The organism is Dactylosporangium sp. CS-033363 (assembly GCF_050942475.1).
Taxonomy (GTDB): domain Bacteria; phylum Actinomycetota; class Actinomycetes; order Mycobacteriales; family Micromonosporaceae; genus Dactylosporangium.
On record NZ_CP192032.1, the window covers coordinates 4,241,637 to 4,356,979 of the forward strand.

Consider the following 115,343-nt stretch of genomic DNA (forward strand, 5'->3'; position numbering starts at 1 on the left):
CGGTGACCTCGGCCGTGCCGGCCGTAGCGCCGAGCCGGTGCAGCAGCCCGGCCGGTTCGCCGGACCGCCGGTCGAGGAACGCCGCGAGGTCGCGCACCGCCGGGTGGTTGAACAGGTCGATGACCCGCAGGTCCGGATCGGCGGCGCGGGCGGCCTGCACCGCCTGGAAGGAGTCGCCGCCGAGGGCGAAGAAGTCGTCGGTGGCACCGACCCGCTCGACGCCGAGCACCTGCGCGTAGGCGGCGGCGACCCGGTGTTCGGTGGCCGTGGCCGGCTCGACGTAGGCGGCCGGTGCCGCCTCGGCCGGTGCGGGCAGCCGCGCGCGGTCGACCTTGCCGTTGGCGTTCAGCGGCAGGGCGTCCAGGCCGGTGATGGTGGTCGGCACCGCGTACTCCGGCAGGTCCTGCCGCAGCCGCTGGCGCACCTGGTCGACGTCGGCCGTGCCGGTGATCCAGGCGGCGAGCCGGCGCTGGTGGCCCTCGCCGACCGGGAGCACGACGGCCTCCCGGACGCCGGGCAGGCGGCGCAGCGTCGCGACGATCTCACCGGGCTCGACCCGGTACCCCCGGATCTTGACCTGGTCGTCGGCCCGTCCCCGGAACTCGAGCTGGCCGTCGGGCCGCAGCCGCACCAGATCGCCGGAGCGGTAGCAGCGGCGGGCGGGGTCGAGCGGGTCGGCCGGGAAGCGTTCGGCGGTCAGGTCGGGACGGCCGAGGTAGCCGCGGCTCACCGTCGGGCCGCCGATCCACAGCTCGCCGGGGATGCCGGCCGGCTGGGGCCGCCCGGCGGCGTCGGTGACGTGGAAGTCCACATCGGACAGTGGCAGGCCCAGCGGTACCGTGGAGCCGGTGCGCGGTACCGCGTCCACGTCGCACATCGACACCGCGACGGTGGTCTCCGACGGCCCGTACGAGTTGAGGACCGTGAGGTCGGGCCGCGCCGCGCGGACGCGGTCGACGAGGTTCCACAGCAGCGGTTCACCGGCGAGGATCAGGACCCGGCGGGGCAGCACCCGGCCCAGGTCGCCGTGCGCGGCCAGCAGTTCCAGGTGACTCGGCACGCATTTGAGGACGTCGACCCGTTCGCGCTCCTGGTACGCGGCGAACGCCTCCGGGTCGGTGGCGGTCTGCCGGTCGACCAGGTGCAGCGCGGCACCGGTGGTCAGCGCGCCGAACAGGTTCGTCATGCCCAGGTCGGCGGCGTGGGTGGAGACCAGCGCGTAGCTCGCGCGGGGAGCCGTGCCGAGGTACGCGAGCGCCGCCGCCAGGTAGTGGGTGATGTGCCGGTGCTCCACGGCCACGCCCTTGGGCGCGCCGGTGGAGCCCGAGGTGAAGATGACGTAGGCCAGCCGGTCCGGGTGGACCCCGGCGTCGGGCCGGTGGGCGGGCAGCCCGGCCCAGGCGGCGTCGTCGTCGAGGATCGCGACGGTCCCCTCGGCGTGGCCGGCGAACTCGCGTTCGGCGAGCGTGGCGACCGCGCCGGCCCCGCGCAGCACCGTGCGCACCCGCTCCGGCGGGTAGCCCGCGTCGACGGGCAAGTACGCCGCGCCGGCCTTGAGGACGCCGAGCAGCGCGACCGCGAGGTGGCTCGTGCGCTCGGTGAGCACCGCGACCGGCTGGTCGGCGCGCACCCCGCGGTCGAGGAGCCAGTGGGCGACGCGATTGGCCCGCCGGTCGAGTTCGGCATAGGTGAGCGTCGCGTCGGCGGCCACCACCGCCGGCGCGTCGGGGGTGGCGTCGGCCCACCGCTCGATGAGCGGATGCAGCAGTCCGCCCTCGTACTGCAGGGGCGGACCGGCCAGCGCCGGCCCGTCGACGGGCGCCAGCGGGATCGCGCCGAGTTCAGCGTCCGCGGTGGACAGCAGGCCGTCGAGCAGCGTCAGGTACCAGGAGACGAGTCGCCGCGCGGTCGGCTCGTCGAACAGCGCCGTCCGGTAGGTCAGGCCGCCGCGCAGCGCCGTCCCGTCGGCGGCGAGGTGCCACGACAGGTCGAACTTCGCCTCGGTCTCCGGCACCGGCACGATCGTCGCCGCCAGCGCGGGGCCGAACTCCACCACCGCGGAGCCGGCGTCGTGCACGTTGAGGCTCACCTTGAACAGCGGTCCGGCGTCGCGGTCCGGGCGCAGCCGCTGCACCACCCGGTCGTACGGCACGTCGGCGTGGGCGAACGCGGCGAGTGCGGCCGCCCGGGCCGCGTCGAGCAGGTGTCCCGCGGTCGCCGCCGGGTCGACCTCGCCGCGGACGACCAGGGTGTTGACGAAGCAGCCGACGACGTCCTCGGTGGCCGGGCCGTGCCGGCCGGTCTCCGGTACGCCGACCGCGATGTCGCCCGCGCCGGTGACCCGGGCGAGCAGTGCCTGCAGGCCGGCCAGCAGCACCATGAACGGCGTCATGCCGCGGCTGCCGGCCAGCTCCCGGATCCGGGCGGCCAGCGCGTCGGGCACCTCGATCGGCACGGCGGCGCCGGCGGTGTCCGCAGCGAACGCCCCGCCCGCGGTGGACGGCGGCCGGTCGGTCGGCAGGTCGAGCCGGGACAGCCCGGCCAGCTGCCGCTCCCACCAGTCCAGGGCCGGACCGTCGGGTTCGGCGCGCAGGGCGGTGGCGTGGTCGGCGTACTGCGGCGCGGGCGGGGGCAGCGGGCCGGTGCCGGTGCGGTACCCGTAGAGCGCCACGAGGTCGGCCAGGATCAGCCCGCGGCTCCAGGCGTCGGTGGCCACGTGGTGCAAGACGATCGCCAGGTGGTCGGCCCCGTCGGCGACCCGCAGCAGCACGGCGCGCATCGCCGGGTGCCGCTGGAGGTCGAACGGGTGCGCCAGCTCTTCGGCCAGTGCGCGGTCGAGGTCGGCGGTGGGTACCGCCTGCTCGCGGACCGGCACGTCTTCGGCCCGGCCGATCCGGGCGCACGGCTGCCCGTCGACCGTGGTCACGGTGCTGCGCAGGACCTCGTGCCGGTCGGCGAGCATCCTGACTGCGTCCAGCAGTGCCGTGCGGTCGATGCCGGCGGGCAGGCGCAGGACCAGCGGCACGTGGTAGGCCGGGCTGTCCGGGTCGAGGCCGGCCAGGAACCACAGCCGGGCCTGGGCCGCCGACAACGGCACGACGGTCCCGGGTTCGCGCCGGTCGGCCGCTGTTGGGGCCGCGGTCCCGGATTCGCGACTGCCGGCCGCAATCGGGGCCGCGGTCCCGTTCCCGGGTTCGCGCTCGCCGGCCGCAATCGGGGCCGCGGTCCCGTTCCCGGGCTCGCGCTCGCCGGCCGCCGACGGCGCCACGCCGTTCGCGGTTGGTGCGATGCGGTCCAGGGCGGCGGCGAAGTCGCGCAGGACCGGGTGGCGGAACGTGAGCCGGGCGGGCACGTCCCGGCCGGTGGTCGTGCGCAGCAGCGCCGCGACCCGGGTGGCGGCGAAGGAGTGCCCGCCGAGGGCGAAGAAGTCGTCGTCCGGGCGGATGGCACCGGTGGCCGGCGCGCCGGGGCGGCCGTCCAGGACCTGGCGCCACGCGGCGGCGACCGCCTCCTCGGTGGGGCTGAGCGACACCGGGCCGGTGTCAAGGGCCGTCTCTGGTACTGCCAGCCGGGCCCGATCGACCTTGCCGTTCGGGGTCAGCGGCAGGGCGTCGAGCCGCACGATCGACGCCGGGACCATCCAGCGCGGAAGCCGCCGGCGCAGCTCGTCGCGCAGCCGCGCCTCGTTGGGGCCGCCGTCCTCCATTCCGGTGAACCAGGCCGCCAACCGGCGCTCGCCGGGCGGGCCCACCGGCAGTACGACCGCCGCGTCCACGCCGTCGAGCCCTCGCAGTGCCGCGGCCACCTCGCCGGGCTCCACCCGGTACCCCTGAATCTTGATCTGGTCGTCGGTGCGGCCGAGGAAGTCGAGGTGGCCGTCGGGGCGGAGGCGGACGCGGTCGCCGGTGCGGTACCAGCGGATCCCGGAATTGGTGATGAACCGCTGTGCGGTCAGCGGGTCGTCGTGCAGGTAGCCGCGGGCCAGGCTCGGTCCGGCCAGCCACAGCTCACCCGGCAGGCCGGCGGGCAGGGGTGCGCCGGCGCGGTCGGCGACCCGGCACCACACGCCCGGCAGCGGCCCGCCCAGCGGCACCACGCCGGCGCCGGCCCGGTCGGTCACCGTCGACACGTCGAGGGCCAGGACGGCGACGGTCGTCTCGGTCGGGCCGTAGTGCACCTGGACGGCGAGGTCGGGCCGGGCGGCCCGGACCCGGTCGGCCAGCTCCCACGGGCACGCCTCGCCGGCCAGGATCAGCAGCCGGCGCGGCAGCACGCCGGCGAGGTCCGCGCCGGCCTCCGCGGCCAGCAGGTGCAGGTGGCTGGGGACGAGCTTGAGCACGTCGACCGGGTGGCGGGCCAGGTAGCCGGCGAACGCGGCGGCGTCGGTGGCCGTCGCGACGTCGACGAGGTGGGCGGCCGCGCCGGTGGTCAGCGCGCCGAGCAGCATGGTCAGCCCGAGGTCGGCCGCCTGCGTCGAGACCAGGGCGAACGACGCGGCGCCGGCCGGCAGCCGGTCGGCGACCCCGGCGAGGTACCGGGTGATCGCCCGATGCTCCACGGCCACCCCCTTCGGCGTGCCGGTGGACCCCGAGGTGAAGATGACGTACGCCAGCCGGCCGGGGTCGCACTCCACCCCCGGGTCCCCGTCCGGGCCCGCCGGGAAGATCTCCGGATCGTCGAGCCGGAGCACGGCGAGCCCGTCGGCCGGCGTCTCGTCCGGCGTCTCGTTCAGCGTCTCGTTCAGCGTCTCGTTCAGCGTCTCGTTCAGCGTCTCGGACAGCGTCTCGGACAGCGTCTCGGACAGCACCTCGGACAGCACCTCGGACAGCACCTCGGACAGCCCGTCGGCGACGAGCACCGTGGTGGCGCCCGCGGCCCGCAGGAGGGCGGCCAGCCGCGCGGGCGGGTACGCCGGGTCGACGGGCAGGTACGCCGCGCCGGCCTTGAGGATGCCGAGCAGCGCCACCGGCAGATGGGTGCTGCGTTCGGTGAGCACCGCCACCGGCTCGTCCGGTGCCACGCCGTCGGCCAGCAGCCGCCGGGCGACCCGGTTCGCCCGGCGGTCCAGTTCGGCGTAGGTGATGGTGCCGTCGGCCGCAATTACGGCCGTCGCGTCCGGAGTGGCCGCCGCCCACCGGCTGATCATCGGGTGCAGGGTGCCGGTCGGCGCGTCCACCGGTGCGCCGACCACGGCGGGGTCGACGGTGCCCGGCAGCGGCACCGTCCGCATTGGACTGTCCACATCCGACACGAGGGCGGCGAGCTGGGCCAGGAACCACCCGGCGATCCGGTCCGCGGCCGCCGCGTCGCAGTCGCGCAGCCGGTACTCCACCACGCCCTCGAGCGGGCCGTCGCCGGTGTCGGTGAGCCGCACGGTCAGGTCGGCCCGGGCCCGGCCGGTGCCGCCGACGGTGACCGTCGTGACCAGTCCCGGGAACGGGGCCGGGTGCGGGTCGGCGGGGATCACGTTGAGCAGGACCCGGAACAGCGGCGTCGAGCCGTCGTCGCGGCGCGGGTTGACCCGCTCGACGATCCGGGGGAGCGGCACGTCGGCGTGGCTGAGCGCGTCGAGGGCCGCCTCGCGGGTGCGGGCGAGCACGTCGCGTCCGGTGGGGTCGCCGGACAGATCGGTGCGGACCACGACGGTGTTGACGAAGCAGCCGATCGCCGACCCGCTGCCGGGCTCCCGGCGCCCCGCCTCGGGAACGCCGACGGCGACGTCGGGGTCGTCGCCGGTACGCGCCAGCATCGCCTGCAGCGCCGCCAGCAGGACCATGAACGGCGTCATGCCGTGCGCGGCCGCGACGGCGCGGACCCGGCCGGCGAGCGCGGCCGGCACGGTCAGCGGCACCTGCGCCCCGGCATCGTCGGGCGTGCCGTCGGGCGTGCCGACCGGGTCCACGCCGTCGGACGTGCCGTCGGGCGCAGTCACCCGGCCGACCGGCAGCGGCGCCGGCACCAGCCCGGCCAGCCGCGCGGTCCACCACCGCAGGTCGTCCTCGTCGGGCTCCGCCGCCCGCCGGCGCGCCCGGACTGGGCGGACCGGCGCGGGCGGGTCGTCGCCCGCGCGGTGGGCGGCGTAGCGCTCCGCCAGCTCGGCGACCAGCACGGTGATCGACGCGTCGTCCATGGCGACGTGGTGCGCGGTCAGCGCCAGGTGGTGCTCGCCGGTGCCGGCCGCGAACAGCGTCACACGCAGCGGCGGCTCCGCGGCGAGCCGGAACGGCCGGCGGGCGTGCTCGGCCAGCGCGGCGGCGAGCGTGTCCGGGGTGACCGCGCGCTCGTCGACGGGCACCGCGCCGGCCGGCCCGGCCACGGCGACGGGGATGCCGCGCTCGAGCGTGATCGTGCTGTGCAGGGCGGGATGCCGCCCGATCACGTCGCGCACGGCGGCGAGCAGCGCCGGCCGGTCGAGCGGGCCGGCGAGCCGGACGACGACCGGGACGTGGTAGGCCGGGCTGTCCGGGTCGAGCTGGGAGGCGAGCCACATCGCCCGCTCCGCGCCGGTGAGCGGTACCGTCCCCTGTGGAGGGTCGTCCGGCTCGGCCGCCGGCTCGGCGGGTGTGAACGCGGCGAGCCGCGCCTCCAGCAGCGCGCGCAGCGCAGCCCGATCCTGCATCTGTTCCGTCATCGATCCGCCCCCCGTGGACGTTGCCCGGGCCCGGTCAGGCCTGGCGGGCGAGTTGCGCCAGCGCCAGCTCCTCGACCGCCGCGGCGAAGTCGGCCAGCACCGGATGGTCGAACAGCAGGCGGACCGGCACGGCGAGGTCCAGGGCCGGCCGCAGCAGCGCCACCACGCGGGCCGCCGTCAGCGACTGCCCGCCCAGCCGGATGAACTGGTCGTCGACGCCGATCGTCTCCGGAGCGACGCCGAGCGCCTCGGCCCACACGCCGACCATGAACTGCTCGACGGGCGTGCGCGGCGGGATCGGTTCCCGAGTGGGTTCATCCGGTACGGGCAGTGCCGCCCGATCGACCTTGCCGGTCGGCCCGAGCGGGAGCTCGTCGAGCACCACGATCCGGCTCGGCACCAGGTGCGCCGGCAGCCGGCGGCTCAGGTCGTCGTGCAACCGGTTCGCGTCGATCGGCTCCGGGCCGGTGCCCTGGACGTACCCGACCAGCCGCCGGTCGCCGCCGGCGTCGACCGGCGCGGTGACGACCGCGTGCTGGACGCCCGGGCAGGCGGCCAGGAACGCCTCGACCTCGCCGAGCTCGACCCGGATGCCGCGGATCTTGACCTGGTGGTCGCTGCGGCCGAGGTAGTGGTGGACGCCGTCGACGCGGCGCACCAGGTCGCCCGTGCGGTACGCCCGCCGGGCCGGGTCGGCGGGATCGGGCGGGAACCGTTCCGCGGTCAGCTCGGGGCGGTCGAGATATCCGGAGCTCACGACGGGCCCGGCGATCCACAGCTCACCGACCGCGCCGTCGGGCACCGGCCGCCCCTGCTCGTCGCGTACGCTCGCCACCGCCCCGGCGATGGGCGCGCCGATCGGCGGCTCGTGCGCGGCTTCCAGGTCGGCGCGTGTCACCTCGGCGACGAGGCAGTAGGTGGTGCACTCGGTCGGGCCGTAGCAGTTGACCAGCCTGGTGACGCCGGGGTTGGCGTAGACCCGCCGGGCCAGGGCCCGGGTCAGCGCCTCGCCGGCCGGGCTCACCGTGCGCACCGACGGCGGCAGCGGCGAGCCGAGCAGGACGGCGAGCACCGACGGTACCCCGTTGAGGAACGTGACCTCGTCGCGGGCGGGCAGGTCGGCGAGGGCGAGCAGCGAGTCGGCGAGGATCACCGTGCCGCCGCTGAGCAGCGGCGCGAACATCTCCACGACCGACACGTCGAAGCACACCGACGTGGAGGCGAGCGTGCCGCGCAGCTCGCCGGCCGAGTACGTCTGGACCGCCCACCGGACGAGGTTGAGCGTCTGCCCGTGGTTGATGACCACGCCCTTGGGCTTGCCGGTCGACCCCGAGGTGTAGATCAGGTACGCCGGGCCGTCCCCGCCGGCCGGGTCGCCGGCCGAGTCGTCGGCCGAGTCGTCGGCGCCTGTGTCGTCCGGTGAGGCGAGCGGGCCGTCGCCCGGCACCATCGGGCGGGCGTCACCCAGCCACGCCGCGTCGACCTGCCGCTTGTCGACCAGGACGTGCCGCAGCCGCGCGTCGCCGACGACGAACGCCTGCCGTTCGGCGGGATGGGCCGGGTCCATCGGCACGTAGGCCGCGCCCGCCCGCAGCACCCCGAGCAGCGCCGGGATCAGCCACTCCTCGCGATCGAGGCAGACCCCGACGTACTCGTCGCGGCCCACGCCCTGCCCGCGCAGCTGGACGGCGACCGCATCGGCGCGCGCGTCGACGTCGCGGTAGGTGAACCGGCGGGTCCCGACCACCAGCGCGTCGGCGTCCGGGGTCCGGCGCACCTGCCGGGCGAACGCCACCTCGATGCGGTCGGGCATGCGGAGTCTCCTCTCCCGGCCCGGATCCGCGTCAGCGTCACGCGTTCGTAAGCGCAGGGAGCCGAGACCTTCAAGCGGCCGCCAACCTACCGACCATCGCTATCCGAACCCTAAGTCCGAGCTATCCCAAACCTCTTTACCGAGGTCACACGGATGCCCGGCGGGCACCACCGCGTCCGGCGGGACCGAGGTTCAGGAGGCGCGGCGGAGGCGACCGCAGGCGTCCAGGGCCTGCTGCAGCGCCACCTCCACGGTGGTCAGGTCCTTGCGGTCCAGGGCCTGCCGTACCCGGGTCAGGCACGCGGCGAGCAGCCGTTCCTCGCCGCGGGGCGACGGCGGCCGGGTCGCCCCGCCGCGGATGCGGGTCACGGCGCCGGCCAGAGCGAGCTCGGCCAGGTCGCGCTGGGTGGTGGCCGCGGACGCCCCCGTGGCGGCGCGGATCTCCTCGATGGTGACGTACTCCCGCGCCGCCAGCAGGTCGACGATCCGCTGGCGGCGAACGGACGGCAGCATCGGGAGGTCGGTCATGAGATCGGATACAACTGGCCGTCAGTGGCTACCGCCGGTGCGAAGTCGACCTCGCGGCCGTCGATGGCGAAGCGGTAGCGGCTCAGGCGCTGGATGGAGGGGGTGGCTTCGAGGTACACCCGCAGCTCCTCGAGCTCGTGCGGCGTGAGCCACGACGGCGGGTCGGAGATGGCCCGGAACCCGCACACGTCGGCCAGGTCCCGCAGCCATTGCAGTTGCTGCGGGGTGAGCAGGTTGAGCTTGCTGCGGAAATAGATGACATCCGGATCGACCTCGGCCAAGGGGGACCACCACAGCCGGTGCACGCTGTTGACAACAGCGTTGCGCGCGGTGGCGTCCGACGGGTCGACGGTGGCGTAGTTGTCCCACATCGGGGCGACGTCGGGGCCCGAGCGCAGGCCGTCGAGCAGGCCGAGGGAGGGCAGCAGGATCGCGCCGGAGCCCAGCAGGTACACGTCGTCGCCCGCGGCTTCACGCACCAGGTGCAGTGCGTCGCGGTAGATGCGCTCCCGCGGGCGGCCCTCGACGTAGGCCGCGGCCGCGTTGATGAAGTCGAGCTTGAGGTACTTGAACCCCCACTCGTGCACGACGGTGCGAATCATGTCGGCGACATGCGCGCGGGCGTCGTCGCGGGCCAGATCCAAGGCGTAGTACGGGCCGCCCCAGTTGGAGCCGGCCACAACCAAATTCCCGGACATGTCACGCAACAGGTACTCGGGGTGCTCGGACGTCACCCGCGACCCCGGCAGCGCGATGAACGGCGCCAGCCACAACCCGGCGACGAAACCCGCGTCGGTGATCCGTCCGGCCAGGTCCCGCATGCCGCTGGGGAACTTGGCGTTGGGCTGCCAGTCGCCGACCATCTCCTCCCAGCCGTCGTCGATCTGCACCACGTCGAACGGCAGGCCCACGAGGTCCGCGATGTCCTTGTGCAGCTGGGTTTCGGTGACCGTTTCGTAGTACGCGTACCAGCTGCACCACACGTTGCCCGCCCGCCGCCGCACCGGCCCGAACCGCTCCGCGAGCAGGTCCGTGTACGCGGCGAACACCTCCTGCTCGGGGCCGTAGGCGGCGAACCATTCGGCCCCGTCGCCGGCGTACCAGCCGGTGAGGGTGTCGTGGTCGGCGGCGAGGCGCGGGGTGTCCAGGCCCAGGGCGCCGAGCAGGAGGGTGTTGCCGTCGGGGCCCTGCAGCGCGGCGACCGCGGAGCCGTGGTGGCGGGCCGGGTCGTCGAACGCGGGGTCGTCCGCGGTGACGAGCCGGGTCGGGTTGGGGATGCGCAGCGGGGGTTCGCTCAGCCGGCGCCAGCCGCAGGGGCTCCACGAGTTCTGGCCGTGCCGGTAGAAGGAGGCGTCGCCGAGCCCGTGCAGGATCGCGACCCGGCCCGGGGGAAGCAGGATGCCGCCCGGGGTGGGGCGCGGCGTCCCATCGCCGGAGTGTTGCAGGGCGAAGTGGCGTCCGCCGAGCTCGACGACCTGTGCCATGGTTCTCCTTACCTCAAGGTGCCGGACGTACTACTTGAAGAGCGCGTTGACCTGGTCGTTGGCCTTCTTCAGGGCGTCGGCCGGGGTGCCCTGGCCGAGGATGACGCCCTGCAGGGTGTCCTGGACGATCTGGCTGACCTCGTTGCCGTGGTCGGTGATCGGCAGGAAGAACGTCCCGCCGGGGGCGGCCGCCTCGTCGGTGAAGACGTGCACGTCGCGGCCGGCGGCCTTGTGGGCGGCGAGGGCCTTGTCGGCGGCGGACTTGATGGCCGGGAACACGACGGCCTTCTCACCGACGATGTCCTGGCAGCCGGACGAGCCGAGGAACTTGACCCACGCCCACGCCTCGGCCGGGTGCTTGGTGCCGGCGTAGATGGCGTCGGACAGGCCGTTGATGGCGGTCTTGCGCCCGGCCGGGCCGGTCGGCAGCGGCGCGAACGCGTACTGCTGCTTCGCCCCGGTCCCGAGATAGCTGCTGATGGTCCAGGACCCGGCGACGGTGAACGCGCCCTGCCCGGAATCCATCACGGCGTCGCGGCCGAGGGTGGACTGCTTGTCGAACTTCGGCGCGTACCCGGCGTCGGTGATGTGCTTGAACCAGGCGATGGTCTCGGCGAGCTTCGGGTCGTCGTACTTGTACTTGGTGCCGAACGGGTTCTTGTCCAGGTACGTGAAGCCGTTGGACACCGCGAGGTCGCCCCAGCCGTTCTGGCCCTGCGAGCCGTCCGCCCACTCGGGCAGGAAGCCGTACACCTTCACCTTGGTCTTGTCGAAGGCCGGGTCGAGCCCGTTCTTGCCGTTGGCGTCGACGGTCGCCTTGGCGATCGCCTGCTCGAACGTGCCACCGTCCGTTGGATTCCAGGTGAGCTTGTCCAGCCCGGCCGTGTCGGTGACGAACTTGGTGTTGTAGACCAGGGCCATGGTGTCCCAGTCCTTCGGCAGGCCGTAGCGCTTGCCGTCCTTGACGAACAGATCCGCGAGCCCGCCCTGGTACTGGCCGAGGTCGACCTTGTCCTTCTCGACGAACGGCTGGATGTCGAGGATCTGGTTGCTGGACACGAACTGCGGATAGTAGGAGGCGTGGTCGGTCCACACGTCGGGCGCGGAGCCGCTGGCCAGCTGGGTGGTGAGGTTCTGCCAGTACTGCGTCCACGCGGTCTGCGAGATCTGGACGGTGACGTTCGGGTTGGCCTTCGAGAACTCGTCCGCGCAGGCCTGGTAGGCGGGCTGCTGCTTGTCGTCCCACAGCCAGTACTGGAGGGTGACCTTGCCACCGCTGTCGGAGCCGGACTCGTCGGAGCACGCGGCAAGCAGCGGCAGGGCGAGTGCCGCGGCGGAGACGACGGCCACCGCCGTGCGGGATCGTCTGAACATCGGATTCCCTTTCAGGATCACTTGATGCCGGTGAAATTCAGGGACTGCACCAGTCGCTTGCCCAGGAAAACCAACAGGGCGAGGACCGGCAGGACGGACAGCGTGGAGGCGGCCATGAGCCCCGTCCAGTCCGGCTGGGTGTTGGGGGACTGCTGGAGAAACACCCCGAGGGCCACGGTGAGCACCCGGGTCTGCTCCCCGCGGCCGACGAGCAGCGGCCACAGGAAGTCCTTCCACGCCCACACGGAGGTGGTGAGCGCGATGGTGATGAGCGGGCCGCGGCTCATCGGCACGATGACCCGCCAGAAGACGCCCCACTTGCCGGCCCCGTCGATGATCGCCGCCTCCTCCACCTCGCGCGGGATGGACAGGAAGAACTGGCGGAGGAAGAACACCGCGAACGGGGTCATGAGCAGGTTCGGGGCGACCATGCCGAAGAACGTGTCGATGGCGCCGAGGCTCTTCACGAGCGTGAAGTTGGGCAGCAGCGTGAAGATCGGGGGGACCATCAGCGCCGCGATGATGACGCCGAAGACGAGGTCCCGGCCGGGGAAACGCAGCCGCGCGAAGGCGTAGCCGGCCATGGCGCAGCAGAAGGTCTGCACGCCCGCGATGAGCGTGCTGTAGATGATGGAGTTCATCGTGTACCGCACGAAGTCGATCTGCGCGCCCGAACCTCCGGCGTCGCGCGCGGTCTGCGCGTCGACCAGGCCGAGCACCCGCCAGAAGTTGACCATCGTCGGATGGGACGGGAACACGGCGGTGCGATCGGCGTAGATGTCCGCGGCGGGGGTGAGCGCGGTGCGGACCATCCAGTAGAACGGTGCGATCGTGAGCACCAGGAACGCGATCAGCACGAGCCAGGCCACGACTTTGCCCGGCGTGAAGCGGCGTGTCATCGCTGCGCCTCTCAGGTCAGATCGGATCGGGAGGCGCGCAGCAGGCGCATCTGCACGAAGGTGAGCACGCCAAGGATGAGCACGAGCGCCATCGCGGCCGCGGCGGCGTAGCCCATGTGGAAGTACGTGAAGGCCTGCTGGTAGATGTAGTAGTAGATGACCCGGGTGGCGCCGACCGGCCCGCCCTTGGTCGTGACGGCCACGGTGTCGAAGATCTGGAACGAGCCGATCAGCGACACGACGAGCACCAGCGCGAGGATCGGGCGCAGCAGCGGCAGCGTGATCCGCCGGAACATCCGCAGTTCGCCGGCGCCGTCGATGGCCGCGCTCTCGTACAGGTGCGCCGGGATCTGCAGCATGCCGGCATACAGCAGCAGCGCCGTGTACCCCGTGTACGCCCACGTGTTGATGAGCGCGACGGACGGCATGGCCCAGTCCGGCGAGTTCAGGTACGCCTTGTTGTCGACGCCGAAGATGCCGAGTAGGTGGTTGACGAAGCCGAGGTTGGCGTCCAGCAGCCACATCCAGAGCAGCCCGACGGTCACGTTGGGCACCAGCCAGGGCAGCAGCATCGTGGCCCGTACCACGACCGAGCTCGTCAGCCGGTGCAGCAGCGCGGCCAGCAGCAGCGCGAGGATCGTCTGCGAGCCGATGTTGAGCACCACGTAGTACGCGGTGACCTTCAGCGAGTCCCAGAACTGCCCGTCGGTGACCAGGTCGGCGTAGTTGTCGCCGCCGACGAAGGTCGGGGTGTTGAGCAGGCTGTAGTCGGTGAGGCTGTACCAGACGCCGCGGATCGTGGGGTACAGGTAGAACACGGCGAAGCCGATCAGGACCGGCGCCAGGAACAGCCAGGCGACCCACCGGTCGTCTCGTGCGCGGCGTGGCCCAGGCGCTTCTTGCAAAGGTGGCTCCGGTACCGGCACGACCGGCGCCGCGACGGCATTACGCATCGTCACGATCCGACCTCGTTTCATGGATCGAAGATCTTCGAAGCTAGCGTCTTGCGGCCGGGGGTGTTCGGCCGCTAATAATGATGAAGCTCATGGAAAGTTTGTCAACACCTCCTCGTATCGAATCGGCGTACGAGGAGCACTCCGCCCCCTGAAACCGGAGGTCGATCCATGCGCACACCCCTGCGGCAGCGCCTCGCCCGCGCCGTCGCACTCTGCACGGTCGCCGCCAGTGCCGTGCTCGTGTTCGCGCCGCACACCGCCAGCGCGTTCACCCCGGTCCCGGCCGGCCCGCCCGCAAGGCCCGCCCCGCCGGCGTCGCCGAGCCCGAGCCTGACCGACCACCCGCTCACCGCCGCCCCGAGCCCCCTGGACAACCCGCTCAAGGGCTTCGCCCGGTTCTACTTCCCGGGCGACAACCAGAACTCCGGCTACCCGCGCTCGCTCGCCTGGAGCTACTTCGGCCTGTCCGAGGTGATGACCAGCGCCACCGACTGCGGCAGCTACAACTGGTCCATCGTGGACAACGCCCTCAACGAGATCGCGTCCTACGGCAACCAGGCCGCCATCCGGTTCTACATGGAGTACCCCGGCGGCACCGGCAGCCATCCCGGCAACGCCATCCCGCACTGCTTCGACGGCCACGTCACCTACCGCAACAACACCTTCTGGGGCACCGTCAGCCCCGACTACGACAGCGCCTACCTGCTCTCCGCCGTCAGCAACTTCATCGCCGCGTTCGGCGCCCGCTACGACGGCGACCCCCGCATCGGCTTCATCAACCTCGGCATCGTCGGCCTCTGGGGCGAATGGCACACCTGGCCCTTCGACACCGACACCGCCGACGGCTACCCCAACCTGATGCCGACCGACGCGCACGCCGCCCAGATCGTCGCCGCGTTCGACAACGCCTTCAACACCACCAAGCTCGAGATCCGCTACCCGGACTCGGCCGGCGGGGCGGCGAACACGCGCGACATCGGGTACCACGACGACTCGTTCTGCTACAAGGAAGGCAGCCCCCTCAAGGGCGTCACCCTGCCGCAGTCCCTCGGCGGCGCCGACTACGCCCAGCTCCAGCGCGCCCTCAACATGGGCGTCGAGAACAAGTGGGTCACCGACTCCATGGGCGGCGAGGTCCGGCCCGAAATCCAGTCCTCGGCGTTCACGTCGTGGCCCGGCGGCACCGGCCAGGTCGACAACATGAAGGCCTGCATCGAGCTCGAACACACCACCTGGAAGATCAACCAGACCAGCCAGAGCTACGCGTCCAACGACCCCAACGTGGCCGCGGCCGTCCGGCTCATGGGCTACGACCTGTCCGCGACCCACGCCTACTACAGCAACAGCGTCACCGGGTCGGCGAACATCGGCGTCACGCTCACCAACAACGGCGTCGCCCCGTTCTATTACCCCTGGACGGTCCAACTGGGCCTCAAGGATTCCGCCGGTACCGTCGTCAAGACCTGGGACACCCCCTGGGACCTGCGCACGGTGCAGCCGCTGAAGGTCCGCGCCTTCCCGGACTGGAACGTGGGCGCCGACCCGACCTACCGGGACTTCGGCTACCCGCAGTACTTCCAATCCAACGTCAGCCTGACCGGCGTCGCCAACGGCAACTACCAGTTGGTGTTGAAGGTCCGCAACCCCCTGGAGGCGCTGAGCCCGGCCGCGAAGAAGCTGCGGTTCGGCAACGCCACCCAGAACGCCGACGGCTGGCTCGGCCTCGGCTCCATCGGCGTCGGCGGCTCCACCGGCGGCGACACCACCCCGCCGTCGACCCCGACCGGCCTCACCTCACCGGCCAAGACCTCGACGAGCGTCACGCTCGGCTGGAACGCGTCCACCGACAACGTGGGCGTGGCCGGCTACAAGGTGCTGCGGGGCGGCACCCAGGTCGGCACCGCGACCGGCACGTCGTACACCGACACCGGCCTCACCGCGTCCACGGCCTACTCCTACACCGTCCAGGCCTACGACGCCGCCGGCAACACCTCGGCGTCCTCGGCCGCCCTGTCGGTGACCACCTCCGCCGGCGGCGGCACCGACACCGCACCGCCGACCGTCCCCAATGGACTCACCTCGCCGGCCAAGACCTCCAGCAGCGTGTCGTTGAGCTGGAACGCGGCCACCGACAACGTCGGCGTCACCGGCTACAAGGTGCTGCGCAACGGCACCCAGGTCGGCACCTCGGCCACCACGTCGTACACCGACACCGGGCTCACCGCATCCACCGCCTACACCTACACCGTCCGGGCCTACGACGCGGCCGGGAACACGTCCGCGGACTCCTCGTCCATCACCGTCACGACCAGCGGCAGCAGCAACCCGCCCGGCCTCGTGCTGGATAACTTTGATGGTTCGCCCGCCTACCCGTCCGCGAACCAGAACGACCTCGGCAAGTGGACCGGCGGCAACTGCTTCCTCAACGGCGGCGGCAGCGGCGCCATCACCGGCGGAGCGCTCGTCCTGCAATACAACAACTGCGGCTGGTTCGGCTCCGACGTCAACCAGGACGTCTCCCAGTACACCTACCTCGTCGTGCGCATCAAGGGCAACGCCGGCGGCGAACAGGCGCACTTCAACCTGAGCCTCGGCGGCACCACCAAGGTGTTCGGCGACTACACATTGGACGGTGGCGGCCACCCGGCCATCACCACCGCCTACCAGGACATCAAGATCCCGATGGCCGCCAACGGCATCAGCCGCACCAGCCCCGCCCAACTCGCGATGGGTTTCTGGTACGGCGGCAACAGCACCATCTCCATCGACAGCTTCTCCTTCAGCAACTGATGCGAGGAATCCAACGAGTCCGGACGGCCGCCGTGGCGGCGGCCGTCCTGGCCCTCGCCCTGACCGGCCCGGCACTCCCGGCCCAGGCCGCCACCACCACCGCCACCTACACCGGCGACTACGCCACGGTGTTCACCAACCCCGAACGCGGCTTCCACAACCGGTACGAGATCATCAACGACCCGTCCGTCAACGACTACGCCAGCAACACCATCCCCGGCTTCAACCCGGACATGCTCGACCGCACCTTCGCCCGCGCGAAAGCGGACGGCAACACGCTCATCCACTCGTACGTCCACCTCGACAAGTACCAGACGACCGACCTGCCGCAGGCGTTGCTGGACAACCTCTCCAGCGGCCTGGCGGCGATCCGGGCGCAGGGCCTGAAGATCGTCCTGCGCACCGCGTACGTGTGGGACGGCTACTCGGCCGTCACCGAACCCCAGATGGAACGCCACATCGACCAGCTCGCCCCGGTGCTGGCCGCAAATGCGGACGTCGTCATGCATCTCGAGGCCGGCTTCTTCGGCGCATGGGGCGAATGGCACGAATCGCCCTATACCGCCGCTTCTGAGGAGAGCCAGTCGCCGGTTCGCTATCGGCTGGTGAAGAAGCTCCTCAGCAGTACCCCGGCCTCGATCCCGGTCGCGATCCGGTACCCGATCTTCAACTACGAGTTCGCCCAGCGCACGACGCCGCCGGCCGGGTGCACGCTACCGAACAACTGCCTGCTCACCACGCAGGAGTTCGACCGGCTCGGCTTCCACGACGACTGCTTCCTCGCGGACTCGGCCGACATGGGCACGTACGACCAGAACTCGTGGCTCGGCTGGTTCGACGTGGCCCAGAAGAAGCAGTGGGTGTACGACTACGCCACGTCGACCGGCGGCAACAAGATCGTCGGCGGCGAGACGTGCAACGCGAGTGGCGGCAACGACACGGCGGGTGTGAACGCCCAGTACGAGTTGTCGCACCAGCACTGGACGGAGATCAACGCCGACTACGCGGCCGTCAACACCGACATCTGGAAGCACGCGCAGATGCCGGCCTCGGGCGTGGATCCGGCCGAGACGCTGTACCACCGCATCCAGCGCAAGCTCGGCTACCGGCTGCGGCTGGCCGACGCGACCTTCACCAACTCGGCCGCACCTGGAGCCGGTTTCACGTTTTCGGCGCACCTGGTCAACGACGGGTACGCGGGGATCATCAAGCCGCGACCGGTGTACCTCGTGTTCGACAACGGCACCAACCGCTACAACGTGCAGCTGACCGGGCTCGACCCGCGCACCTGGAAGTCGGGCGCGATCACGGTCCCGACCCAGACGGTCACGCTGCCGGCGATGGCGTCGGGCTCGTACAAGCTGGCGCTCTGGCTGCCGGACCAGGCCACCGGCCTGCGCTCGAACCCCGCCTACTCCGTGCGACTGGCCAACAGCGGCACGTGGGACGCGGCCAAGGGCTACAACGTCCTGTCCAACGCGGTCACCGTGGGTACCTGCACCGGCGACTGCACGCCGCCGACGGCTCCCACGCTGTCCGCCGGTGCCGTGAACGGCCAGTCGGTGCCGCTGTCGTGGACCGGCGCCACGGACAACGTCGGCGTGGTCGGCTACCGTGTGTATCGCGACGGTACCCTGCTGTCATCGCCGACCGGCACGACGTACACCGACACGAACGTGCCAACAGGTAGTCACACCTACACGGTGAGTGCTCGCGACGCGGCGGGTTACGACTCGCCGTCGAGCAACGCGGTCACCGTGACGGTGAGCGGCCCGACCACCCCGCCGCCGGTGGGGCTGGTGCTCGACGACTTCGACGGCACACCCGCCTATCCGTCCGCGGCCAAGAACGACCTCGGCCGGTGGACGGGCGGCAACTGCTTCCTCAACGGCAGCGGCAACGGCGTCGTGGCCGGCGGAGCGCTGGCGTTGCAGTACAACAACTGCGGCTGGTTCGGCAGCGACGTCGGCCAGGACGTGTCCGGCTACACGTACCTCGTCGTGCGCATCAAGGGCGCGACCGGCGGGGAACAGGCGCACTTCAGTCTGAGCATCGGCGGTACAACCAAGGTGTTCGGGGATTTTGTTCTTGACGGCGGCGGCCATCCGGCCATCACGACCGCGTATCAGGACATCAAGATCCCGATGGCGGCGAACGCCATCAACCGCGCGAGCCCGTCCCAGCTCGCGCTCGGCTTCTGGTATGGCGGCAACAGCACGGTCACCGTCGACAGCATCGGGTTCCAATAGTACTTTGTAAAGTTCATAGCAAAATTGGGCGGAGCTGAGGGGACAGACCGTGGCGGATCAGGTCATCACCGGAACCGACCTGTCCCGGCTGCGCGAGCTCAACTCCCTGACGGTGGTCCGGGCGCTGCGGGATCAGCCCCCGGCCACCGTCACCGAACTGGCCAAGCTGACCGGCCTGTCCCGCCCCGCGGTCGACGTGATCGCCCAGGGGCTGGTGACCGGCGGCTGGGCCACGATCGTGGAGCCGGGCGGTTCGAGCGTCGTGGGCCGCCCGGCTCGCCGGTACCGCTTCCGCGCCACGGCCGGCCACGTGATCGGCGTCGACGTGGGCGGCCACAAGGTCCTCGCGCTGCTGGCCGACCTGGACGGCGAGGTCGTGCACACGGCCCGCCGCTCGGTGGCCGCGGACGCCGGCCCGGCCGAACGCCTGGCCGCGCTGGACCACGTGCTGGCCGAGGTGCTGCGCGAGGGCGACAAGACCGCCGACGACATCTGGGCCGTGTCGGTCGGTGTGACGGGCCCGGTCGACGCGAGCGGCCGCACGACGCTGTTCACGCCCCTGCCCGGCTGGCAGGAGGTCGACCTGGCCGCGCATCTCAGCGACCGCTTCACCTGCCCGATCGTGGTGGAGAACGACTGCAAGCTGGCCGCCCTGGCCGAACGCTGGCAGGGCGCGGCGAGCGACGCCAACGACATCGTGTACCTCCTGGCCGGTATGCGGTTGGGCGCCGGCCTCATCATCGACGGCGTCCTGCGCCGCGGGTACGGGGGAGCGGCGGGCGAGATCGGCGCGCTGCCGGCCGTGCGGTGGCTGGCGGCGCCGGCGCATCTGCAGCGTTGCCCGGGGGTGCCGGCGTCGGTGAACCCGGACGACGCCGCGGCGTGGGTGTTCAACGCCGCGCGGGCCGGGAACCGCGACGCTCGTACCGCGATCAACCGCTACGTGAAGGACCTGGCCATCGGTACCGCGGCCCTCGTCCTCGCCCTGGACCCGCAGGTCGTGGTGTACGGCGGCGGCTTCTCCCGCTCGGCCGACCTGGTCCTCGAACCGCTGCAGCGCGAACTGGCCAAGCTGTGCCTGCGCGTCCCGGACGTGCGCGCGTCGACCCTGGGCGCGGACAGCGTGGCGTTGGGGGCGTTGAAGCTGGCCCTGAACGAGGTCGACCGCCGGCTGTTCACCGCGGGTCTGAGCGCGCCCGTCGCCCCTCGTCGCGACTGACCGTACGGAAGGGCCGGTACCCTCTGGCGCGAGGGGGTGGGCGTTGGCGGTACCGATCTCCGAGCAGAGGAAGCTGTTCCAGCGCTCGGGCGACATGTGTGCGTTCCCCGGCTGCCGTACCGCGCTGACGGCGGCGGCGTCCGGCGCCGATCGGCTCGTCGCGCTGGGGGAGATGGCGCACATCGTGGCCGACAGTCCCAACGGGCCGCGCGGGGCGTCGGTGCTGACGAAGGCGGAACGGGACCGGTACGAGAACCTGGTCCTGCTGTGCGGGCTGCACCATGAGCTGATCGACTCGCAGCCGTCGACCTGGACCGTCGAGGTGCTGCACGCGGTGAAAGCGGCGCACGAGACGTGGGTGCGGCAACGGCTCGGCGGCCTCGACGCCGCCGCGGGAATCCCGGCGCCCGCGGGTCCCCTGTGGATGGTGCCGGAGGCCGGGCGGATGCTCGTCGAGCGTACCGAGGAGCTGACCGGGCTGGCGGACCTGGTCCTCGGCGGTGCCGCGGTCGTCGGCGTGCTCGGTGCCGGTGGCTTCGGCAAGACGACCCTCGTGGCCCAGGCCTGTCACCGGCTCCGTGACGCGTTCGCCGGTGGCGTGCTGTGGGCCACCCTGGGCGAGCAGATGCCCGACCCCGCGCTGGCCGAGAAGATCAACGACCTGAGCGAGCTGGTCGACGGCACGCGGCCCGCGCTCACCGATCCGGCCGCGGCCGGGTACCACCTCGGCGTGCTGCTCGCCCGGCGGGCGCCGACGCTGCTGGTCGTCGACGACGTGTGGGCCGCCAGCCGGCTCGTGCCGTTCCTGCACAGCGGCGCGCGCGTCATCGTGACCACCAGGTCGCGCGGTGCGCTGCCCGGCACCGCGAAGGTGCTGCACCTGCCGCCGCTCGGCCTGGAGCTGAGCCGGTCGTTGCTGCGTCTCGGGGTGCCCGGCCTGACGCGCACGACCCGCCTGGTCCGGCGTACCGGCGGCTGGCCGATCCTGCTCGCCCTGGTCAACAGCGCGATCCTGCGGTTGGTCGACGACGGCCTGGCACCGAACGACGCCGGCGACGCGGTGGCCGAGCTGCTGGCCGACGGGCCGGACAGCCTCGACCTCGCCAGCGCCGACCGCCGTGACCAGGCGGTGCGCGCCACCGTCGAGGCCAGCCTGCGGCGGCTGGACCCGCAGTCCCGGCAACGGTGCCTCGAGCTCGGCGTGTTCCCCGAGGACACCGACGTCCCGGCGGAGGTGGCGCAGCTGCTCTGGGCGACGTCGCCGAGCACCGCGCGGCGCCTGGTCCGGACCCTGGCGGACCTGGCCCTGATCTCGGTCAGCGGGGACCGGCTGCGCCTGCACGACGTACTGCGGGAGCACCTGCGCCGGATCCTCGGTCCCGACGGTCTCGCCGAGGCGAACGGTCGTCTGGTCGAGGCGCTGCGCGCTGACGCTGCGGGAGACTGGGCGGGTGCACGGGAGTACAGCCGCGCGCACCTGGCCGGTCACGCGGCCGACGCCGGTGCCCTCGACGCGCTGCTGCTGGACGCGGCGTTCCTGCTCGCCGCCCGGCCGCCGGGCCTGCTGGAGAGCCTCCCCGAGGCGCGCACCGCGGCCGGCCGGGCCGCGGCGCTGAGCTACCAGCGGATCGTGCACCATCTGCGGGACCGGCCCGCGGCGGAGTCGCCGGCGTACCTGGAGCTCGCCGCCCGGCAGGCCGGTGCCGCCACGCTCGCCGACGGTGCGGGGCGGCTGGCCGGGTCGGCGCCGTGGCGCTGTGCCTGGGCGCGCTGGTACGTCGAGCCGCCGCACACCATCCTGACCCGCCATCGATACGCGGTGGACCAGGTGGCCGTGGTGCCCCGCGCTGACGGCCGGACGCTGGTCGTCAGCGTCGGCCCGTACTACTGCGTGCGGGTGGTCGACGGGACCCGCAACACGCCGGTGGAGCTGCCGTGGCCGCTGCCCGCGGGTGAGCCTTCGGCCCTCGCTTGCGTCGAACTGCCCGACGCCGGCCACGTCTTCGTGGTCGGCACCGTCCTCGGCAACGTCGCCGCCTGGCACGTCGACACCGGCACTGCCGTGCCGTGGGACCTGCCGTGGCAGCCGCCGGAGCAGATCGCCGACCCCTGGGTCGACCCCGAGGAGCACTTGCCAGTGGGGCCGGTGCTCCCCATCGACGGGTGCGAGCACGTCATACCGGATGCCGACCCGTGGGACGAGGCCGCGCCGCCGCCCCCGGCGTCCGTGTGGCTCGCCGGGCCGCCGGAGCCCGGCGAACTCGACTGGCGCGCCGAGCCGGTCGACGCACCCGAGATCGGTGAGCCCACCGAACCTGACGAGTCCGGCCGGCCCGCGCCACGGCGGTTGACGGCCCTGGAACCGCCGCCGGACGAGCCCGACGACCCGGGGGAGTACCCCGACGAGTATCTGGAGCACCTGCTGGGCCGGGACTTCGATACGCTCATGGACGAGTGGTGCATCGACGAGTTCCCTCCCGAGGAGATCCGCTGGATCCGGTCGGCGCCGGCGCCGGGCGGTCCGGTCCTGGTGATCGCGCGCCAGGACGGCGCGGTGTGGGCGGTGGACACCACGACCGATCGGCACGACTTCGCGCTGGTGACCTGGACCCGGCGCGGCGACGAGCAACCCCTGGTGACCCTGTCGCGGGACGGCTGGCGGTACACCTGGGAGCTGAAGACCGGACGGGTCGTCGAGGACGGCCACGGGATCGCCGCCCAGTCCGCGGTCACCGCCTGGCTACCGGACGGCAGCGAGGTGAGCGGGCTCGCGGACGGCTCCGTCGCGATCGTGAACCGCCCGGCGGGCCGGGTGACGGCGCTGGTGGACCTGCACCCCGACCCGGTGTGTTCCCTCGCCGCCGGCCGGACGGCGGACGGGCGGGTGCTGCTGGCCACCGGCGGCGGCGACGCCGACGGTACCGTGCGCCTCTGGGAGGTCGGTGCCCTGCTGCGGCACGACGCCCAGGCGAAGCCGCTGGCGATCGAGCGGGTTGTCGCCGCGGGCGGGCTCGTGGCGACCGCCCACCCCGACCCGGTGGTGCGGATCTGGGCGGACGGGCGCATCGTCCGCGAACTGCAGCACGAGCGGCCGGTCACCGAGCTCTTCACGGTGTCCGATCCGGCCGGCGCCGCGCTGCTCGTCTGTGGCGCGGCCGGCGCCCCGCCGCGGGTGTGGGACCTGGCCAACGGCGGCCGGGTCGACCACGGCCTGTCCGCGGTCACCGGTACGGTCCTCGCGGGCGCGGCGACCCCCGAAGCGGTACTGCTGATCACCGCGGAAGGCGATGCCGTCCGGGCCTGGGACGCGGTCGACGGCCGCCCGCGGTGGCACATTCCGGTGGCCGGCGTCCACGCCATGACCACGTCCGACGGGCGCCTGCTGATCGTCCACTCGGGGCAGCGCGGCGACAAGCCCAACCGGCACGTCAGCGTCCACGATGCCGCCACAGGACGACCCGCCGGACCGTCCATGGACTTCTACTACTACTGGCCCCGGCCCGTGGTCAGCGGCTCGACGCTCTCCGATGCGCCGGTGGCGGTCTACCTCGCCTACGGTGACGTGCACGCCTGTGACCAGGACACCGGCACGCATCTCGCATCGATCCAGTTGGCTGACATCGGTAGCGACTCCGTGGTCCGGCGCGACTCCTGGGGCATGTTCCATACGAGCGACATTGCGCTGCTGCGCACGGCGGACGGCGGCGTGATCGCCGCGGTCGGGGGCCCCGTGGTGCGGCTGCTGCGCCTCGAACCCGGCGAGGATCGGTCGGCCACGCCCTTCACCTGGAGATGGGTGAGCGACGTGTACTTCGACACCCCGGTCACGACGCTGGCGGCCGACGGCGACACCCTGCTGGTGGGCACGGCCCGCGGCCTCGCCGCCCTGCGCATCCAGCCTCCGGCGCCGTGACGGAACCGAGCTGCGGGGTCGCCCGTCGTAACGCGTATGACCAACGCGATTGCCTGCGCAGGGCGGCGGCTTTTGGCTGCCGGAGCGGTGGTGCTGGCGCTGCCCGCTGTCTCGGCCTGCCTGCCCAGTGAGCCGTACAGCACGATCGCCGTCTCCATGGACGGCTCGGCGCTGCAGGTGCGCATGGCGGACTGCCCCGCATCCGAGGTGAAGGGCGCGCGCATCATCCCGGAGGTGATGAACGGCAACCTGCTCGACACGCACGTGCCGGCCCTGTGGCAGGTGAGCTTCGCCGAGCCCACCGTCGCCGGGGCCATCACGGTCGGCGACGCGGTGCCGGACGGGGGGACGCTCGACGTCGCGCTGGCCGTGCCGCTCGATCCGGCGACCGAGTACGTCGTCATTTTCCGGTACAGCAACGACGGGGAACCGGCCGAGGTGTTCAAACCCGCGGAGCTGCACGACGGGCGGGTGCGCTTCTCCGGGGTGTACCTCAGTCACGAGGAGTTCGACAACAGGTCGGCCTGTTCTAAGCAGTAGCCGGCAGCCGTACCGCGCCCGAGCCCTCGAGCGCGTGGGAGAGGCGGGGCCGGTCGGCCGGGCGGGTGAGGAGCACGAGCACCGCATGCCCGGCGGGTACCGACTGGATCGCCTGCTCGATGCTCGCATCGGACAGGCCGGCGTCGTGCACGCCCGCTACGGCGGCCGCGGTGACCGCTCCTGCGGCCAGGCCGAACGCCGGCCACCCGGCAAGGGTACCGATGACGACGCCCCAGGCCGCCCCGGCGAGCGCGCCGTCGGCGACGCCCAGGTCGCGGGTTTCGAGGTCGTGCAGGCGGTACGGGCGCCCGGGCCGCCCGCCGAGGGCATCGGACCAGGCGACGACGGCGTCGTCGAGGCGGATCAGCCGCTGCTCGCCCAGGTGCAGCACGGTGACGAGGGCTTCGCGGGCGCGGCCGGCCGTGTCGAAGGCGTAGACCACGGGGCGGTCCGCGCGCAGGGTGCCGGGCCTGCGCAGCCGGCCGGCGAGGGGCCGGTGGCGCAGTTGCCAGCCGGCGAGCAGGCCGATGAGTGTGGACAGCAGGTGCCCGAGGCTGGTGAAGGTGCGGGCATCGGCGAACGGCAGGAGCACGAGGACGAGTACGGCCGGGACGACCACCCGCCGGGCCCGCGCGGGCAGGCTGCAGGCCAGGGCGGCCGCGACGGCGTGCGCGCCGTAGCTGGTGCCGACGTCGGCGGCGTGCACCACGGCCGGCCCGAACCACTGCCGGCGCAGGCCCTCCTGCAGGACGGTGTACACCAGGCAGCTGGCGATCACGTGGGTGAGCAGGAAGACCTCGGCCAGGCGGCGCCAGCCCCACAGCAGCTCGGCGGCGCCGGTGAGCAGCAGCAGCGGCAGGACCGTCAACGGCCCGATCGGCTCGCCCAGGACGAACACGCTGGTGAACAGCGTCCATATCCGGTGCTGCGCCAGATTGGCCACGTTGGTCGAGTGCGCCGCGACGATGGTCGCCCGGGTACGTGGGCCGGCGAGATGGTCGAGCGCGAGGCCGACACCGAGCACGGTCGACACGTAGAGCGGCGCGAGCCGCAGCCGGGCCACCGCGGTGAGGAGCACGCGGGTCCGCGCGGCCGGGCCGTGAGCCGTGGCGAGGTCGGCGGCCAGGTCGGCGCCGGGCAGGTACCGCGCCGGCACCAGGGCTGCGGTCAGTCGGACGGCGTTGCTGATGTGGGTGGGGGCGTGGTCAGGCTCTGGAAGCACGGGCGGAGCAGCTCGATGATCTGCTCGGGCGTGGCGTCGGCGAGGTGCGTGAGGCGCAGCAGGTACCGGTCGGCGATCACGCCGTGGATGATCGCGCTGAGGAGGCTGGCGCGCAGGTCGGCGTCGGGCGTCGGGATGGCTTCGGTGAGCTGGGTGAGCTGGGGTTCCGCGGCGGCCCGGTAGCGGTCTGCGGCGTCGGCGTTGGTGAGCATCGAGCGCAGTACGGCCAGGGAGGCGGTTGGTTCGCTGGTCAGGCGCCGGTTCAGGGACGTGAGCAGTGCCTCGGCCACCTCGCCGGAGGTGCCGCCGGGCAGTTCGTCGGCGGGTACCTCGGCGGCGCGGGCGAAGAGCAGGTCCTTGCTGCCGAAGTAGTGCATGACCAGGCCGGCGTCGACGTGGGCGGCCGCGGCCACGGCCCGGATGGTGGTCCGGTCGTAGCCGAGCTCGGCGAACATGTGGCGCGCCGCGGCGAGGATGCGCTCCTCGCTCTGCTGGCGCTGCTGTGTTCTGGTCAGGCGCGGCCCCGGTTCGGTCACGACGTCATTCTACGGACGTTGACCGGCGACGCTCGTCGTTCTACGCTCGTTCAATCAACAAGCGTTGAACGACTGGAGGAGTCATGACCGCCACGGCACGGGACGTCGTCGAGCAGCTGTTGCGCGCGAGCCTCGAGCAGGACATGGAAACCTTCGTCGGCCTGTTCGCGCCGGACGGCTTCATCGAGTGGCCGTACCGGCCGGATGGCGTCCCGGGCCGCGTGGAGGGCCGCGACCGGGTCCGCGAGTTCGTCATCGGGCAGGCCGGCGGCCTCGTCAAGTTCGAGGAGTACCGCGACACCGTCATCCACGAGACCACCGATCCGCAGGTGGTGATCGTCGAGTACGAGGCGTACGGCACCGTCATCCCGACAGGTGCGCCGATGCACCAGACGATCATCGCCGTGCTGCGGATTCGGGACGGCCTGGTCGTCTCGTACCGCGACTATCTCAACCCGCTGGTGCTGGCCGAGGTCCTCGCCAGCGTCGGTCGCGGCTGACGGGCGACGCGTGCCGCGCTACGTTCGAAGGAGGGGAGGGGAGTACCGCTGGACGGAGCTCGCTGGTGAATGCAGGCACGCGGAGACGTTCCGGGCGCGGGATCCGCTCGAAACTCGACCGTGTGCCACTGACCCGCCAGGTGGTGGCGATGTGCCTCCTGTTCGGCCTGGCCTTGAGTACTGCGCTGGCGGTGATCCTGGCCGCGGAGGCGGACCTGCAGCGGGAGGTCAGCTCGGCCCGCAGCGCGCAACAGGCACTGGTCGATGCTGCGCGGCTCGAAGGATCGCTGCTGACGGTCGAGAGCAGCGAACGCGGGTACTTCATCGTGCACGACGAGCGGTTCGTGCAGGCCTGGGACCAGGCCCGCGACGCGATCCCGCAGCAGGCCGCGCATCTGGCCGACTCGGTGGCCGGCAATCCGGCGCAGTACGCCCTGGCCGACCGGCTCGATCAGCAGATCACGGACTACCTGCGCGACGACTCGGTTCCCGCGATGGACGGTCTGCAGCACGGGTCGTTCGCGCCGGACCAGTCGCAGCTGCTGGACACGCAGGCCCGGCTTGATGCCATCCACGCGGACTTCGCCCAGTTCAGCACGGCCGAGGACAGTGACGCCGCCCGGCAGGCCGCCATCGCCGACACTGACTCCGACTGGGCTCGGGCGGTCGGGACCGCCGGGCTCCTCGGCTCCATCGTCATCGTCGTCGTGTTCGCGACGTTCGTGAACCGCCGCATCGTCCGGCCGGTACGCGCGGCCGCCGTCACGGCCGACGCGCTCGCAGGCCGCGCGCTGTCGGTTCGCATGTCCGAAGACGGGCCGGGCGAGATCGGCGCGCTGCAGCGATCCTTCAACGCGATGGCCACGTCGCTGCAGCGCCAGCACCATGACCTCGACCGGTTCGTGACCCAGCAGAGCGCCCTGCGCCGCATCGCCACGCTCGTCGCCCGCGGGACGCCACCGGACCGGGTGTTCGGCGCGGTCACCGAGGAGGTCGGCCGGCTGCTGGACGCCGATGCCACCGTGCTGCTGCGGTTCGAGCCGGACGGCAACGGTACCGCCGTCGCGTCCTGGAGCGACCACGGCGACGCCGTCACCGTCGGCACCCGCACGGTGCTGCATCCGCAGGGCGCCGCCATGCAGGTCTACACCACCCGGCGGCCCGCGTGGTCGCCGGTCGGTGCCGGCACACCGGTGACCGACCCGTTCCTGGCCGAGCACGGCATCACGGTCTCGGTCGGCGCGCCGATCGTCGTCCAGGGCAGCCTGTGGGGGGTGCTGCTCGTCCTGGTCGCGGACGCGGATCAGCTGCGTGGCGCGGCCGACCAGATCGCCGATTTCACCGAGCTCGCCGGTGTGGCGGTGGCCAACCTGCAGGCCCGCGCCGACCTCGCCGCGGCCAGCGCGCGGATGGCGGAGGCGGGCGACACCGCCCGGCGCCGAATCGAACGGGACATTCATGACGGTACCCAACAACGTCTGCTCGCGTTGCTCCTCGACCTGCGCCGAATCCAGCAGCAGGCCGTCAGCTCGTCGCCCGCGCTGGCCGGCGAGCTGGCCGCGACGAGCACGGACCTCGCCACCGCCATCGACGAACTGCGGGAGCTCGCCCACGGCATCCATCCAGCCGTACTGACCGAACGCGGCCTCGGCGCCGCCCTGCGAACCTTGGCCCGGCGCGCGCCGATACCCGTCGACCTGGACCTGCACCTGCCGCACCGGCTGCCCGAGCGGATCGAGACCAACGCCTACTACGTCATCGCCGAGGCCTTCACCAACGCCGTCAAACACGCCCGCGCGACGACCGTTCGCATCCACGCCGAGGCCGACCCGGACCTGCTGCAGATCAGCGTCGAGGACGACGGCGTCGGCGGCGCCGACCCGAACGCCGGATCCGGCATCCGCGGGCTCCGCGACCGCATCTACGCGCTCGGTGGCAGCTGCCAGCTGCAAAGCCCGCCGGCGCACGGCACGACGCTTCGCTGCAGCGTCCCGCTGCGGTCCGCCCCGGACCGCCACGAGCCGGAGGGTAGACAGACTACGTATTGCGGTGGACGATGGTAGGTGCTGCGGCATGACTGGCTGACCTGTACGGGGGAGCGGGCATGAAACGACGCAAGTTCGAGCCCCGGGCGCTGCCGGGCAACACTGCGAGCGCGCTGGACGAGAGGTTCCAGGCGGCCACCCCGCTTCGGCGCCTGCTGAACAAGGTCTTCCCCGACCACTGGTCGTTCCTGCTGGGCGAGATCGCGCTCTACTCCTTCATCGTGCTGCTGCTCAGCGGCATCTTCCTGGCCCTGTTCTTCGACCCGTCGATGCGCGAGGTGGCCTACGACGGCAGCTACACGCCCTTGCGGGGGGTGGAGATGTCGCAGGCGTACAACACCGCTTTGCATTTGTCCTTCGACGTGCGCGGCGGGCTGTTCATGCGGCAGATGCACCACTGGGCCGCGCTGCTGTTCATGGCCGCGATCGTGGTGCACATGTTCCGGGTCTTCTTCACCGGCGCGTTCCGCAAGCCGCGCGAAGCGAACTGGGTCGTCGGCCTGCTGCTGTTCTGGGTCGGGCTGTTCGAGGGCTTCGCCGGGTACTCGCTGCCGGACGACGCCCTGTCCGGCACCGGCCTGCGGATCGCGAGCGCGATCCTGCTGTCCGTCCCGATCGTCGGTACCTGGGTGACGACGTCGCTGTTCGGCGGCGAGTTCCCCGGCGACGTGATTCTCGACCGGCTGTACATCGTGCACGTGCTGCTCCTGCCCGGTGCGCTGCTCGCGCTGATCACCGTCCACATGGGACTGCTCGTGAAGCAGAAGCACACGCAGTGGCCGGGCCCCGGCCGGACCAACGAGAACGTGGTCGGCGTGCGCATGTTCCCGGGCTTCGCGGCCAAGGCCGGCGGCTTCTTCATGATCGTGTTCGCGATGATCGCCGCGCTGGCGGGGCTGTTCCAGATCAACCCGATCTGGCTGTTCGGCCCGTACAAGGCGGCGGTCGTCTCGGCGGCGAGCCAGCCCGACTGGTACATGATGTTTCTGGACGGGTCCACCCGGCTGTTCCCGGCGTGGGAGATCCGCTTCGATCTGTTCGGCTGGGGTGACGGCTACACGCTTCCACCGATCTTCTGGCCGACGATCGTCCTACCGGGCATCCTGACGACGCTGCCGATCCTCTATCCGTTCATCGAGGCCAGGTTCACCAAGGACAAGGCCGTCCACAACCTCCTCGAGCGCCCCCGGGACAACCCGTTCCGCACCGCGCTGGGCGCCATGGCGATCTCGTTCTACGTCGTGCTGCTCATCTCGGGCGGCAACGACGTGCTGGCCGACAAGTTCCACATCAGCCTCAACGCGATGACCTGGGCCGGGCGCATCGGCATCCTGGTCATTCCGCCGCTGGCCTACTACGTGGCGTACCGGATCGCGCTGGGCTTGCAGCAGCACGACCGCGAGGTGCTGGCGCACGGCGTGGAGACGGGGATCATCCGGCGCCTGCCCGACGGGCGGTTCGTCGAGATCCACCAGCCACTGCCGTCGGCCGGCGGCGACGGGCTGGAGTACGCGGGCTGGGTCGTACCGAAGAAAATGAACCACATCGGTGCCCTCGCCCCAACGGTCAAGGGATTCTTCTACCCGGTGGAGAAGGCGCCCGCACCGCAGCGCCCCGCACCCCGCCAGCTCACGGAGGAGAGCGAGCCCGAACGGGTCACCGCGCCGCACTGAGCCGAGGGGGCTGGCACCTACCGTGGTCATCTGCACACCCACCGCTCATGGTTCCCCGAGCGCTGTTACGGCCGCGCGCAGCCGGGCCCGCAGTGCGTCGTCGTGCCAGGACACGTCGCTGCCGTAGTAGCTGACCGAGCCGTAGCGCGGGACCCGCTCGTCGCGCTCGGCCAGGTCCGCCAGCACCGGGACCGCCGCGGTGGCCCGCATGTCCACCAGCAACGCGACCGCCTCCTCCGCCCGGGCCTCGGCGAGGCCGGCCAGCAGCGGGCCGACCAGGTCGCCGACCGCAACGCCGAGCTGCCACAGTCCGCGGGCCGCGATCGGGCGGGCCCAGCGCGCCGCGCCGCTGAGCGCGGCCCACAGGCCGTCGGCGAGTCCCGGATCGGCGCCGTCGAGGTCGGGTGCGAGGTCGGCCGCCAGTCGGGCCGCGAAGCCTATGGAGGAGCCCCGCTGGTCGAGGACGGCCCGGGCCGTCGGCAGGGCCTCGGCCGGGTCGCCGGTCGCCCGCCACAGCAGCCGGGCGACCTCGCACCGTACGTCGTCGGTCAGGTCCGGGCCGGCCAGCCACGCCCGCAACGCCGGGACCAACGGCGCCAGCTCCGGCCCGGCCGCCGCCGCGAGATGCAGGTCGAACCCGTCGACCCGGCGCCTGGCCCCATGGGCGGCGACCGCGCCGGGCACCGCACCGCCGTCACCGGTCAGGTCCCGCACGGCCAGGGCCGCCCGGATGTCGCCTTGGAAAGCACGTTCAAGCAGCATTGGTACCGCCGAATGGGCCCCGATCGCCGCCAGCGCCCCCGCCGCCACGCCGCAATACGCCGCCGCGATCTCGGGCGCGGCTTCGACGGCGGCGGGGCCCCAGCGGTGCAGCAGCCGGATGAGCGGGGTCGCCCCGTCCGTGCCGGCCGCGAGCCGGCCCCGGATCGCATGGAGGGCCTCGGGGTCGAAGGCCGGCGGATGGTCCCAGAACAGCTCGGCGGCGACCGGGTCGTACCCGGCGGCCCAAGCGGTCAGGGCGGGCTCGCGCCAGGCGGGGGAACCGACCCGCAGCAGCGCGGCGAACGCCGTCTCGGCCGCCCGCCGGTCCTCGGCCGTGGCCAAGTGCCGGGCCACGCCCGCGAGCCCGTCCGCGACGCCCGCGGCGGGAGCACCGGCGGCGTCGGCGGCGTAGGCGGCGGCCGCGCGCACCTGGGGGTCGGGATCGTCCAGGGCCGGCCGCAGGCGCTCGCTCTGCGCGGCCACGGCGGCGCGGACCTCGGGCTGCACGTCGCCGTAGGACCGCTCCGGGTCACCCAGCCGCCCGATGGTCGACAGCAGGTCGTCGCGCCCGTGCACCCCGGGCCGCATGGCCAGCTCGACGAGCAACGGGACCGCGACGACGGTCGCCGGGTACACGCTGCCCTGGTGGTGCAGGCTCTCGTAGAACGCGAACCGCCCCTCGGCCGCGGCCTCCGCCCCGCCCGAGGCGATGGCCCGGAAGATCTCCGGCGCCTCGCGCGCGGGCCCGAACGCCCCGTCGTGCTGCGCCCAGTCGATGTGGTCCCAGCCCTCGGTCATCACGACTGGGTGAGCAGGCGGGCGTAGTTGGCCATGGACCGCTGGTACCGCGGCAGATGCGGGACGAGCGCCCCCACGGCGATCGCCACCGACTCCCGCTCCCGCCCGGCCTCCAACAGCCCGACGGCCCGCTCGGCCCGCCCGAGGTTGCGTAGCGAGCTGGACATCTGCATGGTGGCCCGCCGGCCCTCGTACTCATCGATGCGCGCCCACGCCGCCCTGACCCGCCGCTCCCCGTCACCCATGCGATCAAGGCTGCCCGACGCTCTCGATGGGCCTGCCTTCGGGGTGGGGCCGGACAGGCCGGGCTCGGGCGAGATCTTCGACTCCCAGGACTCGCCCGTCACCTCGACGTCGGGCTTGTCCTCTCCGGCGGCCTCGGCGTCCGGCTGCCCATCCTCGCTGCCAGCCTGGTCCTGCGGCTTGCCGGTCATCGTGTGGTATGGGTGGAGTCCTTGGAACTGGAGGGGAGACGTTCATCAAGATCGTTGTGGAGCAGGGCTCGTCGAGGTTTGTGACGGCACACCCGGTGCCGTTCTGATGCGCTACTGGCTAGAGGTTCGCGAGCAGCGGATCGCGGGGCTCGAGAAGTACTTGTGCGGGGTCTGCGAGCGGGGGTGGGTGCTGCAGTGCGTTGTGCTGGCAACGGGCACCACCCTGTGGGTTTGTGAGGAGTGTGACTCCGTCTGGCTCGACGCCGAGCAGACCGTGGCCAAGGCGAGTCCTGTCTTTCCCGGGCTCGTTCTTCGGCAGATCGCGGGATCGTCGGCCGGTGCGTTGCGCGAATTCGTCGAGCCCTATGACCACATCGCTCAGCCCTTGAACGACTGGGAGCAGATCAGGCTGGCCGTCGACGTGGCGGACCCGGACGGCGGCTAGCAGGGGCGGTGCATGCCAGCGGCGATCTGCGTGTGTGGGTCATCGACGAAAGTGAGCAGGTTTCGAGGTGACCGTCGCGCGCGTGCACACGTACTACGTGGTGACCGGCCCGGTCCCCGTTCTGGTGCACAACCGCGCCATCTGCCCTCACGAGCTTGCTCCGGACGGAGGCGCGGTCGGGCAATAGCTCTGCCAGGCGGGTCGACGCGATCACCGCCTCCGTGCGCGAGAACGGCGGTCATCAACGGCCTCGCAGCTCACAGTCGGCGACAATGGCTCGACCAGCGCCCACCGCTCGTCAGTCAGGTCCGATGGTTAGCGCCGCGGTCGGGACATCCGGCCACCCGCGGCCGCATCAACATCGATGGTCGCGCAGACACGCCGACCGCTACGCGTGGTCCGGGCGCGCCGCCGCCCCACACCTGTGGCGCCCGCTGGACCCGATCGTCGAGTCGCGCTGGCGCCGGCTACCTGGCGGTGCGGTTCCAGATGTCGCGCTCCGCGTCGGGCGGGATCCAGGGGCTCGGCTCGGTGGCCCAGCCGGCGTCGTAGCGTTGCACCGCTTCGACGAACAACGCCGGCGGCCGGTAGTCGTGGGCGGTGACGTAATGCCAGATCAGGGCCGGCGCCGCGAACATCACGCCGGGCCCAGCCGGCACCCTGATCTCGTAGTACGCCAGCCAGTTCCGGCGCGGCCGCGGATGGGCGATGCGGCCCGTGCCCGGCGGGCAGAGCTCGCAGTCGTGCAGGCCGCGAGTTTCGTTGACGGGCGGGCCGTCGATGACGTCGAGGAGCGCGCCGGCGAACCAGGCCGGGACCGGGCCCCTGTCAAACGGGTGCGACGCGTCCAGCCAACCGACGTTGCGCCGCTCGTACCGCGGGCGGTAGCTCAGCTCGCCCCACTCGCGCCAGACGACGTCTTCGTCGTCTTCGTCGCTGTGGAAGTACGCATAGGGCGTCAGGTCCGCGAAGTAGGCCACACGAGACGGTACAGCGCCGGGTGCGGAACCGGCCGATGAGGTGAGGGGTGTCGGTGTTCAGTGTGGCGGGTGGCGAGGTCTGGAACGAAAGCTGTGATCTCTCGCTCCGGATGTCCCGTGAGGGTGAGTCCGTTGCCGACGGTGTGCCGGCCGGCCTGCGTCACCTGGCGTACCTCAACTGGTTCAACAACCGATTCATGAGTTCGGGTCTCGGCGAGGCGCTCGAGTGGCATCCGGTGGAGCGCATGCAAAAGGTTGCGGACGCGTGTGACTACCTTGGGTTGACGGGCCTGGGTGCACTCATTCGCGACCTTGCGGCCGAGCATGACAACGTCGAGCTGGCGGGGAATCGCAGCGGCGCGTATTGGGACTTCGTGGGGCGGCGGCCCGAGGACGATCGGATCGGCGCGGCGATGGAGGAGCGGTTGCGGATAGCGCCTGAGGATTTCGGGCGTGGCGACCCAACGCGCTAAGGAGCGTCGCCGCGTCCGTCAGCATCCCTGGGTACATGCTGGACGCCCACGCCAGTATCGGCATGTGCTCCTCCGCTGCGGCGCCGAGCGTCAGGGAGATGCCGGCGCCGAAGTCGCCGCCCTGCGCGGCGTAGCGCTCGTACCCGCGTCCCGGTTCAGGGCTGGACGAAGGTGTACCCGGCGTCGCGCAGTTTCGGCAGCGTCACGCCCAGTGCGGCCAGGGTCTGGTCCCGGTTGCCGCCGCCGTCGTGCTCGAGAATGATCGCGCCCGGACGGGTCTGGGTCATGATCGTGGTCACGATGTGCTGGACGCCCGGGCGGCTCCAGTCGCGCGGATCCACACTCCAGTCCAGCGGCCGCAGCCCCAGCGACCCGCACTGCTGCAGCACCGTGGGCGACCAGGCCCCGCCGGGGGCGCGGAACAGCGTGGGCCGGTACCCGCCGCCCGCTGTACTGATGGCGTCGGAAGCCCGTGCGATCTCGGCGTGCACCGCGTTGGCGGCAAGCTTGGCGATGTTCAGCGGGTGGTCGTAGGTATGGTTCGCGATGTGGTGGCCGCCGTCGAGGACGCGCTTGACGAGGTCCGGATGCGCGGCGGCGCTGCGGCCGATCATGCAGAACGTGGCCCGGATGTGCAGGCGGGCGAGGAGGGCCAGCATGTTCGGGGTGTACGTCGGGTCGGGTCCGTCGTCGACGGTCAGCGCGATGTCCGTACCGTGGCAGGGCAGGTAATGCTGCGGGCCGCCGGGCTGCTGGACGACGCCGTGGTTGGTGGGGCAGGTGCCTGCGGTCGGGGGGTTGGCGGGCGGAACGACCAGTGCGCTGCCGGTCGCCTCCGGGCCGGCGCTGTCGCCGGGGTGGGAGTCGCCGGGGATGTCGCCGCCGTGCCAGGCCGGGTGGTCGGTGCCGCAGCCGGCCAGCAGGGCGGCGCCGCCCAGGGCGAGCAGCAGCGACCGGCGGGGGATCGGGGTGCTCATCCGCGGCTCCCGCCGGCGGTGGTGTCGACGAGTTCCGGGTGGGCGGCGACGAATGCGGCGACCCGATCCTGGGCGATGGCCGCGAGCAGCTGCACGGTGGTGGCGTCGAGTGTCTCGTACGACTGGCCGCCGATGACCTCGGTGTTGAACCGGCCGTCGTTCGTCTTCACCGTGACCAGGCTGCCGGGGGTGATGCCGTGCAGCGTGAAGATCCAGTCGGCGAGCGGAATGTCGTTGTTGTAGAACGACACCGCCTTGCCGACCGAGTCGAGGATCTGCCCGACCTTGTGCGGGTCGGTGATGACGCCGGTACTGGACGCCTTGGTGAGCAGGGCCTTGATGAACTGCTGCTGGTGGCGCTGGCGGCCGTAGTCGCCGTCGTTGTCGGCGAGCTTGTCGCGCTGCCGGACGTAGTCCAGGGCCTGCCAGGCGGCCATGTCGGAGCAGCCGACCTCGTAGATCTGGGGCCGCATGTTCGGCTTCAGGGTCGTGGGGATGCCGTCAGGGCTGAAGTTGTACGGCTCGCCCTCCTGCCCGGTGCGGGTGTTCCAGCCGACGTGGATCGACGTGGTGCGCTCGTCGACGCACAGGTGCACGCCGCCGAGGGCGGTGACGAGACTCTGGAAGCCGTCGAAGTTGACGATCGCCGCGGCGTTGAACTTCAGGCCGCCGGCGAGGGTGCTCACCGTCTCGGCCAGCAGGGTGAGGCCCTCGTCGCGGCCGCCGCCGCGCTGGTAGCCGAACTCGAAGGCCGCGTTGACCTTGTCGGTGCCGCCGCGGTACCCGCTGATGCGGTCCGGTGGGATCGCCACCCGGGTGTCGCGCGGGATGCTGGTCAGATAGACCTGGTCGTGGCTCGCGGGGATGTGCGCGATGATGATGGAGTCGGCGCGGGCACCCATCGCCGCGTCGCCGGTCCGCTCGTCGATGCCGACGAGGAGCAGGTTGAGCGGCCCGTCGATGCTGTGGCCGGTCGCGGCGGCGGAGCCGAGGCCGCCGGGGTGGGTGATCTGGGCGCTGTAGTGGGCCAGCACCAGGTCGCCGCCGACCAGGGAACCGGCGCTGCCCAGCATCAGCAGCGCACCGACGATCAGGCACAGCCTGGCCCAGCGGGGGCTGCGGTTGCTGACGCCGATGACCTGTCTCCTCCCGGGGCGGTGTACGTGCAGCGTCGCCGGTACCGGCGGCCGGCGCGACCGCGCTGAGCCGCACATCGGTTACGGCTTTGCCGCACAGCTGTGCGGCCGCACCGGGAGTTCGGCGTGCAGGGTGGTGCCCCGGCCGAGCGGGCTGAGCACCTTGAAGGTGCCACCGAGGGTTTCGACCCGGTCCTGCAGGCCGAGCAGCCCGGATCCGCCCTCGCGATAGGCGCCGCCGACGCCGTCGTCCTGCACGGTGAGCGTCAGTTGACACTCGTCGGTCTCGATGCACGTCCGCACCGTGTTCGCGTGGGCGTGTTTGGCGGCGTTGGTCAGCGCTTCGGAGACGATGTAGTACGCGGCGACCTCGATCTTCTCCGGCAGCCGCCGGTCGACGTGCAGGCGGAGGTCGACGGGCAGCCCGCTGCGCCGGGCCAGGGTGCGGATCGCCGGGGCGAGGCCGCCCTGCGACACGATCGCCGGGTGGATGCCCCGCGACAACTCCTGCAGGTCGTGGGCGACGGCGGTCAGCCCGTCGACGGCCCGCCCGAGCTGCTGCCGGACGACGCCGGCCGTGGGCGGGAGCCCGTCCTGCGCCACCCGCAGGTCCAGTCCGAGGGACACAAGCCGCTGTTGTACCCCGTCGTGCAGATCGCGCTCCAGACGCCGACGGGCATCGTCGGTGGCGGCGACCATCCTGGCCCGCGAGGCGATGAGCTGCGCGCGGCTCTCCGCGTTGGCGATCGCGGTGGCGACGAGCTCGGTGAAGTCCGCCATGCGGCGTTCCGCGTCGGGCGGCGGCTGCTCCGGGCCGGTGGACACGACGATGGCCACGCCCCACACCCGGTCGCCGACCAGGACCGGCACGCCGACGCCGGAGCGGGCGCCGACCCGGCGGGCGATGGCCGCATTGGGCCCCGCCGCGTGCGTGTAGCTGGTCTTCCGGGCGGCCCGGCCGGTGCGGTACACCTCGGCCACCAGGCTGTCGCCTTCGACGGGGACATAGTCGATGTCGGTGGGTTCGCTGCGCCCGATGACCCGAGCGGCCGTGCCGTCCGGGTCGTAGCGGATGAGGATCACGGGGAAGCCGCGGCCGAGGATCCGGCCGAGTTCCTCGGTGACCGCGTCGAACACATTGGCCGGATCGATGCCCCGCGCGACGAGCGTCGCCACCCGCCGCAGCCCGGCCTGCGCCGTGGCCAGCGAGGTGGCCTCCCGCCGGCTGTCCCGGTGCTCCGCCCTGGCGTGGGGCACCGAGCGCGCTGCGACGTGGGCGAGGCCGCTGACCAGCGACGCGGCGGCGAGGAAGGTCGCGGCCGGCCACAGGGCAATGCCGGGTAGGAAGCCCAGCGCGGCGACGCTCGCCAGCGCCGTGACGGCGCCGAGCCGGGCGCCCCACAGCACGGACATGGCCAGGACGCCGGTGAGGTACACCATGCCGCTCGTCTGCTCGAGGATGCCGACCGGCAGCGCGACCAGCACGACCGTCTCCACCGCGACGATCGCGACAGCCACGGCGACCCGGACCGCCATCGGCGGCGCCGGGCGCGCCAGCAGGGCCGGCAGGCATCTTCGCATGAGTGGCCGTTCCCCTCGCGCGACAATCTCACCTCATTCGAGCACCTTCCCGCCGCAACCCGCATCACCCCCGAACCGGACGCCGCCCGATCGGAGGTGAGGATTGCCACCCGCTGTGGTGGCACGGAAGCCGGCGCGTCGGCTGGATGCGGGCCGATGTCGCCGGCCGGAACGGCGTCGACGTGCCCGCTCAGCAGAGCGGCGTGCTCGGTGGCGGGCGGCGACCTACGCCGCCCGCTGCCGGTCGGCTTCGGCGTCAAGAGCGCCGGGAAGTCACGGTCGTACGCGGTCGGGTTCGTTGCGAGCCGCCATCGACACGCCGGCCCAGATGAGGCCGGCGAAGACCGGGTAGACGGCGCAGCGCTCGACCAAGCCCACCAGCACGTTTGCCGAGGCGGCGGCCGAGAAGGCCACGATCGAGACCAGCCCGAACACGCCGAGTGCGGCGATGCCCCGCCCGGCCCGGCGGGTGAGGCCGAGGCGGGCGTGCAGGCGGCCGAGCACGATGATCAGCACGTTGCCGCCGACGATGGAGGCCAAGGCGCCGAAGCCGTGATAGTCGACCCGGCCCAGCCGGTCGGCCTCGCCGTCGCCGTGGAAGATCGCCAGGACGATGCCGCCGGCACCGACGAGCGTTCCCAGGGTCAGCGCCAGCCAGCGCCGCCAGCCGTGCAGGCCGCGCAGTGTGACGGTACCGATGAAGACCAGGACGCCGAAGGCGAAGAAGCCGGTGTTCATAACCCAGGCCAGCGGCGAGTACATGTACTGGCCGAGTGCGGTGAGCGGGCCGTGCACGCCGAGGTCGCTGATGTAGTGGTACGTGTAGCTGTAGGGGGGATCAGACCAGGCTGCGGCGGCAACGAACTCAAGCAGCAGGAAGATCACCGGCCCGGCAGTCAGGAGGACGCCTGTGGACCGGCGCTGGGCGACACAACGCTGTCCTTCGATAACTGGTATCACACCAGTACTGTATCGAGACCAGTTTTGGTGTCAAGCCGGAATTTTGTAGGATGCTGACCATGGGAGTCGGGGCGGGGCCGGGCGGGCGGCGGGAACGGAAGAAGGCAGCGACCCGCGCTGCGATCCTGGCCGCGGCGCTGGAGCTCTTTCTGGAGCGCGGCTTCGACGCGGTGAGTGTGCGGGAGATCGCCGATCGGGCGGACGTCTCCCCGACGACCGTCTTCGCGCACTTCCCGCAGAAGGAGGCGCTGCTGTTCTACGAGGAGGACGAGCAGCGCGAACGACTCGTCGCCGCCGTGCGGGACCGGCCGGCCGGCGCCTCGATCTCGACGGCGCTGAAGGCCCACTACCGCTCGGAGTTCGTCGCCATGTGGTCGGGCGACGACGCCGAATTGCGCCGCCGAGTCATGGCACTCATGGAGGCGACACCCGCGCTGCAGGACTACGCCTCCCGGATGTGGAACCGCCATGAGGACGCGCTCGCCGCGACGATCGCTGAGGAGTTCGGCCTGGTGCAGCCGAGCGACGAGATCCGCATCTACGCCCGCTTCGCCCTGCAGATCCAGCTGCTCGTGACCAGCGACACCGATCCAATGCTCGAAGCGGGGTTCCGCATCCTCGACCACGGTTGGATCGGACCGACCTGACCGTCTTTGCTGCAGCTCATCGGCGTGCTCGGCGAGTTGCAGGTTGGACGGAATCGTCGGCCGTCACCGCGTGCAGCGTCGGGTGACCGGGAAGCCGTAACCTCCTCGGCAAAGGGCGTGAACCCGGAGGTGAGGCGATGCCGTACGTGCTCGACACCGCGGACCTGCCGCCGCGGGAGCGGGTGGAGGCCGTCCACACGGCGATGATGTACGCCTCGGCGCCGTGTCACGTCATCCACGAGGACCCGGACGGCGACGTGCACGCCCGGATGGAGGTGTGGGACTTCGGCAACGCGAACATCTTCACCCACCGCTCGTCCGGCATCCGGCTGCTGCGCACGGCGCGGCTGGCCCGGCAGGACGCGATGCCGGTCGTGGCCCTGTCCGTGCAGCGGCGCTCGCCCGGCCGGATCGAGCAGCAGCGGCGGCGGGCCGTCGTGCCGGTCGGTGAGCTGCTCGCGGTCGACCTGTCCGGGCCGTACGACTACTCGTGGTCCGGCGACGGCGCGGCCGGCTGCCTGCAGGTCGGGTTCGACCAGCTCGGGCTGCCCGTCGACGTCGTGCGCCGGGCCACCGTGGAGGTGCGGGCCAGCTCGTTCTACCGGATGGTCACCGACCACATCGCCCACCTGGCCCGGGACCCGGGGCGCATCGTCGCGGACCCGGCGGTGGGCGCCGTCGCCGCGGCGAGCGTCGACCTGGTGCGGGCGCTGCTGGCCTCGGCCGGGCGCGGCGGGCAGCACGCCCGGCAGGTGCTGGCCGAGACGCTGCTGACCCGGGTCCGGGTGTTCGTGCGGCAGCACCTGGCCGACCCGGACCTCACCCCGCAGCGGATCGCCGCGGCGCACAACGTGTCGCTGCGCCACCTGTACAAGGTGTGTGCGGAGGCCGGTCTCAGCCTCGAGCAGTGGATCATCAGTGAGCGGCTGCAGGGGGCGCGGCACGAGCTGTTGCTGCCGGAGAGTCGGCACCGCTCGGTCGCCGCGATCGCCCGGCGCTGGGGGTTCCGCGACGCCACCCATTTCACCCGGCGGTTCAAGGCACGGTACGGCATGCTGCCCAACCAGTGGCGGCGCTCGTCGGCCGACGCCCGGTCGTAAGGCCCGCACCCGGGCCGCCGCAGGTGTGCAGCGTGGGCCGACGGCGGTGCACGCACAGCCGAGTCGGCGCAGGCCGGCGCCGTTACGGTCGGCCGGGTGGACATCGGGTTCGGTGAGCACCTGCGCACGCTGCGGGCCGGGGCCGGGCTCACCATCGAGGCGCTGGCCGAGGCCGCGGGCCTGAGCCCGCGCGCGATCAGCGACACCGAGCGCGGCCGGAGCCGGGTGCCGCAGCCGCGGACCGTCGCCGCCCTGGCCGCCGCACTCCGGCTCGACCCGGCACAGCGGGACGCGTTCGCCGCACTCGCCCGGGCCGGCCGTGATCCGCAGGCGGCGACCGGCCGGCCCCGGACGTGCGAACTGCCGCGGCCGGGCGGCCCGTTCGTCGGCCGGGTCGCCGAGCTCGACGCGATCGGCCGGCAGCTGGCGGCGGTGCCGGCGGGCGGACCCGGCGTGGCCGTGGTGGTGCACGGGCCGCCCGGTGTCGGCAAGACGGCCCTGGCGGTGCGGGCGGCCGAGGAACACCGCGACCGGTACCCCGGCGGCGTCTTTCATCTTGATCTGCGCGACGGCGATCTGCGCAACGGTGCGCGGCCGGCGCAGGCCACGCTGCTCAAGGCGCTGGGGGTGCCCGCGGCGCGGATCGCCCGGGACGAGGACGAGCGGGCCGGTCAGGTCCGGGCGGTGCTGTGGCACCGGCGGTGCCTGCTGCTGCTCGACGATGCCGCCGACGAGGCCCAGGTCCGCGGACTGCTGCCGGGCGCCGGCGCGAACGCGGTGCTGGTGACCAGCCGGCGGGCGCTGGGCGGCCTGGAGGCGGTACACCGGCTGGGTCTGGCGCCGTTCGCCCCGGCGGAGTCGGCGGCGCTGCTGCACGCCGCCGCGGCCGGTCACGACGGCACGCCGGCGCAGGTCGAGGCCGTGGCCCGGCTGTGCGGGCACCTGCCGCTGGCGCTGCACATCGCCGGCACCCGGCTGCACAGCCGTCCGGGATGGTCGATGGCCGTGCTGGCCGAGCGGCTGGCCGACGCCGACCAGCGGCTGGCGCTGCTCAGTGCGCCCGGATCCGGGGTACGGGCGGCGTTCTTGGTGTCCTACGCCCAGCTCGCCGGCCCGGTCCGGGCGGTGTTCCGCCGGCTGGCCGAGGTGCCGGCGGTCTCCTTCGGCCCGGCCGAGGCGGCCCTGGTGGCGCCGTGCCCGGTCGCCGAGGCCGAGGAGCACCTGGAGGAGCTGCTCGACCTGGGACTGCTGGAGCCTGACGGCGACCGGCAGTACCGCTTCCACGACCTGATCCGGCTGTTCGCGGCCGAGCGGCTGCGGGCCGAAGAGCCGCCGGCGGCGCCGGACGGGCCCGCCCGGCGTTCTGCCTAACGTTCCGCATGGTGCCCGCCATGGGCCGCTGGTTGCATGGGCGGCAGACCGGTGATCGCCGAGCAGCCCGCTCACCGGCGACCGCACGGTCGAGGTCCGCACGACGAACTGACAGGAGCCCGCTCGTGTACGTCACCACCTCCGACGGTGCCCGCATCTTCTACAAGGACTGGGGCACCGGCCGGCCGGTCGTGCTGGCCCACGGCTGGCCGCTGCACTCCGACAGCTGGGAGGCCCAGCAGCTGTTCCTGGCCGAGCACGGCTTCCGGGCCATCGCCCACGACCGGCGCGGGCACGGCCGCTCGAGCCAGACCTGGCACGGCAACGAGATGGACACCTACGCCGACGACCTCGCCGCGCTGCTGGAGCATCTCGACCTGCGCGACGTCACGCTGGTCGGCTTCTCCACCGGCGGCGGGGAGGTCGCGCGGTACATCGGCCGGCACGGCACCGGCCGGGTCGCGCAGGCGGTGCTGGTCTCGGCCGTGCCGCCGTACATGGTGCGCACCGCCGACAATCCCGGCGGGGTGCCGGTCGAGGTGTTCGACGGCATCCGGGCCGGGTCGCTCGCCGACCGCTCCCAGCTGTACAAGGACCTGGCCGACGGGCCGTTCTTCGGGCACAACCGGCCCGGCGCGAACGTCTCGGCGGGCATCCGGGAGGCGTTCTGGCTGCAGTCGATGGCGGCCGGGCACCGCGCGGCGTTCGAGTGCATCGCGGCGTTCTCCGCCACCGACTTCCGCGACGACCTGGCCCGCTTCGACGTGCCGACGCTCGTCATCCACGGCGACGACGACCAGGTGGTGCCGTTCGACGTCGGCGGGAAGTCCTCCGCCGCGCTGGTCAAGGGCGCCGAGCTGATCGTCTACGCCGGTGCGCCGCACGGCATCACCGACACCCACAAGGAGCAGCTCGGCCACGACCTGCTCGCGTTCCTGAAGGAGTACGACGCATGAGCACGATCGTTCTCGTCCACGGCCTGTGGGTCACCCCGCGCAGCTGGGAACACTGGGTGCCGTACCTGGAGGGCAAGGGGCACACCGTCCTGACGCCGGCCTACCCGGGCTTCGAGGTCGAGGTGGAGGCGCTGCGGGCCGACCCGGCCCCGATCGCCGCCGCCACCGTCCCCGAGACCGTGGCCCACCTGGAGAAGATCATCACCGCGCTGCCGGAGAAGCCGATCATCATCGGGCACTCGTTCGGCGGTACCCTCACGCAGCTGTTGCTCGACCGCGGCCACGGCGCCGCCGGCGTGGTCATCGACTCGGCCCCGACGGAGGGCATCCGGGTCACCCCGCCGTCGCAGATCCGGTCGCTGTTCCCGATCCTCAACAACCCGGCCAAGCGCCACCAGGCCGCCGGGTTCACGCCCGAGCAGTTCCACTACGCATTCACGAACACGCTGTCGGCGCAGGAGTCGCTGGCCGCGTACGAGCGCTACGCCATCCCGGCCCCGGGCAGCTGGGTGTGGGCCTACGGCCTGATCGCCAACTTCAAGCCCGGCAAGCAGGAGACCTGGGTCGACTACCACAACCCGGACCGGGCCCCGCTGCTGTTCATCGCCGGCGGCGCCGACCACATCATGCCGCCCTCGGTCAACCGGTCCAACGCCCATCACTACAAGGGCGACGGTACCGTCACCGAGTACCGCGAGTTCCCCGGCCGGTCGCACTGGACCTGCGCCGAGCCCGGCTGGGAGATGATCGCCGACACCGCCATGGACTGGGCCCTGCGCCACGCCCGATGACGGCTTCCACGCCCGGTCCGCAGCCGCGGGCCGGGCGGTGCCGGTGCCGGGTCAGCCGGTGTCGAGGGCGGCGGGCAGCTGGGTGCGGCGGGTGACGCCGAGCTTCGGGTAGATCCGGTACAGGTGGGAGCCGACGGTGCGGTGCGACATGAACAGCCGCTCGGCGATCTCGCGGTTGGTCAGGCCCTGCGCGGCGAGGGCGGCGATCTGCAGCTCCTGCGGGCTGAGCCGTTCCCCGGCCGACAGTACCCGGAGGCGGCTCTGCTCCCCGGCGGCCCGCAGCTCGGCCCGCGCGGCCTCGGCCCACGGCCCGGCGCCGAGGCCGTCGAACGTGTCGCGGGCCGAGCGCAGCAGCTCCCGGGCCGGCAGCGACTGGTAGCGGCGGCGCAACCGGCGGCCGAGGTGCACCTGCAGCCGGGCGCGGTACACCGGCCAGCGGCCCAGCTCGCCGGCGAGCGCCACCCGCGCGGTCTCGGCCGCCTCCTCCTCCGGGGCCGCGAGCGCCGCCGCGTACTGCGCCGCGACGAGCAGGATCGGCGCCTGGACCCGATCGGCGAGGCCGGGCAGCTCGGCGGTGAGGGTGCGGGCCTCGTCGAGGCGGCCGGCCCCCACGGCGGCGTCGAACAGGTCGGGGACGAGCCACCAGCGCATGTACCGGTGGTAGGTGGGTTCGGCCGGGTCGAACGTGCGCGCCAGGACGGTGTAGGCGTCCTGCATGTCGCCGCGGAACAGGTGGATCAGCCCGCGGGCGTGGGCCAGGGCGACCTGGATGTAGCGCATCCCGTCGGCCAGCGGGCTCGCCGCGACCTCGTCCAGCAGCGCCGTGGCGTGCTCCAGGTCGCCGCGCATGGCGGTGATGGTCGCGATGCTGGTCTGGGCGGCGACGGCGTAGAACGCCTCACCGGTCTCCTGGGCCAGGGCCCGGGCCTCGGTCAGCTCGGCGTGGGCGGTGTCCCACTGGCCCAGCCACAGCCGCCCCCAGTTGCTGCCGCCGAGCAGCCGCACCAGTACCCCGAGGCGGCCCTGGGCGCGGGCGTCGAGGACGGCGACGTCGGTGCAGGCGGAGCTGCGGGCGAAGTCGCCGAGGACCAGGGCGGCGCCGCCGAGGAACCGCATCGCGTCCGGCCCGGCGTCCGCGGGGGCGTCCCGCAGCCGTTGCAGGACCTCCCGGCCGCGTTCCTCCGGCACCGTGTAGGCGAGGATCGCCAGGGCCTGCGGATCCGGCTCGGGCGCGAGGACGTCGACGAGCGCGGCCACCCGGGCCCGCGCGCCGGCCGTGTCGGGGCCGGTCGCCTGGAAGAAGCAGCGCGACGCCGCCCGCCACAGCAGCTGCATGCTCACCTCGGGCCGGCCGGCCTGGTGGGCGGCCACGGCGAGGTCGGTCAGCTCGTGGACGCGGTGCAGCGGATCGCGGTACTGCGGGTAGCGCACCACCTCCAGGACGTTGGCCAGCCGGGCGTGCTCCACCGGGCCGAGTCCGGTCAGGTCGGCCGCCGCAAACAGCTGCTCGACCTCGTGGCGGGCCCCGACCTCGCTGGCCAGTTCGGCCGCGCGCAGCATCAGCGAGCGGGCGGCGGGCGGTGACTCGGTCAGCTCCCCGGCCCGGCGCAGCGCCGCGACCGCCGACATGGTCGCGCCCCGGGCCCGGGCCCGCCCGGCGTAGCGTTCCAGCTCCCCGGCCAAGGTGTCGTCGGTGCCCAGCGCCGCCGCGGCCAGGTGCCACAGCCGCCGGTCGGGAGCCGCGCCGAGCTGGGCCGCCAGCGCGCGGTGGGCCTGCAGCCGGTCGGCCACCGCCGCCTGCTGGTAGACCGCGGAGCGCATGAGCGGGTGCCGGAACTTGAGCGCCGCCCCGGCCGCCTCGATGAGCCCGGCGTCGATCGCCTCCTGCGCGTCCGGCAGCCCGACACCGATCCCGGCCGCCGCGCTCGCCGCGGCCAGCAGCCGGCGCAGGTCGCAGGTGGTGTCGGCGGCCAGGACGAGCAGCAGCACCTTGGCCCGCGGACCCAGGTCACGGGCCCGGGCCGCGAACGCCGCCTCGAGGCGCCGGTTGAGCGGCAGCGCCCCGTCGACCGGGCCGGGCCGCACGCCCTCCCCGGCGGTCTTGGGCAGCTCGACGAGCGCGAGCGGGCTGCCGGCCGCCTCGGCCAGCAGCCGCCGCCGGATCGCCGGTGGCAGCAGCGGCGCCCGCGCGTCCAGCAGCGCGGCCGCGTCGGCGCTGCCGAGCCGGCCGATCTCCAGGTCAGCCAGCCCGGAGCGGCGCTGCGGGTCGTCGGCGGCGACGGTGCGGGTCGCGCCCAGCGCCACCACCGCCTCGGCGGCGATGCGCCGGGCCAGGAACGCCAGCACGTCGCCGCTGGCCCGGTCCATCCAGTGCAGGTCGTCCACGACGAGCGCCACGGGACCGGCGGCCGACAGCTCCACGACCAGCTCCAGGGCGGCCAGCGCGACCGCGTACACGTCGGGCTCGCCGTCTTCCAGACCGAGCGCGCTGCGCAGCGCCGAACGGTGCCCGGGCCGCAGCGCGTCGATCGTGCCGGAGACCGGATGCAGCAGCTGGTGGATCGTCGCGTACGGCAGGCTGGCCTCGCTCTCCACCCCGGCCGCCCGCAGGACCCGCACGTCGCGGTGCGCGGCCGAACCCACGAACGCGTCGAGCAGCGCGGTCTTGCCGATCCCGGGCTCGCCCCGGATCACCAGCGCACCGCCCCGGCCCCGCGCCGCGCCGGCCAGGAGCCGATCCAGCAGCGCCATCTCGGCGTCGCGGCCGAACAGCGGGGCCGGCGCCGCGACGGGCGCGTCCGGCCGGCCTCCCGCCTCGCTCTGCACCGGGTCATTCTGCCATCGGCGCAGTCGAGGACCGCAGTCGTTCGACTCAGGCGTCAGGCGGCGACCGCGCGGCAGGCTGGCGCCTGATGGAAATCGATGTGACGCCACCGTTCGCCGAACTGGTCCGCGACCTGCGCCGGTCGGCCCGGATGACGCTGCGGGAGCTCGCCACCGCATCCGGCGTCAGTGTCCGCACCCTCAGCAACATGGAACGCGGCCAGTCCGCCGCCCCGCACCGGCACACCCTGGACGCGCTGGCCGACGCGCTCGCCCTCGCGCCGGCCGACCGCGCGGCCCTGACCGGCGCGGCCCGCGACGCACCCCCGGCCCCGGACGGAGTAGGCGTGCCGCCGCGGGACGTACCGGACTTCACCGGGCGCTCGGCGCAGCTGGCCACCCTGCGGCGGTGCTTCGGCCGGGGTGCGGCCCCGCTCACGGTCGTGCACGGCCCGCCCGGCGTCGGCAAGACCGCCCTCGCCGTACACGCCGCGGCGCGGGCAGGCGCCGACTTCCCCGGCGGCGTCTGCTTCGTCGACTGCCGCGACGCCGGCCCGGCCGACATCCACCGCCGGCTGCTGCGCGCGTCCGGCGGCCGCGGGGACGCCGCCCGGCTGGTCGTCCTGGACGGCGTCACCGTCGACCAGCAGGTGGCTCCGCTGCTCCCGCCGGCTGCTGGTACCGCGACCCTGGTCACCAGCCGCGGCCCGCTGGCCGGTCTGGCCGGTGCCGTACGGATGGCGCTGCAGCCGCTGACCGGGCACGAGTCGGTGTCGCTGCTGGCCGCCATCACCGGCGCGCCGATCGACCCGCCGGCGTGGGCGGTGGCCCGGTACTGCGGGTACCTGCCGCTGGCGCTGCGCATCGCCGGCAACCGGCTCGCCGGGCGCCCCGGCTGGACGATGGCGCACCTCGCCGACCGGCTCGCCGACGAGCGGCGCCGGCTGTCCGCGCTGACGGCCGGCGATCTGTCCGTGACCGCCGCGCTGTCCGCGTCGTGGACCGGGCTCAGCGCCCCGGCCCGTGCGCTGGCGCGCCGGCTCGCCCTGACCGGCTCGCCGGACTTCGCCGCCGCCCGGGCCGGGACCGGGCTCGACGAGCTGATCGCGGCCGGCCTGGTGAGCGCGGCCGACCGGCCCGGCCGGTACTGGATGCACGATCTCGTCCGGATCTTCGCGCGCTCCGACGCCTGGGACCCGGCCGCGTAGGGCAGCCGTTCTGGGCCGGCCGGCTTCAAGGACCTCGCGGGCACGTTCGCCATGTGCCACCGCACCCACGCATCCCGCAGAACAGGCCAGAGCAGCGCGCCGCTGCGGCACGGCTGCACCGATCCGGCGGTACATCACCGCCCGACCGGGGCCGGCTCAGCTTGGCATCGTCCAGCGCTGCGCGGCGGAGGCGTTGCAGTCGAAGATCTGCAGCTGAGTACCGTCGTTCGTGCTCGAGTTCGGCACGTCGAGACACCGCCCGGACTGCGGGTTGCGCAGCGCCCCGGTCGCGGTGGTGTAGGTCCATTGCTGGCCACCGCCGCCGTTGCAGTCCCACAGCTGGACCTTGGTGTAGTTGCCGGTGCCGCCGCCGGTGATGTCGACGCAGCGGTTGAAGACCCGCACGGTGCCGTCGCCGGGGAGGGAGAACGTCTGGGCGGGGGAGTTGTTGCACGACCACAGCTGGATGCGGGTGCCGTTGGCCGTCCCGGCGGCGTTGTCGTCGAGGCACTTGCCGGCCAGCGCGGACGGGACCGCTCCGGTGCGGACCCGCGGCAGCGTCCAGCGTTGCGCGCCGGAGGCGTTGCAGTCGAACAGCTGCAGGGCCGTGCCGTCGGCGGTGGCCGAGTTGGGCACGTCGAGGCAGCGCCCGGACTGCGGGTTGCGCAGCGCCGCGGTGCCGGGGTCCGGGACCCACTGCTGGGCGCCGCTGCCGTTGCAGTCCCACAGCTGCACCCGGCTGCCGTTGGCGGTGTTGCTGTTCGCCACGTCGAGGCACTTGCCGAGCGCGACGAGCGCGCCGGTGCCGGGGACGGTCCACTGCTGGGCGGCGCTGCCGTTGCAGGTCCACGTCTGCACCGCGGTGCCGCCCGCGCTGTTGCCGCCGGCGACATCGAGGCACTTGCCGGCGATGCCGGAGCTGACGGGGCCGGTCGGGCCGATCTGGGTCGCCGGCGGCTGGGCGCCGCCGTCGCCGTTGTAGGACGGCGGCGCCGAGGATGCCGCGGTCGCCCACCCCGTGTTCGCGGTGCTGCCGAGCGTCAGGTTGAGCGTGCCGCCGCCGGTGGCGAACGACGCCGGCAGGTAGGCGTTGTTCCAGGTCGCGCCGTTGAGCGTGGCGGACTGGACGTACGGGGTGTTGGTGGCGGCCTGCGGCGCGTTGACGGTGATGGTGCCGCCGCTGCCCAGGGCGATGCTGACGGTGCTGAACAGCGGGCTGCCCAGGGCCAGGTCGGCGGTGCCGGGCGTCATCGGGTACATCCCGATCGCCGCCCACACGTACCAGGCGCTCATCGTGCCGAGGTCGTCGTTGCCGACGCTCCAGTTCGCGGGGTTGTTCGGCCACATGGTGTTCACCACCTGCCGGACCACCTGCTGGGTCTTCCACGGCTGCCCGATGTAGTCGTACTCCCACGGCAGCTCGATCGACGGCTCGTTGCCCAGATCGGCGTGGCTGCCGCCCTCGCCGTGCAGCTGGGACAGCACACTGTCCAGATAGGACGCCATCGCGGCGTTGCCGCCCTTGGCGTCGGCGAGGCCGCGCACGTTGAACGGCACCATCCCGGTGTACTGCCAGGACGTGCCCTCCACGAACTCGTCGCTGGAGGCCGGGTCGAAGCCGGCCCGCCAGGAGCCGTCCTTGAGCCGCGGCTGCAGGAACCCGCTGGCCGGGTTCAGCGCGTTGCGCCAGTTCTGGGCCCGGTTGACGAACTGCGTGCGGGTGCCGCCGTCACCGAGGGCACCGGCGAACGCGCCGATGGCGAAGTCCGTCGCCGAGTACTCCAGCAGCGTGGCCACCGAGCCGTAGAACCCGGCGGGATACGCCGCGTCGGCGGGCAGATAGCCGTAGTTCGACTGGTACTCCACCCCCATCCGGATGCCGTTGAGGGTGGTCGCCTGGCGCACCATCGCCGTCTTCGCCGCCGCGGTGTCGAAGCCCCGGGCGCCGAACGCGTGGTAGTCCGCGATGATCATCGGGGCGGGGTCGCCGTTCATCACGTAGGTGTCGTACTCGCCGAGGGTCCACTTCGGCAGCATCCCGCTCTGCGCGTAGTCGTTCACCAGCGACTGCGCCGCGTCGCCGGCCTGTTTCGGGGCGACGAGCGCCTGCAGCTGCGCCTGGGTGCGGTAGATGTCCCAGCCGGAGAACATCCCGTACTGCGCGCCCTGCCCGCCCGCGACGGTGTGGACCTGGTGGTCGAAGCCGCGGTACCGGCCGTCGACGTCGCTCAGCACGCTCGGGTGCAGCAGCGCGTGGTAGAGCGCCGTGTAGAACACGACCTGCTGGTCGGTCGTGCCCCCGGAGACGCCGACCCGGCGCAGCAGCGAGTTCCAGGCGTCCTTGGCCGCCTGCCGGGTGACGTCGAAGTTCCAGTTCGGGTTCTCCTGGCCGCGGTTGGCCCGGGCCCCGTCCATGGACACATAGGACAGACCGACCTTGGCCTGCACGACCCGGTTCGAGCTGGCGTCGAACGTCACCGAGTTCGTCGCGGTGCTGCTCGAGGTGAACGGGCGGTCGAAGACCATGTCGAAGTACAGCGTGTACGTCGGGCTCGACGCGCAGAAGTGCCCGGACGTGATCTGCCCGCTCACCTGCGTGTTGCTGACCACGGTGAAGGTGATCCCGGTCGTCGTGGTCGCCGCCTGGCCGAGCTTGAACAGCAGGTTCGCCTGGTTCGTCGCCGGGAAGGTGAACCGGGCCATGCCGGACCGGGTGGTGGTGGTCAGCTCCGTCTTGACGCCGTTGCCCAGGGTCACCGCGTAGGCGCCGGCGCTCGCCGACTCGTTCGCGTGCGAGAAGGTCGAGGTCGCCGCCGGGTTCACCGCGCCGGTCGACGGCATGACCGGGATGTCGGCCATCGCGTTGCAGCCCGGGCCGGACAGGTGGGTCAGGCTGAACCCGGTGATCGTGGTGTCGCTGTAGGCGTAGTTGCCGCCCGGCGGCCGCGACGGCGTGTCCGGGCTCCACTGGACCATCCCGAACGGCGCGTCCGCTCCGGGGAAGGTGTTGCCCTCGTGCGACGTGCCGAGCAGCGGATTGACCAACGCCGCTGGGTCCGCCGGGGGAGCCGCCAGGGCGGCCTCCGCAGCGGGCACGAGCGCGGCCGTGGGCGCGAGCAGCAGGGCGGCCAGGACGGCGGGCAGCCGCAATCGCATGGACATGGGATCTCCAGACCGAGAGCCGGGGCGCCACAAACATTCACCGCCACCCATGTTTTGTCAAGGCTTGCCCAAACAAAGCGTCTTGCGCCGGGTGTACGTCCGGTTCGTGCCGCCGTCACCGCCGCCGGCCGGGCCAGTTTCGCCAAATATTGACGTCCGCGATGAGATCAGCCTTGACGGTCGGGCGGCCGGCGGACACACTGGGCGGACCTCGGAGAGCGCTCTCCGCCGTGATCGGCCCCGCCAGGCCCACGCCGCCGCTTCGGGAGGAGCACCGTGCGCATGAGATCCCTGATCCGCGCCGCCGTCGGATTCGCCGTCGTAGTCGGGGTCGCCATCGTGGGCGCACCGGCCGGCTACGCCGCGTCGTTCGCGCCCAAGACCCCGCCGCTGTCGACGCCGTGGACCGGCCAGGTGCCGGTCGACAACCCGCTGCCCGAATATCCGCGCCCCCAGCTGACCCGGGCCGACTGGCTCAACCTCAACGGCGTCTGGGACTTCCAGCAGACCGCGTCGAGCGCCGCCCGCCCCGCCTCGTTCGGCGAGGCGATCCGCGTGCCGTTCCCGGTCGAGTCGGCACTGTCCGGGATCATGCGCCACCCGACGGGCAACGACCGCATCTGGTACCGCCGGACCTTCACCGTCCCGGCCGGCTGGACCGGCCGCAACGTCCAGCTCAACTTCGGCGCCGTCGACTACTCCAGCACGGTGTGGGTCAACGACGTCCAGGTCGGCACGCACACCGGCGGCTACGACGCGTTCGGCTTCGACATCACCCCGGCGCTGAAGGCCGGCATCAACACCGTGGTAGTCGGCGTGTACGACGCCACCGCCGAGTCCCAGCCGCGCGGCAAACAGACCAACAGCCCGGGCGGCATCAACTACACCGCGGCGAGCGGGATCTGGCAGACCGTCTGGCTCGAGCCGACCCCGGCCGCGCACGTGACCCGGCTCGACATGACGCCGGACCTCGGCGCGAGCGTCCTGCGGGTCGTCCCGCGCGCGGTGAACGCCGGCGGCACTACGGCCCGGGTCACCGTCTCGGCCGCGGGCACCGTCGTCGGCACGGCCACCGGCGCGGCCGGCTCGAGCATCGCGGTACCGGTGCCGAACCCGCATCTGTGGACGCCGAACGACCCGTTCCTCTACGACGTGCGCGTGGAACTGCTCAGCGGCGCCACCGTGCTCGACAGCGTCGGCTCGTACAGCGGGATGCGCTCCATCGCGATCGGCATGGTCGGCGGCACCATGCGCACCCTGCTCAACGGCCAGCCGGTGTTCATGGACGGCGTGCTCGACCAGGGGTACTGGCCCGACGGCAACCTCACCGCGCCGACCGACGAGGCGCTGCGCTGGGACCTGCAGACCGAGAAGGCGATGGGCTTCAACACCGTGCGCAAGCACGTGAAGGTCGAACCGATGCGCTGGTACTACTGGGCCGACCGCCTCGGCCTGCTGGTCTGGCAGGACATGCCGTCGGGCGACGCGAGCACCGCCGGCCGCGCGGCGCACGAGGCCGGGCTCCGCGCGATGGTCGACCAGCTGCGCAGCGCGCCCTCGGTCGTCATGTGGGTCGTGTTCAACGAGGGCTGGGGGCAGTACGACTCCGCGGCCCAGGCGGACCTCGCCAAGAGCCTCGACCCGAGCCGGCTGGTGAACAACAACTCCGGCGGCAACGGCGAGTGCTGCGGCAGCGACGGCGGCAACGGCGACGTCAGCGACAACCACATCTACGAAGGCCCCGGCAACACGCTGCCGCCGTCCGCGACCCGGGCCGCGGTCCTCGGCGAGTACGGCGGCATCGGCAAGCGGATCCAGGGCCACACCTGGCAGCCGGTCGCCAGTTCGGACACGAACGACGTGACGGCCGAGTACGAGCGCATCGCCGCGCTGGTCAAGCAGCGCAAGGACGGCTTCGGCCTGTCGGCGGCCATCTACACCCAGCCCACCGACGTCGAGATGGAGCTCAACGGCCTGTACACCTACGACCGGCAGGTGTCCAAGGTGGACATCGCCCGGATGAAGGCGGCCAACGACAAGCTCGTCACCGGGATCGGCACCTTCCCGCCCTCGGGCGCCACCATCGGCGGCCCCGGCGGCAAGTGCGTCGACGTGGCCGGCGACGACACCGCTGGCAACGGCGGCAAGGTGCAGCTGTGGGACTGCCAGGCGGCCGCGCAGGACCAGCACTACACCGCGCGCAACGGGGGCCTGAGCACGCTCAACCGGTGCCTGGACATCACCGGCGCCAACCCGGCGATCGGCACCGCGGTACAACTGTGGGACTGCAACGGCACCTGGGGCCAGCGCTGGGTCCAGCAGGCCGACGGCTCGCTGCGCAACCCGCAGTCGGGCCGCTGCCTCGACGCACCCAACGGCGCCACCGCCAACGGCACCCCGCTGCGCATCTGGGACTGCAACGGCACCGCCGCCCAGCGCTTCCAGTTCGGCGGGGTGTGGACGATCGCCGGCCCGGGCGGCAAGTGCGTCGACATCCCCGCCGACGACACCGGCGGCAACGGCTCCCGGGCCCAGCTGTGGGACTGCCAGTCGGGCGCCCGCGACCAGCACTACGCCGCGACCGGCGGCACCCTGCGCACGCTCGGACGCTGCCTGGACATCACCGGCGCCAACCCGGCGGCCGGCACCGCGGTACAACTGTGGGACTGCAACGGCACCTGGGGCCAGCAGTGGGTCCAGCAGGACAACGGCTCCCTGCGCAACCCGCAGTCGGGCCGCTGCCTCGACTCCCCGGGCGGCTCCACCGCCAACGGCGCGGCCCTGCAGATCTGGGACTGCAACGGCTCCGCCGCCCAGCGCTTCCAGCTGAGCTGACCCCACGGCGTGACCACCGGGCACCCGGACGCCGGCGCCGCCCGGTGGTCACGCGTGGCGCGGGCCGGCCGGGCAGGCGGTGCCCGGCCGGGAGGGCCCGGCTCGCTCCCCGTCGCGGCCGAAGGCACTGAGCACGACGAGGCTGACCAGCTCCATCTGGAGCGTGCCGTCCGGCGACGGCCGTACCGTGCCGCGGAGGGTGACCCGCTCGCAGATCGCGGCGTGGACCGCGCCGGTCAGCGTCGCCGGGTAGTGGATCTGGACAGCGGCGGGCCGGTCGTCGACGCACAGCTTGATGCGGCAGTGTCCGTCCAGGACGGTGCTGGCCTCCAGGACGCCGGCCAGGCTGACGACTTCGCGGTCCAGCTCGTGCTGCGGCTCGGACGACATGGTGCGGTTTCTGGACTTCACCGGGCGGCTCCACGGTCTTCGATCGTTTGTCGCACAGAAAGGATTCGAAGCCGTCCACGGTACGGATGGGTCGCGATCGGCGCCGCACATGGTGGTGGCCGGGATGCGGAGGTCCGCATCCCGGCCATCAGCGGTGCCGTACGGGGTCGACGGGCCTCGACCGGACGGCGGGGATGCCGGCGCGTGCGGGCGCCGGCATCGGGTCGACTAGCGGCGGTGCCGGCCGCCGTACTCGTGGGCGACGAGCACGTAGCGGCCGCTGTGGCCGACGCGGTAGCAGTCCGAGTCGTCCCAGGCACCGCGCCGCTCACCGATCCAGCCGGCGACGTTGCAGGCGCGCTTGCTCTGGAAGGTGCGCACGGTCCAGGACTGGACCCAGTTGCCGTTGCGGTGCCCGTCCCAGTTGCCGTGCCAGCGCCCGTCGGGGCCCGGCCGGCCGTGGTCGCCGCCGTTGCGGTCGTTGTCGTGGCCGCCCGGGTGCGGCTGCGTGACCGTCGACCGCTCGCTCGGTACCGTCGCGGCCGACGCCGCCTGCGCGCCCATGCCGACGACCGCACCCGCGGCCATGGTCATGCCGGCCAGCGTCAGTACGCGCTGAATGTTCCGCATCCTTGATCCCCCTCGTGTTGTGACGATGCGACTACTTTAAGTAGTTCCCGCGGACAGATTGGGACAAACCACTCATACGTTCTGTTTGTCTTGGTCAACCGCACGGACGGCGCAGGCCGTCCGTTCAGCGAGGGCGGACCTGGCCGGACGCGGTCACCTCGCGCGGATGTGGGTTGCCGGGCAGGGCTTGGCGAGCATGGGGGTATGCGCGAGGACCCCATCACGCGGACGACGCTGATCGACGAGTCGCCGCCGTTCATCCCCGACTCGCCCGAGCTCATGACGGTGCTGATCGAGGTGCCGCCGGGGGAGAGCATCCCGCCGCACCGGCACTCCGGGCCGCTGTCCGCCTACGTCCTCGAAGGCGAGATGACCTTCGAGCTGGAGGGCCAGCCGGAGCGGGTGGTCCGGGCCGGCGAGGCGGTGTTCGAGCCGGGCGGGGACCTCATCCACTACCAGACCGCCAACAACCAGGAGACCTGGCTGCGGTTCCTGGCCACCATGATCATGGTGCCGGGTCAGCCGATGCAGACGCTCGTGAGCGAGGCGGAACTCGAGCAGCGCCGCGACCGGCGTGCACCGCGGCGGTAGCCGATGGTGCTGCACGGTGGCCGCCCGCCGCGGCGGCGACACGCCGGTGGCGGGAACCCGTTCGCGACCGTGGCCAACCCGGCTCTGGCCGATCAGATCGCCGCCCCGCACACGGCGCTGGCCGAGGACCCCGTCCCGGCGGACACCGCCTGGCAGCTGGTGCACGACGAGCTGATGCTGGACGGCAACGCCCGGCTCAACCTGGCCACGTTCGTCACGACGTGGATGGAGCCGCAGGCGACGCGCCTGATGGCCGAGTGCGTCGACAAGAACATGATCGACAAGGACGAGTACCCGCAGACCGCCGAGTTCGAGCGGCGCTGCGTGCGCATCCTCGCCGACCTCTGGCACGCCCCGGACCCGGGCGACGTGATCGGCTGCTCGACGACCGGGTCCAGCGAGGCGGGGATGCTCGCCGGCATGGCGCTCAAGCGGCGGTGGGCGGCGCGGCAGGCACCCGGGCACACGGGCCGTCCCAACCTGGTCATGGGCGCCAACGTCCAGGTGTGCTGGGACAAGTTCTGCAACTACTGGGAGGTCGAACCGCGGCTGGTGCCCATGGAGGGCGACCGGTTCCACCTGTCCGCCGAGGAAGCGGTGGCGCACTGCGACGAGAACACCATCGGCGTCGTCGCGGTCCTCGGCTCCACATTCGACGGCAGCTACGAGCCGGTCGCCGGGATCGCGGCGGCGCTGGACGGGCTGCAGGACCGTACCGGATGGGATGTCCCGATCCATGTTGACGGCGCCTCCGGTGGGATGATCGCGCCGTTCCTGGACCCGGACCTCGCCTGGGACTTCCGGCTGGACCGGGTCGCGTCGATCAACACCTCGGGGCACAAGTACGGCCTGGTCTACCCCGGCGTCGGCTGGGTGCTGTGGCGCAACCGGGACGCGCTGCCGGCCGAGCTCGTCTACCAGGTCAACTACCTCGGCGGCGACATGCCGACGTTCGCGCTGAACTTCTCCCGGCCGGGCGCGGAGGTCGTCGCGCAGTACTACACCTTCTTCCGCCTCGGCCGGGCCGGCTTCCGGGCGGTGCAGCAGGCGTGCCGGGACGTGGCCGTGTACCTGTCCGGCCAGATCGCCGCGCTGGGCCCGTTCCGGCTGCTCAGCCGCGGCGACGAACTGCCGGTGTTCGCGTTCACCACGACCGGCGACGTGACCGCGTTCGACGTGTTCGACGTGTCGCGGCGGCTGCGGGAGCACGGCTGGCTGGTGCCGGCGTACACGTTCCCGGCCGACCGTACCGACCTCGCCGTCCTGCGGATCGTGGTCCGCAACGGCTTCACCCGCGACCTGGCCGACCTGTTGCTGGACGACTTGCGCCGGCTGCTGCCGGAGTTGCAGGCTCAGCCGGGACCCCTGCACCCGTCGGGCGGGCAGGCCGGGTTCCACCACTGATTCTTGCAACGGAAGGACCTGCGCATGTGCCGGCTGTTCGGGCTTTCCGCGGTACCGCAACGCGTCACCGCCACGTTCTGGCTCCTCGACGCCCCGGACAGCCTCGCGGTGCAGAGCCGGCGCGAACCGGACGGCGTCGGCCTGGGCGCGTTCACGCCGGACGGCACCCCGGAGGTGCACAAGCGCCCGGTCGCCGCCTACACCGACGCCGAGTTCGCGCGAGAAGCCAAAGAGGAAGCCAGCGGTACCTTCCTCGCGCACATCCGCTACGCCAGCACCGGCGGCCTGAGCCCGCAGAACACCCACCCGTTCCTGCAAGACGGCCGGCTGCTGGCGCACAACGGCGTGGTGACGGGCCTGGACCGGCTGCGCGACGAGGTGGCCGCGGTCCTCGGCGCCCCGGCCGCCGGCCTGGTCCACGGCGACACCGACTCGGAGCTGGTGTTCGCGCTGATCACCGCCTACGCCCGCCGCGACGGCGACCTGGGTGGCGCGATCGCGACGGCGGCCACCTGGATCGCGGCGAACCTGCCGGTGTACGCGCTGAACCTCATCATCACCACCCCGACCGACCTGTGGGCGCTGCGGTACCCGGAGACCCACGACCTGTACGTGCTGGACCGCGCCGCCGGCGGCCAGCACGGCCACCGCCACCTCGAGCACGCCAGCGCTTCCGGCCGGGTCCGGGTCCGCTCCGGCGACCTGTCCGAGTCGCCCTGCACGGTCGTGGCCAGCGAGCCGATGGACGAGGACCCGCGCTGGCGCCGCCTGGACCCGGGCGAGCTGCTGCACGTGGGCGCGGACCGGCGCAGTACCGCCCGCATCGCGCTCCCGTCCCCGCCGGCCCACCAGCTGACCCTCGCCGACCTGCACCCCCAGGCCGCCGCCTCCCAGCGCGGCGACAGTTCCAGGTAAGCCGGACGGATCATCCGTTCGGCTGATCTTTGTCCGTAGCGGCACCGTCGGTCCCTCATGTTGCTCGTCTGCACGACGACATGGGAGGAACCACGATGGGCAACGCGAAGGCAGCGTTACTGGCGGCGGCTTCGACGGCGGTGATGCTGGCGCTGGCCGGCGCTCCGGCGTCGGCGAGCCCGGCCGTCCAGGCGGTGGCGGCCGCCGCCCCCTGCACGGCGACGAACACCACGGACGTGCCGACCGTCGACCTGAAGACGGTCGAGAGCGCGGTCACGCTGAGCGGCTGTACCGGCAATGCGTCGAACGTCAGCACCGTCGAGGTGCACATCGTGCACACGTACCGTGGCGACCTGGTGGTGACCCTGGTCGCGCCGGACGGCTCGCCCTACATCCTGTCGAACCGGGCGGGCGGCAGCGCCGACAACATCGACCAGACCTTCACCGTGAACCTCAGCAGCGAGGCCCGCAACGGTACCTGGAGGCTGCGGGTCCAGGACGCCGCCAACGGCGACTCGGGCTACATCAACACCTGGACGCTCGACCTGACCGGGCCCACGACCGGCTGTACCGTCTCGAACGACACCAACGTGAACATCCCCGACCCGGGCACCGCCCAGAGCACCGTCACCGTCGCCGGCTGCCCGGGCAACGCGCTCGCCGCCAGCACGGTCGAGGTGCACGTCGTCCACACGTACCGTGGCGATCTCGTCGTGACCCTTGTCGCGCCGGACGGGTCGCCGTACATCCTGCAGAACCGTGCGGGTGGCAGCGCCGACAACGTCGACGTCACGCTGACGCTCAACCTCAGCGGCGAGGTGCGCAACGGCACGTGGACGCTGCGGGTCCAGGACGCCGCGGCGTCGGACTCCGGTTACATCGACGGCTGGAAGCTCACCGTCTGACCTTCGCCTGCGCCTAGGGGACGACGCGGTCGCGGATGCTGTCGAGCACTGCCTCGGCTGCCCACGCGGCCGCGTCGGCGATGTCGCGCCGGTCCATGCCGAACTCGCGGCGAAACGTCACCCAGGTCGCGGCGGAGTCGAGGTGGCACAGCGCCGCGACGACCGCCCGGCGCTGCGCCGCGTCGAGGGACGGCACCTCGGCGTCCAGCAGGCGCTCGAGGTGCTCCCGGCCGAGGGACGGCGCCGCGCCGTTCACGCCGCGCATCGCCGTCTCGGCGACGACGTGCGCGAGTTCCGGCCGCTCGTCGTACCGCTGCATCGCGTCGCGGATCGCGAGGGGGATGTCGAAGATCGAGTGCGACGCCTCGCGGACGAACACCGTCGCCTCGATCCACGCCGCCGTCGCCAGCAGCAGGTCGACCCGCGTGGGGTAGTTGCGGAAGACCGTGCGCTCGGCGATGCCGGCCCGGCGGGCGACGAGCCGGTACGACACGTCGTCGCTGCCGATCTCCTCGATCAGCTCGACGTACGCGGCGAGGATCGCCGTCTGCGTCCCGCTCAATGCCGGGACGGTCACGGCTGCGCCCACGTGGCGTCGGGCAGCCGCGCGAGCAGGACGGCCGCCGGCCCGCTCACGGCTGCGCCCACCTGGCGTCGGGCAGCCTCGCCAGCACGGTGCCGACGGCGCGGTCGAACGCGTCGCAGATCTCCGCGGCGTCCAGGTCGAAGCCCGTGCGCAGGCGGGCCCAGAACATCGCCGACGAGAAGTACCGCAGCGCCGCCGCGACCCGCCGCCGGTCCCGCCGGTTGAGCGTCGCGGCCGACACGTCGAGCATCGCCTCGATCGCCCGCGTGATGAACGCGGGCTCGCCGTCGAGCGTCAGGGAGATCGTCGACGCCCGGGCACCGACGAAGGCGTACGCGGGTGACGCGTCGAAGGCGCGGAAGCGCTCGTGCACGGCGGCGCGGAAGTCGGCCACGGTCACGAACGGCGGCAGCGGGAAATGGGTCTGCTCGATCCAGTTCGACAGCGCGACGAGCAGGTGCGCCCGCGTCGGGTACTGCCGGTACACCGTGCGCTCGGAGATGCCGACCTCGTCGGCGAGGGCGCGGTAGGAGATGTCGTCGAACGTGTGCTCGCGCAGCAGGACCGCCGCACTCGCGAGAATCGCGGTCGCGGTGTCGACCTGCTCCTCCATCACGTTCCCCTGCCTCGATCGGTCGCCCGGTGCGGGGCGCCGGTGACGTCCGGCGGGAGCACGTAGCGATCGGAATCGTCGAGCGTGAGCGCCAGCGACGAGACGTACTGCACCTGCCCGTGCGCCCCTCGCTGGGCCGAGGCCAGCATATCCGGTCGTTCGAACATGTACCCGGTGACGTGGCAGCGCAGCCGCTCGCCGGAGGGGTTGCCGTGCTCGTCGAACAGGGGAGAGTCGATGCCGTCGGAGCGGCGGCGCAGGTAGTAGCGGCCCCGGGTGGCGAGGGCCATGGCCGGCGTGGTGACGAAGGCGACGCTGATCGCGATGAGCACCGAGAACGGTTTGACGGCGGGGCCGAGCAGCCCGGCGAACGCGAGCAGGGACAGGACTGAGGCGAGGCCGACCGACACGAGGCCGACCGGGTTCCAGTCGTGCAGCATGCCGCGGCGGAACTCCGGGAAGCGCGGCGAGATGCGCAGCACCCACTTGTTGATGGCGATGTCGGTGGCGATCGTGACGAGCCAGGCCATGACGACGTTCGCGTACAGGCTCAGGACGAAGGAGATGAGGGTGAAGACGTCCAGCATCATGAGCCCGTAGGCGATCACCAGGTTGAGCAGCACGAAGATCGTGCGTCCCGGGTAGTGCTTGGCCACCCGGGTGAAGACGTTGGACCAGGCGAGCGAGCCAGAGTACGCGTTCGTCACGTTGATCTTCACCTGGGCGACCACGATGAGCACGAGGGCGAGGGCGACCGCGAGCCAGTCGGGGAACAGGGTCTGGTACATGCCGACGAACTGCTTGACCGGTTCCGTCGCGGAGTGCCCGAGGGTGGGATCGACCTTCACCAGCACGTAGACGGCGAGAAACACCCCGATCATCTGTTTGGTACTGCTGAAGATGACCCAGCCCGGCCCGGACAACGCGAACGACGTCCACCACGAGCGGGCGTTCGACGGCGTGCGGGGCGGCATGGCCCGGATGTAGTCGATCTGTTCTGCCAGCTGCGGGGTGAGGGCGAAGCAGACGGCCGCGCTGGAGACGATGGCGCCGAACCGGATCGAGCCGTCGGAGGTGCCGTTGAACGACGTGAAGGCGCGTACCGACTCGGGGTCGGAGAAGAGGATCCACAGCAGCGGCAGCAGGGCGAGGGCGAGCCACAGCGGCGTGGTCCAGAAGTGCAGGCGCTCCAGCGCGCGCATGCCGTAGATGACGATCGGGATCACGACCACGGTCGAGACGAGGTAGCCGAGCCACAGCGGCGTCCCCGTCGCCACCTGCAGCCCCTGCGCCATGATGGCACCCTCCAGGGCGAAGAAGATGCAGGTGAAGCCGGCGAAGACGACGGTGGTGATGATCGAGCCGTAGTAGCCGAACCCCGAGCCGCGGGCGATGAGGTCGAGGTCGAGGTTGAAGCGGGCGGCGTAGTAGGCGACGGGGACGCCCACGATGACGATGATGACCGACGCGAACAGGATGCCGAGCACGGCGTTGAGGGTGCCGTGGTCGATACCGACGCTCGCGCCGATCGAGAAGTCGGCGAGGAACGCGATGGACCCGAGGGCGGTCGCGCCGACGGAGGCCGCGCTCCACCGCCGGAAGGTGCGCGGCACGTAGCGGAAGGCGTAGTCCTCGAGGCTGTCCTCCGCGGCCGCGCGCGCGTTGCCTGTCCTGCTCACAGTGGCATCCCCTCCCGCGCCGGGCGTGGGGCATCCTCCGGGCTCGTTGTTTCGAAGCTGTTGCGGGCCCGGGAAGCGGGAATGTCGGCTCAGATCGCCATGGCGGCCCGCACGGTGGAGACGGCGGCCGAGCCGCCCTCGTCGGTCTGGGTGACGAAGCCCGAGGCGAGCACGACGTACCGCTCGGCGGCCTCGAGGGCGAAGCCGATGTGCTGCTCGACGAGGAGCACGTTGATGCCCTCCGCGGCCAGCTGCACGATGGTCCGCTCGATCTCGGCGACGATCGTGGGCTGGATGCCCTCGGTCGGCTCGTCGAGGATGAGCAGCTTCGGCTCGGTGATGAGGGCGCGGGCGATCGCGAGCTGCTGGCGCTGCCCGCCCGAGAGCAGGCCCGCCTTGCGGGCGGCGAACTGCTCCAGCGCGGGGAAGCGGGCCAGCTGCGCGTCGATGAGGGCCTTGCCGCGCCGGCGGCCGTCGGCGACGAGCTGCAGGTTCTCCAGCGTGGTGAGCTGGCCGAACGCCTGCTGACCCTGCGGCACATACGCCATGCCGCGCGCGACGCGCCTGTTCGGGGCGAGCGAGGCGATGTCCTCGCCGTCGAAGTACACGCGGCCCTTCGTCGGTTTGATGAGCCCGATCGCGACGCGCAGCAGCGTCGTCTTGCCGGCGCCGTTGTGGCCGAGCACGGCCACGACCTTCCCGGCCGGCACCGTCACGCCGTGCAGCACCCGCGTGCGCCCGTAGCCGGCCTCGATGTCGGTGAGTTCCAGCATGTCAGTCCTCCTGTTGCACGGCCGCCATCGCGGCCGTGGTCGCGGCGCCCGCCGTGCCGAGGTAGACCTCCTGCACCTTCGGATCGGCCTGTACCTCGGCCACCGTGCCGTGCGAGAGCACCTTGCCCTGGTGCAGCACCGTCACCCGGGTGGCGAAGCGGCGCATGAAGTCCATGTCGTGCTCGACGACCAGCACGATGCGCTTCGCCGCGACGCGCTGCAGGAGCTCGCCGGTCGCGGTCCGCTCGTCGTGGCTCATGCCGGCGACCGGTTCGTCGAGCAGCAGTACCCGCGCGTCCTGCACGAGCAGCATCGCGATCTCCAGCCACTGCTTCTGGCCGTGCGACAGGATGCCGGCCGGCGTGGCGAGCTCGCCGGCGAGTCCGGTCTCCTCGAGCGCCTGCTCGATCGACGGGTCGACGCCGCGGCGGGTCCGCAGCAGCGAGGACCAGTGCCGGTGGCGCCCGGCGGCGATGTCGAGATTCTGCAGCACCGTGAGCTCGTTGAAGACGCTCGCGGTCTGGAACGTGCGGCCGACGCCGAGCCGGACGATCTTGTGCACCGGTTTGCCGAGCAGCTCCTGCTCGCCGAGCCGGGCCGACCCGGTGGCCGCGGAGAGCCCGGTGATGGCGTCGATGCAGGTGGTCTTGCCGGCGCCGTTCGGGCCGATGAGGAACCGGACCTCGCCCGGGTGCGCGTCGAAGGAGACGCCGCCGACCGCGACGAAGCCCGAGAACTCGACGCGCAGGTCCGTGACGACGAGCGAAGCGCCGGTCATGACGTCGCCTCCTCGAGCTGCCGGGCGGCGGTGGCCGGTGCGGGCTCCGCACCGGGTTTGCGGCGCGCCGCGGTGAACCTGGCGGGCAACGACGACAGTCCTTTCGGCAGGAAGAGGATGACGACGATGAACAGCAGGCCGAGGATGTAGGTCCAGCCGTCGGGCCAGGTGGAGCCGAGGCTTGACTGTCCCCAGCCGACCGCCATCGCGCCGAGCGCGGGGCCGAAGAGCGAGGCCCGCCCGCCGAACGCGACGCCCGCGATCATGAGGATCGAGGCGGCCGCGCCGATCTCGGCCGGCGTGATGATGCCGACGATGGGCACGAACATCGCCCCGCCGATGCTGGCCATCAGCGCGGCGCCGATGAAGGCGGCGAGCTTGACGTTGGCCGGGTCGTAGCCGAGGAAGCGCACGCGCTCCTCGGCGTCGCGGGTGGCGACGAGCAGCTCCCCGAAGCGGCTGCGGTACAGCTGCCACACCACGAGCAGGCACACGACGAGCAGCCCGGCCGTGATGAGGTACACCATGTTGCGGTTCGCCGGGTCGTTCAGCACGAAACCGAAGAAGTACTTGAAGTCGCTGAGCCCGGTGTCGCCGCCGGTCTCGCGGATCGTGGAGCTGATCAGGGTGGCGAGCGCGACGGCGAGCGCCTGGGTCAGGATCGCGAAGTACGCGCCCTTCACGCGGCGCTTGAACAGCGCGTAGCCGAGGATGCCGGCCACGACCACCGGGAGCAGCACGATCGCCAGCAGGGTGAACACCGTGCTGCGGAACGGCTCCCAGAACGCCGGCAGCGGCGCGAGCGGGTCGTAGAGCACCATGAACCCCGGGACCCCGTCACCGGCGGTCTCCAGCGTGAGGTGCATGGCCATCGCGTACGCACCGAGGGCGAAGAACACCCCCTGCCCCATCACGAGCATCCCGCCCCGGCCCCAGGCCAGGCCGATGCCGACGGCGGCCATCGCCCAGCAGCAGTACTTGCCGAGGTTGCCGAGCCAGTGATCGGTGAGCACGGCCGGGGCGACCGCGAGGAGCAGGACGGCGAACACCCCGATGCCGAGCAGGGAGAGCCATGGCTTCAGCTTGGTCATACCAGACTCCTGGTCCGCACCGTGAACAGTCCCTGCGGGCGCACCTGCAGGAAGACGATCACGAGGATGAAGGCGAGCACCTGCGCGAGGCTGCCGGTCGTCCAGTAGGCGAAGCACGACAGCCCGACGCCCACCGCCCACGCGGCGACGATGGTGCCCTTGAGCTGGCCGATGCCGCCGGCGGCGACCACGAGGAAGGCCGGGATGATGTACTGCGCACCCATCGTCGAGTTCGTGCCGCCGACGAGCGACGCGGCGACGCCGGCGACCCCGGCCAGCCCCGAGCCGACGAAGAAGGTCAGGCGGTCGACGGTACGGGTGGAGATGCCCGTGGTCTCGGCGAGGTCCCGGTTCTGCACGGTCGCCCGGATGCGGCGGCCGAACGAGGAGTACTTGAGCCAGGCCGCCAGCGCCGCGACGCAGACGGCCGCGAGCAGGATCGTGAACACCTGCCGCAGCGGCCAGTCGTAGCCGAGGACGGTCAGCTGCCCGTCGAGCCAGCCCGGCTTCTCCACCGGCACGCCCTGGGACGGGAAGATCTGCAGCGCCGCCTGTTGCAGGATCAGGCCGACGCCGACCGTGACGAGCAGCGTGTCGAGGGGCCGGCGGTACATCCATTGAATGATGCTGACCTCCAGCAGGAGGCCGAACAGCCCGGCGACGGCGAACGCGACCGGCAGCGCGAGCGGGATCGACAGACCACTGGCGCCGATGACCTGCTGGACGAGGTAGGCGGTGAAGGCGCCGATCATGAGGAACTCGCCGTGGGCCATGTTGATCACGCCCATCTGCCCGAACGTGAGCGAGAGGCCGAGCGCGGCGAGCAGGAGCAGCGCACCCTGGGCGCTGCCGTTCAGCAGTGGTGGGATCAGTGCGTCCACGTGCTCTCGCTCTCTTTGCTGAGGAGGGAGCGGGGTTGCACGCAACCCCGCTCCAGAGGGTTGAGCGATCAGCCCGCGGCCTTGACGAGCTGGTCGCGGACGTTGGCCGGGAACCAGTCGTAGCCGTTGAGGAACGGGTCGGGCTTGATGAACTTGTCAGAGGACCAGACGATGTCGAACTGCTTGCTGGCGTTGATCTGGCCGATGTGACCCGGCTTCGAGATGTGGTGGTTCTCGCCGTCGAGCGTCACGGTGCCCTCCGGCGCGGCGAACGTGATGGTGTTCTTCTTCGCCGCGGCGTTGACCGCGTTGACGTCGAACGAGCCGGCCGCCTCGACGAGGGCCTTGTACAGGTACAGCGAGATGTAGGCGGCCTCCATCGGGTCGGACGTGACGCCGCTGCTCTTGGGGTAGGCCTTCCAGCTCTCGATGAACTTCGGGTTGGTGTCGGTCTTGAGCGACTGGAAGTAGTTCCAGGACGCGTAGTGGCCGGTGACCTCGTGCCCCATGGCCGGCGCCTCCTCCTCGGCGATCGACACCGAGATGATCGGCGTCGTCGCCGCGGTGAGGCCGGCGTCGTAGTAGGCCTTGATGAAGCCGACGTTCGACGAGCCGTTGATGGTGTTGAAGATGAAGTCGGGCTTGGCCGCCTTGATCTTCGCCACCTGGGTCGTCCAGTCGTCCTTGTCGAGCGGCACGTACTCCTCACCGACGATCTCGATGCCGAGCTTGGCCGCGTAGAGCTTGATGATCGCGTTCGCGGTGCGCGGGAAGACGTAGTCGCTGCCGGCGAGGAACAGCCGCTTCACCCCCTTGGAGGCGAGGAAGTCCATCGCCGGGATGATCTGCTGGTTGGTGGTCGCACCGGTGTAGTAGATGTTCGGCGACGCCTCGAGGCCCTCGTACTGCACCGGGTAGAAGAAGAGGCCGTTGTTCTTCTCCACGACCGGCTTGACGGCCTTGCGCGAGGACGAGGTCCAGCCGCCGAAGATCGCGCCGACGCAGTCCTGGGTCAGCAGCTTCTCGGTCTTCTCCGCGAAGGTCGGCCAGTCCGTGGCGCCGTCCTCCTGGACGTACTGGATCTTCTTGCCGAGGATGCCGCCACCCGCGTTGATCTCGTCCGCGGCCATGTGCAGCACGTTCGAGACGGTCTTCTCGGAGATCGCCATGCCGCCGGTGAGGGAGTTGAGGAAGCCGAGCTTGATGGTGCCGCCGGAGGTGTCGACGCAACTGGGTCCGGCCGACTTGCCGCTGGCGGACGCTTCGTCGCCGGCGCGCGCGCCACAGCCGGCGAGCACGAGGGCCACGGTCGTCGCGAGGGCGCCCGTGGCGACAAGCGTGCGCAACCGCTTGCTGGGGGTGGACATATGCGGGAACTCCGTTCCTGGTCGAGGAGGCGTGCTGCCGGGGTCCGCAGCCGGCTGCTGCAGGTGAGAGCAGATTGGTCCCATGTCATTGCTCTGACATTTCTCGACCGTTCCAACTATGTAACCGGCATCCCGCAAAGCTGCGTCGGCCTCGGAATTCCACGGAATATCGCGTCCCGGCGATGTCAGAGTTCTGCCGCGCCCAGGAGCGGGGGGCGCAGGGTGGCATACTTCTGACATCCGAACGGCAGACGAGTGCGCCGGCGCAACAGTGAACTGTTGCGCCGGCGCGACGGCATCAGCATCCGGTCAGGTTCTGCGGCGCCACAGCTGCGACCGCCGGCCCGTGGCGGCGAGCATCAGGCCGATGACGAACAGGCCCAGCCCGATCTCGGCCAGCGTCGACGTGGCGTTGCCGGTCACGGGCAGGGCGCCGCCGGTGCTGGGCTGAGCCGGGGCAGTGGCCGGGGACGATGCCGCGGCAACGTTCAATGCCAGGCCCAGGTAGCGCGGATTGCCCGAGGCGTCGAAGCCGGACGCGGTCACCGTGTGCGTGCCCGCGGCCAGATCCGCCGGCATGGCCAGGGTCACGGAGAAGGTGCCGTCCATCTGGACGAGGGCCGTTCCGAGCACCGCCGGCGTCGAGTACAGCACGACGGTCACCGTGGAGCCGGGAGCGAAGTTGTGCCCGCTGAACGTGACGTCCTGCGAAGCGGTCACGGTGGCGCCGCTGCTGCCCGCCGAGCTGACGATCTCGCCCGCCAGCGCCGGTACGGTCGCCGGCACCGCCGGGTCCGCGGTCTGGGTGTAGACGAACTTCATCGACGACGTCGCCGGTCCGCCCGGCGTGGTCACGGTGACGTCGACCGAGCCGGTCGGCCCGGACGGCGCCACGGCCGTCACCTGGGTGTCGCTGTTGACCGTGAACGACGCCGCGGCCACCCCGCCGAACGTCACCGCGGTCGCCCCGGTCAGGTGGGTCCCCGTGATCACGATCGAGGTGCCGGCCGTGTTCGCCGGCCCCACGAGCGGCGTCAACCCGGTCACCGTCGGCGCCGGCGGTACGACCGTGAACGACACCGGCGCCGAAACCACCGAGACATTCCCCGCCGCGTCGGATTGTTTGACGGTCATCGAGTAGGACCCGTTGTCCAGCGGCGTCGAGGGACCGCACGACCACGACCCGCCAGAACCGACGGCACTGGTACAGGTTGTCGCCGCGACCGACGGCGCAGGCCCGACGATCGACGCCGTGACCGTGGCGCCGTGCTCGCCGCCGCTGCCGCTCACCGTCACGGCGTCGTTGGCCAGCACCCCGCCGGCCGATGGCGCCGAAACCGTGGGCGTCACCGGTGCTTCGGAGTCGACCGTGAACGCGACCGGCGCCGAAATCCCTGACGCGTTGGTCGCCGCGTCAGTTTGTTGCACGCTGATGGAATAGGACCCGTCGGCCAGCGGCGACGAAGGACTGCACGACCACGACCCGCCAGAACCGACGCCGCTGGTACAGGTTGTTGCCGTTGAAGCCGGCGCCGGCCCGACGATCGACGCCGTGACCGTCGCGCCGTGCTCGCCGCCGCCACCGCTCACCGTCACGGCGCCGCTGGTCAGCATCGCGCCTGCCGACGGCGCGGAAACCGTGGGTACCGCCGGTGCTTCGGAGTCGATCGAGAACGCGATCGATGCCGAGGTCGCCGACGTCTTGTTCGCCGCGTCGGTCTGGTGCACCGTCATCGAGTACGACCCGTCAGCCAGCGGCGACGAGGGACCGCACGACCACGACCCGCCAGAGCCGACGCCGCTGGTACAGGTCGTTGCCGTGACGGCCGGCGAGGGTCCGACGATGGAGGCCGTGACGGTGGCGCCGTCCTTGCCGCCGCTGCCGCTGACCGTCACGGCGCCGCTGGTCAGCACCGCACCGGCCGACGGCGCCGAAACCGTGGGTACCGCCGGTGCCGCGTTGACGGTGAAGGCGACCGGCGCCGAGTCGTCCGCGGCATCGTCCACCGCATTGCGCTGCGCGACGGTCACCGAGTACGCCCCGTTGGCCAGCGGCGACGAAGGCGTGCACGACCACGACCCGCTCGAACCGACGCTGCTGTCGGTGCACGTCGTCACCGTCGTCGCCGGAGCCGGCCCCACGATCGATGCCGTCACCGTCGCGCCCTCGGTGCCGCCGGTGCCGGTCACCGTGACCGCATCAGTCGTCAGCACCGCATTGGCGGCCGGAGCGGAAATCGTCGGAGGGGACAGCGAGCAGTAGCTCGCCCCGTCCGTGACCGAGGCGCCGGCGCACGTCAGCGCCGGTGTTCCGGACCCGGCCCCGGGAAGCGCCTCGGCGATGAAGCGCAGGCCGTTGATGCCCGTCTGCTGGACCCCGGTCAGGATGTTCACGCTGACACTCGCGCCGGCCGCCAGCGGCTGCGCGAGCGCGACCGACAGGCTCGAGTTGAAGCCGCCACCGTTCGGCTGGGACGCTGGTTGCTCGAGGGTGGTGGCGACGACCGGCACGTCCGCACTGGCTCCACCGCATGCCGTGCGGTCGACGGTGACCGTGCCGCCCGAAGAGGTTCGGGGCCGCAGATCGGCGACGCCGCTGGGAGCCGGGAACGTGCGGACGTCGGCGATCCGAAGGCGGAGCCGGGTGACCGGCGTGCCGGTGGTGTTCTTGATGGTCCGCCGGTACGTGATGGTGCCGAAGGTCGAGTTGTTCGGCGGGTCGGAGGTGAAGTCGCGGACCGCATTCGGTTCGGCGCTCTCGGAAACGCAGTCGTTGAGGAGGCTCACGGCGAGACCGCCGCCGGACACCGGCGACGCCAGGTTTTCCGGCCCTGGGGCGCCGAGCCGCTGGCCCGCCCCGGCCGAGGTGCCGTTGGTGTCGACGAACACGAAATCCGCCGCGTTGTTGCCGGTGTCCTTCGGCACGCCCGGGGTGGGGGTGCTGATCACGTTCTGGCCGGCGATGGTGTCGGTGGAAAGGCTGCGATAGAAGCTGTAGTCAATGCTGAACGGGGTCAGCGCCGGATAGCCGCTGCCCTCCTTGTACAGGGTGTTCGCCTCGCTCGTGCTGCCGACCGCGTCCAGCCGGTTGGCGAGCGTGTAACTCGCGCCGCCGGTGTTGTTGTCGAACAGCGCGATACCCGCGTTGTCCGGGATGTCCGTGGTGTAGGTGGCGTCACCGGTCGCGGTCGTTCCGCTGCCGCTGGGGTAGTTCGCCAGCGAATAGCCGACGCTGTTGACGCACAGGTAATGCCCGCGGCCGGGGATCACGGTTCCGTTGGGGATGGTGCACCGGGTCGTGCCGTCGGAGGCGGCGATGCCGTACCCGGTGCCGCTCGTCGCGGCGACGGTGTGCGGCGAGCCGGAGATGTTGGCGATCTCGATGAACTCGTCGTTCGCGGCGTTCGGCCCGCGAACCCGGAACTCCGAGATGACCAGTGGCGCCGGATCACCGGCGGCGCCGGCGGGTGACGCCAGCACCACAGGGAAGGTCCCGGCGACCAACGCGACCGCGGCAACGGCGGACCGCGTCGTGCGAGGCAAGGCCGGGAGGGTGATCTTCATGGGGCAAATAGTGCAGGAATACGAACTTTCTGTCTCAAAAACGCAAAAATTGGGACAGCTTCGCGCCGGTCACATCGGTGCGGAGTCCTGGCGGGCGCGCGGTGTCGTGCGGCGCCGGCCCGTGTCTGGCTGAGGACCTGCGTCAGGAGACGCCGGCCAGCGCGGTCTTGAAGACGTCGATCGCCGCCCGGACCGCCTCCCGGTCGGGTGCGTCGAGCACGTCCGGGTCCCGGGAGTAGGCGAATCGCATGACCGCGCTCGCGAGGAGCAGCAGGGCGCGCGCGGAGTCGGCGGCCTGCGTCGAGTCGGCGTCGCGGCGGGAGAAGTGGTCGACGAGCACGCCCTCGACCAGACGTTCGGCGGCCGCGGTGTGCTGCTGCAGTCGCATCCGAAGCTCGGGGAACCGCCCGAACAGGTCCCGCAGTTCGGCGGCCTCGATCCGGCCGACCTCCCGGGTGGTTCTGACGATCGCGCTGATGAGCCGGATGGTGCGGGTGAACTGGTCGATCCCGGACTCGTCGTCGAAGAACTCGGCGAGCGCCGATTCGGGCACGACCGGCGCCGTGGTGCCGAGGATCGCGTCCTCCTTCGACGCGTAGTAGTTGAAGAAGGTGCGCCGGGAGACGCCGGCGCGTTGCGTGATCGCGTCGACGGTCGCACCGGCGAGGCCGCTCTCGTGGACGAGCGCGATCGCGGCCTCGTGCAGGAGCTGCAGAATCTCGCGGCGCTGCCGTTCCCGGAGCGTGAGGGTAGCCTGCATAGGTGCATGATATGCACTCAGTGCATCGATCGCCGAATCGAATCCGGGCCCGATGGATGATCACCTGCGATCGGTGAGGTCCATCGGCGCGAGCCGGCCCTCTGCCAGGGAATCCGCCAGGGATTCCGCCGGGATCTCGCGCTCCACGCTCGTGGCGAGCCGCTGCTCGGTGACGAACGTCAGCACGATCACCGCGGCGACGGCGAGCGGCACCAGGAAGAGGAAGATCGGCAGGAGGGCCTCGTTGTACGACGCCACGATCGGTGTGCGGATCGCCGCCGGCAGGTGGTCGACGGCCGCCGGGGTGAGGGAGTTCGCGCTGCCGCCGGCGTTCGTACCGCCGAGGCCGGAGAGCTTCTCCGTCAGCAGGTCGCTCAGGCGCGCCGCGAAGACCGAGCCGACGATCGCGGCGCCGACCGTGGCGCCGACCTGCCGGAAGTAGTTGTTCGCGGCGGTCGCCGTGCCGACGATGGCGGCCGGGAACGAGTTCTGCACGATCAGCGTCAGGAGCTGCTGGGCCAGGCCGATACCGATGCCCATGACGGCGAGGTACGTGCACATGACCCAGGTGGCGGTGTCTACCCGCAGCGTCGACAGCAGGACGAGACCGGCCCCCATCACCGCCGCACCGGCGATCGGGAAGAGCTTGTACCGCCCGGTGCGGGACACGACCTGGCCGGAGCCGATGGACGCGACGAGCAGGCCGCCCATCATCGGAATCATCAGCAGACCGGCGACCGTGGCGTCCACACCGGTGACCATCTGGATGTACGTCGGCATGTAGCTGATGACGCCGAACATCTCCACCCCGATGAGCAGGGCGGCGATCGTGGCGAGGGTGAAGTTGCGGTCCTTGAAGAACGACATGGGGATCACCGGGTCGGCGGCGCGGGTCTCGGCCAGCACGAACAGCCCGCCGAGCACGACGGCGGCGGCGATGAGCGCGAGAATCTGCGGCGAGGTCCAGTCGTAGGTGCGCCCGCCCCAGGTGCCGATGAGCACGACGACGGTCGTCGCCGCGGCGACGAGGGCCATGCCGGGGTAGTCGATCCGGAGGCGCCCGGCCCGGGGCGGCTTCGGAATCTTCAGGAACAGCGCGGCCGCCAGCACGGCGAGCACGGCGAGCGGGACGTTGACCCAGAACACCCAGCGCCAGCCGGGTCCTTCGGTGAGCCAGCCGCCGAGCAGCGGGCCGGCGACGGAGGACACCGCGAAGACCGCGCCCATGATGCCCATGTACTTGCCGCGGTCGCGGGCCGGCACCACGTCGGCGATGGCCGCCTGCGAGAGGATCATCAGCCCGCCGCCGCCGAGGCCCTGGACCGTGCGGCCGGCGATCAGCCACTCGATGTTCCCGGCAAGCGCGCCCATGACCGAGCCGCCGGCGAAGAGGACGATCGCCGCGATGAGCACGGGCCGGCGGCCGAGGAGGTCGCTGATCTTGCCGTACACCGGCATCATGATCGTGCTCGCCAGGATGTAGGCGGTGATCACCCAGGTCATGTGGTCGACGCCGTTGAGCTCGCCGACGATCGTCGGCAGGGCCGTGGACAGCACCGTCTGGTTGAGCGAGGCCAGCAGCATCGTCAGCAGGAGCCCCCCGAACAGCAGGGCCACGTTCTTCGGCCGGACCGGGGACGAGTACGCGTGTATGGTTTGCACTAGTGCACCATATACCCTGATGCACCAAACGCGAATGCCGGCCGGTCCGGGGCTGCCGTATGGTCGATGGCTGTGGAGCTGCTCGAACGGGCCGCCGCGCTGGGCGAGCTCGACGCCGCGCTGGCCGGGGGCGGCGTCGTGCTGCTCGCCGGCGAGGCCGGCGCCGGCAAGTCCGCGTTGGTCAGGCAGTTCCGCCGGCAGCGGTCGGCGCAGGCCGACTTCCTGGTCGGCTCGTGCGATCCGCTGCTGACCCCGCGGGCCCTCGGCCCGGTCCACGACATCGCCCAGGAGGCCGGCGGCCGCCTGCGCGACGCGCTGGCCACGGATCGGCGCGAGACCATCTTCGCGGCGCTGCTCGCCCACCTGGCGGCGGCGCGGCGGCAGGTCCTGGTCGTCGAGGACGCGCACTGGGCCGACGAGGCCACATTGGACCTGCTCGTATTCCTCGGGCGGCGGATGGAGCAGACACCGGCGCTGCTGCTCGTGACCTACCGCGACGACGAGCTGGGCGCCGACCACCCGCTGCGCACCGTCATCGGACGGCTGCCGGCGGAGGTCGTCCGGCGGGTCCGGCTGGAGCCGCTGTCGGAGGCCGCGGTGGCGGAGCTGGCGCGGCGGGCCGGGCGGCCCGCAACCGGCCTGCGGGCCCTCACCGGCGGCAATCCACTGCTGCTGACCGAGGTGCTGGCCGCTACGGACGCCGAGGTCCCGGCCACCGTCCGGGATCTCGTGCTGGCCCGGCTGGCGGGACTGCCGCGGCCGGCCCGGGAGGCCGTGCGGCTGATCTCCGTGGTGCCGAACCGGGCCGAGCTCTGGCTGCTGGGCCCGGCGGCCCCGGACGTCGAGGTGGGGATGGCGTCCGGGCTGCTGGTGATGGACGACGAGCGGATCGGGTTCCGGCACGAGCTGCTGCGGCGGGCCGTCGAGGGATCGCTGTCGGTGCCGGAGCGGCACCGGCTCAACCGGCAGGTGCTGGCCACGCTGGCGGGCCGGCCGGTCGACGCCGCCCGCCTGGCCCACCACGCGCGCGAGGCGGGCGACGTCGACGCGGTGCTGCGCTACGCACCCGAGGCGGCCCGGCAGGCGGCGGCGGTGGCGGCCCACCGGGAGGCCGTCGCGCAGTACCAGGCGGCGCTCGCCCACGCCGACCGGCTCCCCGCCGCGGCCAGCGCCGGCCTGCTCGAGGACTACTCCATCGAGGCGTACCTCGCGGGCCTCGCCGACGACGCGGTCGCGGCCCGCCGCTCCGCCGTGACCCTGCGGGAGGCGGCCGGCGACCGGGAGCGGCTCGGCGAGGGCCTGCGCTGGCTGTCCCGCCTGCACTGGTGGGCCGGCAGCCGGCAGGAGGCCGAGTCGGCCGCGGACCGGGCCGTCGCTGTGCTGGCCGCACTGCCGGCCGGGCGGCAGCTCGCCCTGGCGTACAGCAACCGCTCCCAGCTGGACATGCTCGCCGGGCGGCTCGAGGCGGCCCTGCACTGGGCCGGGCAGGCGCTGGCCCTGGCCCGCGAGCTCGGCGACGCCGAGGCATCGACGCACGCGCTGACGAACATCGGCTCGGCCCGCCTGCAGGCGGACGACAAGGGTGGCCGGGCCGAGCTCGAGGAGGCGTTCGAGCTGGCCGTCGCGGCGGGCCTGGAGGACCACGCGGCCCGGGCGATCGGCAACCTCGCGACGATCGGCGCGGAGATGCGCCACCACGACCGCGCCCGGCAGGACCTCGACCGGGCCCTCGCGTTCGTCCGGGACCATGAGCTGGCCGGCTGGGTCCAGCACGTGCTCGGGCACCGGGCCCGCTTCCGCCTGGACCTGGGCGACTGGGCCGGCGCCGAGCAGGACGCCCGGGCCGCGCTGGCCGAGCGGGTGTCCGGCGGCGGGCGGGTCGTCGACGCCCTGGTGCCGCTGGGACTGGTGCAGGCCCGCCGGGGCGACCCGGCCGCCGGAGCCACGCTGCACGACGCGACCGGACGCGCCTTCGCCACCGGCGAGCTGCAGTGGATCGCGCCGGTCGCGGCCGCGCGGGCCGAACACGCCTGGCTCGGCGGCGACGACGCCCGCGCCGTCGAGGAGGTCGCGGCCGTGTACCCGATGGCCGAGGCGGCCCGGCACCCGTACTTCGGCGGCGAGCTCGCCCTCTGGTCGCGCCTGGCCGGCGGGCCGCCGCTCGCCCCGGCGGTGATGCCGGCGCCGCACCGGCTCCTGCTGGCCGGGGACTGGCGCGGCGCCGCCGATGCCTGGCACGGGCTCGGCTGGCCCTACCACCGGGCCCTGGCGCTGCTGTCCGGCGACGACGACGCCCGGCTGCGGGCGCTGGCCCTGCTCGACGGCCTGGGTGCGCGCCAGACCGCCCTGCGGCTGCGCCGGGACCTGCGCCGCCGGGGCACGCTGCGCATCCCGGCCGGGCCGACGCGGGCCACCGCCGCCAACCCGGCCGGTCTGAGCAACCGCCAGCTGGAGGTGCTCCGGCTGCTGGTCGAGGGCCTGACCGACGCCGAGATCGCGGCCCGGCTGTGCCTGTCGCCCAAGACCGTCGGCCATCACGTCTCCGCGCTGCTGCAGAAACTCGGGGCCGGCACGCGGCACCAGGCCGCCGCCGCGGCCCGCGGGCTCGGCGTGACCCCGGCGGGAAATGGGGAGCCGGAACCCGGGAACTAGGGAACCACTCCCGATCCGCCCGCACCGGCCGGTTCATAGCGTTGCGCCCATGGACACCACCATCATCAAACAGCGTCAGCAGACCGCCTGGGCGTCCGGCGACTACGCCGCCGTCGGGGCCCGATTCCCGCTCACCGCCGAACTGCTCTGCGAGGCGGCCGACCTGCGCGCCGGCGAGCGCGTGCTGGACGTCGCCTGCGGCAGCGGCAACGCGGCCATCGCCGCCGCCCGCCGGTTCTGCCAGGTCACCGGCGTCGACTACGTACCGTCCCTGCTCGAACGCGCCCGCCTGCGCGCCGCCGCCGAGGGGCTCGCGGCGACGTTCCAGGAGGCCGACGCCGAGGACCTGCCCTTCCCCGACGGCTCCTTCGACGCCGTGCTGTCGACCTGCGGCGCGATGTTCGCCCCCGACCAGCAGCAGACGGCCCGCGAACTGCTGCGGGTGTGCCGTCCCGGCGGCCGCGTCGCGATGGTGAACTGGACCCCGGACAGCTACGTCGGCGCGCTCTTCCGGACCATCGGCCGGCACGTCCCGCCGCCGCCGGGTCTGCGGCCGCCGGTCGAGTGGGGCGACGAGGCGCGCCTGCGCGAGCTGTTCGGCCCGCACGTCACCATCGAGGCGCCCCGGCGCTCCTTCCACTGGCGCTTCCTGTCCGCCGAGCACCAGGCGGACTTCTTCGCCGACTGCTACGGCCCGGCCAACCGGGCCCTCGCCACGCTCGACGCAGCCGGCGCGGCCCAGCTGCGGCGCGAGATGGCGGAGACGGTCAAGGAGTACGACGTCTCCGACGACGCGACGCTGGTGCTGCGCATGGACTACCTCGAGGCCGTCGTCCGCAAGCCGGGTGCGCGATGAACGTGAAAGTGGCCGCAGTTCAGACCGCGCCGGTCTTTCTCGACCTCGCGGCGAGCCTCGACAAGGCGGCTGCCCTCGTGGCCGAGGCGGCGGGTCAGGGCGCGCGGCTCGTGGCCTTCCCCGAAGCGTTCCTGCCCGCGTGGCCGGCGTGGGTCGACGAGGTGCTGCCCGGCGAGGACGCCGCCTGGTACGTGCGCCTGCTCGAGCAGTCGGTGGTCGTCCCGGGCCCGGTCACCGACCGTCTCGGCCGGATGGCCCGCGACGCCGGGGTCCACCTCGTCATCGGCGTCAACGAGCGGGAGGAGCACGGCGGCACCGTCTACAACACCACCGTCTACATCGGACCCGACGGCCGCCTCCTCGGCAAGCACCGCAAGCTCGTGCCGACCCACGCGGAGCGCCTGGTGTGGGGCATGGGCGACGGCTCGGACCTGCAGGTGCACCAGACGGCGATCGGCCGGATCGGCGGCCTGATCTGCTGGGAGAACTTCATGCCGCTGGCCCGCTTCGCCGTCTACGCGCAGGGCGTCGAGGTGTGGATCGCGCCGACCCTGGCCACCCACGAGCCGTGGGTGGCGGCGATGCGGCACATCGCCCGGGAGGGTGCGTGTCACGTCATCGGGGTCGCCCCGGCGGCGCGCTTCTCCGAGGTCCCGGCCGGCATCCCCGACCGCGACCGGCTGTGGCGGGACACGCCGGAGCGCGGCGACTGGATGCTCGACGGCTACTCGGTGATCGTCGACCCCAGCGGCACGGTGCTCGCGGGCCCCCTCGTCCGCGAGGAGGGCATCCTGTACGCGGAGCTGGACCTGGACGCCGCCCGCGCGCGCCGGCGGCTGTTCGACCCGGTCGGGCACTACAACCGCCCGGACATCTTCCGGCTCGTCGTGGACGACCGGCCGAAGCCGCACGTCGTCTCCCGCACGCAGGCCGCCCGGCCCGCTCGTGTCAGTTCTTGACAAAACTGTACGGGAGCGGCCACCCTCACAATCAAACGCTATCGAACATGTTCGATCAAGGCCTCCCATCGTTCCGCCAGACGTGAAGGAGAGCTCCATGCACCATGCCCGTCGCGGACTCGTCGCCCTCGCGGCGACGAGTCTGCTGGCCACCGCCCTCATCGGCAGCACCGCCGGACCCGCCGCGGCCGCCACCACCACGATCAACGTCAACGGCGGCATCGCCGGGCGCACGTTCGACGGCGTCGGCGCGATCAGCGGCGGGGGCGGCAACTCGCGCCTGCTCGTCGACTACCCCGAACCGCAGCGCAGCCAGATCCTCGACTACCTGTTCAAGCCCGGGTACGGAGCGGCCGTACAGCTGCTGAAGCTTGAAATCGGCGGCGACGCCAACTCGACCGACGGCTCCGAGCCCAGCCACGAACACGTCCGCGGCGACATCAACTGCGACGCCGGCTACGAGTTCTGGCTCGGCGAGCAGGCCCTGGCCCGCAACCCCGGCATCCGCATCGTCGCCCTGCCGTGGGCCGCACCGGGCTGGATCGGCGGCGGCAACTTCTGGTCCCAGGACATGATCGACTACGACATCGCGTGGCTCAACTGCGCGAAGGGCCACGGCATCACCGTCAACTACCTCGGCGGCTGGAACGAGCGCGGCCACGACAGCGGCTGGTACAAGAACCTGCGCACCGGCCTCACCAACGCGGGCTTCGGCGCGGTGCAGATCGTCGGCGACGACAGCGGCTGGGGGATGGCCGACGAGTTCGCCGCCGACCCGGCGCTGAAGAACGCGGTCGGGGTCCTCGGCAACCACTACGTCTGCGGGTACCTGTCGCAGGCCGACTCCTGCAGCACGACAGCCAACGCCCGCAGCAGCGGCAAACCGTTGTGGGCCAGCGAGTTCGGCTCCCAGGACGACATGTCGGGCGTGGTGCCGTTCATCCGCACGCTCAACCGCGGCTACCTCGACGCGGAGATCTCCGGCTACATGAACTGGCCGCTCATCGCCGCCATCACGCCGAACCTGCCCTACGCCACCGTCGGCCTCATGGACGCGGGCTCGCCGTGGTCGGGCGCCTACCGGGTCGGGAAGAACCTGTGGGCCAGCGCGCACTACACGCAGTTCACGCAGCCCGGCTGGAAGTACCTCAACTCCTCGGCCAGCGGCTACCTCGGCGGCAACCGGGCCAACGGCAGCTACGTGTCGCTGAAGTCGACGAACAACACCGACTACAGCACGGTGTACGAGACCAGCGGCACCACCGCCCCGCAGACGATCAACGTCACCGTCTCCGGCGGGCTCAGCACCGGCACGGTACACGTGTGGTCGACCGACATGGGCTCCGCGAACCCCGCCGACTGGTTCGTCCGGCAGGCCGACATCACCCCGTCCGGCGGCGCCTACAGCCTGACCCTGCAACCGAACCGCATCTACACGCTGAGCACGACCAGCGGGCAGGGCAAGGGCACCGCGGCCGGCCCCGCGGCACACGGCCTGGCGCTGCCGTACGCCGACACCTTCGACGGCTACGCCGTGCGCAAACTGCCGAAGTACACCGAGGACATGCAGGGCTCGTTCGAGACCCGCGCCTGCGCGGCCGGCCGGTCCGGCACCTGCCTGCAGCAGGTCGCGCCGCAACGGCCGATCAACTGGCAGGACGACAGCGACGCCTTCACGCTTTTCGGTGACCCCGGCTGGACCAACTACACCGTCAGCCTCGACGTGAACCTGCAGCAGGCCGGCACGGTCACCCTGCTCGGCCGGGCGAACATCCAGAACCGGCCGCAGAACCGGCAGGCCGCCTACCAGCTGCGGGTGTCCAACACCGGCGCGTGGTCGATCGTGCGGCACAGCAACACCAACACGGACACCACCCTGGCCTCCGGCACCCGCGCCGCGCTCGGCCTCAACACCTGGCACACCCTCAAACTCGGCTTCTCCGGCGGGCAGATCACGGCGGCGATCGACGGCACCACCGTCGGTACGGCCAACGACTTCACCTACGGCAGCGGCCAGGCCGGCGTCGGCGTTGTGGGCTACCAGACCGACCAGTTCGACAACCTCAGCGTGACCGCCAACGCCGGCCCCACGCTGAGCGTCCTGCGCGGCGTCGGCTCCGGCCGGTGCGCCGACGTCCCCGCCCTGTCGCAGACCAACGGCACCCAGCTCGCCCTGTGGGACTGCAACGGCGGCGCCAACCAGACCTTCACCTCCACTGCATCCAAACAGCTGCAGGTGTACGGCACGAAGTGCCTCGACGTGAACGGCGCGTCGACCGCCGACGGCGCCGCGGTGCAGATCTGGGACTGCAACGGCGGGACGAACCAGCAGTGGAACGTCAACCCCGACGGCACCGTCGTCGGCGTCGGCTCCGGCAAGTGCCTCGACGCGACGGGCGCCGGCACCGCCAACGGCACCCTCCTCGAAATCTGGACCTGCAACGGCGGCGACAACCAGAAGTGGGCGCGCTCATGAGAATCCCGACCCTCGCGGCGGCCCTGCTGCTGCTCCCGGCCACCGCGGTGTTCGCGTTCGCGGGCACCGCCGCCGCGGCCACCACGTGGACGGTCACCGGCCCGTCCGCGGGCACCACCGCCGCGCAGATCAGCCTGGACAACGGCACCCTCACCTTCGCAATATCCAACGGCGGGCAGACGGTGCTGTCACCCTCGCCGATCGGCATCGCCACCACCGCCGCCGACCTGACCCGCAACCTGACGTTCACGGCGCGCACGGACCGGACCGTCACCGAGGCGTACACCATGGCGACCGGCAAGCAGCGCGCCCGCAGCACCACCTACAACGAGTCGACGCTGTCCTTCACCGGCACCGGCGGCGCCCGCCTCGACGTGGTCGTGCGGGCGTCGAACACCGGCGCCGCCTACCGGTACGTGCTGCCGGGCAGCGGCGCGGTGACGATCAGCCGCGAGGCGTCGTCGTGGACCGTGCCGTCCACCTCGAACGCGTGGCTGGCCCCGCCGCAGGCCGAGGACCAGGGCCGCTGGATCCAGACCACCGCCGGCGGCGCGCCGACCGGCAACAATTACAGGATCCCGGCCCTATTTGAGGCCGGTGGCCGCTTCGCGCTCGTCGCCGAAACCGACCTCGACGGCCGCTACGCCGCCTCGTACCTCACGCATGCCGCGGGCTCAGGGACGTACAATCTCGCCTTGGCCGGTGGCATTTCCGGCACGCTGCCGCTGAGCACGCCGTGGCGCACCGCCGCCGTCGGCGACCTGGCCACCGTGACCACCTCGACGATCGTCGACGACCTCGCGGCACCGTCCAAAGTGGCCGACACCTCGTGGGTGAAGCCGGGCACCGTCGCCTGGTCGTGGCTGACCGAGCACGCGAGCCCGTCGGACGAGGGCCGGCAGCGCCAGTACGTCGACTTCGCCGCCCGCAACGGCTGGAGCTCCGTGCTCATCGACGAGGGCTGGTCCTCCAGCTGGGTGCCGTCCGTCGTGACGTACGCGAAGTCCAAGGGCGTCGGCGTCATCCTCTGGTTCAACTCCGCCGACCTGAAGACGTCCGCGCAGCGGGAGAACTGGCTGCCGCTCATCAAGGGCTGGGGCGTGGCCGGGGTCAAGGTCGACTTCATCTACGAGGACACCCAGCCGACGCTGCAGTGGTACGACGCCATCCTGGCCCGCACCGCCCAGCTGCAGCTGATGGTGAACTTCCACGGCGCCGCCACCCCGCGCGGCCTGCAGCGCACCTGGCCGCACGTCATGACGGCCGAGGCGGTGTTCGGCGCCGAACAGTACCTGCGGGCCGACTTCAACACCATCCTGCCGTTCACCCGCAACGCGATCGCGAGCATGGACTTCACGCCGGTCGTGTTCAGCCTGGCCAACCGCGACACCACGGACGGCCACGAACTGGGCACCTCGATCGTGTTCGAGTCCGGCTGGCAGCACCTGGCCGACAACCCACAGAGCTACGACGCCCACCCCGAGGCGCTGCGGATCCTCGACCAGCTGCCGACCGCCTGGGACGAGACCCGGCTGCTCGGCGGGCGCCCGGGCCAGGAGGCGTACCTCGCCCGCCGCAGCGGCACCCGCTGGTTCATCGGCGGCATCTCGGCGCTGAACGCGAAGACCTTCACCACGCCGCTGTCGTTCCTCGGCGGCGGGCAGTACCTGGCCGAGACCGTCCGCGACGGCACCTCGGGCCTGGTGCGCGAGACGCGGGTGGTCACGAACGCGGACACCCTCAGCGTCGCCGAGGCGACCCGCGGCGGTTTCGCGACGGTGGTGTGCCCCTACAGCGCCGGCATGAGCACGTGCGGTACCAGACCGGTGTCCTTCTCCTTGCGCGGCACCCAATCCGGCCGCTGCGCCGACGTCCCCGGCGCGGTGCAGACCAGCGGCACGCAACTGGCGCTGTGGGACTGCAACGGCGGCGCCAACCAGGCCTTCACACTGAGCGCGTCGAAACAGCTGCAGCTGTACGGCGGGACGAAGTGCCTCGATGTCGCCGGCGCCGGCGCGCAGAGTGGGGCCGCCGTCCAGATCTGGGACTGCAACGGCCAGACCAACCAGCAGTGGAACGTCAACGCCGACGGCACCGTGGTCGGCGTCGGCTCGGGCAAGTGCCTCGACGCGACGGCGAACGGCACCGCCAACGGCACCCTGCTGGAGATCTGGTCGTGCAACGGCGGCAGCAACCAGCGGTGGAACCACGCCTGATCCGGCACTCGCGGCGGGCCGGGCGATCGCCGCCCGGCCCGCCGCTTGACTTCCCGGACGGCGCGCACGATTCTCACGGGCAGTCCAGGGAGGGACGCCATTGTGAGCCAGCAACCCCAGCCGCTGCAGTATCCGCACTACCCGCAGTACTCCCGCCGGCCCGACTTTCCCCCGCCGCCGCCCGCGGGCTATCCGGACGCTCCGGCCTACCCGGTCGCTCCGGGCAATCCCGGGTATCCGCCGCCCCCGGGCCATCCGGTCGTTCCGGGCAATCCCGGGTATCCGCCGCCCCCGGGCCATCCGGTCGCGCCTGCGGTTCCGGGATACGGGACTTTTCACGGATATCCGCCGCCTCGCCCCGAACCGCGGACGAACCAGGCCGCCATCGTCGCCGTCATCTTCGGGGCCATCGGCTTCATCCTGATCAGCGTCGTCTTCGCCATCGTGGCCCTCAGGCAGATCGCGAGCGGGGGGCAGAAGGGCAAGAAGCTCGCCTACACCGCGCTCGGCCTGTCCGCCTTCTGGGCGCTCGTGTTCGGCGGCCTCTTCATCGCGGTCCTGCAGAGCGGGGCCGACCGCGGCCCCGGCGGGGCGATCGTGGAGGCCGGGGACGTCTCCATCGACGAGCTGCGCGCCGGGGACTGCATCGACAAACTGCCGTGGCCCGCGAACGCCCTGTCCGTCACCGGGATGCCGTGCAGCCAGGAGCACGGATGGGAGGTCTTCGCGACCTTCGACGTCGCCGACAGCGACTCGTACCCGGGCGAGGACGCGGTGGGGAAGCTCGCCGAGAACGGGTGCAACGAGCGGCTCGCGGGCTTCTCGGCCAAGGCCATCGACGACGACAAGGTCGAGCTCTACGGCCTCTACCCCAGCCGCGCCACGTGGCGGGAGCACGACGACCGCAAAGTCACCTGTCTGATCGGCAGCGACACCGCCCGGTTCACCGGCACCCTGGGCTCATGAACCGGCTCGTCGTCAGGCCGGATGGGGCGGGAGGTCGCCGGGCGTCGCGGCGAAGGTGAGGACGACGGCGTCGTCGGGCGGCTGAAGGTCGCCCGACCAGTCGTACTGGTCGGCGGGGGCGATGGTCGCGCAGGCCTGGTCGACCCAGTTCAGCACGCCGCGGATGGGGCGGCAGCCGGTGTAGAGGTGGTCGTCGGCGCCGAGGGTCATCGGCCAGCCTTTGGCCCGCAGCTGCTGGGCGAGCTGTTCGGTCACGGCGTCGGCCGGGCCGGAGATCAGGATCTGCTCGGTGCAGACGCCGGTGCCGGTCTCGCAGTCGGTGCCGACCCGGCGGGCGGGCGGGGCGGCCAGGGGCGGGAAGTCGGCGCGGTCGATGCCGATGTCCCCGCCGTTGCCGGGGCGCACGCCGCCCGGGCCGCCGGCGATGACGGCGCCGAGACAGGCCAGGACGACCGCGGCGCCACCGGCGGCGGCGAGCAGCTTCGGCCGTTTGTCGGCCGGGGCCCGCACGATCCGTACGGCGAACGCGGCGACCCAGCCGGCGAGGGCCGCACCCAGGAACGGGAACACCCAGTCGGTCTGCGGCGGCCGGAGCGAGCCGGGCCGGTGCTCCGAGACGAGCACGAGCGCGACGAGCGCGGCCAGCAGCAGCGCGGTGATCGGGACCCCGGAGCGCCAGCCGGGTGCCAGGGCCGTGGCGACGAGGACCGCGGCGGCCAGCAGGACGCCGACGAGGATCGTCGTCAGCGGCACGGGATTCGTGGTGACGGCCAACCAGCCGGTGACGGCGAGGACGGGGACCGCGGCAACGAGGCGCCAGCGGGCGGCGAGACGAGACATGACACCAACCGTTGTGCAGTGGGGGTAGCGCGGGCTGGGTCAGGTTAGTGTGCCGCCGGGGAGGGTCGGCGGCGGGGCGGCCGTCCGGCCACCTCGCTCACGGGTGCGGCATCCGGTTGAAGAACACGTAGACGGTGGCGCCGCAGATGGTGACGAGCAGCAGGAGCAGGAACACGAAGGCGATCGCGTAGGCGGCGAACTTGGCCTTTCCCGGCGGCGGGTCGTTCAGTCCGGGGTACTGCTTCGGGGTCTTCGGGACCTTGGCCCCGCCTCCGAAGCGGCGGATGTAGTCGGCCTGGTCCTTGCGATGCTGCTCGTTCTGGCGGCGGGTCTGTTCCTCCAGCCGGCTCCAATGATCGGTCATGGTCGTCCCTTCCGGTCTCGATGCGTGCGGTCTCAGCGGCGTTCGGGGCGCTGGCGGTCGTCGCGGCGGCGTTCCGGCGGTTCCGGGCGCGGCGGTTCCGTGCGTTGTTGCTGCTGCTGGCGGATGCGGTCGCGCTGCGCCTGGAGGACGGCGGTGCGGGCCTGTTGCAGGTCGCGGTCGCGGAAGCGTTTCTGGGCGGCCGCCGCGGTGTCGGCGACCCGGCGGAGGGAGACGGCGGCCAGGAACGCCGGCGCCGCCACGCGCGGGTCGCGGGTCGCGGCGCCGGCGGCCACGGCGTAGGAGAGGTACTCGCCGGCCCGGGCGGTGTCGGAGGCGCGGCCGGCGGCGAAGGCGGCGAGGCGGTACCGGCGCATCAGGGCACCATCCGATCGAGGTAGCCGGCGCCGACCTCGAGCAGACCGGCCAGCGCCGGCCAGACGGCGCCCGGGTCGAGGTGGGCCGCCTGCGTGGCGTCGGCGAGGCTGACCGTGCCGTCGCTCAGGGCCCAGAACAGGTACGTCGCCGGGTCGACGCGCACCAGCGGGCGGCCGGTGGCGTCGCCGATGCCGAGCAGGCCGTCGGCGGACTGTTCGTCGTAGCCGCCGCCGAGGCCGGTGGTCACGAGGCGGTGGGCGGCGGCGAACGCGGTGTCGGGCTCGGCGAGCAGGCCGGCGGCGAACAGTCCCTCGACGGCCGTGCCCGGGCTGGAGACGCCGTCGGCGCGGGCCTGGTCGAGCAGTTCGCCGGCGGTGGGGTGGAAGCGGCTCTGCCACCACAGGTCGTACTCGGCGGGGGAGACAGCGATGACCTCGCCGCCGAGGCGGATGCAGTACTCGGGCTCGTCGGCCGGGGTCCAGATGCCGAGGCCGAAGCCGACAGGGAGCAGCACCGGGTCGGTCATGGTGTGCTCCCCGTGGTGCCGGTGTCGTTGAGGGCGCCGACGCCGTACGAGCAGAGCAGGAACAGCGTGAAGACGATGCCGACGCCGAGGGCGATCTTCGGCAGCAGCTCCGATCCGCCGAACTGGCGGGCCCGGCGCAGGGCGAGGACGGCCACCACGATCGAGATGATCGGGCAGCAGCAGTTGGCCGCGAAGGAGACCACCGACATGATGAGCACGCTGTTGTCGGCCGGTGCCGCGATCGGTGTCGACGGCTGGGGAGCGCTGTAGGTCGGCGATGGGCTGCTGTAGGAGCCAGTGCTGTAGGAGCCAGTGCTGTAGGAGCCAGTGCTGTAGGACTGCGACGTGCTGTAGGACTGCGACGTGCTGGTGGACCGCGACGTGCTGAACGAACCCGTGCTGTTCCGCTCGGCGTCGAGGCGGCACCACGGGCACCACGTCAGGTGGCCCGGGTAGCTGTGCGCGCGGTTGACCTGGCACCGGGTCAGCGTCCGGCGCACCCCGTCCAGCGCGGTACGCCACTCCGCGGCCGTCGGCCGGGTCCGCGGGTTGCGGGCGCCCTCCGCGAACGCCCGCCGGAACAGCAGCTGCAGCTCGGCCGGCAGCAGCGCGGTGTCCGGGGTGCGGGTCGGGGCGGTGAGCGTCGGGTCGCCCGAGGCGAAGTACAGGCCGCGGTGGGCCAGCTCGCGCGGGGACGGCTTCTCGCCCACGCCGTGCCAGACGCCGGCGAACGGGTGCTTGCCCTCCATGAGGAGCATGAAGATGAGCACGGCGAGCGCGTACCCGTCCGACTGCGTCGTGCGCGGCAGCTTGAACGAGGTCACCTCGGGCGCCTGGTACTCCGGCTTGCCGACCAGGCTCAGGAACGGCGCGCCGTTGGCCGACGGGACCTGCAACGAGTCGCAGTCGATGACGGTGACCAGGGCCCGGTCGTCGACGAGGACGTTGCTCTCGTTGAAGTCGCCGATGACGTAGCCGGCCTCGTGCAGGGCGGCCGTCACGCCGGCGAGGTTCATCGCGGTCTGCAGCAGCCGCTCCCAGTCCTCGAAGGCGCCGAGCCAGTCCGGGTCGCGGTTGGGGCTGCGCCGGTCGGACGGGTTGACGATCTGGTGCAGCTCGACGCTGCGGGAGCGGTCCAGCAGCGGCATGACGAAGCCGCGGAACTCGCCGGCGTGGGTCACCACGATGTCGGTCGGCCAGGCGATGGTGGCGTGCCCGAGGTTCGCCGTGGGGTCCCGCGGCGGGTTGACGACCATGGTGGTGAGCTTCGCGAACCGTTCCGGGCCGCGCTCGTTGAGCACCTTCGGCCGGTACCACTTCAGGGCGGTTCCGTCGGCGAGCTCGTAGACCCAGCCCTCGCCGCCGGACGCGATGAAGCGGGTCGCGTGGATGCGTCCGCCGCCGGCCCGCCGGGTCGCGTTGACCTCGGCGAGCGAGGGGTGGTCAGCGGCCATCGGGCACCGCGCGGACCGCCGCGATCAGGCTCTTGTCGTCGCCGGTACGGTCGTCGACCTCGCCGAGGAAGCGCCGCAGATGCTCCTCCGTGGCGCCGGCGGCGATCTGCTCGAACACGTCGGCGAAGAACGGCTCGTAGGGCCGCCCGCCGGCGTGCGTGATGAGCAGCCGCAGGCCGTCGCTGGACAGGGCGAACGCGTCGACGTCGGACCCGGGCCGCGAGGTGATCTCGATCTCCGGCAGCGCCGGGCCGGTGGTGAGGAACGTCGACTCGTTCGCGTACTCCCCGCGCAACGGCGGCGCCGCGATGTCCAGCCCGGCGGCGGTGCGGGCCACGACCACGCCGTCGCCGATCTGCCCGGCGTGCACCCCGTCCGGCCCGGCCACCAGGACGGCGAGGGTGCAGGCCAGGTCGCGGGGTGGCCGGTCGTGCTCCGCGGCCGCGCGCAGGACCGCGAACCGGGCGGCGCGCAGCAGGACCTGCACGAGCCGCGGCCCGCCGGGCCGGCCCCGGCCGCCGAGGTGCTCGAACGCGGTGACGACGGCCTGCACGGCGGCGGCCGCCCCGATCTCGCTGGCGGCCGCGCTGCCGGCGCCGTCGGCCAGCGCCGCGACGATTCCCGGCGGCCCCTGCCACCACGCGACGGCGTCCTGGCACGGCAGCCCGGAACGAAGATGGGAGGTGCCGGCGGCCGTGCCTCCGACCACCGTCCACACCCGGTCCACTCCGGCGGCCGCGCCGTGGGTCGCGGTGGACGCCGCACCGTCGGTCGCGCCGGCAAAAGCGCCGTCGGTCGCGCCGGCAAAAGCGCCGTCGGTCGCGCCGGCAGAAGCGTCGGCAAGAGCGCCGTCGGTAGCGTCGGCAGAAGCGCCGGCAAGAGCGCCGTCGGTAGCGTCGGCAGATGCGCCGGCAAAAGCCCCGGCAGGAGCGCCGGCAACAGCGTCGGCAGAAGCGCCGTCGGTCACGCCGAGCGCCACTCGTCGGTGGGCGGCAGGGCGACCTGGACGGACTGCTCCAGCCCGGCGTCGCTGCTGACCTGCGTGTTGCTCACCGACACCTGGGCCATGCTGACCGACAGCCACTCGAAGAACTTCGCGAACGACTTGACGTCGCGCATCGCCGCGGCCGGCCGGGCCGTGCTCAGCGTCGACAGGAAGGCCATGTCCGCCTCGTCGCCGACGCCGATCGGGAACACCGTGATGGCCTTGCGCGCCTGGGCCGCCCGCAGCGCGTCGACCGCCTGCCGGATCGTGGAGTCGCTGTCGGTCGGCGTGCCGTCGGACATGATGACCATCCACGGCCGGAAGTACTCCAGGCCGTTCTGCTTGTACGCGTTCTTCTGCTGCTCGATCTCGCTGAGGCCGAGCAGGATGGCCTCGGCCAGCGGGGTCGCCCCGCCCGCGGTCAGCATCGGGGCCTGGAAGTGCTGCGCCTCCTGGAACTCCGACACGCGCTGGGCGCGGCCGCCGAAGGTGACGACGCAGACCTCGGCCCGCTTGCGCGCGAGGGTGTTCTCCTTGATGTCGTCGGCGAACACCTGCAGGCCGGCGTTGAGCTCGGCGATCGGGCGGCCGCCCATCGAGGCCGAGGTGTCGAGCAGCAGCGCGCACGCGGCGCGCGGCTCGGGGTTGTCCGGGTTCACCCGAGGTTCGAACATGCGTGGCTCCTGTGCTCAGTTGTCCGTGAGGTCGACGACGAGTGGCTTGTTGGTGATGCCGCGGTCCAGCGCGGCGATGTGGGCGATCGCGCAGCGCGGGCCGAACGGCGGCTGGGTGATCTCGCGGTCGCCGAGGACCGGCACGCTGACCATCGACCGGTTGAGGCTCATGCCGCCGGCGGACTGGGATGCGGTACCGGTGGCGATCACCGGCACGGTGTGCGTGCCCAGCCGCTGCCGGACCAGCTCGGCCGTGGCCGGCGACGATCCGGCGAGCGTGACCAGGGTGGCGCAGTTGCCGAAGATGGCCGAGCGCTCGTTGGCGTCCTTGAACTGGGCCACGTCCTGGGCGGCGACGACGACCGAGGTGCTCGCCGAGCGGGAGACCGACAGCACCTCCTCGAACGCGAACCGGTCCACGATGCGCGGCGCCTCGTCGATGACCAGGAAGACCTGGCGGGCGGTACGGCCGAACCGGCCGTACAACCGCTGCACGATGAGGTTCAGGGCGAGCGCCGATGCGACCTTGGCGGGCTCGCCGTGACTGAGCGGGGCGGTCACGACGAGCAGGGCCCCGCTGTCGAGGAAGCCGGACATGCTCAGGCCCTGGCCGCGGGCGGACGTGTCGCCGAGCGCGGTGAGACCGGCCCCGGTGAGCCGGCCGAGCGCCGTCGCGACGCCGGACACGGCCCGGGTGTGCTCGTCGGGCTCGAGGCCGCCGACCGCGGTGAGGACCTCGCTCGCGCCGGGGTGGGCCGGGTTGCGGCGCAGCAGGGCGTGCAGCCGGGCGTGGTCGGTCAGCAGGCGCAGGAAGTCGGCGACGGCCGGCTTGCGCACGCCGAGCAGCGGCCGCAGCTGCAGCAGGCCGCGCAGGAGGGCGGCGTCGCGGCGGTAGAAGTACGGATCGGCGCTGCTCTGTTTGTTCTCGCGGCCGATGACGGCCACGACGGCGGCGTCGAGCGAGCCGTCGTCGACGAGTTCGTCGAGCCAGTTCCAGCGGACCGAGCCGGCGGGGTCCGACAGGTCCCACTTGCCGATCTTGACGCCGAGCCTGCCGTGGGCCGCCGCGTACCGCCCGACGTCGTCGAGCAGGTCGCCCTTGACGTCGACGGCGAGGACGGTGTGCCCGGCCTTCAGCGCGGCGTAGATCCAGGGCAGCACGACGCCGCGGGTCTTGCCGCTGCCGTTGGGCCCGATGACCGCGGCGTGGCGGCGCAGCACCTCGAACGGCACCGCGACCGGGGTGCTCGGCCCGCGCCGGCCGCTGACCAGCCGGCCGAGGGGGAAGCCGCCGGGCGGCAGGGCCCGCGCCTCGGCGTCGCCCGCGATGCCGCGGTAGTCGAGGAAGGCGTGCCCGCTCGGCGCCGGCGGCGGGTCGCCGGGCATGAGCACGCCGGTCGCCATCGCCGCCCGGGAGGCGTTGAGCTGCCCGGCCACCCGGCCGCGCTGGTACAGGTTGCGCCCGCCGCTCGCGGCCCGGCCCGCCAGCCGGAACCCGGTGACCATGGCGCGGGTGCTCATCTTGGTGAGCTTCCAGGCGATGGTGATCGGGTCGTAGAACGGGTCGTTGTCGGGCAACCTCGGACGCTCCAAACTCGTCGAGCAGCCCTGGCAGCGTATGTAGCTGCGCCGATGCTCCGGCACCGCTGAACTGGCGAGCATTCTGCCGGGAGCGGTGATCGTTGCCGTCGGGCAAGTTATCCGGCCGGACCGGTCCGGACCTGCGGCAACGCCGAACGGCGGGCCAAGGTCATCCGAACCGCCGAGTCACTACCCGCGCGATCGTACGGTCGCCGCCTCCCGATGCCGCCCGAGCTTCTCCAGCAGGCACGCGTGGTTCTCCACGGCCGCGTGCCGGCGGTCGGCGGGGACCCGCACCCCGGTCGCGGCGAGATGGTCCAGGATCGCGATGGCCTCGCCGGTCGCCCGCAGCCCGTCCTTGACGTTCGAGCTCGCCCGCAGGCACGAGTACCCGAACTGCTCCAGGTTGCGCGCCAGGTCCAGCGGGTCCTCGCCCGGCCGCCGGCGCAGGGCCACGGCCTCGGCCCGGGGCTGGATGGCCTCGAGGTAGCGGCGGCTCTGGTTCAGCCGGTCCGCCCAGACGCCGAGCGAGACGCCGAGGTCGTGCAGGCGCTCGGGGTCGGCCGCGGCGACCCGGCGCCAGATCGCGACCGCCTCGGCCGACACCGGTACCCCCTCGGGCACCCGGCCGCTGCGCCAGAGCGTGATGCTGCGGTGGTCCAGCAGGCCGGCCAGCGCGGGCAGGTTCCCGGCGGGATCCTCGGCCGCCAGCATCCGCCGGATCGCGATCGCCTCGTCGTCGTAGACCAGCACGTCGCCCCAGCGGTTGAGGCTGGCGTGCCAGGACCCGACCAGCCGCAGGTTGATAGCCAGCAGCCCGAGGTACGTCTTGGGGTCGGACCCGGCCAGGTTGCGCCGGATGGCGATGGTCTCCAGGCCCGGCCTGATCGCCTCGGCCCACCGCTCGTGCGCGCTGTACACCAGCGCCAGCCGCCACGCGGCCTCGGCGACCCGCGGCACGGCCTTCGGGTCGCTCTGGGCGAGCCGGCGCTCGATGAGGATCGACTCCGAGGCGGCCTCGATCGCCTTGTCCACCTTGCCGGTACCGCTCAGCCCGCGGGCCAGCAACCGCAGCGCGTAGGCGAGGTCCCGGAGGCGGTCGGGCCCGTCGGCGGCCAGCTGCCGGCCGATCGCGACGGCCTCCGTGGCCGCCGCGAGGACGTCGGCGAACCGTTCGGCGTCGGCCAGCAGCTGGGCCCGCCCTCTGAGGTACTGGGCGAGCGCCGGCCAGTGCGTCCCGGGATCCGCGGCGGCCGCCGGCCGGATCGTCCGGATCGCGTCGTCCTCGGCGGCGAGGGCTTCGGCGGGCCGGCCCAGCTCCGCCAGCCCGGCGCGGCGGCGGTGCAGCTGGCGGGCCGTATCCGCCGGGTCGGTGTCCGGCAGGGTGGCCCGGATGCGCATCGACTCGTCGTTGGCCGTCATCGCCTCGGCCCACCGCGACAGGTTGCCGTAGGTGAAGGCCAGGTGGTCGAGCGTCTCGGCGACGTCGTCGGCGTCGCCGTGGACCCGGAACGCGGCCAGGGCATCGGCGAGCGCCGGCAGGGCCTGCGCGAAGCGGCCCAGGTCGTTGAGGAGCCAGCCGAACTGCCGCAGCGCGTACGCGTACTGGTCGGGCTCGGCCTCGGCGTTGGCGTACCGGACGTGCAGCAGCTCGCCGGAGGCCTCGATCGCCTCCTCGGGCCGCCCGGCCCGGTGCAGCCACAGGGCCAGGTTGAACAGCGCGTTCCCGGCCCCGCCCGGCAGGTCGCGGCGCAGCGCCACCTCCTCGCGGGCCGCCGCGGCCGCCTCCGCGAACCGGCCGGCCCGCGCGAGGTACAGGCCGAGGTTCTGCAGCGACGACGCCAGGTCGGCCGGGGCGGCATCGGGCAGCACCCGCCGGATGCCGACGGCCTCGCCGGTGGCGGCCAGGGCCTCGGCGAGCCGGCCGCGCTGGGCCAGCCAGTACCCGTACGTGTGCAGGGCTGCCGCCAGCGAGGCCAGGTACAGGCCGGGGTCCTCGGCGGCCAGGGACCGGCGCAGCTCGACCCGCTCGGCCAGGGCGGCGACCTGCGCGGCCGCCTCGTCGAGGGGGTCGTCGGCCGGCGCCGACGTGATCGGCTCGGCGGCGGCGGACTCCGGGGCCGCGGGGGCCGGGGCGATGACGGCCGCCGCGGGCAGCCCGGCGCCGGCCGGGGCCGGCAGGTCGGCCAGGTCCGCGGTGCACATGACGGCCAGCCGCTCGGCCAGCTCGGCGACCCGGGGATCGCCGAGCTCCCGCAGCGTGCGCAGCGCCGCCGACTCGCCCGGCGCGGCGTAGTCGGCGGCACCGAGCAGGAGCCGGTCGTCGTACTGTGCGCGCAGGGTCTCCCACAGGTACGGCGCGACCGACAGCGCGGTCAGCGACGTGCAGATCGACCAGGCCGAGAAGCGGTCCAGGCCGGGCCCGAAGTCCGCCGGGGTCCGCCGCGGCGACTGGTAGTCGGGCAGCCCGAACTCGTTGGCCGGGCGGCCGGCCAGGGCGGGCACGAACATGCCGTCGTAGTCGATGAGCCGCAGCGCGTCGTCGCCGGCCACGAGCAGGTTGCCGTGCTGCAGGTCGCCGTGGGCGATCCCGGCCGCCTCCAGCCGGGCCGTGAGCGCGAGCACCTCGTCGGCGAGCCTGGCCACCCGGTCCCGGTGCAGGTAGTTGTCCTCGAGCCAGGTCATGAGGCTGGTGGCCTCGACCCACTCCATCTTGAGGATCGGGTACCGCTCGCCGCGGATCTCGATGCCCTCCGGCAGGTACTCGAACCCGGTCAGCTCCGGCAGGTCGAGCCCGGCGAGGGCGGCCGAGATGTGCTCGTACCGCTCCTGCTGATCGGCCGCGTGCTGGGTGAAGCACTTCACGGCCCACCGCTTGCCCGTCTCGGCCTCTTTGACCTGGAACACGGACGCGAACGTGCCGGAGCCCATCACCGCCGGCAGGCCGGTTGCCACCGCGACGCGGAGCTCACCTGCTCGCAGTACCGGATCCAAAAGGGCGGTGTCGGCGTGCTGAAGCGCGTCGAAGTAGTCCGACCGCGACGGGAACGCCCGGGCCGTCATCCGGTGACCACGGCCGTGACCAGGGTGACGTCGTCGTCGCGCAGCTCGCCGCGCTCGCGCAGCCCCTCGATGTCGCCCTCGGTGAGCGCCGCGGCGCCGTCCGGCCCGCCGTGCGCGAGAATCCAGTGGGCGACGGCGTCGGTCGCGAGGTGGAACACGTCGCCGTCCTGCCAGGCCCCGCTGACCTGCCGCTGGACGGCCGCCACCTTCTCCGGGTCCAGGCGCCGCGACGGCAGCAGGTCGGGCGCGCTGCCGAACCCGGCCGGGTCGTCGATCGGGAACGCGAGCAGCAACCGGCCGGCCCGGACCTGGAACAGGCACGAGTCGCCGACCGCAGAGGCCGCGAAGGTACCGTCGGCGCGCACCTCCACGCCGAGCAGCGTCGCGTAGGCGCCGCGTTCGAGACCCGGCTCCTCGTACCAGCGGATCGGTTTTTCGCGCTCTTCCCGGTCGGCCACGTACTCCGCGACGACGGCGTCCCACCCTTTAGCGGCCCGCGCCGCGGTCCCGGCCACGTCGTCGGTGAAGGTTCGGACCAGCTCATTGGCCCAGCGCCCGGCTAGCATGGCCTCGCTCGCCCCGTCGGCGACCGCCAGCCGAGCGACGTTGCTTGAAATCGGCTCGGTGTGCCAGGCGTCCTCGTACTCGGCCTCGCTCGACCCCCGCTTGGGCGCGTGCAGTACGGCGATCTCGAGCTCCATCGTCAGCGCAGGTCGGACGCGCGGGTGCCGATCTCCAGGAACTGCACGATGGTGATGATGTCGGCGTTGTAGCCGAAGCCCCGCGCCGCCTCGCCGGCCTTGATGTCCTGGCTCATCGCGTACCCGCGCATGTGCGACGGCAGCACCGAGCTCATCGCGAACAGGCTCCGCGCGTACTCGTCCGGCAGCGAACCGTCGTGGTCGGGGAACAGCACCTTCTGCCCACCGGCATCAGAGATGTGCAGGTTGAACAGCAGCACGTTCCCGTCGGAGGACGCGACCGCCCGCAGCCCCGCCGCGGCGGGTCCGGCGTCACCGTCGGTCGGCATGCCGTCGGTCAGGTTGAGCACCACCGGCGGGAAACAGTCCGGATGCTGCTGTACGAAACGCTCGACCACGTGCCGCGCGTACGTCAGCGCCTGCGTCATCGGCGTCGCCCCGTCCGCGACCGGATCCACCCAGATCGGGAACCGCACCGTCGTCTCGACCAGGCCACCGGCCCCGTCGGGCACCTTCTTCGTCCGCGGCTCGATGCGCACCGACTGCTCGGCGACCACCGAGATCGGCGCGACGTCCCGCTCGGCCAGACTCCCTGCGAACGCCGTCCCGACCCGGGCCCCGTACCCGATGACCGCGATGTGGAAGTAGTCGCGGACGACCGCCTCCTCCTTCGTGCACCGGATCGTCAGCTCCAGCAGCAGTCGGTTGAGCGCGTCGGCGACGACGTCGGCCTTGCGCTGCCCACCCTGCCCGCCGGGGGCGTCCTCGCCACCCATCCGGTCGTCCATCGACGCCGACTGGTCGACGAGGAAGACGAAGCAGGTCGGGCTGGAGCGGCTGATCTGCGCGGTGTACGGCATCGGCCCACCCTGCCACGCCAAACCGCGAACGAGCAGCACCTGGCCCTGATCACAGTCCATTCGGTCGATGGATCATGACGAAACGGCCCGCCCCGCCTGACGCCTCAGCCGGTCACGTACCGCGCGAGTGCCTTGCGCACCTGCTCCTCGGTCACCTCGGTGGCAACCGTGTGGTCCTTTCCCTGGTTGTACAGCAGCGCCGGACACTGGTCCGCGTCCGCCCCGACCAGCTGCACCGTCGCCACCACGTTCCCGGTCCGCGCAGCGCGCAGCGTGACGGTGGTGATCCCCTCGACGACGGTACGGGTGACCGGAGTCCCGCCGTCCCCGGAGTACGGGCAGGTGCGCACCGGCTTGCCCTCGCTCTGCTCGGAGCAGGCGACGAGCTGCACCAGGTGAACCGTCTCGGTCGCCCACTCGCCCGGCATGGGCAGCCCACCGGCGGCGTAGACGTACCGCGGCACCGGCCCGGGATAGGCCGCGACCCCGACATACCCCCCACCCCGGCACACGCTCCCGAAGTCACTCATCTCGTACGGCACATCCGGCGGCGGCGGCGAGTACGTGTTGCGCGGCGCACTGGTCCCCGGCACGACTGCACTCGTCGCTCGTTCGGCGGGCGACGCGGTGTCACGGCTCGGGCCACACGCGACCAACAGCGGCAGCAAAACCGCGCTCAGCACGGTCAGCGCGGAACGAAAGCGGCGAGATGCCATAACCCCAACCACGCCCCACCGCCGCGACCGGTTCACCGGGCCGCACCTACAGGCGGGCGAGCACGTCGGCGATGAGCCGTCGCGCGTCCTGGCCGTGGACCGCTTCGGTCTGCAGTTGCTGGAACAGCGCCGCGTAGCGCGCGATCTCGTGTGGCCGGGTCACCTTGATGGCGGCGGTCGGCGTTTCGAGTGCGACGGCGGAGCTGTCGAAGATCCAGAAGCCGATGCTGGCAATGGCCCGGCGTTCCGCGTCGGCGGGGATGACCCCGACGGACACGGACGGCAGCCGGGTCACGCTCACGAGGTGGTTGAGCTGGTCGGCGTGTTCCTCGGGCGTTCCCCGCCGCGTGTGCAGGGCCTGCTCGCCGAGGACCACGGCGATGCGTTTGCTCGGCTGCAAGGCGATCGCCGTCCGTTGCGCGCGCATTGCCAGCACGGCTTCGGTGTCGTCGGGCGCGTCGAGGAAGGAGTACCACCAGGCGAGCATCCGGCGCTGGTATGCCTCGGTCTGCACGATGCCCGGCAGCACAGCGGGCTCGTGGATACGGAACGTCGACGTGCTCCGATACGTGGCGATCGAGTGCAGGTCGCCAAGGCGGCGCATCCCGGCACGGGCTGCCCGCGCCCACTCCATGTACGCCGTCTCCACCGCGCGCGCTGTGGCGAGCAGATCCGGCAGGTCTTCCGCCGCCCCGCAGACGGTGCACCAGTCCTGCAGGTTCTTCTCCGTCGGCGGCTGACCACCGTTCTCGATCCGGCTGATTCTGGTGGGGTGCTGCCCGGTGGCGGCCGCCAGCTCACGCCCGGTGAGCCCGGCCCGCTTGCGGATCTGGCGCAGCCGGGCGCCCAGGTCCTTACGCGCCTGGGCGCCGGTGCTACTCGGGTCGGTAGTCAAGGGCCGGGATGCCGTATGCCCAGACCGCCGCGAACGCGTCCCGGCACGACCGGACGACCGCGGGATCTTCGGAGACCTCGAAGCCGGTGTTCGTGCCCCGCCCCGCATAGTGCAGGAACAGCACCAGCCGGTCGTCGAACACGTAGAAGTCCCCGGAACCTGGCAGCGCGACGTTGACCAAGTGCCGACGCGGAACGTAGCGGATGTCTTCGCCCGCCTCGACGAATCGCTCGACGTGGCTAAGCGTCCATTGCTGGTAGTCACTGACCGGTTCGGAGACAACGCGAGCCCGGCGGCAGGTCCGGCCCGCGGCGCGATGCTCGCGGAGCATGTCCAGCCACCAGCCCAGCCACCCGAGGTCGTCAGCCTCACCGCGGCGCCATTTGGCCATGTGCGGCAGTTCGACCTCGGTTCCGTAAGCGTCGCGGGTCTCGAGATGCACGAACGACGTGGTGATGCCCCGGCACAGCGCGTTGAGGTCGTGGTAGCTCGCCCGCCGCAGCGACGGCGGGTTCACGTCTGCCGGAAGAACGGCACCAGCCGATCCGGGATCTCCACGCACGTCTCTCCCTCTGGAATGTCCATGGCGGCAAGCGCTGCCGGATCGGTCACCATCCAACCCTGCACGAGCCAGGAGTCGCGATCGGTGCGGTAAAGCGTCGGTGAACCCGATGGCTCCGAGCCAGGGTCTTTTGCCACGAAGGTGATCTGCACGTTCGCCTCCATCGAAAGACGTTGGTCATTGTGCCGACAATTCATCCTCCGGGCGGCGCTACGCGCAGTCAACCTGCAACTTTCTGCAACTTCCTGGATGGATGTGCATCGCCGGACCTAGCGTGGTGTGCAGAACCCGCTAGGGAGGGGCCGAGCGCGATGTACGAGGCCATCGTGAGTCCGCAAGAGGACCTCTTCATGGCCGTCAGGCCGGGGCAGAAGCGGGGCATGAGCCTGCCGGCGGAGCTGTATGCCGAAATGCTCCGCGCAGCCGGCACGTTCCAACGGGTTCCGGGCTGGTTCGTGGATGGGGCGCGACGCCAATGGAGCATCGACCTTGGAGGCAGGCGCGTGGATCAGACCGTCATGGTGCGCAGGCCTTCGCCGGGGCCGGTCACCTACAGCCGGGCGACCTACGAAATCAACAAGGGCTGCAACTTCTCCTGCGAGCACTGCTACCTCGAACAGCGGCCATTCGCCGGACTCGACCGCGCCGAGAAGCTCCGGATGATCGACATGCTGGTGCAGATGGGCGTGTTCTGGTTCCAGATCACGGGTGGCGAGCCGCTGATCGATCCGGACTTCCCGGTCGTGTACGAACACGCATCCCGCTCCGGCATGCTGATCGAGATACTCACCAATGGCTCGCGGCTCGCTCGGCCCAACGTCATCGACCTGTTCCAGGCCTGGCCGCCGCACAGGATCACGGTGTCCCTGTACGGCGCCGGCGCGACGACGGCCGAACGCCTGACTCGGACCCGCGGAGCGTTCGACACGATGCGCGCGGGCGTCCGTGCCGCGCAGTCGGCCGGTCTGCCGGTGGAGCTGACGATCATCGTCACCCGGCACAACGTCGGCGAAGTCGAGGCGATGCGGCAGTTCGCGAAGGACCTCGGGACGCCGTTCAAGGAGTACGGCTCGATCTCACCGACCTACACCGGCGCCGCCGGGCCACTGCGTGCCCAGGCGCCCAGCCAGATCGGTGGCGGATTCCTCGAGTCCGAGGCCCCCGGCGCGCTCGACCGCGACGGGGCGTTCGACGACTGCCCCGCCGGACACACCTTCTTCCACGTAGACCCGCACGGGCTGGTCACCATGTGCAAGATTGGCCGGGACAGCCCGGTCAACCTCATGACCGAGGGACCACAGGGTCTTCTGCGTCTGCCCGCGATCGCGGACGCCCAGATGCTCCGCACCGGTGGATGCTCCGGCTGCACCTTGGCGGGCACGTGCCGGGTCTGCCGGCCGCTGGCCCGCATCTACCAGGAGGCGGAGGCACCGCTGCACCTTTACTGTCAGCACGGCGAAAGGACATCGGCATGACCGCCGTACCCGTCACCCTCACGCGTCGGCCCCGCACCACTGGACGTCCCATCGCCGGCCGAACCCCGGCTCCTGCCGCCCTCGTGTTCATCGACGACGTCGAGGCCGCCGCCGCGGCCAACAGCGGTCGCTGCAACGACAGCAACCCCTACAACTGAGGGAACACCGCGTGGCGACGGCCCGGATCGCGTACGACGAACTGCCCGCGGCGGTCCGGGCCGGCATCGAACACGTCATCGGCACCGTTGTCGCGGCGCGGCCGGTCGATGCGGGTCTCAACAGCGCCGTGGCGGCCCGGCTCACGACCGCGAGCGGTGCGGTGTTCTGTAAGGCGCTCCCGGCCGACCACCGCTGGATCTGGACACAGGCCCGCGAAGCGGCGATCGCGCCATATCTGGTGGGTGTCGCCCCGCGCCTGCTCGGCCGGGTCGAGGCGGGTGGCTGGGACGTGCTGCTGTTCGAGGACCTGCCCGGCCACCACGCCGATTTCCGGCCTGGCTCGGCGGACCTTCCAGCCGTGGTCGCGCTGCTCGATTCCGTTGCGGCGACACCCTGTCCGCGAGTTGAGCTTCGCGACGCTGCCCAACGCCTCCAGCAATACCTCAATGATCCGGCCGAGGTGCGCTATTTCGCGGGCACGTCGCTGCTGCACACCGATCTGAACAACACCAACATCATCGTCGGTCCGAGTGCTGCGTGCTTCGTCGACTGGGGCTGGGCCACGCGCGGCGCCCCGTGGCTCGACGCCGCCTACTGGGTGATCTGGCTCGTTTCGGCCGGCCATACGCCGGCCGGAGCGGAATCCGTCGCCGCAGCGACTCCGACCTGGTCGACCGCGCCGGATCGGGGACTCCGGGCGTTCGCCGCCGCCCAGGACCGAATCTGGGCGGAGATCGCCGAACGGCCGCCCGGCGACGCTTGGGCTGCGCGGCTCGCCGCGGCGGCACGTCGATGGGCTACCTACCGCCAGACGGTTGCGTGAGGCGCGGGCCGTCCACGGTCGCCGCCGGGTTGTCAGCGGACACTGCCCGCGTCGATGCGCCGGCCGTCGGCGACGGTGACGACGATGCGGACGCCGGCCGGCACCTGTCCGTGCAGCGCGTCGAGCAGGACGCTGACCGGTGGCAGCGGCTGCGGCGCCAGCACGTCGATGACCGCGGTGTGGGCGGAGATGGTGACCGTGCGGACCTCGGCGCCGGGGACGGCCGCGACCCATTGCGTCGCGGCGGCGGTGATCCGGTTGGTCCAGGCGTTGACCGCGAGGTTCGCGGCCGTGTTCGCGCCGAGCGGGACGAGCAGGAGCGCCATCAGCAGCGAGATGGTCAGATAGGCACGGGCCAGGCCGCGTCCCTGCCGCGCGAAGCCGTACCCGGCGAACACCGCCGTGCCGGCCAGGACCAGCGACAGCACGTTGGAGGTGAACAGCACCAGGGCGCCGGCGGCGAGTGCGAGTTCGCCCTGGCCGAGGCAGACTCCGGTCACGGCCAGGGGCGGCACGAGCGAGATGGCGATGGCGACGCCGGGCAGCACGTCGCTGACGTCGCGCCGGGACAGGCCCACGGCGCCGGCCACACCGGTCGCGACCGCGGCGATCAGGTCGGCGAGGCGCGGTGCGGTACGCCCGGACACCTGGGTGTTGGCGAGGAGGTTCGCGCCGCTCGGCACCGCGAGGGAGGCGAGGACGCCGATGGCGACGACCACGGCGATCCCGGCGGCGACGACCGCGGCCGCGTGCCGCAGCAGGCGCCGGTCGGCGGTCACGATGCCCAGGGCCATGCCCATGATCGGCCGCGACAACGGCGCGATGATCATGGCGCCGATCACGGTGGCGGTCGAGTCGGCCAGAATTCCGGCGGCGGCGATCACGCCCGCCAGCGTCAGCATCGACCAGAACGCCGACCGCTTCGCGGCCCGCTCGCCCCGGCCCAGATCGACCTCGTCGGCCAGCTCGGCCATCGTCCGGCGCTGCGCGGGCGGCAGCAGCAGCCGCGACCACCGGCCTCCGGCTCGTCCGTCGTCCATGCCGGTCACGCGCCTCCCCCTGACGTCGCACCGCACGGACCGACTCAGCCTCGCCGACGCCCGGCGCGGGCACCTCACTCCCGGCGGAGGAGCCCGCGGACTTCGACAAATCCGGCACTCCGGCGGCGTTGCGGGCGCGTTGCGGTACCGAGGAAGCACGATGATGCGAGCATGGATGCACGCACGGCGGACTTCGTCGACGCCTTCAAGACCTTCCTCGAGGAGGTCGTCAGCGAGCACCGCGCCCGTGCCGGCGCGGACGGCGAGCAGCTCGTCCCGATCATCGCGGACCATCTCGGCGCCGACCCGCGCCGGCTGCCGGTCGTCACCGAGAACGTGCCCGCGCACCAGTTCGTCGACCTCGACATCGCGCTCGACGAGGTGCAGCGGCGCGACGGCGGCAGCACGGTCGTCGGGGTCGGCGGGGGAGAGCAGCGCCAGCACCACTCGCTGAGCGAGATTCTGCAGCGCGCCGGGCGGTACGGGCAGTTCGACCTCGCCGCCGTCGACTACACCAGCGTCGCGACCGGGCCGGACGCCGCGCGGCAGGCGGTCTCGTTCGGGCTGCGGCTGTTCACGTTCGACGGTACGCCCGTCGCCGTGCTCCAGCGGCAGCCCGACCAGCGCTTCGGCCGTACCGCTGCGTCCATGGAGATTGTCACTCCGGCCGAGGGCGTCGCCGCGCGGCTCATCGAGGCGGTCGGCGCGCTGATGGTGGAGCGCTCCGTGCTGCGCGGGCAGGTGCTGTCGCTGGGCGGCTCGCAGTACGAGCGCGGCATGGGCGAGATCGTCTTCCATCGCCGGCCGGTGCTCGGTGCGGACGACATCATCCTGCCCGAGGGGGTCCTGCACCGCGTGCACCGGCACGTCGCCGGGATCGCCAGCCACCGCGACCGGCTGCGGGCCGCCGGGCAGCATCTCAAGCGCGGGCTGCTGCTGTACGGCCCGCCCGGCACCGGCAAGACGCACACGGTGCGGTACCTGCTCTCCGCGCTGCCCGACGTCACCGCGATCCTGCTCGCCGGGCCGGCCATCGCCTACGTCGCCGACGCGGCCCGGATGGCCCGCGCCCTGCAGCCCGCGCTCGTCGTGCTCGAGGACTGCGACCTCGTCGCCGAGGCCCGCGAGCTGCACCACGGCCCGCAGCCGCTGCTCTTCAGCGTCCTGGAGACCCTCGACGGGCTCGGCGACGACGCCGACGTCGCGTTCCTGCTCACCACCAACCGCGTCAGCGTCCTGGAACCCGCCCTCGCCCAGCGCCCCGGCCGCGTCGACCTCGCGGTGGAGATCCCGCTGCCCGACGAGGATTCCCGCCGTCGACTGCTGCGGTTGTACTCCCGGAGCCTCCCCTTCACCCCGCCCGCCCTCGACCACGCGGCCGCCCGCGCGTCCGGCGTCACGGCGTCGTTCGTCAAGGAGCTGCTGCGCCGGGCGGTCCTCATCGCCGCCGAGGCCGGTACCGCCCCGGACGACACCCACCTGGCGGCCGCGCTGGACGAGATGCTCTCCCAGGCTGAATCCATCACCCGTTCGCTGCTCGGTACCGCCTCCTGACCCTGTTCGGCCGCCGGCGCCTGTGGCAGGATCGCTTCCGTACCGGCCCTGTCACGCGCTGCAGCGAGGAGACGGCCATGCCGTTCCGCTCCGCCCGTACGGTGATCCGCAATACCACCGGCAACTACAAGCTGACCCTGACGTTCTCCCACCTGTGCAACGGCGAGTGGACCCCGGGCGGCTGGGAGCCACCCGCCGAGATCCGGCCCGGCCAGACCGGCGGCATGCAGTCCGAGAGCGACGGCGTCCTGCAGGGCACCGAGGGCTACGCCAAGTACGACGTCACGTTCGGCGTCCTGCGCCTCGGCATGATCTACGTGTACTGGACCAACCCGACCGCCGGCGTGACCCGCCCCCGCTTCGCCGTGCACCGCGTCGACGTCCTGCCGCACTGCGACTACGACAATCCCGACGGCGACAGCGTCTTCTACGCGATGGACCAGACCGTCGACTTCCACCTCGCCCCGATCCGCTTCTTCCACACCGACAGCGGCGGCGACATCGTGCGCCCCGGCGACCTCGCGGCGGCGTTCACGGCCGGGCCCATCGGCGGGATCGCCTGGCTGGCCGGGCTGACCAACATCTACTCCGACGCCGGCTGGGAGTACGAGCTGCGCCAGGGCGCCTACGGCTCGACGTCCTCGCCGCTGACCCCGCACGGGACCACCACGACCACCGTCCCGGTCACCGAACCACTGCCGCCGCCACCCACCACGACCGTCCCCGACCTGACCGGGCTCACCGCGGCCGAGGCGGTCACCCTGCTCGCCCAGGCCGGGCTGCACCAGGTGTGGTTCTACCAGTACTCCGAAGCGCCGAAGGGCACCGTCATCGCGCAGGACGTCGCGGCCGGCAGCGAGTGGCCGCCCGGATCACCGGTGGGCGTGACCCTCAGCGAGGGCCCCGACCCCGACCCGGGCCACATCGAGGACCCGATCGACCCGCTGAAGGGCCTCTACCCCGACGAGCACTGACCGCGGAGGCCGGCGTCCCGGGCCAGCAGGGCCAGCGCCGTGCGGTTGTCGCGGGCGAGCTTGGCCATCAGGCGCGAGACGTACCCCTTCACGGTCGCCTCGGACAGGTGCAGGTGGCGCGCGATCTGCAGGTTCGAGCGGCCCGCGCCGAGGCCCTCGAGCACCTCGCGCTCGCGGTCGGTCAGCCCGTCGAGCAGGTCGCGGGCCCGGTGGCGGTCGCCGGTGTTGCTGACCAGCCGCTGCGCCGCCTCGGGGGAGAGCACGGTGTGCCCGGCGGCGGCCACCCGCACCAGGTCGACCAGGTCCTCGGGCGAGGTCGACTTCACCAGGAAGCCCACGGCACCCGCTTTCAGGGCCCGCAGCACGTACTCGTCGAGGTCGAACGTCGTCAGCGCCACCATCTTCGGCGGGCTGGTCAGCGCGGCGATGCGCTCGATCGCGGCCAGCCCGTCGACGCCGGGCATGCGCAGGTCGATCAGCAGCACGTCGGGGCGCAGCCGCACGACCGCCTCGACCGCCGCCCCGCCGTCGTACGCCTCACCGACGACCTCCAGGCCGCCGGCTTCCAGGATCGTGCGCAGGTGCGCGCACACCATCCGCTCGTCGTCGACCACGAGGACCCGGGTCACCGCGGTACCGCCGTCGGCACGAACACCGGAAGCGTCGCCCGCACCGCGAACCCGCCCTCGGCCGTGGCTCCCGCGCTGAGGGTGCCGCCCACCACCTCGACCCGGTGCCGGAGCCCGTCGAGCCCGCTGCCGCCGCCCGCGGCGGTGACCCCGGCGTCGGGTGCGTGGCGGCGGGGCGTGTTGGCGACGGTCGCCCGTACCCCATCGGATCCATAGTGGACGGACACCGTGGCGTCGGCGCCGGGCGCGTGCTTGTGCACGTTGGTCAGGGACTCCTGCACGACCCGGAACAGCGTGCGGCGTACCGTCGGCGCGACGATCGCCGGATCGCCGTCCTCGACCAGCCGGACCGGCAGGCCGACCGCCCGCGACTCGCGCACCAGCTCGTCGAGGCCCGGCACGACAGCCGCCGGGCCGCCCGCCGTGCCGTCGCGCAGCACCCCGACCAGGTCCCGCAGCTCGGCCAGCGCCTGGCAGCCGGCCACCCGCAACTCCTCGGCCGCGGCCCGGGTCGCCGGGTCGGACGCGCTGACCCGCAGGGCGCCCGCCTGCAGCACCATCAGGTTGATCCGGTGGGTGACCGCGTCGTGCATCTCGCCGGCCAGCTTGACCCGCTCCTCGGCGCGGGCCTGCTCGGCCAGCAGCAGCCGCTCCCGCTCGGCCCGCTCGGCCCGGTCGGTGAGCTCGGCGACCAGGGTGCGCCGGGCCCGGACATAGAGTCCCAGCAATGCCGAGAACAGGATGAGGATCGGCGCGGTGTACGGGTCGTCGACCGTCCAGGCGTGCATGCCGGCCAGGAACGTCAGCATGAGCGCCGCCACCGTCGCCCAGGGCCGCCAGCGCCGCCCGTCGCCGTAGGCCGTGACCGCGTACGGCATCAGGAACGCGGCCCACGCCGGCGACACGACGTTGATCGCGGCGATGACCAGGCCCGCGGTGTACGGCCGGCGGCGCCGTACGAGCAGCATGCCCGCGGCGAGAAGCTGCAGCGCGACGAACCCCCACGCCGGCAGGTCCACGAACCGGTAGGCCAGGTTCGGGTCGGCCCAGGCCAGCCCGCCGCCCACCACCGCGGCCACGGCCGCCACGAGCCCATCGGCGCCGCCCGCGAGCATCCGCCGGCGATCCATGCCCAGAACCATAACGCTTCGGTACCGTCAATGCCCTGCTGAGCGCCCCGCATGCGACTTTCGTCGGTGGCGGTTCACGACCATCGTCGCGGTTCCCGCACATCGACGCCGGGCACGGGTTTGCACATGCAGACCGCCGACGTCTCCACCGCGGGCCCCCGCATCCACGCCCTCGACACGCTGCGCGGCTTCGCCCTGTGCGGCATCCTGATCATCAACATCTACCAGCAGGTCGTCTTCCACGGCGCGGGCGCCGGCACCGCGACGAGGATGCCGCTGCCGGTGCAACTGCTGTTCTACGAACGGTTCTACCCCATCTTCGCGGTGCTGTTCGGGATCGGCTTCGGCATCTTCCTGCGCCGCGCGCGCCTGCGCACCGACCGGCCCCGGCTGGTGCTGGCCCGCCGCCTGGCGATCCTGTTCGTCATCGGCGCCGTGCACTTCGCGTTCCATCCGGGCGAGGCCCTCACGGCGTACGCGCTGGCCGGGCTCGTCGTGCTGCTCCCGCTGAGCTACCTGCCGGGCCGCGTCGCGCTCGTGGTGGCCCTGGTCCTGCTGTTCGCCGGCGCGCAGCTGGTGGTCGGCTACGGCCCGATCCCCGGCCTGCTGGCACTGGGCTACGCGCTGAGCATGCTCGACGTACCCCAGGCGCTGGAACATCGAACCGGCCGGATCGCGGTGGCCTTCGTCCTCTTCGCCACCGTCGCCGCCACGTGGATGGCGCTCGCGTGGCGCGGCGTGCACCTGCCGTTCGTCAACGTCCTCGGCGGCCCGGGCGGCGGCGTGAGCCTGCTGGGCCCACTGGCGGGCATCGCGACCGGGTTCGCGTACTGCTGCGGCCTGCTCTTGCTCTTGCGCACTCCAGCCGGGCCGGCGCTGTCGGCGGTCCTGTCGCCGATGGGCCGCATGGCGCTCACCAACTACCTCAGCGCGACGGTGCTGTTCCTGGTCGCCGGGCCGCTGCTCGGCATCGACAGCACGGACGACCTGCCCAGGATCATTGGCCTGACCGTGGGCATCCTGGCCGTGCAGGCGGTGTGGAGCACGCTGTGGCTGCGCACGTTCCGCTACGGCCCGGCCGAGTGGGCCTGGCGCTGCGCCACCTGGTGGCAGCGCGCCCCGATCCACCACCCCGCCCCGGCGTGACCAGTCCGCCGTCAGCGCCGCCCGGCCCATGACGGCATCCACTCATCGACAACGGCGCGAGCCGATCGCCGCGTACCTCACCCCCGGGCCAGGGGTGGCCGGCCCCGAGACGCGGCGCGAAACCCAGCGGCGCGCCCGCTGCCGAGGCAGGATCGAGGTATGCAGCACGAGCAGCGGGCCAGGATCGCCGGTGGGCGCGGGTTTCTCGCCGCCCTGGATCAGAGTGGCGGCAGCACCCCGAAGGCGTTGGCCGAGTACGGGGTGCCGGAGTCGGCGTACCCGACCGAAGACGCGATGTTCGACCTGATGCACGAGTTCCGGTCCCGGATCATGACCGCGCCGGCGTTCACCTCCGAGCGCATTCTCGGGGCGATTCTGTTCGAGCAGACCATGGACCGGGAGGTGGACGGCAGCGCCGCCCCTCAGTACCTCTGGGAACGCAAGGGCATCGTGCCGTTCGTCAAGGTGGATGAGGGGCTCGCGGAGGAGGCGGGCGGTGTGCGGCTGATGAAGCCGTTCACCCGGCTGGGCGAGTTGCTGGAGCGGGCGGGCCGGCGCGGCGTGTTCGGCACCAAGATGCGCTCGTTCGTCGCCCGGGCCGAACCGGCCGGGATCGACGCCGTGCTCGACCAGCAGTTCGGGTACGCCGGGCAGATCCTGGACGCCGATCTCATGCCGATCCTCGAACCCGAGGTCGACATCCACAGCGACACCAAGGCCGCGGCCGAGCGGCTGCTGCGGCAGGGCATTCTCGAGCGGCTGGCCGCGCTGCCCGGCGACCGGCAGGTGATGCTGAAGCTGTCGATCCCGACCGAGGACGACGGGTACGCCGAGCTGATCGGGCATCCCAAGGTGCTTCGCGTGGTCGCCCTGTCCGGCGGGTACTCCCGGCAGGAGGCCACGCTCCGCCTCGCCCGCAACCACGGCCTGATCGCCAGCTTCTCCCGGGCGCTGACCGAGGGCCTGCGGCACGAGCAGACCGACGACGAGTTCGACCGGGCGCTGGGGGCCTCGATCACCGAGATCTTCCGCGCGTCGACCACCTGAGCGGGCCCGCCGGCGTCAGCCGGTGACCTCGGCCACCGCGACCTTGCGGCCCTCGCGCAGGGACAGGGTGAGCGCGTCGGCGGTGGCGATGGCCGCCGTGGCCGCGGAACCGTCGGTCAGCGGCGCGAACTCGGCGTCCGGCGTCGCCCCGCGCACGAGGTCGTCGAAGTAGCGCAGTTCCGCCTCCATGATGCCCCGCAGCCACAGCGGCGGGCGCTTCGACGGGTCGCCGTACATGATCGCGCCGTCCATGGCCCGGTCGCCGAGGCCGTAGAAGCGCTTGCGGTCCTCGTCCTCCTCGCGGGTGCGGTGCAGCAGCATGCGCTCGGAACGCTCGGGGGTGCGCAGCTCGACGCCGACGTCCTGCAGGTCGATCCGGATGGCGCCGGCCGTGCCCTGGATGAGGACGTAGTGCTCGGGCCAGCGGAACGCCGAGCCGTACTCGAGCATGGCGTACCGGCCGCCGGCGAACTCCAGGGTGATCAGCAGCAGGTCGTCCTCGTCGCCGAAGCCCGGGCCGCGGTGGGCGACGTTGCCGCCGACCATGGTGGCGGTCTGGGCCGGGCCCATCAGGAACTGCACCAGGTCGAGCTCGTGGATGTGGTGGTAGAGGTGCCCGCCGGACAGCTCCCGCCGCTTCTTCCAGCTGACCGACTCCTGCCGCTCCTCCCAGCCGTTGCGCGCGGTGTGGCAGTAGACGACCTCGCCGATGACGCCCTCGGCGATCAGGCGCTTGGCCGCCCGTACACCGTGCATGAAGTTCATGACGTGCCCGGCCATGAACAGCACGCCGGCCCGCGAGGTCGCCTCCAGCATGGCCCGGCAGTCCTCGAACGACAGCGCGATCGGCTTCTCGCAGAACACCGGTTTGCCGGCCCGGGCGGCGCGTTCGACGGGCTCGCGGTGGGCGTGGTTGGGCGAGGCGACGATGACGGCGTCGACGTCGGGGGAGTCGGTCACGCCGGCGATGTCGGCCGCGGCGGTGCAGCCGAGCTCGGCGGCGACCCGGTCGGCGCCCACGGGGTCGTAGATGCGGGTCACGGCCGACTTGGGCAGTTGGTTGAGGACCCGGCCGAGCTCGGCCCCGAAGTAGCCGGTGCCGACGATGCCGTACCTGACGTTGTCCATGCTTCGGAACATAGGACATCCTACGTCCGGCGGGCAAGGGGTTGACCGAAGCCGGTCCGCGGTCTTACGGTGCAGCTCGAGCCGGACATGGGATGTCCAATGTCCCTCGTCCGATCACCCCCAAGACATGCGAAGGAGACCAGCGCCGTGAACGCTGACAGGTTCAGTGACGTACTCGCGGCCGGCATGGACCGGCGCCGTTTCCTGCGATTCACCGGGTCGCTGAGCGCGGCCGCCGCCGTGGCCGCCGGCCTCTCGGCGTGCGGCGGCACCAGCAACGCCCCGACCGGCCAGTCGTCCGGGGGAGCGGCCATGGGCACCGCCGAGCACCCCGCCGGCACCATCACCACCACGCTGGCCTTCCAGTTCAACGGCGGCTTCGACCCGATGAACACCTCGGGCGCCGTCGGCACGTGCGTCAACCAGCACATCTTCGAGGCGCTCGTCGACCTGGACCCGGTGACCCGCCAGCCGTACGCCGCGCTGGCCAAGACCCTGCCCACCGCCAGCCCCGACGGGCTCACCTGGACCGCCACCCTGCGCGACGGCGCCAAGTTCTCCGACGGCACCCCGGTGACCGCCGACGACGTGGCCTGGTCGTTCACCCGCGTGCTCAACCCGGCCGGCAACGCGCTGGTCGCCCCGTTCATCACCGCGTTCCTCGACTCGGTGACGGCCACCGGCGCGGGCACCGTGCAGTTCAAGCTCAAGGCGCCCTTCGCGCTGTTCCCGCAGCGCATCGCCGTCATCAAGATCGTGCCGAAGGCGAAGACCGGCGACGCGGCCGCTGCCAAGGCCTTCGACAGCGCCCCGATCGGCTCCGGGCCGTTCAAGCTCGACAGCGCCAGCGTCACCGCCGGGGCCGTGCTGTCCAACAACCCGAACTACAACGGTCCCCGCCCCGCCCTGGTCACCCAGATCGTCATGCGCACCAACAACGACAACTCGGCCCGCCTCAACGACCTGCAGGGCGGCCAGTCCCAGGTGATCGAGGCGGTCCCGTTCCTCAACGCCGCCACGGTCCAGGCGCCGTACAAGACCGACGTGAAGCAGGCGTTCAACGGGCTGTACCTGATGTTCAACTGCTCGGCGGCGCCGTTCAGCGACAAGCGGGTACGACAGGCGCTCTTCTATGCCATCGACACCAAGAAGGTGATGGCGACCGCGCTCAACGGCTTCGGGGAGACGGCCACCAGCTACCTCGACAGCGCCAACCCCGACTACCAGCGCGCCGCGACGGTGTACGACTACGACCCCCAGAAGGCCAAGGCGTTGCTGGCCGAGGCCGGCGTCACCGGCCTGTCCTTCGAGCTCGTCACCACCAACGTCGCCTTCATCGCCGACAGCGCCCCGGTCATCATCGACTGCTGGAAGCAGATCGGGGTCACCGCGAAGCTCAACACCGCGCCGACCGCGCAGGTGCTCAGCCAGCTGGTTCCGGCCGACAACTTCCGGGTGCTCGCCGGCTCCGGCGACCCGACGATCTACGGTCCCGACGCCGACCTGCTGCTGCGCTGGTACTACTACGGCAACCAGTGGCTGGTGAACCGGGCCCGGTGGAGCGACCCGGCCCGCACCCGCCTCGCCGAGCTCATCGACAAGGCGGCCACCCAGCAGGGCGCCGAGCAGAAGACCACCTGGAAGCAGGTGTTCGATCTCGTGGCGGACGAGGTCCCGCTGTACATGCTGTACCACACCAAGACCATCACCGGTTCCGACCCGGGCAAGGTCACCGGCTTCGGCGGCACGTCCACCACCGGTACGTACTTCCTCGGCGCCGGCCGGGCGGCCTGAGGCGCGAGAGGCTGCCGAGGATGAGGACCGTTGCCGGACTCGTGCTGCGCCGCTTGGCGACGCTGATCCCGCTGATGCTGGGCGTGATCCTGTTCATCTTCGTCGTGCTGGCCCTGGCCCCGAACAGCGCGGCGGTGTACGCGCTGGGCGACGCCGCGACCCCGCAGCAGATCGCGGCCTTCGACCACGCGCACGGGCTGGACCGGCCGCTGCTGGTCCGCTACGCGGCCTTCCTCGGCGACCTGCTGAACGGCGACCTGGGCACCACCTACACCCTGAACCAGCCGGTCGGCTCGATCATCGGGCAGGCCCTGCCGGTGACGCTGCAGCTGACCGGGCTCGGGGTGCTCGGCGCGGTCCTCGTCGCGCTGGTCCTCGGGGTGGTCGCGGCGCTGTACCGGGACCGCTGGCCCGACCAGCTCATCCGGGCCGTCTCCGTCGCCGGCATCGCCATGCCGTCGTTCTGGCTGGCCATCCTGCTCATCCAGCGGCTGTCGACGATCGGCGGCGGCCCGTTCCCCAGCGGGCACTACATCGCGCCCGCCGACTCCTTCGCCGGCTGGATCGAGAGCATGGCGCTGCCCGCGATCGCCCTGGCCGTACCGGTCGGGTGCGGCCTGGCCCGGGTCGTGCGCACGTCGATGGTCGAGGAACTCGACCGCGACTACGTGCGCACCGCGATCGGGGCCGGGCTGCCGCCGGTCGTGGTCGTCGGGCGCAACGTGCTGCGCAACGCGCTCGTCACCCCGCTCACCGCGCTCGGCCTGCAGATCGGGTACCTGATCGGCGGCGCCGTCATCATCGAGGCGATCTTCTCGCTGCCGGGGATGGGCACCCAGATCATGGCCGCGGTCCAGCAGAACGACATCGGGCTCGCCCGCGGCGTGGTCATCACGATCGCCCTGGCCTTCATCGTGGTCAATCTCGTCGTCGACCTCCTGTACCTTGTCCTCAACCCCAGGCTCCGGGGAGCGCACTGATGGCCAACGTTCTCGCCCGCGCCGTGCGGCGCGGCACCGGCCGGCTGGGGCGGCTGCCGGTCGCCGCCCGGATGGGCCTCGGGTTCGTCGGGGTGATCGTCCTCGTCGGCGTGTTCGCCCCGCTGCTGCAGACCCACGACCCGACCTCGGTGGGGCTCGCCCCGCCGTCGCAGGGCCCGGACGGCGAGTTCTGGTTCGGCGTCGACCGCCTCGGCCGCGACGTCTTCTCCCGGCTCGTCGCCGGGGCCCGCCGCTCGCTGATCATCGGACTCGGCTCGTCCGCCCTGGCCCTGCTCGGCGGATCCGTGCTCGGCTCCCTCGCGGCCACCAGCGGCAAGCTCGTCGACGAGGTCGTCATGCGGGTCCTCGACGTCGTCATGGCGTTCCCGATGATCGTGCTCACCGCGATCCTCGTGATCGCCTTCGGCAACGGCAACCTGCTCGTCCTCGTCGCCGCCATCGGCTTCGTCTTCGTCCCCCAGGTGACCCGGATCGTGCGGGCCAACGTGCAGCAGCAGTACAGCGAGGACTACGTCGCCGCCGCCCGGGTGACCGGCGCCGGCCGCCGGCACATCCTCGTGCGCCACGTCGCGCGCAACTGCGCGGCGCCGGTGCTGGTCTACGTGACGGTCATGGTGGCCACGGCGATCGTCTTCGAGGCCTCGCTGTCGTTCATCGGCGCCGGCCTGCAGGGCCAGGACGCGCCGTCGTCCTGGGGCAGCGTCATCTCCTACGGCCAGCAGTTGCTGGCCGTGCACGGCTGGTGGGCCACGTTCTTCCCCGGCCTGCTGATCCTGCTCACCGTGCTGGCCCTCAACATGCTCGCCGAGGGCATCTCGGACCTGTTCGCCGCGCCCGCCGCCCGCCGCGGCGCGGCCACCGCCGGCGACGCCCGCGACGCGCTGGAGGCTCCCGCCCCCGGCAGCGGGCAGGTCACGCCCCTGCCCGGGCTCGCCGCGGCCGCCGCCCGCCTCGCCGCCCGGGCCCGCCCGCTGCCGACCGGCCCGGCCGTGCTGCGCGTACGCGGCCTGCGCGTCGGCTTCCCCGGCCGCCACGCCGGGGTCGACATCGTCGACGGCATCGACTTCGAGGTCCGCCCGGGGGAGGTGCTCGGGCTCGTCGGCGAGTCCGGCTGCGGCAAGTCGCTCACCGCGCTCACCGTGATGGGGCTGCAGCCGCGCACCGCCCGCGTGCGCGGCACCGTCGAGTTCGAGGGCCAGGACCTGCTCACCCTGTCCGCGCGGGCCCGCCGCCGGCTGATGGGCACCCGCATCGCCATGGTCTACCAGGACGCGCTCGGCGCGCTGAACCCGGCGATGACCATCGGCGCCCAGCTCAAACAGCTGACCCGGCGCGGCGGGCGGCGCACGCCGGCCGAGCTGCTGGACATGGTCGGGCTCGACCCCGCGCGCACCCTGCGGGCCTACCCGCACGAGCTGTCCGGCGGGCAGCGCCAGCGCGCCGTCATCGCCATGGCCCTGTCCCGCGAACCGCGGCTCATCATCGCCGACGAGCCCACGACGGCCCTCGACGTCACGGTCCAGGCACAGGTCATGGCCCTGCTGCTCGAGCTGCGCCGGGAACTGGGCTTCGCGCTCGTGCTCGTCTCGCACGACCTCGCCCTCGTCAGCGACGTCTGCGACCGGGTCGCCGTCATGTACGGCGGCCAGCTCGTGGAGACCGGCGTGGTCAGCGAGGTGCTCGCCGCCCCCGCGCACCACTACACTCGCGGGCTGCTCGGGGCGGTGCTGTCGCTGGAGCAGCACGCGGCGCGGCTGACCCAGATCCGCGGCGTCGTACCGTCGCCCGCGCACTTCCCGGCCGGCTGCCGGTTCGCCGACCGGTGTCCCCTCGCCGGCCCGGCCTGCACCGTCGCACCGGTACTGTCCGGGGAGCCCGGCCGCCACGCGTTCGCCTGTCACCATCCCGCTCTCGACGAGCGGGCGCAGCCCCGGGAGAGGGTGGGGTCATGAACGCCGCAGCGGTCGCGCTCACCGATGTGCACGTCACGTACCGGGCCCGCGGCGCGCGGGTGCACGCCCTCACCGGCGTCGACCTCACCGTCGCCGCGGGCGAGACCGTCGGGATCGTCGGCGAGTCCGGCTGCGGCAAGTCGACCCTCGCCAAGGTCCTCGTCGGCCTGGAGCGGCCGGCCTCCGGGACGGTCGTGCACGGCGAGCGCGACGTGTGGCAGCTGCGCGGCTCCGAACGCCGCCGGCTGATCGGGCAGCAGGTCGGCATGGTCTTCCAGGACCCCTCGACCTCGCTCAACCGCCGGATGACGGTGCGGCAGATCCTGCGCGACCCGCTCGACATCCACCGCTGGCGCACGCCGGCCGACCGGGCCCACCGGGTCGACGAACTGCTCACCCTGGTCGGCCTGCCGGGCTCCGCGGCCGCATCGCTGCCCGCCCAGCTGTCCGGCGGCCAGCGCCAGCGGGTGTCGATCGCCCGCGCGCTGGCCCTCGAACCGCGGCTGCTCATCGCCGACGAGCCCACCTCGGCCCTGGACGTCTCGGTCCGCGCCCAGGTGCTCAACCTGCTGCTCGAGCTCAAGGAGCGGCTCGGGCTCGCCATGGTGTACATCTCGCACGACATCCAGACCGTCACGCGCGTCTCCGACCGGGTGGTCACGATGTACCTCGGCCGCGTCGTCGAGCAGACACCGCCCGAGGCGATCGACGGCACCTGCCACCCGTACACCCGCGCGCTGCTGTCGGCGACACCGAGCCTGCTGCACCCCATCGCACCGATCCGGCTCACCGGCCCGGTGCCCTCCGCGGTGCACCCGCCGAGCGGCTGCCCGTTCCGGACCCGCTGCTGGCGCGCCACCGGCGAGTGCGCCGAGCGGATGCCCCCGCCCGCCACCGGGCCGGCGTCGCCGCGGCACCAGTACCACTGCTACCACCCGGTGCTGACGCCGGCCGACCTGGCCGGCGCCGCCGCGGAGGACCTGCCGTGACCGCATCAACCCGACGATTCTCATGGGGGCCTCGATGAACCAACCCGCCCGCACCGCCGCGGCCCTGCTGGGGACGCACCGGCCGGCCGACCGGTCGCGCCAGGCCCAGCAGGGCATCCAGGAGCGGATCAAGGAGCTGATCCTCGAACGGCGGCTCGCCACCGGCGACCCGATGCCGACCGAGGCCGAGCTCGTCGACACCCTCGGGGTCAGCCGCAACTCGGTCCGCGAGGCGCTCAAGGCCCTGCAGGCCCTCGGCATCGTCGAGATCCGGCACGGCTTCGGCACCTACGTCGGGGAATGCTCGCTCGACCCCTTCACCGACACGCTGGTGTTCCGCGGGCGCAAATCGATGCGCGGGGACCGCCGCGAGCTGCACGAGATCCTCGACCTGCGCCAGGCGCTGGAGACCGGCCTCATCCAGCGGCTCGTGGAGAGCATCGACGAGGGCTCCCTGGCCCGGGTCCGGGCGCGGCTGGACGACCTCGAGGCGCACGCCGGGCAGGGCGCCGCCGGGGACGCCGCGGACCGGGCCTTCCACGACGAGATGTACACGGCCCTGGGCAACGAGCTGATGAGCCAGCTCCTGCGGGTCTTCTGGGACGTGTACCACGACCTCAGCCACGAGCTGCCGGCGGTGGAGAGCAGTCACGAGGAGATCGTGCGCGTGCACCGCGACATCTTCGAGGCGGTCGCGGCCCGCGACGGGGTCCGGGCCGCGGAGGCCATCGCCCGGCACTTCGACGGCATCCGCCGGCGGATCGAGTCGTGACCGTACGCGCAACACCGAACAAGGAGAAACGATGACTGACCCAGACCTGCGCGGCGTGGTGCCCCCGGTCTGCACGCCGCTCACGCCCGAGCTGGAGGTGGACGTCCCCTCGCTGGAACGGCTGATCGACTTTCTCGTCACCGGCGGCGCCGACGGGCTGTTCTTCCTCGGCTCCACCAGCGAGGTCGCCTTCCTGCCCGACGGGCACCGCCGGCAGGTGCTGGAGGTCGCCGTCGCCCGCGTCGCCGGCCAGATCCCGGTGCTGGCCGGGGTCATCGACATGACCACGCTGCGGGTGCTCGACCACGCCGCGGCGGCCCGCAAGGCCGGGGTCGACGGCATCGTCGTGACCGCCCCGTTCTACACCCGGACCCACCCGGCCGAGATCGAACGGCACTTCCGCGGCGTGGCCGCCGGCTGCGACCTGCCGGTGTACGCCTACGACCTGCCGGTGTCCGTGCACTCCAAGCTCGACGGGGACCTGCTGCTGCGGCTGGCCGCCGACGGCGTCATCCGCGGCGTGAAGGACTCCAGCGGCGACGACGGCGGCCTGCGCCGGCTCGCCCTGGCCAAGCGCGAGCGCGCCGACCTGGCCGGGTTCAGCGTGCTGACCGGCGCCGAGCTCACCGTCGACACCGCCCTGCGGATGGGCGTCGACGGGGTCGTGCCGGGCCTGGGCAACGTCGACCCGCACGGCTTCGCCGCGCTGTACCGGCTCTGCCGCGCCGGCGACTGGGACGCGGCCGCCGCCGAGCAGGAGCGGCTGATCCGCCTGTTCGACATCGTCCGGGCCGGCGATCCCGCCCGGATGGGCCCGGGCTCGTCGGCGCTCGGCGCGTTCAAGGCCGCGCTGCACCTGCGCGGGATCATCGCCTGCCCGGTGACCGCGCCGCCGCAGATCCCGCTGGCCCCGGACGAGGTCGAGCGGGTCCGCGCCGGACTGGCCGCGGCCGGCCTGGTGTGAGCGCCCGCTTCGCCGGGCTGGACATCGGCGGCACCAAGATCGCCGCGGGGCTGGTGGATGCCGACGGCCGGCTGCTGCGCTCGGACCGGGTGCCGACGCCGCGCACCGGGGCGGACGACGTGCTCGCCGCCGCGGCCGACCTGGCGACCCGGGTGCTTGCCGGCGAGGCCGTCGCGGGCGTCGGCGTCGGCGCCCCGGGCGTGATCGACCGGGCCGCCGGCACGGTCCTGTCGGCCACCGACGTCCTGCCGGGCTGGGCCGGAGCCCCGGTGCGACCGGCGCTGGAGCGGCGCCTCGGGCGGCCCGTGACCGTCGACAACGACGTGCGGGCCATGGCCCTCGGCGAGGTCCGGGCCGGCGCCGCCCGCGGGTACGCCGACGTGCTGTTCGTCTCCGTCGGCACCGGCGTCGGCGGCGCCCTGGCCCGCCACGGCCGGCTGCGCCGCGGCCCGCACGGCACCGCCGGGGAGGTCGGTCACCTACTGGCCGGCCGGACCGGCCCGATCGCCTGCGGCTGCGGCCGGCGCGACCACGTCGAGGCGGTGGCCTCCGGCCCGGCGATCGCGGCCGGCGGCCCGGACGCGCTGCCCCGCGCGGCCGCGCTGCTCGGCCGGGCCCTCGCCGGGCTCGTCACCGCGCTCGACG

90 protein-coding genes and 1 pseudogene (2 of these 91 cut by a window edge) are annotated in these 115,343 nt (G+C 72.4%); 41 read left to right on the plus strand and 50 right to left on the minus strand.

Features of this window, described 5'->3' with window-relative positions; translation table 11 throughout:
• The 7 genes from ACQPZ4_RS19650 to ACQPZ4_RS19680 all read right to left on the minus strand — a co-directional run.
• A protein-coding gene (locus ACQPZ4_RS19650) for an amino acid adenylation domain-containing protein (RefSeq protein WP_433062990.1) crosses the window boundary here: on the minus strand, positions 1-6,631 show its 5' portion. The gene continues 2,084 nt to the left of window position 1, outside the view; only the first 6,631 of its 8,715 coding nucleotides appear in the window; it begins with the start codon at positions 6,629-6,631; its stop codon lies beyond the left edge, outside the window.
• A gap of 34 nt (positions 6,632-6,665) precedes the next feature.
• Positions 6,666-8,444, minus strand: a complete 1,779-nt coding sequence (locus ACQPZ4_RS19655; protein WP_433062992.1) for a non-ribosomal peptide synthetase — start codon at positions 8,442-8,444, stop codon at positions 6,666-6,668.
• Positions 8,445-8,636: 192 nt separating this feature from the next.
• Positions 8,637-8,972, minus strand: coding sequence for a DeoR family transcriptional regulator (locus tag ACQPZ4_RS19660; protein ID WP_433062995.1), 336 nt, complete (start codon positions 8,970-8,972; stop codon positions 8,637-8,639).
• Entirely contained in the window at positions 8,969-10,456 is a 1,488-nt protein-coding gene (locus tag ACQPZ4_RS19665; protein ID WP_433062998.1) for a glycoside hydrolase family 36 protein, read from the minus strand. Before ACQPZ4_RS19665 ends, ACQPZ4_RS19660 begins: the two co-directional genes overlap by 4 nt.
• 30 nt (positions 10,457-10,486) lie before the next feature.
• Entirely contained in the window at positions 10,487-11,830 is a 1,344-nt protein-coding gene (locus tag ACQPZ4_RS19670; RefSeq protein WP_433063001.1) for an ABC transporter substrate-binding protein, read from the minus strand.
• A gap of 17 nt (positions 11,831-11,847) precedes the next feature.
• Positions 11,848-12,729 (minus strand): carbohydrate ABC transporter permease, encoded by an 882-nt coding sequence (locus ACQPZ4_RS19675; protein ID WP_433063003.1) that lies wholly within the window; start codon positions 12,727-12,729, stop codon positions 11,848-11,850.
• 11 nt (positions 12,730-12,740) lie between these two features.
• Complete coding sequence (locus ACQPZ4_RS19680) at positions 12,741-13,682, minus strand: carbohydrate ABC transporter permease (protein WP_433066580.1); 942 nt, start codon at positions 13,680-13,682, stop codon at positions 12,741-12,743.
• A 171-nt stretch (positions 13,683-13,853) separates the two neighbouring features.
• Here ACQPZ4_RS19680 and ACQPZ4_RS19685 point away from each other — a divergent pair, with 171 nt between their 5' ends.
• From ACQPZ4_RS19685 to ACQPZ4_RS19705, 5 genes are read left to right on the plus strand one after another with little or no spacing between them, the layout of a single operon-like run.
• On the plus strand, positions 13,854-16,475 hold the full coding sequence (locus tag ACQPZ4_RS19685) for a fibronectin type III domain-containing protein (protein WP_433063006.1): 2,622 nt from the start codon (positions 13,854-13,856) through the stop codon (positions 16,473-16,475).
• The gene (locus ACQPZ4_RS19690; RefSeq protein WP_433063008.1) at positions 16,475-18,724 is read left to right on the plus strand and encodes a DUF4832 domain-containing protein; all 2,250 of its coding nucleotides are present in this window, start codon (positions 16,475-16,477) and stop codon (positions 18,722-18,724) included. The genes ACQPZ4_RS19685 and ACQPZ4_RS19690 overlap by 1 nt, the downstream gene beginning before the upstream one ends.
• A 49-nt stretch (positions 18,725-18,773) precedes the next feature.
• Positions 18,774-19,943 carry an ROK family protein gene (locus tag ACQPZ4_RS19695; protein ID WP_433063010.1) on the plus strand — a complete coding sequence of 390 codons (1,170 nt, stop codon included), beginning with the start codon at positions 18,774-18,776 and terminating at the stop codon, positions 19,941-19,943.
• Between the two features lie 43 nt (positions 19,944-19,986).
• Complete coding sequence (locus ACQPZ4_RS19700) at positions 19,987-23,856, plus strand: NB-ARC domain-containing protein (protein ID WP_433063012.1); 3,870 nt, start codon at positions 19,987-19,989, stop codon at positions 23,854-23,856.
• 36 nt (positions 23,857-23,892) lie between these two features.
• Positions 23,893-24,396, plus strand: a complete 504-nt coding sequence (locus tag ACQPZ4_RS19705; RefSeq protein ID WP_433063015.1) for a hypothetical protein — start codon at positions 23,893-23,895, stop codon at positions 24,394-24,396.
• Here ACQPZ4_RS19705 and ACQPZ4_RS19710 read toward each other — a convergent pair.
• Both ACQPZ4_RS19710 and ACQPZ4_RS19715 read right to left on the minus strand, forming a co-directional pair.
• Complete coding sequence (locus ACQPZ4_RS19710; protein WP_433063017.1) at positions 24,386-25,618, minus strand: rhomboid-like protein; 1,233 nt, start codon at positions 25,616-25,618, stop codon at positions 24,386-24,388. The two genes, ACQPZ4_RS19705 and ACQPZ4_RS19710, sit on opposite strands and share 11 nt — an antisense overlap.
• On the minus strand, positions 25,564-26,154 hold the full coding sequence (locus ACQPZ4_RS19715; RefSeq protein WP_433063020.1) for a TetR/AcrR family transcriptional regulator: 591 nt from the start codon (positions 26,152-26,154) through the stop codon (positions 25,564-25,566). The genes ACQPZ4_RS19710 and ACQPZ4_RS19715 overlap by 55 nt, the downstream gene beginning before the upstream one ends.
• 83 nt (positions 26,155-26,237) lie before the next feature.
• Between ACQPZ4_RS19715 and ACQPZ4_RS19720 the strand changes: the two genes are divergently transcribed.
• The 3 genes from ACQPZ4_RS19720 to qcrB all read left to right on the plus strand — a co-directional run bounded on the left by ACQPZ4_RS19720 (position 26,238) and on the right by qcrB (position 30,372).
• Positions 26,238-26,654, plus strand: a complete 417-nt coding sequence (locus ACQPZ4_RS19720; protein WP_433063023.1) for a nuclear transport factor 2 family protein — start codon at positions 26,238-26,240, stop codon at positions 26,652-26,654.
• A 122-nt stretch (positions 26,655-26,776) separates the two neighbouring features.
• Entirely contained in the window at positions 26,777-28,717 is a 1,941-nt protein-coding gene (locus ACQPZ4_RS19725) for a CHASE3 domain-containing protein (protein WP_433063025.1), read from the plus strand.
• Positions 28,718-28,758: 41 nt separating this feature from the next.
• Positions 28,759-30,372 carry a cytochrome bc1 complex cytochrome b subunit gene (qcrB, locus tag ACQPZ4_RS19730; RefSeq protein ID WP_433063028.1) on the plus strand — a complete coding sequence of 538 codons (1,614 nt, stop codon included), beginning with the start codon at positions 28,759-28,761 and terminating at the stop codon, positions 30,370-30,372.
• Between the two features lie 45 nt (positions 30,373-30,417).
• On the opposite strand, the gene ACQPZ4_RS19735 is transcribed toward qcrB, so the two are convergent.
• Both ACQPZ4_RS19735 and ACQPZ4_RS19740 read right to left on the minus strand, forming a co-directional pair.
• Positions 30,418-31,932, minus strand: a complete 1,515-nt coding sequence (locus tag ACQPZ4_RS19735) for a hypothetical protein (protein WP_433063030.1) — start codon at positions 31,930-31,932, stop codon at positions 30,418-30,420.
• Positions 31,932-32,366: a tetratricopeptide repeat protein gene (locus tag ACQPZ4_RS19740; protein WP_433063033.1), complete on the minus strand. Its 435-nt coding sequence runs from the start codon at positions 32,364-32,366 to the stop codon at positions 31,932-31,934. Before ACQPZ4_RS19740 ends, ACQPZ4_RS19735 begins: the two co-directional genes overlap by 1 nt.
• 106 nt (positions 32,367-32,472) lie before the next feature.
• On the opposite strand from ACQPZ4_RS19740, the gene ACQPZ4_RS19745 reads away from it, so the two are divergent.
• Positions 32,473-32,811 (plus strand): hypothetical protein, encoded by a 339-nt coding sequence (locus ACQPZ4_RS19745; RefSeq protein ID WP_433063036.1) that lies wholly within the window; start codon positions 32,473-32,475, stop codon positions 32,809-32,811.
• A 467-nt stretch (positions 32,812-33,278) separates the two neighbouring features.
• Here ACQPZ4_RS19745 and ACQPZ4_RS19750 read toward each other — a convergent pair whose 3' ends face one another.
• The gene (locus tag ACQPZ4_RS19750) at positions 33,279-33,791 is read right to left on the minus strand and encodes a hypothetical protein (protein ID WP_433063038.1); all 513 of its coding nucleotides are present in this window, start codon (positions 33,789-33,791) and stop codon (positions 33,279-33,281) included.
• Positions 33,792-33,838: 47 nt separating this feature from the next.
• On the opposite strand from ACQPZ4_RS19750, the gene ACQPZ4_RS19755 reads away from it, so the two are divergent.
• Positions 33,839-34,264, plus strand: a complete 426-nt coding sequence (locus ACQPZ4_RS19755) for a hypothetical protein (RefSeq protein WP_433063041.1) — start codon at positions 33,839-33,841, stop codon at positions 34,262-34,264.
• Between the two features lie 155 nt (positions 34,265-34,419).
• Here the strand turns inward: ACQPZ4_RS19755 and ACQPZ4_RS19760 are convergent, their stop codons facing one another.
• The 4 genes from ACQPZ4_RS19760 to ACQPZ4_RS19775 form a co-directional block, all read right to left on the minus strand.
• Positions 34,420-35,241: a polysaccharide deacetylase family protein gene (locus ACQPZ4_RS19760; RefSeq protein ID WP_433063043.1), complete on the minus strand. Its 822-nt coding sequence runs from the start codon at positions 35,239-35,241 to the stop codon at positions 34,420-34,422.
• Positions 35,238-36,455, minus strand: a complete 1,218-nt coding sequence (locus ACQPZ4_RS19765; RefSeq protein WP_433063045.1) for an LCP family protein — start codon at positions 36,453-36,455, stop codon at positions 35,238-35,240. The genes ACQPZ4_RS19760 and ACQPZ4_RS19765 overlap by 4 nt, the downstream gene beginning before the upstream one ends.
• Before the next feature lie 3 nt (positions 36,456-36,458).
• On the minus strand, positions 36,459-37,958 hold the full coding sequence (locus ACQPZ4_RS19770) for a GAF domain-containing sensor histidine kinase (protein WP_433063047.1): 1,500 nt from the start codon (positions 37,956-37,958) through the stop codon (positions 36,459-36,461).
• A gap of 273 nt (positions 37,959-38,231) precedes the next feature.
• Positions 38,232-38,843 (minus strand): DUF998 domain-containing protein, encoded by a 612-nt coding sequence (locus ACQPZ4_RS19775; protein ID WP_433063050.1) that lies wholly within the window; start codon positions 38,841-38,843, stop codon positions 38,232-38,234.
• Between the two features lie 134 nt (positions 38,844-38,977).
• Between ACQPZ4_RS19775 and ACQPZ4_RS19780 the strand changes: the two genes are divergently transcribed.
• The 5 genes from ACQPZ4_RS19780 to ACQPZ4_RS19800 all read left to right on the plus strand — a co-directional run bounded on the left by ACQPZ4_RS19780 (position 38,978) and on the right by ACQPZ4_RS19800 (position 43,783).
• Positions 38,978-39,565 carry a TetR/AcrR family transcriptional regulator gene (locus ACQPZ4_RS19780; protein ID WP_433063053.1) on the plus strand — a complete coding sequence of 196 codons (588 nt, stop codon included), beginning with the start codon at positions 38,978-38,980 and terminating at the stop codon, positions 39,563-39,565.
• Between the two features lie 137 nt (positions 39,566-39,702).
• The gene (locus tag ACQPZ4_RS19785; RefSeq protein WP_433063055.1) at positions 39,703-40,665 is read left to right on the plus strand and encodes a helix-turn-helix domain-containing protein; all 963 of its coding nucleotides are present in this window, start codon (positions 39,703-39,705) and stop codon (positions 40,663-40,665) included.
• Between the two features lie 96 nt (positions 40,666-40,761).
• Positions 40,762-42,036 carry a helix-turn-helix domain-containing protein gene (locus ACQPZ4_RS19790; RefSeq protein WP_433063058.1) on the plus strand — a complete coding sequence of 425 codons (1,275 nt, stop codon included), beginning with the start codon at positions 40,762-40,764 and terminating at the stop codon, positions 42,034-42,036.
• A gap of 8 nt (positions 42,037-42,044) precedes the next feature.
• A complete protein-coding gene (locus tag ACQPZ4_RS19795; RefSeq protein WP_433063061.1) occupies positions 42,045-42,992 on the plus strand; it encodes an alpha/beta fold hydrolase in 948 nt (315 codons plus the stop codon).
• A complete protein-coding gene (locus ACQPZ4_RS19800) occupies positions 42,989-43,783 on the plus strand; it encodes an alpha/beta hydrolase (RefSeq protein ID WP_433063064.1) in 795 nt (264 codons plus the stop codon). Before ACQPZ4_RS19795 ends, ACQPZ4_RS19800 begins: the two co-directional genes overlap by 4 nt.
• A 51-nt stretch (positions 43,784-43,834) precedes the next feature.
• Here the strand turns inward: ACQPZ4_RS19800 and ACQPZ4_RS19805 are convergent, their stop codons facing one another.
• On the minus strand, positions 43,835-46,609 hold the full coding sequence (locus ACQPZ4_RS19805) for an ATP-binding protein (RefSeq protein ID WP_433063067.1): 2,775 nt from the start codon (positions 46,607-46,609) through the stop codon (positions 43,835-43,837).
• Between the two features lie 86 nt (positions 46,610-46,695).
• Here ACQPZ4_RS19805 and ACQPZ4_RS19810 point away from each other — a divergent pair, with 86 nt between their 5' ends.
• Positions 46,696-47,814, plus strand: a complete 1,119-nt coding sequence (locus tag ACQPZ4_RS19810) for a helix-turn-helix domain-containing protein (protein WP_433063070.1) — start codon at positions 46,696-46,698, stop codon at positions 47,812-47,814.
• A gap of 156 nt (positions 47,815-47,970) precedes the next feature.
• Here the strand turns inward: ACQPZ4_RS19810 and ACQPZ4_RS19815 are convergent, their stop codons facing one another.
• Positions 47,971-50,976 (minus strand): lectin, encoded by a 3,006-nt coding sequence (locus ACQPZ4_RS19815; RefSeq protein WP_433063073.1) that lies wholly within the window; start codon positions 50,974-50,976, stop codon positions 47,971-47,973.
• A 282-nt stretch (positions 50,977-51,258) separates the two neighbouring features.
• Between ACQPZ4_RS19815 and ACQPZ4_RS19820 the strand changes: the two genes are divergently transcribed.
• Positions 51,259-53,811, plus strand: coding sequence for a ricin-type beta-trefoil lectin domain protein (locus ACQPZ4_RS19820; protein WP_433063076.1), 2,553 nt, complete (start codon positions 51,259-51,261; stop codon positions 53,809-53,811).
• A gap of 48 nt (positions 53,812-53,859) precedes the next feature.
• Here the strand turns inward: ACQPZ4_RS19820 and ACQPZ4_RS19825 are convergent, their stop codons facing one another.
• A complete protein-coding gene (locus ACQPZ4_RS19825) occupies positions 53,860-54,222 on the minus strand; it encodes a hypothetical protein (protein WP_433063079.1) in 363 nt (120 codons plus the stop codon).
• 207 nt (positions 54,223-54,429) lie between these two features.
• Positions 54,430-54,831 (minus strand): hypothetical protein, encoded by a 402-nt coding sequence (locus ACQPZ4_RS19830; protein WP_433063082.1) that lies wholly within the window; start codon positions 54,829-54,831, stop codon positions 54,430-54,432.
• 204 nt (positions 54,832-55,035) lie between these two features.
• On the opposite strand from ACQPZ4_RS19830, the gene ACQPZ4_RS19835 reads away from it, so the two are divergent.
• From ACQPZ4_RS19835 to ACQPZ4_RS19850, 4 genes and pseudogenes are all read left to right on the plus strand, one after another.
• Positions 55,036-55,422 (plus strand): cupin domain-containing protein, encoded by a 387-nt coding sequence (locus ACQPZ4_RS19835; protein ID WP_433063084.1) that lies wholly within the window; start codon positions 55,036-55,038, stop codon positions 55,420-55,422.
• Between the two features lie 3 nt (positions 55,423-55,425).
• On the plus strand, positions 55,426-56,826 hold the full coding sequence (locus ACQPZ4_RS19840; protein WP_433063086.1) for a glutamate decarboxylase: 1,401 nt from the start codon (positions 55,426-55,428) through the stop codon (positions 56,824-56,826).
• Between the two features lie 3 nt (positions 56,827-56,829).
• On the plus strand, positions 56,830-57,741 hold the full coding sequence (locus ACQPZ4_RS19845; protein ID WP_433063088.1) for a class II glutamine amidotransferase: 912 nt from the start codon (positions 56,830-56,832) through the stop codon (positions 57,739-57,741).
• A 260-nt stretch (positions 57,742-58,001) separates the two neighbouring features.
• Positions 58,002-58,646 (plus strand): annotated as a pseudogene (locus tag ACQPZ4_RS19850) (proprotein convertase P-domain-containing protein); the annotation flags it as partial.
• 13 nt (positions 58,647-58,659) lie between these two features.
• On the opposite strand, the gene ACQPZ4_RS19855 reads toward ACQPZ4_RS19850, so the two are convergent.
• The 11 genes from ACQPZ4_RS19855 to ACQPZ4_RS19905 form a co-directional block, all read right to left on the minus strand.
• The gene (locus tag ACQPZ4_RS19855) at positions 58,660-59,208 is read right to left on the minus strand and encodes a TetR/AcrR family transcriptional regulator (protein ID WP_433063091.1); all 549 of its coding nucleotides are present in this window, start codon (positions 59,206-59,208) and stop codon (positions 58,660-58,662) included.
• A 70-nt stretch (positions 59,209-59,278) separates the two neighbouring features.
• Positions 59,279-59,845, minus strand: coding sequence for a TetR/AcrR family transcriptional regulator (locus ACQPZ4_RS19860; protein WP_433066583.1), 567 nt, complete (start codon positions 59,843-59,845; stop codon positions 59,279-59,281).
• Complete coding sequence (locus ACQPZ4_RS19865; RefSeq protein ID WP_433063094.1) at positions 59,845-61,524, minus strand: purine-cytosine permease family protein; 1,680 nt, start codon at positions 61,522-61,524, stop codon at positions 59,845-59,847. The genes ACQPZ4_RS19860 and ACQPZ4_RS19865 overlap by 1 nt, the downstream gene beginning before the upstream one ends.
• An 89-nt stretch (positions 61,525-61,613) precedes the next feature.
• Positions 61,614-62,297 carry an ATP-binding cassette domain-containing protein gene (locus ACQPZ4_RS19870; RefSeq protein ID WP_433063097.1) on the minus strand — a complete coding sequence of 228 codons (684 nt, stop codon included), beginning with the start codon at positions 62,295-62,297 and terminating at the stop codon, positions 61,614-61,616.
• A gap of 1 nt (position 62,298) precedes the next feature.
• Positions 62,299-63,075: an urea ABC transporter ATP-binding protein UrtD gene (gene urtD, locus ACQPZ4_RS19875; RefSeq protein WP_433063099.1), complete on the minus strand. Its 777-nt coding sequence runs from the start codon at positions 63,073-63,075 to the stop codon at positions 62,299-62,301.
• Positions 63,072-64,166, minus strand: coding sequence for an urea ABC transporter permease subunit UrtC (urtC, locus tag ACQPZ4_RS19880; protein WP_433063102.1), 1,095 nt, complete (start codon positions 64,164-64,166; stop codon positions 63,072-63,074). The genes urtD and urtC overlap by 4 nt, the downstream gene beginning before the upstream one ends.
• Positions 64,163-65,047: an urea ABC transporter permease subunit UrtB gene (gene urtB, locus ACQPZ4_RS19885; RefSeq protein WP_433063105.1), complete on the minus strand. Its 885-nt coding sequence runs from the start codon at positions 65,045-65,047 to the stop codon at positions 64,163-64,165. Before urtB ends, urtC begins: the two co-directional genes overlap by 4 nt.
• 68 nt (positions 65,048-65,115) lie before the next feature.
• Positions 65,116-66,414 (minus strand): urea ABC transporter substrate-binding protein, encoded by a 1,299-nt coding sequence (gene urtA, locus ACQPZ4_RS19890; protein WP_433063108.1) that lies wholly within the window; start codon positions 66,412-66,414, stop codon positions 65,116-65,118.
• Positions 66,415-66,723: 309 nt separating this feature from the next.
• Entirely contained in the window at positions 66,724-69,978 is a 3,255-nt protein-coding gene (locus ACQPZ4_RS19895) for an Ig-like domain-containing protein (RefSeq protein ID WP_433063111.1), read from the minus strand.
• 142 nt (positions 69,979-70,120) lie between these two features.
• Positions 70,121-70,738 carry a TetR/AcrR family transcriptional regulator gene (locus ACQPZ4_RS19900; RefSeq protein WP_433063114.1) on the minus strand — a complete coding sequence of 206 codons (618 nt, stop codon included), beginning with the start codon at positions 70,736-70,738 and terminating at the stop codon, positions 70,121-70,123.
• Between the two features lie 60 nt (positions 70,739-70,798).
• A complete protein-coding gene (locus ACQPZ4_RS19905) occupies positions 70,799-72,400 on the minus strand; it encodes an MDR family MFS transporter (RefSeq protein ID WP_433063116.1) in 1,602 nt (533 codons plus the stop codon).
• A 66-nt stretch (positions 72,401-72,466) separates the two neighbouring features.
• On the opposite strand from ACQPZ4_RS19905, the gene ACQPZ4_RS19910 reads away from it, so the two are divergent.
• The 6 genes from ACQPZ4_RS19910 (at position 72,467) to ACQPZ4_RS19935 (ending at position 82,525) form a co-directional block, all read left to right on the plus strand.
• Positions 72,467-75,052: an ATP-binding protein gene (locus tag ACQPZ4_RS19910; protein WP_433063118.1), complete on the plus strand. Its 2,586-nt coding sequence runs from the start codon at positions 72,467-72,469 to the stop codon at positions 75,050-75,052.
• A gap of 49 nt (positions 75,053-75,101) precedes the next feature.
• Complete coding sequence (locus tag ACQPZ4_RS19915; protein WP_433063121.1) at positions 75,102-75,908, plus strand: class I SAM-dependent methyltransferase; 807 nt, start codon at positions 75,102-75,104, stop codon at positions 75,906-75,908.
• Positions 75,909-75,916: 8 nt separating this feature from the next.
• Positions 75,917-76,867, plus strand: a complete 951-nt coding sequence (locus tag ACQPZ4_RS19920) for a carbon-nitrogen hydrolase family protein (protein WP_433063123.1) — start codon at positions 75,917-75,919, stop codon at positions 76,865-76,867.
• 97 nt (positions 76,868-76,964) lie between these two features.
• Positions 76,965-79,343 (plus strand): ricin-type beta-trefoil lectin domain protein, encoded by a 2,379-nt coding sequence (locus ACQPZ4_RS19925; protein ID WP_433063126.1) that lies wholly within the window; start codon positions 76,965-76,967, stop codon positions 79,341-79,343.
• Positions 79,340-81,559, plus strand: coding sequence for a glycoside hydrolase family 97 catalytic domain-containing protein (locus tag ACQPZ4_RS19930; protein ID WP_433063128.1), 2,220 nt, complete (start codon positions 79,340-79,342; stop codon positions 81,557-81,559). The genes ACQPZ4_RS19925 and ACQPZ4_RS19930 overlap by 4 nt, the downstream gene beginning before the upstream one ends.
• A 102-nt stretch (positions 81,560-81,661) precedes the next feature.
• Positions 81,662-82,525 (plus strand): septum formation family protein, encoded by an 864-nt coding sequence (locus ACQPZ4_RS19935; RefSeq protein ID WP_433063131.1) that lies wholly within the window; start codon positions 81,662-81,664, stop codon positions 82,523-82,525.
• Positions 82,526-82,537: 12 nt separating this feature from the next.
• Here ACQPZ4_RS19935 and ACQPZ4_RS19940 read toward each other — a convergent pair whose 3' ends face one another.
• The 15 genes from ACQPZ4_RS19940 to ACQPZ4_RS20010 all read right to left on the minus strand — a co-directional run bounded on the left by ACQPZ4_RS19940 (position 82,538) and on the right by ACQPZ4_RS20010 (position 96,273).
• The gene (locus ACQPZ4_RS19940) at positions 82,538-83,365 is read right to left on the minus strand and encodes a hypothetical protein (protein WP_433063133.1); all 828 of its coding nucleotides are present in this window, start codon (positions 83,363-83,365) and stop codon (positions 82,538-82,540) included.
• A gap of 97 nt (positions 83,366-83,462) precedes the next feature.
• Positions 83,463-83,729, minus strand: coding sequence for a hypothetical protein (locus ACQPZ4_RS19945; protein WP_433063136.1), 267 nt, complete (start codon positions 83,727-83,729; stop codon positions 83,463-83,465).
• Positions 83,730-83,761: 32 nt separating this feature from the next.
• Positions 83,762-84,103 carry a hypothetical protein gene (locus ACQPZ4_RS19950; RefSeq protein ID WP_433063139.1) on the minus strand — a complete coding sequence of 114 codons (342 nt, stop codon included), beginning with the start codon at positions 84,101-84,103 and terminating at the stop codon, positions 83,762-83,764.
• On the minus strand, positions 84,103-84,630 hold the full coding sequence (locus ACQPZ4_RS19955) for a hypothetical protein (protein WP_433063141.1): 528 nt from the start codon (positions 84,628-84,630) through the stop codon (positions 84,103-84,105). The genes ACQPZ4_RS19950 and ACQPZ4_RS19955 overlap by 1 nt, the downstream gene beginning before the upstream one ends.
• Positions 84,627-86,084, minus strand: a complete 1,458-nt coding sequence (locus ACQPZ4_RS19960; RefSeq protein WP_433063144.1) for a hypothetical protein — start codon at positions 86,082-86,084, stop codon at positions 84,627-84,629. Before ACQPZ4_RS19960 ends, ACQPZ4_RS19955 begins: the two co-directional genes overlap by 4 nt.
• A complete protein-coding gene (locus ACQPZ4_RS19965) occupies positions 86,074-87,051 on the minus strand; it encodes a PP2C family serine/threonine-protein phosphatase (RefSeq protein ID WP_433063147.1) in 978 nt (325 codons plus the stop codon). The genes ACQPZ4_RS19960 and ACQPZ4_RS19965 overlap by 11 nt, the downstream gene beginning before the upstream one ends.
• Positions 87,048-87,743, minus strand: a complete 696-nt coding sequence (locus tag ACQPZ4_RS19970; protein WP_433063149.1) for a vWA domain-containing protein — start codon at positions 87,741-87,743, stop codon at positions 87,048-87,050. Before ACQPZ4_RS19970 ends, ACQPZ4_RS19965 begins: the two co-directional genes overlap by 4 nt.
• 15 nt (positions 87,744-87,758) lie before the next feature.
• Positions 87,759-89,321 carry a type IV secretory system conjugative DNA transfer family protein gene (locus tag ACQPZ4_RS19975; RefSeq protein ID WP_433063152.1) on the minus strand — a complete coding sequence of 521 codons (1,563 nt, stop codon included), beginning with the start codon at positions 89,319-89,321 and terminating at the stop codon, positions 87,759-87,761.
• Positions 89,322-89,513: 192 nt separating this feature from the next.
• Complete coding sequence (locus ACQPZ4_RS19980; protein WP_433063155.1) at positions 89,514-92,387, minus strand: tetratricopeptide repeat protein; 2,874 nt, start codon at positions 92,385-92,387, stop codon at positions 89,514-89,516.
• A complete protein-coding gene (locus ACQPZ4_RS19985; RefSeq protein WP_433063158.1) occupies positions 92,384-93,088 on the minus strand; it encodes a protein phosphatase 2C domain-containing protein in 705 nt (234 codons plus the stop codon). Before ACQPZ4_RS19985 ends, ACQPZ4_RS19980 begins: the two co-directional genes overlap by 4 nt.
• 2 nt (positions 93,089-93,090) lie before the next feature.
• A complete protein-coding gene (locus tag ACQPZ4_RS19990; RefSeq protein WP_433063161.1) occupies positions 93,091-93,948 on the minus strand; it encodes a hypothetical protein in 858 nt (285 codons plus the stop codon).
• A gap of 104 nt (positions 93,949-94,052) precedes the next feature.
• Complete coding sequence (locus ACQPZ4_RS19995) at positions 94,053-94,541, minus strand: hypothetical protein (protein ID WP_433063164.1); 489 nt, start codon at positions 94,539-94,541, stop codon at positions 94,053-94,055.
• Between the two features lie 169 nt (positions 94,542-94,710).
• Complete coding sequence (locus ACQPZ4_RS20000; protein ID WP_433063167.1) at positions 94,711-95,559, minus strand: helix-turn-helix domain-containing protein; 849 nt, start codon at positions 95,557-95,559, stop codon at positions 94,711-94,713.
• On the minus strand, positions 95,540-96,076 hold the full coding sequence (locus ACQPZ4_RS20005; protein ID WP_433063170.1) for a DUF6879 family protein: 537 nt from the start codon (positions 96,074-96,076) through the stop codon (positions 95,540-95,542). Before ACQPZ4_RS20005 ends, ACQPZ4_RS20000 begins: the two co-directional genes overlap by 20 nt.
• A complete protein-coding gene (locus ACQPZ4_RS20010; protein ID WP_433063173.1) occupies positions 96,073-96,273 on the minus strand; it encodes a hypothetical protein in 201 nt (66 codons plus the stop codon). Before ACQPZ4_RS20010 ends, ACQPZ4_RS20005 begins: the two co-directional genes overlap by 4 nt.
• A gap of 159 nt (positions 96,274-96,432) precedes the next feature.
• Here ACQPZ4_RS20010 and ACQPZ4_RS20015 point away from each other — a divergent pair, with 159 nt between their 5' ends.
• From ACQPZ4_RS20015 to ACQPZ4_RS20025, 3 genes are read left to right on the plus strand one after another with little or no spacing between them, the layout of a single operon-like run.
• Entirely contained in the window at positions 96,433-97,596 is a 1,164-nt protein-coding gene (locus ACQPZ4_RS20015) for a radical SAM protein (RefSeq protein ID WP_433063175.1), read from the plus strand.
• Positions 97,593-97,754, plus strand: a complete 162-nt coding sequence (locus tag ACQPZ4_RS20020; RefSeq protein WP_433063178.1) for a hypothetical protein — start codon at positions 97,593-97,595, stop codon at positions 97,752-97,754. The genes ACQPZ4_RS20015 and ACQPZ4_RS20020 overlap by 4 nt, the downstream gene beginning before the upstream one ends.
• Before the next feature lie 11 nt (positions 97,755-97,765).
• Positions 97,766-98,578 carry a hypothetical protein gene (locus tag ACQPZ4_RS20025; RefSeq protein WP_433063181.1) on the plus strand — a complete coding sequence of 271 codons (813 nt, stop codon included), beginning with the start codon at positions 97,766-97,768 and terminating at the stop codon, positions 98,576-98,578.
• Between the two features lie 32 nt (positions 98,579-98,610).
• Here ACQPZ4_RS20025 and ACQPZ4_RS20030 read toward each other — a convergent pair whose 3' ends face one another.
• Entirely contained in the window at positions 98,611-99,618 is a 1,008-nt protein-coding gene (locus tag ACQPZ4_RS20030; RefSeq protein WP_433063184.1) for a TIGR00341 family protein, read from the minus strand.
• Positions 99,619-99,789: 171 nt separating this feature from the next.
• On the opposite strand from ACQPZ4_RS20030, the gene ACQPZ4_RS20035 reads away from it, so the two are divergent.
• Entirely contained in the window at positions 99,790-101,172 is a 1,383-nt protein-coding gene (locus tag ACQPZ4_RS20035; RefSeq protein ID WP_433063187.1) for an AAA family ATPase, read from the plus strand.
• 77 nt (positions 101,173-101,249) lie between these two features.
• Positions 101,250-102,146 carry a PASTA domain-containing protein gene (locus ACQPZ4_RS20040; RefSeq protein WP_433063190.1) on the plus strand — a complete coding sequence of 299 codons (897 nt, stop codon included), beginning with the start codon at positions 101,250-101,252 and terminating at the stop codon, positions 102,144-102,146.
• Here the strand turns inward: ACQPZ4_RS20040 and ACQPZ4_RS20045 are convergent.
• On the minus strand, positions 102,128-102,775 hold the full coding sequence (locus ACQPZ4_RS20045) for a response regulator (protein ID WP_433063193.1): 648 nt from the start codon (positions 102,773-102,775) through the stop codon (positions 102,128-102,130). The genes ACQPZ4_RS20040 and ACQPZ4_RS20045 overlap by 19 nt on opposite strands.
• On the minus strand, positions 102,772-103,905 hold the full coding sequence (locus tag ACQPZ4_RS20050) for a sensor histidine kinase (RefSeq protein WP_433063196.1): 1,134 nt from the start codon (positions 103,903-103,905) through the stop codon (positions 102,772-102,774). The genes ACQPZ4_RS20045 and ACQPZ4_RS20050 overlap by 4 nt, the downstream gene beginning before the upstream one ends.
• A 126-nt stretch (positions 103,906-104,031) precedes the next feature.
• Here ACQPZ4_RS20050 and ACQPZ4_RS20055 point away from each other — a divergent pair, with 126 nt between their 5' ends.
• Both ACQPZ4_RS20055 and ACQPZ4_RS20060 read left to right on the plus strand, forming a co-directional pair.
• On the plus strand, positions 104,032-105,051 hold the full coding sequence (locus ACQPZ4_RS20055; protein ID WP_433063199.1) for a DUF418 domain-containing protein: 1,020 nt from the start codon (positions 104,032-104,034) through the stop codon (positions 105,049-105,051).
• 159 nt (positions 105,052-105,210) lie between these two features.
• Positions 105,211-106,098 (plus strand): fructose bisphosphate aldolase, encoded by an 888-nt coding sequence (locus tag ACQPZ4_RS20060; RefSeq protein WP_433063202.1) that lies wholly within the window; start codon positions 105,211-105,213, stop codon positions 106,096-106,098.
• A 15-nt stretch (positions 106,099-106,113) separates the two neighbouring features.
• On the opposite strand, the gene ACQPZ4_RS20065 is transcribed toward ACQPZ4_RS20060, so the two are convergent.
• On the minus strand, positions 106,114-107,226 hold the full coding sequence (locus ACQPZ4_RS20065) for a Gfo/Idh/MocA family protein (protein ID WP_433063205.1): 1,113 nt from the start codon (positions 107,224-107,226) through the stop codon (positions 106,114-106,116).
• Positions 107,227-107,373: 147 nt separating this feature from the next.
• Here ACQPZ4_RS20065 and ACQPZ4_RS20070 point away from each other — a divergent pair, with 147 nt between their 5' ends.
• The 7 genes in view from ACQPZ4_RS20070 to ACQPZ4_RS20100 are tightly spaced (at most 34 nt apart) and all read left to right on the plus strand, a layout consistent with a single transcriptional unit that may run on beyond the window.
• Positions 107,374-109,020: an ABC transporter substrate-binding protein gene (locus ACQPZ4_RS20070; protein ID WP_433063208.1), complete on the plus strand. Its 1,647-nt coding sequence runs from the start codon at positions 107,374-107,376 to the stop codon at positions 109,018-109,020.
• 20 nt (positions 109,021-109,040) lie between these two features.
• Positions 109,041-110,000, plus strand: a complete 960-nt coding sequence (locus ACQPZ4_RS20075; RefSeq protein WP_433063211.1) for an ABC transporter permease — start codon at positions 109,041-109,043, stop codon at positions 109,998-110,000.
• On the plus strand, positions 110,000-111,973 hold the full coding sequence (locus ACQPZ4_RS20080; protein ID WP_433063214.1) for a dipeptide/oligopeptide/nickel ABC transporter permease/ATP-binding protein: 1,974 nt from the start codon (positions 110,000-110,002) through the stop codon (positions 111,971-111,973). The genes ACQPZ4_RS20075 and ACQPZ4_RS20080 overlap by 1 nt, the downstream gene beginning before the upstream one ends.
• Positions 111,970-112,962 carry an ABC transporter ATP-binding protein gene (locus ACQPZ4_RS20085; protein WP_433063216.1) on the plus strand — a complete coding sequence of 331 codons (993 nt, stop codon included), beginning with the start codon at positions 111,970-111,972 and terminating at the stop codon, positions 112,960-112,962. The genes ACQPZ4_RS20080 and ACQPZ4_RS20085 overlap by 4 nt, the downstream gene beginning before the upstream one ends.
• A 34-nt stretch (positions 112,963-112,996) precedes the next feature.
• The gene (locus ACQPZ4_RS20090) at positions 112,997-113,734 is read left to right on the plus strand and encodes a FadR/GntR family transcriptional regulator (RefSeq protein ID WP_433063219.1); all 738 of its coding nucleotides are present in this window, start codon (positions 112,997-112,999) and stop codon (positions 113,732-113,734) included.
• A 31-nt stretch (positions 113,735-113,765) separates the two neighbouring features.
• Complete coding sequence (locus ACQPZ4_RS20095; protein WP_433063221.1) at positions 113,766-114,698, plus strand: dihydrodipicolinate synthase family protein; 933 nt, start codon at positions 113,766-113,768, stop codon at positions 114,696-114,698.
• Positions 114,695-115,343 carry the 5' portion of an ROK family protein gene (locus tag ACQPZ4_RS20100; RefSeq protein WP_433063224.1) on the plus strand. 197 nt of this gene lie beyond the right edge of the window, so 649 of the gene's 846 nt are visible here — the first part of the coding sequence; it begins with the start codon at positions 114,695-114,697; its stop codon lies beyond the right edge, outside the window. Before ACQPZ4_RS20095 ends, ACQPZ4_RS20100 begins: the two co-directional genes overlap by 4 nt.

What these genes read in the sequence shown, in the direction of transcription:
- ACQPZ4_RS19930 (WP_433063128.1), top strand. Translation starts at nt 79,340, where the DNA reads ATGAGAATCCCGACCCTCGCGGCGGCCCTGCTGCTGCTCCCGGCCACC.
- ACQPZ4_RS20060 (WP_433063202.1), top strand. Translation starts at nt 105,211, where the DNA reads ATGCAGCACGAGCAGCGGGCCAGGATCGCCGGTGGGCGCGGGTTTCTC.
- ACQPZ4_RS19690 (WP_433063008.1), top strand. Translation starts at nt 16,475, where the DNA reads ATGCGAGGAATCCAACGAGTCCGGACGGCCGCCGTGGCGGCGGCCGTC.
- ACQPZ4_RS20015 (WP_433063175.1), top strand. Translation starts at nt 96,433, where the DNA reads ATGTACGAGGCCATCGTGAGTCCGCAAGAGGACCTCTTCATGGCCGTC.
- ACQPZ4_RS19745 (WP_433063036.1), top strand. Translation starts at nt 32,473, where the DNA reads ATGCGCTACTGGCTAGAGGTTCGCGAGCAGCGGATCGCGGGGCTCGAG.
- ACQPZ4_RS20050 (WP_433063196.1), bottom strand. Translation starts at nt 103,905, where the DNA reads ATGGATCGCCGGCGGATGCTCGCGGGCGGCGCCGATGGGCTCGTGGCG.
- ACQPZ4_RS20090 (WP_433063219.1), top strand. Translation starts at nt 112,997, where the DNA reads ATGAACCAACCCGCCCGCACCGCCGCGGCCCTGCTGGGGACGCACCGG.
- ACQPZ4_RS19765 (WP_433063045.1), bottom strand. Translation starts at nt 36,455, where the DNA reads ATGTGCGGCTCAGCGCGGTCGCGCCGGCCGCCGGTACCGGCGACGCTG.
- ACQPZ4_RS19655 (WP_433062992.1), bottom strand. Translation starts at nt 8,444, where the DNA reads ATGCCCGACCGCATCGAGGTGGCGTTCGCCCGGCAGGTGCGCCGGACC.
- ACQPZ4_RS19720 (WP_433063023.1), top strand. Translation starts at nt 26,238, where the DNA reads ATGACCGCCACGGCACGGGACGTCGTCGAGCAGCTGTTGCGCGCGAGC.
- ACQPZ4_RS19760 (WP_433063043.1), bottom strand. Translation starts at nt 35,241, where the DNA reads ATGAGCACCCCGATCCCCCGCCGGTCGCTGCTGCTCGCCCTGGGCGGC.
- ACQPZ4_RS19795 (WP_433063061.1), top strand. Translation starts at nt 42,045, where the DNA reads ATGGTGCCCGCCATGGGCCGCTGGTTGCATGGGCGGCAGACCGGTGAT.
- ACQPZ4_RS19780 (WP_433063053.1), top strand. Translation starts at nt 38,978, where the DNA reads ATGGGAGTCGGGGCGGGGCCGGGCGGGCGGCGGGAACGGAAGAAGGCA.
- ACQPZ4_RS20030 (WP_433063184.1), bottom strand. Translation starts at nt 99,618, where the DNA reads ATGGACGACGGACGAGCCGGAGGCCGGTGGTCGCGGCTGCTGCTGCCG.
- ACQPZ4_RS19990 (WP_433063161.1), bottom strand. Translation starts at nt 93,948, where the DNA reads ATGCCGTACACCGCGCAGATCAGCCGCTCCAGCCCGACCTGCTTCGTC.
- ACQPZ4_RS19820 (WP_433063076.1), top strand. Translation starts at nt 51,259, where the DNA reads ATGAGATCCCTGATCCGCGCCGCCGTCGGATTCGCCGTCGTAGTCGGG.
- ACQPZ4_RS20055 (WP_433063199.1), top strand. Translation starts at nt 104,032, where the DNA reads ATGCAGACCGCCGACGTCTCCACCGCGGGCCCCCGCATCCACGCCCTC.
- ACQPZ4_RS19735 (WP_433063030.1), bottom strand. Translation starts at nt 31,932, where the DNA reads ATGACCGAGGGCTGGGACCACATCGACTGGGCGCAGCACGACGGGGCG.
- ACQPZ4_RS19800 (WP_433063064.1), top strand. Translation starts at nt 42,989, where the DNA reads ATGAGCACGATCGTTCTCGTCCACGGCCTGTGGGTCACCCCGCGCAGC.
- ACQPZ4_RS19950 (WP_433063139.1), bottom strand. Translation starts at nt 84,103, where the DNA reads ATGCGCCGGTACCGCCTCGCCGCCTTCGCCGCCGGCCGCGCCTCCGAC.
- ACQPZ4_RS19910 (WP_433063118.1), top strand. Translation starts at nt 72,467, where the DNA reads ATGGCTGTGGAGCTGCTCGAACGGGCCGCCGCGCTGGGCGAGCTCGAC.
- ACQPZ4_RS19815 (WP_433063073.1), bottom strand. Translation starts at nt 50,976, where the DNA reads ATGTCCATGCGATTGCGGCTGCCCGCCGTCCTGGCCGCCCTGCTGCTC.
- ACQPZ4_RS19685 (WP_433063006.1), top strand. Translation starts at nt 13,854, where the DNA reads ATGCGCACACCCCTGCGGCAGCGCCTCGCCCGCGCCGTCGCACTCTGC.
- ACQPZ4_RS19835 (WP_433063084.1), top strand. Translation starts at nt 55,036, where the DNA reads ATGCGCGAGGACCCCATCACGCGGACGACGCTGATCGACGAGTCGCCG.
- ACQPZ4_RS20085 (WP_433063216.1), top strand. Translation starts at nt 111,970, where the DNA reads ATGAACGCCGCAGCGGTCGCGCTCACCGATGTGCACGTCACGTACCGG.
- ACQPZ4_RS20035 (WP_433063187.1), top strand. Translation starts at nt 99,790, where the DNA reads ATGGATGCACGCACGGCGGACTTCGTCGACGCCTTCAAGACCTTCCTC.
- ACQPZ4_RS19900 (WP_433063114.1), bottom strand. Translation starts at nt 70,738, where the DNA reads ATGCAGGCTACCCTCACGCTCCGGGAACGGCAGCGCCGCGAGATTCTG.
- ACQPZ4_RS19665 (WP_433062998.1), bottom strand. Translation starts at nt 10,456, where the DNA reads ATGGCACAGGTCGTCGAGCTCGGCGGACGCCACTTCGCCCTGCAACAC.
- ACQPZ4_RS19740 (WP_433063033.1), bottom strand. Translation starts at nt 32,366, where the DNA reads ATGACCGGCAAGCCGCAGGACCAGGCTGGCAGCGAGGATGGGCAGCCG.
- ACQPZ4_RS19955 (WP_433063141.1), bottom strand. Translation starts at nt 84,630, where the DNA reads ATGACCGACCCGGTGCTGCTCCCTGTCGGCTTCGGCCTCGGCATCTGG.
- ACQPZ4_RS19670 (WP_433063001.1), bottom strand. Translation starts at nt 11,830, where the DNA reads ATGTTCAGACGATCCCGCACGGCGGTGGCCGTCGTCTCCGCCGCGGCA.
- ACQPZ4_RS19680 (WP_433066580.1), bottom strand. Translation starts at nt 13,682, where the DNA reads ATGCGTAATGCCGTCGCGGCGCCGGTCGTGCCGGTACCGGAGCCACCT.
- urtA (WP_433063108.1), bottom strand. Translation starts at nt 66,414, where the DNA reads ATGTCCACCCCCAGCAAGCGGTTGCGCACGCTTGTCGCCACGGGCGCC.
- ACQPZ4_RS20080 (WP_433063214.1), top strand. Translation starts at nt 110,000, where the DNA reads ATGGCCAACGTTCTCGCCCGCGCCGTGCGGCGCGGCACCGGCCGGCTG.
- ACQPZ4_RS19675 (WP_433063003.1), bottom strand. Translation starts at nt 12,729, where the DNA reads ATGACACGCCGCTTCACGCCGGGCAAAGTCGTGGCCTGGCTCGTGCTG.
- ACQPZ4_RS19830 (WP_433063082.1), bottom strand. Translation starts at nt 54,831, where the DNA reads ATGCGGAACATTCAGCGCGTACTGACGCTGGCCGGCATGACCATGGCC.
- urtD (WP_433063099.1), bottom strand. Translation starts at nt 63,075, where the DNA reads ATGACCGGCGCTTCGCTCGTCGTCACGGACCTGCGCGTCGAGTTCTCG.
- ACQPZ4_RS19915 (WP_433063121.1), top strand. Translation starts at nt 75,102, where the DNA reads ATGGACACCACCATCATCAAACAGCGTCAGCAGACCGCCTGGGCGTCC.
- ACQPZ4_RS19705 (WP_433063015.1), top strand. Translation starts at nt 23,893, where the DNA reads ATGACCAACGCGATTGCCTGCGCAGGGCGGCGGCTTTTGGCTGCCGGA.
- ACQPZ4_RS19810 (WP_433063070.1), top strand. Translation starts at nt 46,696, where the DNA reads ATGGAAATCGATGTGACGCCACCGTTCGCCGAACTGGTCCGCGACCTG.
- ACQPZ4_RS19940 (WP_433063133.1), bottom strand. Translation starts at nt 83,365, where the DNA reads ATGTCTCGTCTCGCCGCCCGCTGGCGCCTCGTTGCCGCGGTCCCCGTC.
- urtC (WP_433063102.1), bottom strand. Translation starts at nt 64,166, where the DNA reads ATGACCAAGCTGAAGCCATGGCTCTCCCTGCTCGGCATCGGGGTGTTC.
- ACQPZ4_RS20065 (WP_433063205.1), bottom strand. Translation starts at nt 107,226, where the DNA reads ATGGACAACGTCAGGTACGGCATCGTCGGCACCGGCTACTTCGGGGCC.
- ACQPZ4_RS20020 (WP_433063178.1), top strand. Translation starts at nt 97,593, where the DNA reads ATGACCGCCGTACCCGTCACCCTCACGCGTCGGCCCCGCACCACTGGA.
- ACQPZ4_RS20040 (WP_433063190.1), top strand. Translation starts at nt 101,250, where the DNA reads ATGCCGTTCCGCTCCGCCCGTACGGTGATCCGCAATACCACCGGCAAC.
- ACQPZ4_RS19945 (WP_433063136.1), bottom strand. Translation starts at nt 83,729, where the DNA reads ATGACCGATCATTGGAGCCGGCTGGAGGAACAGACCCGCCGCCAGAAC.
- ACQPZ4_RS19970 (WP_433063149.1), bottom strand. Translation starts at nt 87,743, where the DNA reads ATGTTCGAACCTCGGGTGAACCCGGACAACCCCGAGCCGCGCGCCGCG.
- ACQPZ4_RS19770 (WP_433063047.1), bottom strand. Translation starts at nt 37,958, where the DNA reads ATGCGAAGATGCCTGCCGGCCCTGCTGGCGCGCCCGGCGCCGCCGATG.
- ACQPZ4_RS19980 (WP_433063155.1), bottom strand. Translation starts at nt 92,387, where the DNA reads ATGACGGCCCGGGCGTTCCCGTCGCGGTCGGACTACTTCGACGCGCTT.
- ACQPZ4_RS19785 (WP_433063055.1), top strand. Translation starts at nt 39,703, where the DNA reads ATGCCGTACGTGCTCGACACCGCGGACCTGCCGCCGCGGGAGCGGGTG.
- ACQPZ4_RS19925 (WP_433063126.1), top strand. Translation starts at nt 76,965, where the DNA reads ATGCACCATGCCCGTCGCGGACTCGTCGCCCTCGCGGCGACGAGTCTG.
- qcrB (WP_433063028.1), top strand. Translation starts at nt 28,759, where the DNA reads ATGAAACGACGCAAGTTCGAGCCCCGGGCGCTGCCGGGCAACACTGCG.
- ACQPZ4_RS20075 (WP_433063211.1), top strand. Translation starts at nt 109,041, where the DNA reads ATGAGGACCGTTGCCGGACTCGTGCTGCGCCGCTTGGCGACGCTGATC.
- ACQPZ4_RS19985 (WP_433063158.1), bottom strand. Translation starts at nt 93,088, where the DNA reads ATGGAGCTCGAGATCGCCGTACTGCACGCGCCCAAGCGGGGGTCGAGC.
- ACQPZ4_RS19895 (WP_433063111.1), bottom strand. Translation starts at nt 69,978, where the DNA reads ATGAAGATCACCCTCCCGGCCTTGCCTCGCACGACGCGGTCCGCCGTT.
- ACQPZ4_RS20095 (WP_433063221.1), top strand. Translation starts at nt 113,766, where the DNA reads ATGACTGACCCAGACCTGCGCGGCGTGGTGCCCCCGGTCTGCACGCCG.
- ACQPZ4_RS19860 (WP_433066583.1), bottom strand. Translation starts at nt 59,845, where the DNA reads ATGGAGGAGCAGGTCGACACCGCGACCGCGATTCTCGCGAGTGCGGCG.
- ACQPZ4_RS19660 (WP_433062995.1), bottom strand. Translation starts at nt 8,972, where the DNA reads ATGACCGACCTCCCGATGCTGCCGTCCGTTCGCCGCCAGCGGATCGTC.
- ACQPZ4_RS19840 (WP_433063086.1), top strand. Translation starts at nt 55,426, where the DNA reads ATGGTGCTGCACGGTGGCCGCCCGCCGCGGCGGCGACACGCCGGTGGC.
- ACQPZ4_RS19870 (WP_433063097.1), bottom strand. Translation starts at nt 62,297, where the DNA reads ATGCTGGAACTCACCGACATCGAGGCCGGCTACGGGCGCACGCGGGTG.
- ACQPZ4_RS19960 (WP_433063144.1), bottom strand. Translation starts at nt 86,084, where the DNA reads ATGGCCGCTGACCACCCCTCGCTCGCCGAGGTCAACGCGACCCGGCGG.